At 40.1% G+C, this 104,554-nt stretch carries 107 protein-coding genes; 50 read left to right on the top strand and 57 right to left on the bottom strand.

The genetic code is table 11. From position 1 onward, the window contains the following. Window positions 1-317: 317 nt before the first annotated feature. From HLH18_RS10500 to ftsY, 4 genes are all read right to left on the bottom strand, one after another. Window positions 318-968, bottom strand: a complete 651-nt coding sequence (locus HLH18_RS10500; RefSeq protein ID WP_171546779.1) for a DUF2057 family protein — start codon at window positions 966-968, stop codon at window positions 318-320. 211 nt (window positions 969-1,179) lie between these two features. Continuing rightward, complete coding sequence (locus HLH18_RS10495) at window positions 1,180-1,773, bottom strand: nitroreductase family protein (RefSeq protein ID WP_171546778.1); 594 nt, start codon at window positions 1,771-1,773, stop codon at window positions 1,180-1,182. A 194-nt stretch (window positions 1,774-1,967) separates the two neighbouring features. After that, window positions 1,968-2,654, bottom strand: coding sequence for a nitroreductase family protein (locus HLH18_RS10490; protein WP_171546777.1), 687 nt, complete (start codon window positions 2,652-2,654; stop codon window positions 1,968-1,970). A gap of 174 nt (window positions 2,655-2,828) precedes the next feature. Then, entirely contained in the window at window positions 2,829-3,932 is a 1,104-nt protein-coding gene (gene ftsY / locus HLH18_RS10485; RefSeq protein ID WP_171546776.1) for a signal recognition particle-docking protein FtsY, read from the bottom strand. 223 nt (window positions 3,933-4,155) lie between these two features. Here ftsY and HLH18_RS10480 point away from each other — a divergent pair, with 223 nt between their 5' ends. Together HLH18_RS10480 and HLH18_RS10475 are read left to right on the top strand one after the other, a co-directional pair. Continuing rightward, window positions 4,156-5,496, top strand: a complete 1,341-nt coding sequence (locus HLH18_RS10480) for a M16 family metallopeptidase (protein WP_502708126.1) — start codon at window positions 4,156-4,158, stop codon at window positions 5,494-5,496. Window positions 5,497-5,507: 11 nt separating this feature from the next. Next, window positions 5,508-7,091 (top strand): insulinase family protein, encoded by a 1,584-nt coding sequence (locus HLH18_RS10475; RefSeq protein ID WP_171546774.1) that lies wholly within the window; start codon window positions 5,508-5,510, stop codon window positions 7,089-7,091. Here the strand turns inward: HLH18_RS10475 and HLH18_RS10470 are convergent. Together HLH18_RS10470 and HLH18_RS10465 are read right to left on the bottom strand one after the other, a co-directional pair. Continuing rightward, window positions 7,018-7,338 (bottom strand): hypothetical protein, encoded by a 321-nt coding sequence (locus HLH18_RS10470; RefSeq protein WP_131290987.1) that lies wholly within the window; start codon window positions 7,336-7,338, stop codon window positions 7,018-7,020. The two genes, HLH18_RS10475 and HLH18_RS10470, sit on opposite strands and share 74 nt — an antisense overlap. 106 nt (window positions 7,339-7,444) lie before the next feature. Next, entirely contained in the window at window positions 7,445-7,804 is a 360-nt protein-coding gene (locus HLH18_RS10465) for a hypothetical protein (RefSeq protein ID WP_131290989.1), read from the bottom strand. A 224-nt stretch (window positions 7,805-8,028) separates the two neighbouring features. Here HLH18_RS10465 and HLH18_RS10460 point away from each other — a divergent pair, with 224 nt between their 5' ends. The 3 genes from HLH18_RS10460 (at window position 8,029) to HLH18_RS10450 (ending at window position 9,339) form a co-directional block, all read left to right on the top strand. Next, complete coding sequence (locus HLH18_RS10460) at window positions 8,029-8,262, top strand: SEL1-like repeat protein (protein WP_067724773.1); 234 nt, start codon at window positions 8,029-8,031, stop codon at window positions 8,260-8,262. Window positions 8,263-8,400: 138 nt separating this feature from the next. Further along, window positions 8,401-8,775, top strand: coding sequence for a DUF2750 domain-containing protein (locus tag HLH18_RS10455; RefSeq protein ID WP_131290991.1), 375 nt, complete (start codon window positions 8,401-8,403; stop codon window positions 8,773-8,775). Window positions 8,776-8,907: 132 nt separating this feature from the next. Then, complete coding sequence (locus tag HLH18_RS10450) at window positions 8,908-9,339, top strand: CBS domain-containing protein (protein WP_171529348.1); 432 nt, start codon at window positions 8,908-8,910, stop codon at window positions 9,337-9,339. Window positions 9,340-9,434: 95 nt separating this feature from the next. Here the strand turns inward: HLH18_RS10450 and trpB are convergent, their stop codons facing one another. The 9 genes from trpB to HLH18_RS10405 form a co-directional block, all read right to left on the bottom strand. Beyond that, window positions 9,435-10,643 carry a tryptophan synthase subunit beta gene (trpB, locus tag HLH18_RS10445; protein ID WP_171546773.1) on the bottom strand — a complete coding sequence of 403 codons (1,209 nt, stop codon included), beginning with the start codon at window positions 10,641-10,643 and terminating at the stop codon, window positions 9,435-9,437. A 46-nt stretch (window positions 10,644-10,689) separates the two neighbouring features. Further along, window positions 10,690-11,877 carry a vWA domain-containing protein gene (locus HLH18_RS10440; protein WP_171546772.1) on the bottom strand — a complete coding sequence of 396 codons (1,188 nt, stop codon included), beginning with the start codon at window positions 11,875-11,877 and terminating at the stop codon, window positions 10,690-10,692. Window positions 11,878-11,894: 17 nt separating this feature from the next. Continuing rightward, entirely contained in the window at window positions 11,895-12,746 is an 852-nt protein-coding gene (locus tag HLH18_RS10435; RefSeq protein ID WP_086193380.1) for an AAA family ATPase, read from the bottom strand. 21 nt (window positions 12,747-12,767) lie between these two features. Then, window positions 12,768-13,151, bottom strand: coding sequence for a hypothetical protein (locus tag HLH18_RS10430; protein WP_171546771.1), 384 nt, complete (start codon window positions 13,149-13,151; stop codon window positions 12,768-12,770). Window positions 13,152-13,172: 21 nt separating this feature from the next. Continuing rightward, window positions 13,173-13,481, bottom strand: a complete 309-nt coding sequence (locus tag HLH18_RS10425; protein WP_171529388.1) for a YcgL domain-containing protein — start codon at window positions 13,479-13,481, stop codon at window positions 13,173-13,175. Window positions 13,482-13,609: 128 nt separating this feature from the next. After that, a complete protein-coding gene (locus tag HLH18_RS10420; RefSeq protein WP_171546770.1) occupies window positions 13,610-14,752 on the bottom strand; it encodes a ribonuclease D in 1,143 nt (380 codons plus the stop codon). Between the two features lie 224 nt (window positions 14,753-14,976). Next, window positions 14,977-15,573 carry a recombination mediator RecR gene (gene recR / locus HLH18_RS10415; protein ID WP_171546769.1) on the bottom strand — a complete coding sequence of 199 codons (597 nt, stop codon included), beginning with the start codon at window positions 15,571-15,573 and terminating at the stop codon, window positions 14,977-14,979. A 12-nt stretch (window positions 15,574-15,585) separates the two neighbouring features. Beyond that, on the bottom strand, window positions 15,586-15,915 hold the full coding sequence (locus HLH18_RS10410) for a YbaB/EbfC family nucleoid-associated protein (RefSeq protein ID WP_171546768.1): 330 nt from the start codon (window positions 15,913-15,915) through the stop codon (window positions 15,586-15,588). A 42-nt stretch (window positions 15,916-15,957) separates the two neighbouring features. After that, complete coding sequence (locus tag HLH18_RS10405; RefSeq protein WP_171546767.1) at window positions 15,958-17,145, bottom strand: O-succinylhomoserine sulfhydrylase; 1,188 nt, start codon at window positions 17,143-17,145, stop codon at window positions 15,958-15,960. Between the two features lie 138 nt (window positions 17,146-17,283). Between HLH18_RS10405 and HLH18_RS10400 the strand changes: the two genes are divergently transcribed. The 10 genes from HLH18_RS10400 (at window position 17,284) to HLH18_RS10355 (ending at window position 25,201) form a co-directional block, all read left to right on the top strand. Beyond that, window positions 17,284-18,375, top strand: coding sequence for an alpha/beta fold hydrolase (locus HLH18_RS10400; RefSeq protein ID WP_171546788.1), 1,092 nt, complete (start codon window positions 17,284-17,286; stop codon window positions 18,373-18,375). Between the two features lie 10 nt (window positions 18,376-18,385). Further along, a complete protein-coding gene (locus HLH18_RS10395; protein WP_171546766.1) occupies window positions 18,386-19,258 on the top strand; it encodes an NAD(P)-dependent oxidoreductase in 873 nt (290 codons plus the stop codon). Between the two features lie 81 nt (window positions 19,259-19,339). Continuing rightward, on the top strand, window positions 19,340-19,609 hold the full coding sequence (locus tag HLH18_RS10390; protein ID WP_171546765.1) for a YARHG domain-containing protein: 270 nt from the start codon (window positions 19,340-19,342) through the stop codon (window positions 19,607-19,609). Between the two features lie 32 nt (window positions 19,610-19,641). Beyond that, window positions 19,642-20,055, top strand: a complete 414-nt coding sequence (locus tag HLH18_RS10385; RefSeq protein ID WP_171546764.1) for an HIT family protein — start codon at window positions 19,642-19,644, stop codon at window positions 20,053-20,055. Between the two features lie 288 nt (window positions 20,056-20,343). Further along, the gene (locus HLH18_RS10380; protein WP_171546763.1) at window positions 20,344-21,396 is read left to right on the top strand and encodes a porin; all 1,053 of its coding nucleotides are present in this window, start codon (window positions 20,344-20,346) and stop codon (window positions 21,394-21,396) included. A 460-nt stretch (window positions 21,397-21,856) separates the two neighbouring features. Beyond that, window positions 21,857-22,048, top strand: coding sequence for a cytochrome oxidase putative small subunit CydP (cydP, locus tag HLH18_RS10375; RefSeq protein WP_171529357.1), 192 nt, complete (start codon window positions 21,857-21,859; stop codon window positions 22,046-22,048). Beyond that, on the top strand, window positions 22,048-23,634 hold the full coding sequence (locus HLH18_RS10370; RefSeq protein ID WP_171529358.1) for a cytochrome ubiquinol oxidase subunit I: 1,587 nt from the start codon (window positions 22,048-22,050) through the stop codon (window positions 23,632-23,634). The genes cydP and HLH18_RS10370 overlap by 1 nt, the downstream gene beginning before the upstream one ends. Continuing rightward, window positions 23,631-24,776, top strand: coding sequence for a cytochrome d ubiquinol oxidase subunit II (cydB, locus tag HLH18_RS10365; protein WP_131291020.1), 1,146 nt, complete (start codon window positions 23,631-23,633; stop codon window positions 24,774-24,776). The genes HLH18_RS10370 and cydB overlap by 4 nt, the downstream gene beginning before the upstream one ends. Window positions 24,777-24,799: 23 nt before the next feature. After that, window positions 24,800-24,901 (top strand): cytochrome bd-I oxidase subunit CydX, encoded by a 102-nt coding sequence (gene cydX, locus HLH18_RS10360; protein ID WP_002120988.1) that lies wholly within the window; start codon window positions 24,800-24,802, stop codon window positions 24,899-24,901. Window positions 24,902-24,904: 3 nt separating this feature from the next. Further along, window positions 24,905-25,201, top strand: coding sequence for a cyd operon YbgE family protein (locus HLH18_RS10355; protein WP_131291022.1), 297 nt, complete (start codon window positions 24,905-24,907; stop codon window positions 25,199-25,201). A 32-nt stretch (window positions 25,202-25,233) separates the two neighbouring features. On the opposite strand, the gene HLH18_RS10350 is transcribed toward HLH18_RS10355, so the two are convergent. From HLH18_RS10350 to pyrG, 7 genes are all read right to left on the bottom strand, one after another. Continuing rightward, window positions 25,234-25,890 carry a DUF6988 family protein gene (locus HLH18_RS10350; protein WP_171546762.1) on the bottom strand — a complete coding sequence of 219 codons (657 nt, stop codon included), beginning with the start codon at window positions 25,888-25,890 and terminating at the stop codon, window positions 25,234-25,236. Window positions 25,891-25,946: 56 nt separating this feature from the next. Then, window positions 25,947-27,083 (bottom strand): rod shape-determining protein RodA, encoded by a 1,137-nt coding sequence (gene rodA / locus HLH18_RS10345; protein ID WP_171529360.1) that lies wholly within the window; start codon window positions 27,081-27,083, stop codon window positions 25,947-25,949. A gap of 83 nt (window positions 27,084-27,166) precedes the next feature. Then, complete coding sequence (gene ispD / locus HLH18_RS10340) at window positions 27,167-27,859, bottom strand: 2-C-methyl-D-erythritol 4-phosphate cytidylyltransferase (RefSeq protein ID WP_250852404.1); 693 nt, start codon at window positions 27,857-27,859, stop codon at window positions 27,167-27,169. Further along, on the bottom strand, window positions 27,849-28,244 hold the full coding sequence (locus HLH18_RS10335) for a septum formation initiator family protein (protein WP_171546760.1): 396 nt from the start codon (window positions 28,242-28,244) through the stop codon (window positions 27,849-27,851). The genes ispD and HLH18_RS10335 overlap by 11 nt, the downstream gene beginning before the upstream one ends. Before the next feature lie 16 nt (window positions 28,245-28,260). Next, window positions 28,261-29,550, bottom strand: a complete 1,290-nt coding sequence (gene eno / locus HLH18_RS10330) for a phosphopyruvate hydratase (protein ID WP_171546759.1) — start codon at window positions 29,548-29,550, stop codon at window positions 28,261-28,263. A 45-nt stretch (window positions 29,551-29,595) separates the two neighbouring features. Beyond that, complete coding sequence (kdsA, locus tag HLH18_RS10325; RefSeq protein ID WP_131291032.1) at window positions 29,596-30,453, bottom strand: 3-deoxy-8-phosphooctulonate synthase; 858 nt, start codon at window positions 30,451-30,453, stop codon at window positions 29,596-29,598. A gap of 32 nt (window positions 30,454-30,485) precedes the next feature. Beyond that, entirely contained in the window at window positions 30,486-32,126 is a 1,641-nt protein-coding gene (gene pyrG, locus HLH18_RS10320; RefSeq protein WP_171546758.1) for a CTP synthase, read from the bottom strand. A gap of 226 nt (window positions 32,127-32,352) precedes the next feature. Here pyrG and HLH18_RS10315 point away from each other — a divergent pair, with 226 nt between their 5' ends. The 3 genes from HLH18_RS10315 to HLH18_RS10305 all read left to right on the top strand — a co-directional run bounded on the left by HLH18_RS10315 (window position 32,353) and on the right by HLH18_RS10305 (window position 34,155). After that, the gene (locus HLH18_RS10315; protein WP_171546757.1) at window positions 32,353-32,778 is read left to right on the top strand and encodes an internalin; all 426 of its coding nucleotides are present in this window, start codon (window positions 32,353-32,355) and stop codon (window positions 32,776-32,778) included. 265 nt (window positions 32,779-33,043) lie between these two features. Beyond that, window positions 33,044-33,520: a CinA family protein gene (locus HLH18_RS10310; protein WP_171546756.1), complete on the top strand. Its 477-nt coding sequence runs from the start codon at window positions 33,044-33,046 to the stop codon at window positions 33,518-33,520. Between the two features lie 2 nt (window positions 33,521-33,522). Beyond that, complete coding sequence (locus HLH18_RS10305) at window positions 33,523-34,155, top strand: aminotransferase (protein ID WP_171546787.1); 633 nt, start codon at window positions 33,523-33,525, stop codon at window positions 34,153-34,155. A 42-nt stretch (window positions 34,156-34,197) separates the two neighbouring features. On the opposite strand, the gene prpC is transcribed toward HLH18_RS10305, so the two are convergent. Beyond that, window positions 34,198-35,334, bottom strand: a complete 1,137-nt coding sequence (prpC, locus tag HLH18_RS10300; protein WP_171546755.1) for a bifunctional 2-methylcitrate synthase/citrate synthase — start codon at window positions 35,332-35,334, stop codon at window positions 34,198-34,200. A gap of 24 nt (window positions 35,335-35,358) precedes the next feature. Next, window positions 35,359-36,234 carry a methylisocitrate lyase gene (prpB, locus tag HLH18_RS10295; protein WP_067724715.1) on the bottom strand — a complete coding sequence of 292 codons (876 nt, stop codon included), beginning with the start codon at window positions 36,232-36,234 and terminating at the stop codon, window positions 35,359-35,361. A 248-nt stretch (window positions 36,235-36,482) separates the two neighbouring features. Between prpB and HLH18_RS10290 the strand changes: the two genes are divergently transcribed. The 3 genes from HLH18_RS10290 to HLH18_RS10280 all read left to right on the top strand — a co-directional run bounded on the left by HLH18_RS10290 (window position 36,483) and on the right by HLH18_RS10280 (window position 38,736). Then, the gene (locus HLH18_RS10290; protein WP_171546786.1) at window positions 36,483-37,133 is read left to right on the top strand and encodes a TetR/AcrR family transcriptional regulator; all 651 of its coding nucleotides are present in this window, start codon (window positions 36,483-36,485) and stop codon (window positions 37,131-37,133) included. 112 nt (window positions 37,134-37,245) lie between these two features. Continuing rightward, on the top strand, window positions 37,246-38,166 hold the full coding sequence (argF, locus tag HLH18_RS10285) for an ornithine carbamoyltransferase (RefSeq protein ID WP_086193398.1): 921 nt from the start codon (window positions 37,246-37,248) through the stop codon (window positions 38,164-38,166). 99 nt (window positions 38,167-38,265) lie between these two features. Then, entirely contained in the window at window positions 38,266-38,736 is a 471-nt protein-coding gene (locus HLH18_RS10280; RefSeq protein WP_171546754.1) for a hypothetical protein, read from the top strand. Window positions 38,737-38,761: 25 nt separating this feature from the next. On the opposite strand, the gene HLH18_RS10275 is transcribed toward HLH18_RS10280, so the two are convergent. The 5 genes from HLH18_RS10275 to argC all read right to left on the bottom strand — a co-directional run bounded on the left by HLH18_RS10275 (window position 38,762) and on the right by argC (window position 43,837). Then, window positions 38,762-39,115 (bottom strand): YnfA family protein, encoded by a 354-nt coding sequence (locus tag HLH18_RS10275; protein WP_171546753.1) that lies wholly within the window; start codon window positions 39,113-39,115, stop codon window positions 38,762-38,764. 114 nt (window positions 39,116-39,229) lie between these two features. Beyond that, window positions 39,230-41,506, bottom strand: a complete 2,277-nt coding sequence (gene clpA / locus HLH18_RS10270) for an ATP-dependent Clp protease ATP-binding subunit ClpA (protein WP_171546752.1) — start codon at window positions 41,504-41,506, stop codon at window positions 39,230-39,232. A 9-nt stretch (window positions 41,507-41,515) separates the two neighbouring features. Further along, window positions 41,516-41,929 carry an ATP-dependent Clp protease adapter ClpS gene (clpS, locus tag HLH18_RS10265; RefSeq protein ID WP_171529371.1) on the bottom strand — a complete coding sequence of 138 codons (414 nt, stop codon included), beginning with the start codon at window positions 41,927-41,929 and terminating at the stop codon, window positions 41,516-41,518. Window positions 41,930-41,947: 18 nt separating this feature from the next. Further along, window positions 41,948-42,703 (bottom strand): DUF6776 family protein, encoded by a 756-nt coding sequence (locus tag HLH18_RS10260; protein ID WP_171546751.1) that lies wholly within the window; start codon window positions 42,701-42,703, stop codon window positions 41,948-41,950. A 78-nt stretch (window positions 42,704-42,781) separates the two neighbouring features. Beyond that, the gene (gene argC / locus HLH18_RS10255) at window positions 42,782-43,837 is read right to left on the bottom strand and encodes an N-acetyl-gamma-glutamyl-phosphate reductase (protein WP_171546750.1); all 1,056 of its coding nucleotides are present in this window, start codon (window positions 43,835-43,837) and stop codon (window positions 42,782-42,784) included. 270 nt (window positions 43,838-44,107) lie between these two features. Here argC and HLH18_RS10250 point away from each other — a divergent pair, with 270 nt between their 5' ends. Beyond that, window positions 44,108-44,281 carry a hypothetical protein gene (locus HLH18_RS10250; protein ID WP_171546749.1) on the top strand — a complete coding sequence of 58 codons (174 nt, stop codon included), beginning with the start codon at window positions 44,108-44,110 and terminating at the stop codon, window positions 44,279-44,281. Between the two features lie 40 nt (window positions 44,282-44,321). Here HLH18_RS10250 and HLH18_RS10245 read toward each other — a convergent pair whose 3' ends face one another. After that, window positions 44,322-44,996 carry a M48 family metallopeptidase gene (locus HLH18_RS10245; protein ID WP_171546748.1) on the bottom strand — a complete coding sequence of 225 codons (675 nt, stop codon included), beginning with the start codon at window positions 44,994-44,996 and terminating at the stop codon, window positions 44,322-44,324. A 140-nt stretch (window positions 44,997-45,136) separates the two neighbouring features. Beyond that, window positions 45,137-45,808, bottom strand: a complete 672-nt coding sequence (gene rpiA / locus HLH18_RS10240) for a ribose-5-phosphate isomerase RpiA (protein ID WP_171546747.1) — start codon at window positions 45,806-45,808, stop codon at window positions 45,137-45,139. A 108-nt stretch (window positions 45,809-45,916) separates the two neighbouring features. On the opposite strand from rpiA, the gene ilvA reads away from it, so the two are divergent. After that, window positions 45,917-47,455 (top strand): threonine ammonia-lyase, biosynthetic, encoded by a 1,539-nt coding sequence (ilvA, locus tag HLH18_RS10235; protein ID WP_171546746.1) that lies wholly within the window; start codon window positions 45,917-45,919, stop codon window positions 47,453-47,455. 44 nt (window positions 47,456-47,499) lie between these two features. On the opposite strand, the gene HLH18_RS10230 is transcribed toward ilvA, so the two are convergent. Beyond that, window positions 47,500-48,045, bottom strand: coding sequence for a hypothetical protein (locus HLH18_RS10230; protein ID WP_171546745.1), 546 nt, complete (start codon window positions 48,043-48,045; stop codon window positions 47,500-47,502). 326 nt (window positions 48,046-48,371) lie between these two features. Here HLH18_RS10230 and HLH18_RS10225 point away from each other — a divergent pair, with 326 nt between their 5' ends. Further along, window positions 48,372-49,022, top strand: coding sequence for a potassium channel family protein (locus tag HLH18_RS10225; RefSeq protein ID WP_171546744.1), 651 nt, complete (start codon window positions 48,372-48,374; stop codon window positions 49,020-49,022). Window positions 49,023-49,025: 3 nt separating this feature from the next. Beyond that, a complete protein-coding gene (locus tag HLH18_RS10220) occupies window positions 49,026-50,366 on the top strand; it encodes a TrkH family potassium uptake protein (RefSeq protein WP_171546743.1) in 1,341 nt (446 codons plus the stop codon). A gap of 67 nt (window positions 50,367-50,433) precedes the next feature. Here HLH18_RS10220 and HLH18_RS10215 read toward each other — a convergent pair whose 3' ends face one another. From HLH18_RS10215 to HLH18_RS10205, 3 genes are all read right to left on the bottom strand, one after another. Beyond that, a complete protein-coding gene (locus HLH18_RS10215; protein WP_171546742.1) occupies window positions 50,434-51,588 on the bottom strand; it encodes a phospholipase A in 1,155 nt (384 codons plus the stop codon). A gap of 24 nt (window positions 51,589-51,612) precedes the next feature. Further along, on the bottom strand, window positions 51,613-54,552 hold the full coding sequence (locus HLH18_RS10210; RefSeq protein WP_214647315.1) for an insulinase family protein: 2,940 nt from the start codon (window positions 54,550-54,552) through the stop codon (window positions 51,613-51,615). A gap of 478 nt (window positions 54,553-55,030) precedes the next feature. Then, the gene (locus HLH18_RS10205; RefSeq protein WP_171546740.1) at window positions 55,031-55,480 is read right to left on the bottom strand and encodes a GNAT family N-acetyltransferase; all 450 of its coding nucleotides are present in this window, start codon (window positions 55,478-55,480) and stop codon (window positions 55,031-55,033) included. Window positions 55,481-55,617: 137 nt separating this feature from the next. On the opposite strand from HLH18_RS10205, the gene HLH18_RS10200 reads away from it, so the two are divergent. From HLH18_RS10200 to HLH18_RS10190, 3 genes are read left to right on the top strand one after another with little or no spacing between them, the layout of a single operon-like run. Next, window positions 55,618-56,622, top strand: a complete 1,005-nt coding sequence (locus HLH18_RS10200) for an adenosine kinase (protein ID WP_171546739.1) — start codon at window positions 55,618-55,620, stop codon at window positions 56,620-56,622. Between the two features lie 14 nt (window positions 56,623-56,636). Continuing rightward, window positions 56,637-56,948 carry a Rieske (2Fe-2S) protein gene (locus HLH18_RS10195; RefSeq protein ID WP_171458811.1) on the top strand — a complete coding sequence of 104 codons (312 nt, stop codon included), beginning with the start codon at window positions 56,637-56,639 and terminating at the stop codon, window positions 56,946-56,948. 28 nt (window positions 56,949-56,976) lie between these two features. Continuing rightward, entirely contained in the window at window positions 56,977-57,594 is a 618-nt protein-coding gene (locus HLH18_RS10190; RefSeq protein ID WP_171546738.1) for an OB-fold-containig protein, read from the top strand. 97 nt (window positions 57,595-57,691) lie between these two features. Here the strand turns inward: HLH18_RS10190 and HLH18_RS10185 are convergent, their stop codons facing one another. Together HLH18_RS10185 and HLH18_RS10180 are read right to left on the bottom strand one after the other, a co-directional pair. Then, window positions 57,692-58,345, bottom strand: a complete 654-nt coding sequence (locus HLH18_RS10185; protein WP_171546737.1) for a YidB family protein — start codon at window positions 58,343-58,345, stop codon at window positions 57,692-57,694. A 110-nt stretch (window positions 58,346-58,455) separates the two neighbouring features. Next, window positions 58,456-58,926, bottom strand: a complete 471-nt coding sequence (locus HLH18_RS10180; protein ID WP_171546736.1) for a DUF6231 family protein — start codon at window positions 58,924-58,926, stop codon at window positions 58,456-58,458. Between the two features lie 34 nt (window positions 58,927-58,960). Between HLH18_RS10180 and HLH18_RS10175 the strand changes: the two genes are divergently transcribed. After that, entirely contained in the window at window positions 58,961-59,833 is an 873-nt protein-coding gene (locus tag HLH18_RS10175; protein ID WP_171546735.1) for a DUF2797 domain-containing protein, read from the top strand. 58 nt (window positions 59,834-59,891) lie between these two features. Here the strand turns inward: HLH18_RS10175 and HLH18_RS10170 are convergent, their stop codons facing one another. From HLH18_RS10170 to HLH18_RS10160, 3 genes are all read right to left on the bottom strand, one after another. Next, window positions 59,892-61,760, bottom strand: a complete 1,869-nt coding sequence (locus HLH18_RS10170) for a SurA N-terminal domain-containing protein (RefSeq protein ID WP_171546734.1) — start codon at window positions 61,758-61,760, stop codon at window positions 59,892-59,894. Window positions 61,761-61,891: 131 nt separating this feature from the next. Then, window positions 61,892-62,164 carry a non-specific DNA-binding protein Hbs gene (gene hbs / locus HLH18_RS10165; RefSeq protein ID WP_004651791.1) on the bottom strand — a complete coding sequence of 91 codons (273 nt, stop codon included), beginning with the start codon at window positions 62,162-62,164 and terminating at the stop codon, window positions 61,892-61,894. A 158-nt stretch (window positions 62,165-62,322) separates the two neighbouring features. Next, the gene (locus HLH18_RS10160; protein WP_171546733.1) at window positions 62,323-62,790 is read right to left on the bottom strand and encodes a phasin family protein; all 468 of its coding nucleotides are present in this window, start codon (window positions 62,788-62,790) and stop codon (window positions 62,323-62,325) included. 192 nt (window positions 62,791-62,982) lie between these two features. Between HLH18_RS10160 and HLH18_RS10155 the strand changes: the two genes are divergently transcribed. The 8 genes from HLH18_RS10155 to fdx all read left to right on the top strand — a co-directional run bounded on the left by HLH18_RS10155 (window position 62,983) and on the right by fdx (window position 69,144). Continuing rightward, window positions 62,983-63,630 (top strand): hypothetical protein, encoded by a 648-nt coding sequence (locus tag HLH18_RS10155; protein WP_171546732.1) that lies wholly within the window; start codon window positions 62,983-62,985, stop codon window positions 63,628-63,630. A gap of 112 nt (window positions 63,631-63,742) precedes the next feature. Beyond that, window positions 63,743-64,216, top strand: a complete 474-nt coding sequence (locus HLH18_RS10150; protein WP_131290933.1) for an Rrf2 family transcriptional regulator — start codon at window positions 63,743-63,745, stop codon at window positions 64,214-64,216. 1 nt (window position 64,217) lies between these two features. Continuing rightward, complete coding sequence (locus HLH18_RS10145; protein ID WP_131290931.1) at window positions 64,218-65,435, top strand: IscS subfamily cysteine desulfurase; 1,218 nt, start codon at window positions 64,218-64,220, stop codon at window positions 65,433-65,435. Between the two features lie 86 nt (window positions 65,436-65,521). After that, window positions 65,522-65,908 carry a Fe-S cluster assembly scaffold IscU gene (iscU, locus tag HLH18_RS10140; RefSeq protein ID WP_131290928.1) on the top strand — a complete coding sequence of 129 codons (387 nt, stop codon included), beginning with the start codon at window positions 65,522-65,524 and terminating at the stop codon, window positions 65,906-65,908. A gap of 37 nt (window positions 65,909-65,945) precedes the next feature. Next, on the top strand, window positions 65,946-66,266 hold the full coding sequence (iscA, locus tag HLH18_RS10135; RefSeq protein ID WP_067724655.1) for an iron-sulfur cluster assembly protein IscA: 321 nt from the start codon (window positions 65,946-65,948) through the stop codon (window positions 66,264-66,266). Window positions 66,267-66,375: 109 nt separating this feature from the next. Then, window positions 66,376-66,891 (top strand): Fe-S protein assembly co-chaperone HscB, encoded by a 516-nt coding sequence (hscB, locus tag HLH18_RS10130; RefSeq protein WP_067724653.1) that lies wholly within the window; start codon window positions 66,376-66,378, stop codon window positions 66,889-66,891. A gap of 38 nt (window positions 66,892-66,929) precedes the next feature. Further along, window positions 66,930-68,792: a Fe-S protein assembly chaperone HscA gene (gene hscA, locus HLH18_RS10125; RefSeq protein ID WP_171546731.1), complete on the top strand. Its 1,863-nt coding sequence runs from the start codon at window positions 66,930-66,932 to the stop codon at window positions 68,790-68,792. 13 nt (window positions 68,793-68,805) lie between these two features. Next, window positions 68,806-69,144, top strand: coding sequence for an ISC system 2Fe-2S type ferredoxin (gene fdx, locus HLH18_RS10120; protein WP_067724649.1), 339 nt, complete (start codon window positions 68,806-68,808; stop codon window positions 69,142-69,144). Window positions 69,145-69,226: 82 nt separating this feature from the next. Here fdx and HLH18_RS10115 read toward each other — a convergent pair whose 3' ends face one another. The 5 genes from HLH18_RS10115 to aspA form a co-directional block, all read right to left on the bottom strand. Further along, window positions 69,227-70,630 carry an adenylate/guanylate cyclase domain-containing protein gene (locus HLH18_RS10115; protein WP_171546785.1) on the bottom strand — a complete coding sequence of 468 codons (1,404 nt, stop codon included), beginning with the start codon at window positions 70,628-70,630 and terminating at the stop codon, window positions 69,227-69,229. 123 nt (window positions 70,631-70,753) lie between these two features. Then, entirely contained in the window at window positions 70,754-71,188 is a 435-nt protein-coding gene (locus HLH18_RS10110) for an HIT domain-containing protein (RefSeq protein WP_067865690.1), read from the bottom strand. A gap of 233 nt (window positions 71,189-71,421) precedes the next feature. Continuing rightward, window positions 71,422-74,880 carry a transcription-repair coupling factor gene (gene mfd, locus HLH18_RS10105; RefSeq protein WP_171546730.1) on the bottom strand — a complete coding sequence of 1,153 codons (3,459 nt, stop codon included), beginning with the start codon at window positions 74,878-74,880 and terminating at the stop codon, window positions 71,422-71,424. Window positions 74,881-75,015: 135 nt separating this feature from the next. After that, entirely contained in the window at window positions 75,016-75,369 is a 354-nt protein-coding gene (locus tag HLH18_RS10100; protein ID WP_171546729.1) for a hypothetical protein, read from the bottom strand. Between the two features lie 138 nt (window positions 75,370-75,507). Continuing rightward, window positions 75,508-76,956 (bottom strand): aspartate ammonia-lyase, encoded by a 1,449-nt coding sequence (gene aspA / locus HLH18_RS10095; protein ID WP_171546728.1) that lies wholly within the window; start codon window positions 76,954-76,956, stop codon window positions 75,508-75,510. A gap of 461 nt (window positions 76,957-77,417) precedes the next feature. Here aspA and putP point away from each other — a divergent pair, with 461 nt between their 5' ends. Further along, window positions 77,418-78,962 (top strand): sodium/proline symporter PutP, encoded by a 1,545-nt coding sequence (gene putP, locus HLH18_RS10090; protein WP_171546727.1) that lies wholly within the window; start codon window positions 77,418-77,420, stop codon window positions 78,960-78,962. A 51-nt stretch (window positions 78,963-79,013) separates the two neighbouring features. On the opposite strand, the gene HLH18_RS10085 is transcribed toward putP, so the two are convergent. Further along, on the bottom strand, window positions 79,014-79,505 hold the full coding sequence (locus HLH18_RS10085; RefSeq protein ID WP_086197854.1) for an Lrp/AsnC ligand binding domain-containing protein: 492 nt from the start codon (window positions 79,503-79,505) through the stop codon (window positions 79,014-79,016). Window positions 79,506-79,624: 119 nt separating this feature from the next. Between HLH18_RS10085 and putA the strand changes: the two genes are divergently transcribed. The 4 genes from putA (at window position 79,625) to HLH18_RS10065 (ending at window position 86,740) form a co-directional block, all read left to right on the top strand. Further along, on the top strand, window positions 79,625-83,395 hold the full coding sequence (putA, locus tag HLH18_RS10080) for a trifunctional transcriptional regulator/proline dehydrogenase/L-glutamate gamma-semialdehyde dehydrogenase (RefSeq protein ID WP_171546726.1): 3,771 nt from the start codon (window positions 79,625-79,627) through the stop codon (window positions 83,393-83,395). A gap of 314 nt (window positions 83,396-83,709) precedes the next feature. Further along, window positions 83,710-84,792 (top strand): tRNA (uridine(54)-C5)-methyltransferase TrmA, encoded by a 1,083-nt coding sequence (trmA, locus tag HLH18_RS10075; protein WP_171546725.1) that lies wholly within the window; start codon window positions 83,710-83,712, stop codon window positions 84,790-84,792. A gap of 251 nt (window positions 84,793-85,043) precedes the next feature. Further along, entirely contained in the window at window positions 85,044-85,271 is a 228-nt protein-coding gene (locus tag HLH18_RS10070) for a hypothetical protein (RefSeq protein ID WP_067724629.1), read from the top strand. Window positions 85,272-85,495: 224 nt separating this feature from the next. Next, window positions 85,496-86,740 carry an outer membrane protein transport protein gene (locus HLH18_RS10065; RefSeq protein WP_171546724.1) on the top strand — a complete coding sequence of 415 codons (1,245 nt, stop codon included), beginning with the start codon at window positions 85,496-85,498 and terminating at the stop codon, window positions 86,738-86,740. Window positions 86,741-86,909: 169 nt separating this feature from the next. Here the strand turns inward: HLH18_RS10065 and HLH18_RS10060 are convergent, their stop codons facing one another. After that, window positions 86,910-87,668 (bottom strand): phosphodiester glycosidase family protein, encoded by a 759-nt coding sequence (locus HLH18_RS10060; RefSeq protein ID WP_171546723.1) that lies wholly within the window; start codon window positions 87,666-87,668, stop codon window positions 86,910-86,912. A gap of 163 nt (window positions 87,669-87,831) precedes the next feature. Here HLH18_RS10060 and HLH18_RS10055 point away from each other — a divergent pair, with 163 nt between their 5' ends. Continuing rightward, the gene (locus HLH18_RS10055) at window positions 87,832-88,368 is read left to right on the top strand and encodes a lecithin retinol acyltransferase family protein (protein ID WP_171546722.1); all 537 of its coding nucleotides are present in this window, start codon (window positions 87,832-87,834) and stop codon (window positions 88,366-88,368) included. Between the two features lie 190 nt (window positions 88,369-88,558). Here HLH18_RS10055 and HLH18_RS10050 read toward each other — a convergent pair whose 3' ends face one another. Together HLH18_RS10050 and HLH18_RS10045 are read right to left on the bottom strand one after the other, a co-directional pair. Next, window positions 88,559-89,005: an SRPBCC domain-containing protein gene (locus HLH18_RS10050; RefSeq protein WP_171546721.1), complete on the bottom strand. Its 447-nt coding sequence runs from the start codon at window positions 89,003-89,005 to the stop codon at window positions 88,559-88,561. 197 nt (window positions 89,006-89,202) lie between these two features. Beyond that, on the bottom strand, window positions 89,203-90,924 hold the full coding sequence (locus HLH18_RS10045; protein WP_171546720.1) for a glutamine--tRNA ligase/YqeY domain fusion protein: 1,722 nt from the start codon (window positions 90,922-90,924) through the stop codon (window positions 89,203-89,205). Between the two features lie 166 nt (window positions 90,925-91,090). Here HLH18_RS10045 and HLH18_RS10040 point away from each other — a divergent pair, with 166 nt between their 5' ends. From HLH18_RS10040 to HLH18_RS10030, 3 genes are all read left to right on the top strand, one after another. Beyond that, window positions 91,091-91,600: a peptidylprolyl isomerase gene (locus HLH18_RS10040; RefSeq protein WP_131290900.1), complete on the top strand. Its 510-nt coding sequence runs from the start codon at window positions 91,091-91,093 to the stop codon at window positions 91,598-91,600. Between the two features lie 130 nt (window positions 91,601-91,730). Beyond that, window positions 91,731-92,450: a UDP-2,3-diacylglucosamine diphosphatase gene (locus tag HLH18_RS10035; RefSeq protein ID WP_171546719.1), complete on the top strand. Its 720-nt coding sequence runs from the start codon at window positions 91,731-91,733 to the stop codon at window positions 92,448-92,450. A gap of 179 nt (window positions 92,451-92,629) precedes the next feature. Next, a complete protein-coding gene (locus HLH18_RS10030) occupies window positions 92,630-93,049 on the top strand; it encodes a hypothetical protein (protein ID WP_171546718.1) in 420 nt (139 codons plus the stop codon). A 72-nt stretch (window positions 93,050-93,121) separates the two neighbouring features. Here HLH18_RS10030 and hpaI read toward each other — a convergent pair whose 3' ends face one another. Further along, on the bottom strand, window positions 93,122-93,916 hold the full coding sequence (gene hpaI, locus HLH18_RS10025) for a 4-hydroxy-2-oxoheptanedioate aldolase (RefSeq protein WP_171546717.1): 795 nt from the start codon (window positions 93,914-93,916) through the stop codon (window positions 93,122-93,124). A 346-nt stretch (window positions 93,917-94,262) separates the two neighbouring features. Between hpaI and nfsB the strand changes: the two genes are divergently transcribed. Further along, window positions 94,263-94,916, top strand: a complete 654-nt coding sequence (gene nfsB / locus HLH18_RS10020; protein WP_171546716.1) for an oxygen-insensitive NAD(P)H nitroreductase — start codon at window positions 94,263-94,265, stop codon at window positions 94,914-94,916. 310 nt (window positions 94,917-95,226) lie between these two features. On the opposite strand, the gene HLH18_RS10015 is transcribed toward nfsB, so the two are convergent. From HLH18_RS10015 to HLH18_RS10000, 4 genes are all read right to left on the bottom strand, one after another. Beyond that, window positions 95,227-96,090: an EamA family transporter gene (locus HLH18_RS10015; protein ID WP_171546715.1), complete on the bottom strand. Its 864-nt coding sequence runs from the start codon at window positions 96,088-96,090 to the stop codon at window positions 95,227-95,229. 96 nt (window positions 96,091-96,186) lie between these two features. Beyond that, complete coding sequence (fba, locus tag HLH18_RS10010) at window positions 96,187-97,224, bottom strand: class II fructose-bisphosphate aldolase (RefSeq protein WP_067724604.1); 1,038 nt, start codon at window positions 97,222-97,224, stop codon at window positions 96,187-96,189. Window positions 97,225-97,346: 122 nt separating this feature from the next. Next, window positions 97,347-97,607 carry a hypothetical protein gene (locus tag HLH18_RS10005; RefSeq protein WP_131288902.1) on the bottom strand — a complete coding sequence of 87 codons (261 nt, stop codon included), beginning with the start codon at window positions 97,605-97,607 and terminating at the stop codon, window positions 97,347-97,349. A 166-nt stretch (window positions 97,608-97,773) separates the two neighbouring features. Further along, window positions 97,774-98,961: a phosphoglycerate kinase gene (locus HLH18_RS10000; protein ID WP_171546714.1), complete on the bottom strand. Its 1,188-nt coding sequence runs from the start codon at window positions 98,959-98,961 to the stop codon at window positions 97,774-97,776. Window positions 98,962-99,101: 140 nt separating this feature from the next. On the opposite strand from HLH18_RS10000, the gene HLH18_RS09995 reads away from it, so the two are divergent. From HLH18_RS09995 to HLH18_RS09985, 3 genes are read left to right on the top strand one after another with little or no spacing between them, the layout of a single operon-like run. Beyond that, window positions 99,102-99,485 carry a DUF2237 family protein gene (locus HLH18_RS09995; RefSeq protein WP_067724598.1) on the top strand — a complete coding sequence of 128 codons (384 nt, stop codon included), beginning with the start codon at window positions 99,102-99,104 and terminating at the stop codon, window positions 99,483-99,485. Then, entirely contained in the window at window positions 99,485-100,078 is a 594-nt protein-coding gene (locus HLH18_RS09990) for a Maf family protein (protein WP_171546713.1), read from the top strand. Before HLH18_RS09995 ends, HLH18_RS09990 begins: the two co-directional genes overlap by 1 nt. Before the next feature lie 15 nt (window positions 100,079-100,093). Continuing rightward, window positions 100,094-101,263, top strand: a complete 1,170-nt coding sequence (locus HLH18_RS09985; RefSeq protein ID WP_171546712.1) for a ribosomal protein uL16 3-hydroxylase — start codon at window positions 100,094-100,096, stop codon at window positions 101,261-101,263. Window positions 101,264-101,321: 58 nt separating this feature from the next. On the opposite strand, the gene HLH18_RS09980 is transcribed toward HLH18_RS09985, so the two are convergent. From HLH18_RS09980 to HLH18_RS09970, 3 genes are all read right to left on the bottom strand, one after another. Continuing rightward, a complete protein-coding gene (locus tag HLH18_RS09980) occupies window positions 101,322-101,798 on the bottom strand; it encodes a hypothetical protein (RefSeq protein ID WP_171546711.1) in 477 nt (158 codons plus the stop codon). A gap of 154 nt (window positions 101,799-101,952) precedes the next feature. Continuing rightward, window positions 101,953-103,833 (bottom strand): ATP-binding protein, encoded by a 1,881-nt coding sequence (locus tag HLH18_RS09975; RefSeq protein WP_171546710.1) that lies wholly within the window; start codon window positions 103,831-103,833, stop codon window positions 101,953-101,955. Next, a complete protein-coding gene (locus HLH18_RS09970; protein WP_171546709.1) occupies window positions 103,830-104,513 on the bottom strand; it encodes a response regulator in 684 nt (227 codons plus the stop codon). Before HLH18_RS09970 ends, HLH18_RS09975 begins: the two co-directional genes overlap by 4 nt. Window positions 104,514-104,554 lie beyond the last annotated feature (41 nt).

The following is a 104,554-nucleotide window of genomic DNA, read 5'->3' as shown; positions in this document are numbered from 1 at the left end:
CTCTTCGTCAGAGACAAGTCACTCAACGCCATAAACTCAACAACTTAACGCTTCGCGCTTCGTTCGTTTCCGTCTATCTCGTCGGGATGCAGCGTATTCTATACAGTTTCTAAATGCGTGCAACCCCTATTTATCAAAATAACGTTAAAATAGAACCGACTGTTTATTTTTTAAACCAAAAAGCTATTTTTCTCACTTTTTTAGTCTTTTTCTACCCTTTCTTATCTATAAAAAAACCAATTTCCATGTCACAACTGCACCTATAAAAAGAAAAACCCGCTCAGGCGGGTTTTTCTTTAAATGAGTTACCTTATGAATTAGTTCGCTTGTTCAGCCAGCCAGCTCATAAATTTTTGACGTTCTGCTTTATTCGACTTTTGCCAAAGCTGAATCAGTTGCTGATCTGCGGAATGAGTAGAATTAACAGTTGCGCCAGAATTTAAGCTGGTTGTCTGTGCATAAATAGCAGCAGGTTGATTAACAGGTGCCGATTTCTTTTGCGTTAAATCTGTAGCTTTTGCAAAGATACCTTGTCCCAACCAAGGTTTTTGCTCTGTATTTGCACCGGTTTGTTGAACCAGTAGTTGTTTATTTTTATCAACCAAAGCAACGATAGGTTGTTTAGCATATTTTTTTGCAGCTTCAAAACTTGCTGGTGCATTTACTAAATCTAATCGGTAATTTTCACCATCTTTTAGAAATGGCGTTTTTAAGGTCACCACACCAGACTTCACAATGTCGTGTTCACCATTCAGGTGTTCAAAATATTGGGTGTAACGCACACTAATACTACTTTCACCTGCATCGACTTTATATTGATTATTCGCTGAGCGGAATAATCCTGTATTAACCTCCTGATCATTTACCACAACAATTTTAATTTCTTCAGGTGCTGTAATCGTGACCGCCGAAAATGCAGTACCACTGATCATTAATGCAGCTGCTGCAAAAGTTAATCTTAAAGCCATTCTGCTTTCTCTTCTTTCATTGTTAAAATTCAGTTGCACTATGCAATGTATAAATGACGATTTTATGACAAAGCCATTTTCAATACACCAGCATCTTCAAGACTTTGTTGAGATAAGCTTTTCAACTTCATAGATATAAACTTTTAAGATTTTTTAAGGTATAAAAAAGAGCGTTCAATAACGCTCTTTTTGCCTTTAAGTAAAGAAATGCTTAGTTAAATGTCTTAAAGCGTAGTTTATCATCCATAAAGGTTTTTTCTCCGGCAGGTGCTTCAATTGCACCGAACACCAACTGAGCACGTAATTTCCAGTTTTTAGGAATGTCAAAAGTCTTGGTAACTTCCTCATCAATCACCGGATGATAGTGCTGCAATGAAGCACCTATATGGTGTTCCGCCAATGCTGTCCACACGGCAAACTGCGCAATACCGGTGGAATGCTCTGACCATGCCGGGAAATGATCTGCATATAATGAAAACTGTTCTTGCAATGATTTGACCACATCTTGATCTTCGAAAAATAAAACGGTGCCATAACCTGCTGCAAAACTGTTAATTTTTGCGTCGGTCTTTTCAAAGGCATCTTGTGGCACCATTTTACGTAGTGTTTCACGTACGATATTCCAGAATTTCGTATGTGATTCACCATATAGAGTAACAATACGTGAGGTTTGCGAATTAAAAGCAGATGGGCTGTTACGAACCGCTTCTTTGATGATTTCTTCGATTTTCTCTTGTGCCAGTGGAACATTTTTACTAATTGAGTAAATGGTACGGCGTTGTTTCATTTGATCTAGAAATGACATGGGATACCCCCTTTTTTTGTTCAACATTATTAGAATGAACTTATCTTATGTTAATTCTATGATGAGTACATGACTAAAAAAGTGACATTGTGTTTTATTTATAAAACAATTTGATGAAGTGCTTTTTGAATTTTATGCTTATTTAAAACAAATAAAGCACCTACGACAGGTGCTTTATTTGTTCATAGCCTCGATTAGACCAATATTCTAAATCGATCGCCATCTTGTGGATCATGTTTAAGCTCAGCATCTTGCTCAATTGAACCAAACACCAGTTGCGCTCGAAGCAACCACGATGCGTCTATATTAAAATAGTCAGCAACTACTGAATCTATACTCGGGTTATAGTGTTGCAGGCAAGCACCGATCCCTGAATCAGCTAAAGCCGTCCATACTGCATATTGCGCCATGCCTGAAGTCTGTTCTGACCAAACCGGAAAGTCCCCTGCATTGAAAGGGATTTTCTTTTGTAATCGCTGAATGGTTTGCTGATCCTCATAAAAAAGAACCGTACCAAAACCTGCGGCACATTGGTCTATCTTCATCTCTGTGCCTGCAAAAACATGTACTGCAACCAATTTGCGTTGTACTTCTTTAACAATGTCCCAAAATTTTTCATGAGACTCACCAAATAGCACCACAATTCGTGAACTTTGAGAATTCAAGGCCGATGGACAACTTCGGACTGCTTCCTGAATGAGTTCTGCCAAATAGGCTTGACTATAATGAACCTTCTTCCCCAGCACATAGATGCTACGACGTTTTTTCAAATGATCAACAAAAGTTAATTCGTGTATTTCTTCTGCAGCTCTTTTTTTAAGCTTAAAATCTTTGGTGATATCTGACTTCAGGACATGACCAATTTTTTCTAACAATGCCACAGCAGTACTCCCCAATAATACGAATGCCCAAGCTTTTAATATCTGTTGATTCTAATCGTTTCCAGAGGACTTCTTTGAATAAGTTATTTTTATATGTTGTTTTTTAAATCAAACAATTAGCTTAAAAACAACAAACTCCGCACTTGGCGGAGTTTGTGTGAAACATCAGGCATTTTACTTTTCTGTTTCAAATAATGCTGCAACAAACGATTTTGCCGAAAACGGACGTAAATCATCGATTTTTTCACCCACACCAATAAAACGAATCGGCACATGAGTACGACTGGCAATGTTAAACAGCACACCACCCTTAGCCGTACCATCAAGCTTGGTAATGGTAAGTCCGGTTAGGCCAACCGCCTCATCAAACATTTCGACTTGATTAATCGCATTTTGACCTGTACCGGCATCCACCACCAACATGATTTCATGCGGTGCTGTTGCGTCAATTTTTTGCATCACGCGTTTAACTTTAGTGAGCTCTTGCATCAAGTGACTTTTATTATGTAAACGTCCCGCAGTATCGGCAATAAGAACATCAACACCTTTGGCACGCGCACTTTCAAAGGCATCAAAAATCACCGATGCACTATCTGCACCATGACCTTGTGCAACCACTGCAATATTATTACGTTCACCCCAAATTTGAAGCTGTTCTGTTGCTGCGGCACGGAAGGTATCGCCTGCTGCCAGCATCACTTTCTTGCCTTCACCTTGTAAGCGTTTTGCCAGTTTGCCAATGGTTGTGGTTTTGCCCACACCATTGACACCCACCACCAAAATAACAAATGGCGCTTTATTCGGGTCAATGTGTAAAGGCTTGACACGTGGAGCCAGAATCGCCACCAGCTCTTCTTGCAAAGCTTTATACAATGAATGTGAATAGATCAAATCGCCACGTGTGGTACGTTCGGTTAAATTGGCAATAATGGTTTTCGTCGCATCTACACCGATATCTGCAACCAGTAATTGCTCTTCAACTTCCTCCAATAATTCATCATCGATTTCTTTACCACCGATCAGAATATTCACCATGCCATCAGCAAGGTTTTTACGGGTTTTGGTCAAACCCACTTTCATGCGGCTAAAAAAACCACCTTTAGATGCATCATCTTGTTCAGTTTCTGTGGCTACAGGCGCAGAAACCATGGTGTCTTCTTGTTTTGGAGTTTCAACAATAGGTACATTTACCGCAGGTAAATTCGGTAAAGTGACATCGTCATCCCCGATATCAGCATCAATCAAAAATTTATTTTGCCCATTAGATTGCTGTTGCATGCCGAATCCTTGAAAAGCATTGCGTTGAAAAACAAGGATTCTAGCATAGATTTCCGTTGCAATCCCCAGTAGACGTACAACACACCAAAAACGAACAACTCCGCCTTGCTTTCAAACAGGAATTTCTTAAAAATAATCATAAATACAATTAATCACTTTGGTAAATATTGTGCTCAAAATTTACGTCTCACTTTTTCCAAAGCGGTCTTTTTTAAAAAAATATATTTTACCCGTGGGTTTTGCCTTGCTCTCAATACAAAGCGGATGGGTTCATGCAGAGACACGTAGTGAGTTGGCACGCAGCACCTTTGAAACCACACTTAAAAATGGCTTAAAAGTGATTATTCGCGAAGACCATCGCTCTCCCATGGTCATGACGCAAATCTGGTATGGCGTGGGAAGCAGTGATGAATCGGGGAATTTGCTGGGGATTTCCCATGTACTTGAACACATGATGTTTAAGGGCACAAATAAAGTTCCCAATGATGAATTTACCCGTTTAAGTCGTATTTATGGGGGGAGTATCAACGCTTCAACCTTTACCAATTACACCAATTATTATCAACTCTATCCTAAAACTTATTTCCCCATGGCTTTAGAGCTTGAATCGGATCGCATGAGTAATTTACTGTTGCGGCAGCAAGATTTCGATCCAGAAATTAAAGTGGTCATGGAAGAACGGCGCTTGCGTACCGATGACAATCCGAGGTCACTGGCTTTTGAACGATTCAAATGGATTGCTTATCCCACCAGTCATTATCGACAACCCGTCATTGGGCACATGAAAAATCTTCAAAACATCCAGCTTGAAGATGTAAAAAAATGGTATCGTGACTGGTATACCCCAAATAATGCAATCTTGATTATTGTCGGCGATGTCGATTCTGAAAATGCCTTGCTGCAAGTACAAAAGTATTTTGGTGATATTCCCGCCAGAAAAATACCGCCCAGAAATGACGTATTGGAGTTTGACCGCATTGGTTACCGCCACATGGAACTCAACCTGCCTGTGCAAGTACCTAATTTATATATGGCATGGAATGTACCTTCACTGGTCACGGCTAAAAACTCCAAAGATGCTTATGCCCTCACTATTATTAAAAGTTTGTTGGATAGTGGGATTTCTTCACGACTGCAAGATCGACTCGTCCGTGACCAGAAAATTTTGACCGCGATCAGTGTTTCCTATGATCCCTATAGTCGTGGAGACAGCTTATTGAGCATTTCCGCATTACCTACTGATGGCATAAGTTTACAAGAGGCTGAAAAAGCCATTCAAAGTGAAATTGATTTATTAAAAACGGAACTGATCAAACCCGAAGATGTTGAACGCGTGACTGCTAAATTCGTTTCCAATTTAGTCTATAGCCAAGATGATATTGCCGGACAAGCCAAAATGATCGGCAACTTAGAAATCAACGGTTTAAGTTTTCGCTTGATGGATGAACTGCCAAAGCATTTTGAAACGGTCACTCCCCAAGATATTCAACGCGTGGCGAATATTTATTTTAGCCGTGACAATCTCAGCACTTTATACCTTTCTCCCGACAATAAAGCACAATAACGGAATTTTACATGTTGAAGCTACGCCATATTATTTCACTCAGTTCTATTGTTGCGGCTCAATCTGCAATTGCAGATGTGGACTTAAATAGTATTAACGATGACAATCCGACCCATTTAATCTCGATTCCGCTTTTACAAAGTTTAAAAATCAATAATAAACAGCTTCAATTGCGCGCCCCTTATGTTCATGAGCTGAAAAATCGCTATAAAGTCCGCACCCTGTTTGTAGAATCACCAGATCTTCCCATGGTCGATATTCAACTGACATTTAATGCAGGTGCAGCACGGGATGAAGAGATCGCTCCAGGTTTGTATGGTATTGCCAATATGGCGGCAAAGCTGATTGATGAGGGCACAGAAAAATATACCGCCAACAAAATTGCCAGTGCTTTTGAACGCGTGGGTGCCAAATTTAGTGCGCAAGCTTATCGGGACATGTTCGTTGTAAAATTAAGGGTGCTATCTGACCCTAAAAAACTTGAACCAGCTTTAGGCATGATGATGGAAGTTTTAAATCATTCGACGTTTAAAAAATCCAGTATTGATTTGGTCTTAAACAATACTCAGGTGGGACAAAAGCAAATCCAGGAAAGCCCCAGCCGGATGATGAATGTTCAATTTTATCGTGCCTTGTATGGAAAGCATCCCTATGCAGAACCGATTACCGGAACACAACGTAGTATCAGTAAAATAACCCCAGAACAACTAAAACAATTTAGTGATCAATTTCTGGTGGCACAAAATCTGAATATCGCCATTACCGGTCAACTCAATGCCAAACAAGCACTACAACTTTCTGAACGGATTGCTGGCAATTTAAAACAGGGTGAAAAAGCCAAACCACTGGCGCAACCACTCGACAAATCGGCTTTTGATATTCGCCACCTGACCTTTAATTCTAGCCAAGCGCATGTGATGATGGGACATTTAGGCACCACACGATTTGATCCAGATCGTTTAGCCTTAGAAGTTGCCAATCAGATGTTTGGTGGTAATGGCTTTAACTCTGTCTTGATGAAAGAGCTGCGGGTGAAACGAGGTTATACCTATGGGGCTTATAGTTCTTTTTCATTTAGCCAGGTTCCCGGCACTTTTAGTTTTAGTTACTCAACCCGACAAGACCAGCTACTCGACAGTATTCAAGTTGCTCATCAGGCTCTAGTCAATTTTGTACAGCAACCGATTGATCAAAAACAGCTGGAAGAAACCAAAGCCGGTATGTTACGGGCTTTTCCAAATAATTATAGTAGCAATGCCAATATTAATGCCCAGTTAGGTTCAATGGGTTTTTACAACCAAGCGGCAGATTATTTGAATCAATACCCACAACTATTAGAGAAAATGACTGCGCAAGACGTACAAAATGCAATCCGGAAACATCTGCATCCTGAACGCTTAACCCTGATTGTGGTCAATGACAAATTAGATAAACAGGCTTTGCAAGCAACCCTCAAGCAAAATTTGCTTCCACATGAACCGACGCTACCTTCGCCTTCAATAGAACAAATGCCTAAAACGATTATTGCTCCGCCTGCAAAGGAGGTAATTGATGTGCCCGGGTCATTTCCAACTGATGCGCCTGCATCAATTTAAAGTATTGACCGTAAGGAACCTGATGCTGCTGCATCAGGTGCAAGGCCATTTCTTGGGTATCGGGATAATTGGCTTGGGACGAAAGTTTCACAATATTTTCAAACTGTGTAACTGAAATTGGTCGATGCAGGGCAATGAAAGCAAGGATTAATATAATGGCGATAATCGTAACAATGAGCACGTTATAAACATTTTCAAGTTTTATTTCAGATTTTAATTGAACAATTTTTTCTATAGCAATATGCATAACCTACCTCGAACTCAAGGTAGTCTATGGTGCGGTAAAAATAAGTACAAGTAGATTTGCTCAATTTCAAAACACTTGTGGCAGAAATTGAGCAATCATCTACTGCTTATCCTATGACGTTTCTGATCACGGCAAAGTAAAGTACCAACGCAATAATTCCTAAAACCAGCGCAATGGCAAAAACCCCGACCCCTCTTTCCGAATCAACTGGATGTAGTTCATCATCATCTGCGACACGCTTTAACTCGCCATTATAAACATCATAAAACTCTTCACGTTGTTGTGGATCCAGCTGACGGGTAAAATCATAAACTCTTTTGCGCTGAGCCAGACAAAAATTACCCAGATGAATTTCCTGATGAAAAATTGCTTCGTCTAAATTTTTGCGATGTTGATGAGCAAGCTCAATAATTTGAGCTTCTGTTGGAGGCAAATCAAAATTCAAACCATCTAATGTTTTTGTCATGTTATTCTCCTTATACTTAACAGTTTCCGTACATCCATATTAATAAAAAATCATTTTGTGCATTGTTTAATCATGTAAACTTAAATTAATAAGAATTACCCACATATATTGTTTGACAATTTAGGTTTAATGTAATATTAATTTAATAATACCAAGTTAAATTAGTATCAAGACGAACTTAAAAGTTTTACACTAGCAATCATAATTACAATAAGGAGTTTAATATGATTCAACAACTCTCTCATCAAGACTTAGAACATGCATATGCAGATGCAGTAAACACCATTCAATCTCAAATGAATTTTGCAGATGCGGTTCAAAAATTGGAAGAAGTCGCTCGTGCTGGGCATGGTAAAGCAGCATTATTTTTAGCAGAACTTTATTATCAAGGTTTTCGTGTAGAACGAGACTCACTAAAAGCACAATACTGGCAGAATTTAGCCACAATGCAAGCTTAACAAAACGTCACTAAGGTGGCGTTTTTTAATGCCTATTGTTTTTAAATACATATTTTCTTACATTGTTTCTCAAAGCTTACACTGAACTTTCATCTGAATTTCTTACAATAGCTCCCGAAGTCACTAGATGCTTTTGGTATGAATCAAATTAAATCTTTACACCTTATTCCTAAAGACTTGTTCTTTAAAATCACCCTTTTAAAGTCAATGATGTACTGCGGTGTACTCTGGGGTTTATATCACCAACAAGGCTGGGCAATGATGTCTGACCAAGAAGACTTCATTTTTCCCTTTTGGCTCAACAGTATTCAAGCGCACAACTATGCCAAGCTACATTGGCCAGATTATACTCCCCGTAAAATCACCCCTAAGGATTTTCAAGAATCCTTACTGCCGACATTAACGCGTTTAAAAGTTACGCCTGCTTTATGCAATTCTTCAAGTCGAAAATTTAAATTGACCACTCAACAAATGCGTCACTTCTTTTTCTCTGAATCTTTGCAACCTGCTTAGGCAGTTGTACAAACGGTTCAAGCGAAATACAGAGAAATGTAAAATTAAGTTTCTGAATTGAAAAGTGTTTGCATTTTTCTGATTTCGCGCTAAGTTTAATATCAAAGAATAAACACCAAAGGACGATAATAAATGACCAATGTAGCACAAGTTATTCAGGACAAAATTGAACAAACTATTTTTACCATTAGTCCAGAAGCAACTGTACTTGAAGCAATTTCACTTATGGCAGATAAAGGCATTGGCGCACTGGTAGTGACTGAGCAAGAGAAAGTAGTCGGTATTCTGTCTGAACGTGATTACATGCGTAAAGTCACACTGATGGAACGTAGGTCTGAAGAAACTACGGTCAGTGAAATTATGACTGCAAAAGTATTAACAGTTACCAAATCAACCAGTGTTGAAGATTGCTTAGGTCTCATGACAGATCGCCATTTACGTCATCTCCCTGTGGTTGAAAATGATAAACTTATTGGCTTGATTTCAATTGGTGACCTGGTCAAAGCCGTCATGGAGGATCAGCGCAAATTGATTGATCAACTCCAACAATATATTGCCAGTTAACCTTTTAAACTCAATAAAAAACCTCTCGAAACGAGAGGTTTTTTAATTTTTCCGGCTAGAACTTAACAGTTAGCTTTAAAAAATGGACATATTTTCTAGTTCAAACCCAATTTTTCCGCAACATAATCAGAATCTTTATCACCACGACCGGATAAGTTCACGACAATTTTCACATCTTTGGCCATTTTTGGTGCTTCACGTATCGCCCATGCCACCGCGTGTGAGCTTTCTAGTGCAGGAACAATACCTTCTACACGTGACAATGTCATAAAGGCATCCAGGCATTCCTGATCGGTTGCTGTTGCGTATTCCACACGTCCTAAGTCTTTCAAGAAGCTGTGCTGTGGACCTACACCCGGATAATCCAGACCAGAAGCAATTGAATGTACCGGCAATGGCTCGCCTTGCTCATCTTCAAGCACGTAACACGCCATACCATGCAGTTGACTCGGTTTACCCAAGGTCAAGGTTGCTGAATGCATAGTGGTATCCAGACCATAACCTGCAGGCTCTACCCCTACAAGTTTTACATCTGGTTCATTTAAAAATGCGGTGAAAGCACCCATGGCATTGGAACCACCACCCACACAAGCCACGATATAATCTGGATTCGAACCGAAACGATCATGAGTTTGAACTTTAATTTCATCACCAATAATAGCCTGGAAATCACGCACCATTTTCGGAAATGGATGTGGACCAACCACCGAACCAATCGCATAGATGTAGTTTTTCGGATCTTTGAGATATTCTTCAAACGCACTGTCCACAGCATCTTTTAGCGTTGCAGTACCACGTGTTACAGAAATCAGGGTCGCACCCAAAATTTTCATTTTCACGACGTTGGGATGTTCTTTTTCAATATCCACTTGACCCATGTGAATTTCACATGGGATACCCACCAAAGCACATGCCGTTGCGAGGGCTACACCATGCTGTCCTGCACCCGTTTCTGCAATGACTTTCTTCTTACCCATATATTTGGCAAGCAAAGCTTCGCCTAAACAGTGGTTAATTTTATGTGCACCGGTGTGGTTTAAATCTTCACGTTTCAGGTAGATTTGCGCTCCACCCAATTGATCCGACAAACGTTTGGCATGAAACAGTGGGCTTGGACGACCGACATAATTGGCAAACAAATCTGCCAATTCATTTTGAAATTCTGCAGTATGACGAATTTTCTCATACGCCACATTAATCTCATCCATCGCTTCTTTTAAATGAGGTGGGATAAATTGACCGCCGTATTGTCCAAAGAAACCTTCTTCATTGGGTAATGGGATACCATTAATTTGATGAGTCATTTTACTATTCCTTCATTTAAAACGAACGCGTTGAGTTTTATTATGCCTAGCGAGCTAAATATTTTGTCATATCTTCCACACCTTTCAAGGTCATTGGATACATATGATCTTCAAAAATCTGCTTAATTTGACCAATGGTATGCGTGTAATGCCAATAACGGTCTTCTTCAGGATTCAGCCAGGCGGTTTTTTCAAAATGCTGACGTAAACGCTGCAACCAGACATTGCCCGCTTCATCATTCATATATTCCACCGAACCGCCTACAGAACTCAGCTCATAAGGTGCCATACTGGCATCCCCAACGACAATTACACGATAGTCGCGCCCATAGGTATTGAATAAATCCCAGGTGTTCATACGCGTGTTAGAACGACGAATATTGTCCTTCCACACATAATCGTACAGACAATTATGGAAATAAAAATATTCTAGGGTTTTGAATTCTGTTTTGGCCGCGCTGAATAATTTTTCACATTGTGCGATGTGCGAATCCATTGATCCACCGACATCAAACAACATCAGCACTTTAATACGGTTACGTCGTTCTGGCACCAATTGTACATCTAAAATACCTTGCTTCGCCGTTTCACGAATCGTACCATTAATGTCCAGTTCTTCAGCAGCACCTTGACGGGCAAATTTACGCAAACGACGTAACGCCATTTGCATTTGGCGTGTTCCTAAAATCTGTTCGTCATCGAGATTTTGATATTTACGTTGTTCCCAGACTTTGACGGCAGAACGTTTACGTCCCGGCCCGCTAATGCGTACACCTTCAGGGTGATCACCATAAGCACCGAATGGCGAGGTGCCACCGGTACCGATCATCTTGTTACCGCCCTGATGCTTCTTGTGCTGTTCACGTAGACGCTCTTCCAGCATCTTCATCAGCTCTTCAAGTGAACCGGCTTTTTTGAGTTCTTCGCGCTGCTCTGGGGTGAGATGCTTTTCGATCAGCTCAAGATCAAACCAGTCTTTCGGCAATTTATGCACTTGATTGAGCAAATCATCCAGATCAAAAGTTGAGATGCCGTCAAAGTAATCTTTCATGGCACGGTCAAACTTGTCAAAGAAACGCTCATCTTTGACCATGACGGTTTTTGCAAGTTGGTAGAACTCCTCCTGATCTGCAAAAACCAGGCCTGAAGCAACCGCTTCATTCAGATCAATTAGTTCACGTGTTGAAACCGGTACGCCATATTTTCTTAAGGTATAAAACAATCGCACAAACATGGGGCGATGTCTCCTTATTAACGACGCGACATAAAGGCTAAACGTTCAAGCAATTGTACATCTTGCTCATTTTTAATCAGCGCACCATACAGCGGTGGAATGGCTTTCGATTTGTCATGATTACGCAAGATATCTTCAGGCATATCATCTGCCATCAATAAGCTTAACCAGTCAATCAGTTCAGACGTTGATGGTGGTTTCTTTAAACCCGGAATTTGACGAAGCTTGAAGAAAACCTGCAAGGCTTCATTCACCAAAGCTGATGAAACCTGCGGAAAATGCACATCGATAATCTCGCGCATGGTCGCTTCATCAGGGAATTCAATATAATGGAAGAAACAACGGCGCAAGAATGCATCCGGTAATTCTTTTTCATTGTTTGAAGTGATAATCACGATCGGACGATGCGTCGCGGTGATGGTTTCCCCGGTTTCATAAACAAAGAACGACATTTTATCCAGTTCATGCAATAAGTCGTTTGGAAACTCAATGTCTGCTTTATCAATTTCATCAATCAACAATACACAGCGTTGTTCACGGGTGAATGCTTCCCACAATTTTCCAGGTTTGATGTAGTTTTTAATGTCATAAACACGATCATCGCCCAGTTGGCTATCACGTAAACGCGATACAGCATCGTATTCATACAAACCTTGCTGTGCTTTGGTGGTTGACTTGATATGCCAGGTAATCAGTTCAAGCCCCAAACTTTCAGCGACTTGTTCTGCAAGTAAAGTTTTACCCGTACCCGGCTCACCTTTAACCAAAAGTGGTTTTTGCAATGCACGTGCAGCTTTAACAGCAAGTTTTAAACTATCAGTCGCAATGTACTGATCTGTACCAGAAAATTGTTGAGTATCCACAGACATGATTGAACCTTATTGTTTTACTTAAAGCGGTGAACTATTTTTGTTGACTACAAATTTTGCTTTGTTGGCTGTGTATCTTGACCATAAATAGCCAACCACTAAACCCAGCCCGATCACAAATAGAATGAGAGAGGCATTTGACCAGACCAAAGCAGTTTCTTTGGTTAAAATGCCAAATAACAACCCAAAAATTGCTGGGGCGATGGACGCATTATTTCCTTCAGACACCGTAGGCGTCAGTAAAATCGCAAATCCAATGATCCACGTGATTCCACCTAAAGGTTTAGGCAAGCGTTTTGCAATCGCATACCACGCCCAAAGAATAATAATGCTGCCTAATACATAAACCGTGACAGCGATGCTGTCTTCAGGAATTGAATCTAGTAGTGAAAGAAAACTATTCATCGTGCAACTCCTGAATCGACTTTAGGCACCGCGCAACCCTTCTGGGGCAGCTTGATTAGGATTGATTAAACCTTCTGGTGGCACTTGAATAAAGAAACCTTTAGTCTGAATGGAGTCAATCACATGCAACACATTTACACGAGCCAATTTACGGCTTTCAGATAGCTCTAAATCCATGACAAAAGTTGCACGACCGAAGGCAACACGCATCGGTTCTGGCAAAATTTCAAGTGGACTCGCTGCTTCAGCTTCGTTTTCAGTTGGCTCAGGACGGGCAATGTAAAGATACATTTCATCTTTTTTGCTGGATTTGAAAATTGAACAATGCATAGTTGAAACAGTACTCATAAAACTTAGCTCAAGCATACAGCAAAAAAAAGACGGATACATTAGTGATTATTAACGCATCAGTCTTGATTTTGTATAAACGATAATTCTTTAATCAATCTGTTTAAAAATTATTCCATCACCTTCATTTGGGTAGACAGATATTGTTCGTCAGCATGTAAAACATCAATCAGTGGCTTGGTTAACAGCTCATAGCGCCAACCTAAAAGATAAGCCGGTAAATCCTGCTCATCATTATGAAATACCACATGTTGATACAGTGCATTCAGCCATTTTTTACGCATCAGTACTTCTTTCGGCACTGTTGTTTCTTCTACTACCGCCTGAATGACTTTATCGACCTTTTCACCAATATCTTTGGATGAATGACGAATTGGACGTGCCATACGAAGTGGCCATTCCGCCTGCTCGGGCAAAAACTTCAATAAATCTAAAATGGTCTTCCCATGATCGCGCACGATATTTTGGCGAATATCTTTAATACTGGATAGCTGGAAAGGATTACGCGGATTTTTTTCAACCAAATCAATCATGGTTGAACTTTTCAAAATAAAGCTGCGTGGATAATTCAGCGCTTTAACCATCTGTTCACGCCACACAGCCAGTTGTTGTAACTGCATCAGTTGACGGCGTGAATGACGATAATTACCAATATCATGGTAGAGCAAATCTAATGGCGTTTCTTGACCAATTTCATGGGTCAGATGACGGCAATCTTCGAGTGCAAAATCGAGCAAATATTTTTCAGTTAATTCATGCTGAATTTTATTGGATAAATTCATTAAATAAAGTACATCATTCGCAGCATAACTCAGCTGTTCAGGAGTAAGCGGACGTGCCAACCAGTCAGATCGCGTTTGACCTTTGTCGATATCGACATCCAGCATGTGCTTTAACGCATTTTGATAGCTCATCTGTAGCCCATGGCCTAAAAAGGACATGCCGACCTGAGTATCAAAAACATTGCTTAGGCTTTTTTGCTGTGCATAGTGATAAATGAGATCAATATCTTCACTACAGGCGTGGAAAACATTCTGATGTGCTTGAAATAATTTTTGCCAAAATGCAGACAAATCCAAACTTGTCCCATCGAGCAAAAAGACCTGACCTGCAACATTGATCTGAAATACACCCAATTTAGGCCACAGAGTATCCACTTTGATGAATTCTGTGTCTAATCCATAAATGGATGTCTGACCCATCAAATGCAAAATATTATCTAAGTCTTTTTGTTGCTGAATGAACTGAAACATATTACCGAGTCTAAAATCAGATTCTCTTAAAAAGCATATTAACCGATATATAACATTTAGATATAACAAATTTTACATCTAGTACGCATATTCACTCTATTTTTAGTATTTAAATCAAAAAATAATGAGCTTTTATATATTTTTTGTATAAGTTTAAACTTAATTTAAACAAATAAAATTCAAATTTAAACTCATCAAAAGTGATGAAATAAGTACCCTGACACTTATTTCATACGCATGCGATTATGCACTGCCTGACTTAAAGTATGACTATCCACATACTCAAGCTCTCCCCCTTGAGGAACACCTTGAGCAATACGGGTCATTTTCAGAGGTAAATGCTTGGTTGCTTCTACCAGATAATATGCAGTTGCCTGACCTTCCACAGTGGCATTGGTTGCCAGTATCACTTCAGAAACACCACCTTGACTCAAGCGTTGAATCAAATATGGAATGCCGATTTCTTCAGGACCAATCCCATCCAGTGGTGACAAATGTCCACCCAACACATGGTATTTGCCACGAAAACTGCCACTTTGTTCAATCGCCATCACATCTGCTGGTGATTCCACCACACATAACAGCTGATCATCACGTTCATGGGACAGGCAAATATCACACACTTCATTTTCAGTCAGTGAATGACAAACGCTACATTCATGGATATAGGACGTTGCTTCATTTAAGGCATGTGCCAAGCCGACTGCACCTTCCCTATTTTTCATGATCAGGTGTAATGCCATGCGCTGAGCCGATTTCGGCCCAACACTTGGCAAAATACGTAAAGCTTGTACCAATTGATCAAATCGATCACTAAACACTCAACGTATTCCTTAGAATAAACCAGCAAGGCCTGGTGGCAAGCCCATACCAGAGTTAACCGCTTTCATTCGTTCTTCAGAAACCGCTTCAGCCTGACGCGCTGCATCATTCATGGCAGCCGCAATCAAGTCTTCAATCATATCTGCATCGTCTTGCAAAAGTTCAGGATTGATTTCGATACGTTTTACCACGTTACGGCAAGTCATGGTCACTTTCACCAAACCGCCGCCTGCTTCAGCATGAACTTCAGTTTGAGCCAGCTCTTCTTTGGCTTTTTTCATGTTGTTTTCAACATCTTTCTGCATGCGCTGTGCTTGCTGCATCAACATATTAATGTTCATAAAATTCTCCGAACAATCAATTTCTAAATCAATATCTATAAATTAGATTAAATCTAAACCACGACTAATGTCGCGAATAATATCATCAATATCTTCTAAACCAACAGATACACGAATTAAACCCTCACGAATACCGGCAGCTTCTTTCGCTTCTGCTGAGAGTTTACCGTGAGTTGTCGTCGCTGGGTGAGTAATTGTCGATTTCACATCACCTAAATTACCGGTGATTGAAATAAATTGGGTATTGTCGATGACTTTCCAAGCCCCTTCACGACCACCTTTTACTTCAAACGAAACAATACCGCCAAAACCAGTTTGTTGTTTCGCTGCAAGCTCATGACCGACATGTGAAGGCAAACCCGCGTAATAAACTTTTTCAACTTTTGGATGAGTATTCAGGAATTCAGCCAGTTTCTGTGCATTTGCTGAATGTTCACGCATACGTAAACGCAAAGTTTCCAGACCTTTCAAGAATACCCAAGCATTAAATGGGCTCATTGATGGACCGGTAGTACGCACATAACCAAAGACTTCTTCAAGCAGTTTATGATTACCCACTACAGCACCACCTAAAGCACGGCCTTGACCATCGAGATATTTAGTCGCTGAGTAAACCACCAAGTCCGCACCAAATTTAATCGGTTGTTGCAACACTGGCGTACAGAAGCTGTTATCAATCGCAAGCAATGCACCATGGGCATGTGCAAGATCAGCCAAGGCTTGAATATCAGCAACTTCAGCAAGCGGGTTGGATGGAGATTCTACAAACAAGAGTTTGGTTTCAGGCTTGATAGCATTTTCCCATGCTTGCAAATCTGTCAAATCAACAAAATCAACAGTTACGCCAAATTTAGCCACGTATTTTTCAAATAAAGATACAGTCGAACCAAACACGGCACGTGAACAGATGACATGATCACCCATTTTCAAATATGACATTGCAACAGCCATAATTGCTGCCATACCAGAACTGGTCGCCACAGCACGTTCAGCACCTTCCAGGGCAGCTAAACGTTTTTCAAACATCGCCACAGTCGGATTGGTAAAACGTGAATAAATATTTCCCGGTTCCTGACCCGAAAATTTAGCGGCTGCTTCTGCTGCATTTTCATAAACAAATGAAGATGTCAGGAAAATTGGCTCGCCATGCTCGCCTTCAAAACTACGTGTATGACCTGTACGAATGGCTAAAGTATCTAATTGGTATTCAATGTCGTCTTGTTGGCTCATCTTTCCTACCCAGTCCTTGGACTGCCGTTGCTAATAATTGCCAACATTTTGAGCGCCTAAGGTATTTCAGGTCAAGGTATAATGCACAAATATCGCCTACACTTCGACCAATCCACTCATATGTTAGTACCCGCAGCAATGATTCAAGTTAAAAATAAAATTGCCAAGCACAGAAACAAACTTAAGAACCTGTCGACCCGTTTGTTTAATTCAAAATCGCTGGTTTTATCGCAAACTACGCCCTATGAAATCATTGCAGAGTACAAACAAACCCGGGTGCGTTATTACGCCTCACCAGATAAACAATACAAAGAACCACTAGTCTTTGTTGCACCACTTGCAATCAACATGGCCATTTACGATCTTTACCCTTACCGTTCGTTGGTGAAGCATTTTCAGAATAGTGGTTTTGATGTTTATTTAGTCGAATGGGGACAATACAACTATAAAGATCGCTTCCTTAATTTCATGTCATTCATTGATGATGCCATTCCCCATTGCATCACCCAAATTCGTCAGCATTCAAATAGCGATGAAATTTCACTGCATGGCTGGAGTATGGCCGGTGTATTTGTCATGCTGTATTGCGCACTGCATCAACCGAACTACGTTAAGAATTTAATTGTATTGGGCAGTCCGGTAGACAGCCATGCTTCAGGTCGTACCGGTAAAATTTTTCAAAAGGTCAATCAACTGATTACCAAAAATAAGGCTCTGCAAAACAAAATCTATTCTGAAACTTTACCTAAATCCCTAATACATACTCCGGGAGTATTAAATTCATTCGGGTTTAAAATTATAGACCCTATAGGATGGATTCAAAGTCAGAAACAGCTCCTGCTTAATCTGGATAACACGCAAGCCTTATACGAACATGCCACCATGGGACACTTCCTGAATCGCATGATTGATTATCCTGGCGGTATCAATCAGGACATGATTTTTAATGTCTGGCTACAAAATCCGCTCAAAAATGGCGTTATCCAATTACAAGATAAGAATATCGAATTAAAAAATATCGAGTGCTCTGTATTGGTGGGTGCGGGTCGTAGCGATCAGATCGTCTCTGTAGAAGCAGTTAAGCCTTTAATTGAATTGACAAATAGTCAAGATGTCACGTTTACTCTCATTCCCGGTGGTCATTTAGGGCTGATGTCAAGCCAATCCAGTGCCAATGAGTTCTGGCCATTTATGACCACATGGTTAAAACACAGATCAAGCAAAATATAAAGGACACATCATGATTCAGTCAGTTGCATTCATCGGCTTAGGGGCTATGGGTTACCGCATGGCAGCCCATTTACCACAGCATTTCGACACGGTCTATGTCTGGAACCGTAATTTCGAAAAAGCCAAACAGCACGCAACTGAATTTGGCACGCAAGCAGTCGAACTGGAACAGGCAGTTCAAGCAGATATTATTTTCTCCTGTTTACCGACCAGCAAAGAAGTCGAAGACCTCATTGCCACTGTTAAAATTAAATCAGGTGCGGTATGGGTCGATTGCACCAGTGGTGTTCCTGCATCGGCAAAAAATCTGGCAACGCAACTCAAATTACAAAATGTAGATTTCCTTGATGCCCCTGTCAGTGGTCAAACCATTGGCGCTGAAAATGCCACATTGACGGTAATGATTGGCGGAGAAGCTACAGCTTTTGAACAGGCCCTGCCCGCAATTCAAGCCTTCGGCAAACTGATCAAACATGTCGGTGGCCCGGGTGCAGGATTTGCAGTGAAAGCAGTAAACAATATGTTGTTGGCTGTAAACCTTTGTTCAGTGGCAGAAGGTTTTACTGCCCTCAAAGCGCATGGCGTAAACCTAAATGAAGCCTTAGATTGTATTAATGCCTCCAGTGGCAAAAGCGGTGTAACGGAAACGGTTTTACCGCAGCGTATTTTAAATCGCAGTTTTCCTCTAACCTTTGCCCTACCATTATTAGCTAAAGATACCGGGATTGCTTTAGACTTGGTTCGTGGAGCTAAACTTTCTGCGCCAGTCATTGCCCTTACCCAAAGTTTAATTCAAGCTTCCAGTGATTTAGCAGAAAAAGACAGTGACTTCTCTAGCGCTGTAAAAATGTACGAATCATGGAGTAAAATTACACTTGAGTAATAACTCGCCATTGAATAATGATAACGAAACCTAATATTGTGATTATGTGTTATACACAATGTTCTTACAGAGGAAACTCTCATGACTAAGTTAAGTGTTGCAATTTTTGCTAGTGTTGCAACTTTTATTGGGGCAAGTGCTTTTGCAGCAACGCCAGAGCAAGAATGTCAAAAATTGAAAAATGACCATGATGTCATTTATGCATCTAAAGGTTTTTGCTTTAAAGATCCTGAAGCTAAGGCGAAGTTTGGCAATGATAATTGCTATACAACTAAACCAAAATTTTCAGAAAAAGAGCAACAACGACTTGACTCCATCAAAGATCGTCAGAAAGAATTGAACTGTAAATAATTACAGTACAAAATCACTTTCAAGGATTAGCCATGCTTTACGATGATCAAAATATTTTTGCACGAATTATCCGCAATGAAATTCCTGCAATTAAAGTGTATGAAGATGACCAAGTCCTCGCTTTTATGGACATCATGCCGCAAGCTGAAGGTCACACGCTAGTCATCCCTAAAACCCCTGCAATTACATTGCTTGATCTACCACCTGATGCTGCTGCTTATACCATTCAAATTGTACAGAAAATTGCTAAAGCGATGGAAAAAGCCCTAGAAGTCAAAGGCATTGTGTTAATGCAACTTTCAGGCGCGTCTGCGGGTCAAACCGTACCACACGTACATTTCCATCTAGTACCCACCTCTCTTCATAACCTGGGCAAACATGCTGCACAAATGGGTGACCAAGAGAAAATTAAGGCGCTGGCAGAAAAAATTAAGGCTGCACTTTAAATTATTTCTGCATATCCTAAGAATGGAGCCTAAGCTCCATTCTTATTTTTTGTAAACCTTAATGACGAAAAATCATTAATAATTTGATTTTAAATAATTTTTATAAAAAAAATAATTCAAAATCATTTTTTTACAAAACAAAACATTTAATATTTTTGAAATATTTCCTTAATCTTACTGTCTTATTTGTAATTAATACTTAGCACCAATACAGGACCGGTAGCAAAATTTAACAAAGCTACTACAACACCCTTGTTAAGACCAAAACAAGTCTTATTGGAGCTACACATGAAAAAAACGTTATCTGCATTAGCAATCGGGGCAACAATTTTAACACCAGTTATGGCAGCTGCTGCTGATGTTAAAGTGTATGGTCGTGCACACGTTTCTTTAGATTATCTGGATGATGGTCAAGATTATAATGAAGTAGGTCTTTCTTCAAACTCTTCACGCCTAGGCTTTAAAGCTGAACAAAAACTAGAAAATGGCATGACCGTATTTGGTCAAATCGAACAGGAAATTAACTTTGCAAGTGGTTCTGCAAATGATGATGTTGAATTTGCAACTCGCGATACTTTTGTTGGTTTAAAAGGTGATTTCGGTCAAGCGCGTATCGGTCGTTTTGACAGCCCATTCAAAGTAGCACGTGGCCCGGTCAACTTCTTTGGTGATATGGTCGGTGATGTTCGTAACGTCACACGTGCTGGCAACTTGCGTTTTGATGAACGTAATAACAATACCATTGAATACAAATCACCTAAGTTTGGTGGTGGTTTCAATGTATTAGGTGCGATGTCACTACATGAAACAAATAGCCCGGATGCTACTAAAGATGGTGCCAAGGACAAAGATAAAGCATACGACCTTGCTTTAACCTATAAAGAAGGTAAAGTCGATTTTGCTGCTGCATATGAGCATTATGAAGAAGAAGCCACTCGTGGCGAACGTGATGGGTTCCGTGTGGCTGCTGCATATAAAATCACTCCTGACTTCAACCTTGGCGGTTTATATCAATTCCTTCAGCATGATAACTCTGAAGCAAATCCAGATGCACAAGTATTTGGTGTAGCGGGTGAATATAAATTTGCACCAAAAACATCATTACGTGGCGAAGTATTCTACCGTGACGTAGATGCAGATGAGTCAAATGCAACATTATTAGCACTAGGTGTAGAACATCGTTTAGATCCTGCTGTACGTGTATATGCAAACCTTGCAACAGTACTGAATGATGAAAACTCAACTCTAACTCCTTGGACTCAAGCTCGTTCAAACAACATAGCTGGAGCCCAAGGTCAAGATGCAACTGGTCTTTCTCTAGGCTTACGTTACGACTTCTAAGTCTAAACGGTATCCAAAACCAAAAAGACCACCTACGGGCGGTCTTTTTTATTTCTCACAAATAGAATATTTAAAACTACATCTGCATTATTTTCTTTTTTAAATTATTAAACCCTAATTAAAAAACAGATTAACCCTACTTAATAAACATTATTTCAAATACCAATTTTCAACAATATGCAACCATTTTGGTCGGATTTTACATAATACATAACTATTTTAGTCAACTTTAAATATAATACATGACCATTTTAGTTGGGATTTAAAAAATCTTAATACAGAGTATTTAACTCAACTTTAAACCCATAAAAATTAGTTTATTTTTTAACCCTAACAAATAATAAGTTATTGTTTTTATTATTATAAATAATATATTTTTACTTTAACTGTTTAATCTATTTATTTTTAGTTACTTTTTGTTTAATAATATCCATTATGTTTTAAAAATAGGCTTGTTTGCATGAGCTTAATACCAAAAGATTTTAACCAACGATTAGTTCGCGAGATAACAATCATATTAATAATTAAGATTGTTCTCTTGTTGACAATTAAACATATCTGGTTCGACACACCTACTATTCCCAAAAATTTTGACAATCAAGTTGCCGAGCACATCGCCGGCAGTCCTTCCCCAATCAAGGAGACACGTTGATGATTTCTGAAAGCGTGGTCGATCTTTCGCGGTTCCAATTTGCAATGACCGCGATGTATCACTTTATTTTTGTACCTCTTACTCTTGGTCTCGCTTTTATTCTTGCCATTATGGAAACCACCTATGTGATTTCCGGTAAAGAAATTTACAAGGACATGACCAAATTCTGGGGAAAACTCTTCGGTATTAACTTCGCTTTAGGGGTGACCACTGGTTTAACCATGGAATTCCAGTTTGGAACAAACTGGGCATATTATTCGCACTATGTAGGCGACATTTTTGGCGCTCCACTGGCGATTGAAGGCCTGATGGCATTCTTCCTGGAATCGACTTTTATTGGTTTATTCTTCTTCGGCTGGGATCGACTTTCTAAAGTTCAGCATCTAGGCGTAACCTGGCTGGTTGCTCTCGGTTCCAATATGTCAGCACTGTGGATTCTGGTAGCGAATGGCTGGATGCAAAACCCGGTCGGTTCAGCATTTAACTATGAAACCATGCGTATGGAACTGGTTGACTTCGGTGCGTTGATTTTCAACCCTGTAGCTCAGGTGAAATTTGTACATACCGTTTCTGCGGGTTATGTAACTGGTGCAATCTTTGTATTGGCGATTTCAAGTTTCTACCTGTTGAAAAAACGCGATGTTCCTTTTGCACGTCGTTCTTTCGCCATCGCTGCCATTTTCGGTTTAGCCTCTACTCTTTCCGTGATCCTGCTAGGTGACGAATCGGGTTATGAGCTAGGTGATGTTCAAAAAACCAAACTTGCTGCGATTGAAGCGGAATGGGAGACTCACCCAGCTCCTGCGCCATTCACATTGTTTGGTATTCCGAATCAACAAGAACAACGTACTGACTACGCCATCAAAATTCCATATGTAATGGGTATTATTGCGACACGTTCTTTAGATAAAGAAGTAACAGGTCTTAAAGACCTCATGGTTCAACATGAAGTCCGTATCCGTAACGGTATGCTTGCTTATGATCAATTGGAAAAACTCCGTGCAGGGGATAAATCTCCTGAACTGAAAGCCGCATTTGAACAAAATCAAAAAGACTTGGGCTACGGCTTGCTTCTGAAAAAGTATTCTCCAAATGTCGTAGATGCGTCTGAAGAACATATCAAATCTGCAGTGAAAGATACTATTCCAAACGTAACAGCACTGTTCTTCTCGTTCCGTGCCATGGTTGCTTCAGGCTTCCTGATGTTACTTCTGTTCATCATTGCGACTTATGCCGTGGCAAAACGCAATGCTGAAAACAAACCTTGGTTACTTAAATTTGCCCTATTTTCTCTACCACTACCATGGATTGCAGCACAAACTGGTTGGTACGTGGCAGAAGGTGGCCGTCAACCGTGGACGATTGGTGAAGTACTTCCTACACACTTGTCTACCTCTACATTAAGTACTGGCGACATCTGGGGTTCAATCATTGCACTGGCTGCATTCTATACCGTGCTGCTTATTATCGAGATGTATTTGATGATCAAATTCACTCGCCTAGGGCCAAGTTCTTTACATACTGGTAAATACCATTTTGAAAAACTTGAAGCACAAAACAAAGTTCATGGGGAGGCTCAATCATGATCGAATATGAACTTCTCAAAATTATCTGGTGGGTATTGGTTGGCGTATTGCTGATTGGTTTCGCCCTGACCGATGGTTTCGATATGGGCTCGATGGCTATTATGCCATTCGTAGGTAAAAATGATGACGAACGTCGTGCGGCAATCAATACGATTGCCCCACACTGGGACGGCAACCAGGTTTGGTTTATTACTGCCGGTGGTGCACTGTTTGCTGCCTGGCCAATGGTTTATGCAACTGCTTTCTCAGGCATGTACTGGGCCCTGCTTCTGGTCTTGTTCGCCTTGTTCTTGCGACCTGTCGGTTTCGACTACCGCTCCAAGTTAGAAAACACCAAATGGCGTAATTCTTGGGACTGGGGTTTATCGATTGGTGGTGCAGTTCCAGCACTGGTCTTTGGTGTCGCGTTCGGGAACATGTTCCTGGGTGTACCTTTCACTTTAGATGAAACCGTACGTTCAACCTATACAGGTAGCTTCTTTGCCCTGCTTAACCCATTTGCGATCGTCTGCGGTCTGGTTAGCTTATCGATGCTGTGTGCACATGGTGGTGCATGGCTGATGCTTCGTACTGATGGCGATTTACGTGCACGTTCTGCCAAAGCAACTCAAATCATGGGCATGCTGTTCTTAGTCTGCTTCTTGGGTGCCGGTGCATGGTTATACTTCGGTGGTATTGAAGGTTATACCTTGGTACAACCGTTTGATACCAATGCGGCTGCCAATCCATTAGCCAAAGAAGTGCTTACCAATGGCAACCACGGTTGGATGAACAACTACACTACCTATCCAATTACAATGATTGCGCCTATCATGGGTATTCTTGGTGGCATCATCGTGGTGCTTGCTGCAGGTAAAAACAAGGCTGGTTTCAGCTTCCTCGGTTCAAGTCTTGCTGTCATCGGTTCAATCTTGACTGCTGGTTTTGCATTGTTCCCATTCTTAATGCCATCAAGTCTTAATCCAGCGATTAGCTTGACCATGTGGGATGCGGTTTCTAGTAAAACCACACTCACTGTTATGACTGTAGCCGCTTGTATTTTTGTACCACTAATCTTGTGTTACACCACTTGGTGTTACTACAAAATGTGGGGTGTGATCACCAATAAACACGTTCAGGATAATTCACACAGCCTTTACTAGGCTTGTGTGCAAGGAGAATAGATATGTGGTATTTCGCTTGGATTCTTGGAATTTTAATGGCGTGTTTTGCTGGGGTACTCAGCGCCCTTTACATCGAACATCATCAAGATCTGGATGAGGAATAAAAAATGACTGAAGCTGCAATAACAACAGAGACCAAGAAGCCGAACAAGTTTGCAATGGCCATTTCATTTTTGTTGGCATTGCCGCTTGCAGCCGTTTTATTGATTCATCCAGCAATGATGCTAGATGCAAATGGTGAATATAGTCACCGTACCATGATGTATATCATGATCGGTATTTCAGGTGGCTTTATTCACGGTGTAGGTTTTATTCCAAAGTTTTGGTTATGGAAATGGTTATTTAGCCCCTTTCTGGCATGGCCACTGATGCTTTGGGGTTACTACACCTGGCTCTTCACCTAAACAAAAAAGCCCTCAATCGAGGGCTTTTTTTATTACTTATTATACATTGCATCAATTTTTGCTTTTTCTTCAGATGAAATATCCTCTTGCATCAAAAAACAATCACGGTATTTAGCATGCAAAATATATATCCATTTTTCTTTACCACTATGTCTTAAAAGAATTTGCCCGGCCATAGTTGTTAATCCATTGGATTGTTTCATTACATCACTATATTGTTTTTCATTTAGACCAAATGTACTTCTTACTAAAGAATGTTTCCCAGTATGAACAATCGAGTTTAAGTGCTTAAGTGAATAAAATTTAAATTCTTCAAACTGTAGTGCCATAGGCCTAATTTCTTCAATATTTTTTAATTTTTCTATCATTTCAGAAACCATTGGTATTTTTTCATTTTTAAATAGCTCCGCAATGCTTGTGGTTTGAAATTTCAGAATTTGATTATTTGTCGCACTCAAAAGCAACCAATATGCACGGACAGTAGACTCAAATTGCACTCTAAACAATGCAAGTGCTGAAGTATACAATTCAGTTTCTAAAAGTGTTTTTACAGCAATTCCATGTTCTATGGATATTTCGCAACATTGATAAACCAAATCAAGTCTTAACCCGCCATCAACCAACTCTGAACTATCTAATTGTTTGTTTAATTCTTCAATCATCATTAATGATTTTTTATACAGATTCATTTTCCCCTCTCACAAAAAAGCGAGATTATCATCTCGCTTTAAAATAGTTATTTTGTTTATCTATGGGTATGAATTGACATCACAATACCCATACTTGCCAGTAACGAAATAACAGCTGAACCACCATAACTCATCAACGGCAATGGATCTCCAGTAACGGGTAAAATACCGCTCGCCATGCCCGAGTTTAAAAATACAAAGAAGAAGAACGTCAATCCAATCGTTCCGGCAAATAAACGACCAAAATTGTGGAAGCTATTCAACCCAATCATTAAGCAACGAATAATAATGGCCGCAAAAAGACTGAATAATAAAAATACCCCGATAAAACCATATTCTTCAGCATAGGCTGACATAATAAAGTCAGTATGATGTTCAGGTAAGTAACCCAAATGCGACTGCGTCCCGGTCAAATACCCTTTACCGGTTAAACCGCCAGAACCAATGGCAATTTTGGACTGGATAATATTCCAGCCTGCACCCAACGCATCCGACTCTGGATCAAATAAAGTTAAAACCCGTTTCTTTTGGTAGGTCTGTAACAAGAACATCCAAATAAGCGGTGCTGCCACCGCCAGTGCCGTCAATGCACCCAAAATTAGGCGCCATGACATCCCACAAAGAAATAAAGCAAAAATACCGGGAATAATGAGTCCAATATTCAGGTCAGGTTGCAAAGCCACCAACACGAAAGGAAACATCATTAACATGAGTCCAATGGCAATCTGCATAAATGTGGGTGGAAAAGCACGACGAGAAAAAAACCAGGCCATCATTAACGGCATGGCAAATTTCATAATCTCACTGGGCTGCATACTTCCGATGCCCGGAATGGTTAGCCAACGCTTGGCACCTAAACGGGTATCACCAATGAGCAGCACCAGTACCAACAGCACAATGCCCAGTATATAAAAATAAGGGCTCGCAGCTTGATAAACTTTTGGTGGAATCTGAGCACATAAAAACATGATTATAAAGCCCACGCCAAAACTTGTAGCTTGGCGGATGACCATGCTGCTATCTTGCATGGTTGCACTATAGACCACCATCAATCCCAGCACTGAATTCAATAAAAGAAAACAAAGTAGCCATGGATCTAAATGTAATCTAGTCCATCTTGATGAATCATGTTTAATGCTTCTACCATCACGTAAAGAGTGACGTAAAAAACGATACTGAGGTGATGGTATCATTTGAAATATTTGAGTGTTTAAATGCGATGCCAAAGTATAAATTTAAAGCTCTAGAGATAATACATCTGAAGCCATTTTTTATTTTATTTTTGTACTGTTAAAATCAATTTTGCAAGTTCCAGATCATCAGAATAAGTGATTTTGATATTGTCTGAACGACCCTGCACCACTTTCACGATTTCCCCCACATACTCTAAAGCACTGGCTTCATCAGTAATCGTGATGCCATCCTGCAAAGCTTTTTCAATAGCATGCTTCAATATGCCTAACTTTGAAATTTGCGGTGTTTGTGCTTGCCATAAATAATCACGGCTCACGGTTTTATTAATAGTATTGGCTTGTTTAACCAGTTTTAAAGTATCACGTACCGGTATTGCCAAAATCGCACTACAGTTTTCTTGTATTGCAGTATTCACTAAACGATTCAAACAATCTTGGGTGACACAAGGACGTGCGGCATCATGCACAAAAACCAAATCATCAGGTGAAGCAATCTGACTGAGATAAGTCAAAGCATTCAGAACAGAATTCACCCGTTCCGCCCCACCTATACAAAAATGAGCTTTATGCGGCTGAGCAAAATTCAGTGTTTTTGCAACCGAATCATCTTCACTGATCGCCAAAACATAACCTGAAAGTGGCAAATCATTCAAACGACTGATCGTATGTTCTAATACCGTTTGGCCTTGAATCATTTGATACTGTTTAAGTTCAGTTTTAGAAAAACGGCTACCCGAACCCGCAGCAGGAATAACCGCCCAAATTTTATGGCGCATTTGCGGGTAGATCTCCGGCACCGTCTTCATTTGTTCTTAAATCAACTTTGGCATTTGGGTCGATATAAATGGGTTTATAGTTTGTACCAATCATGCTCATTTGTATAAAAGTTTCATGCGGCTTGATTAAACCAAGATCTAAACGTGCATGTTCTTCAATGGCTTCAATACCATTTTTCAAGTCATAGACTTCAGCAGCTAAAACACGGTTACGTTCTTTTAATTCCGCATTTATTTCTGTTTGTTGTTGAATTTTTTCGGCTAATTTTTGATGGTCATGATAACCACCTTCGCCAAACCAGAATAAGTACTGAAACCCTGCGATCAAGATGATCGCAAGGCCCAATAATACTTTACTCGCAGTGGAGTTAAATATACTTAACATAAATCGCATTAGTCGCTTAGTTCAAACCTTTGAATTCAGCTTTACCGCGATATGCAGCATGAGTCAATTCTTCAATACGAAGCAATTGGTTGTATTTAGCAACACGGTCAGAACGACACAATGAACCAGTCTTGATTTGGCCCGCTGCTGTACCGACTGCAAGATCCGCAATGGTAGAATCTTCAGTTTCGCCTGAACGGTGTGAAATCACTGTAGAGTAACCATTTGCTTTCGCAAGGTAGATCGCATCTAGAGTTTCAGTCAAAGTACCGATTTGGTTGTATTTAATAAGAATAGAGTTACCCACTTTCTCATTAATACCGCGTTGTAAAATCTTAGGATTCGTAACGAACAAGTCATCACCAACCAATTGGATTTTGTCGCCAAGGATTGAAGTCAGGTAAGACCAACCTTCCCAATCAGACTCGTCCAAACCATCTTCAATCGAGATAATTGGGTATTGTTTTACCAAACCAGCTAAATAGTCAGAGAATTCGTTGCTTGTGAAAGCTTTGTTGCCTTCGCCTGCAAGAATGTATTGACCATTTTTGTAGAATTCTGAAGATGCACAGTCAAGCGCAAGCATGATGTCAGAACCAGCTTTGTAACCCGTTTGACCAATTGCTTCAAGAATAACGGTAATTGCTTCTTCGTTCGAACGCAAGTTCGGCGCGAAACCACCTTCATCACCAACTGCAGTATTTAAACCTTTTTTATTTAAAACTGATTTTAAAGAATGGAAGATTTCAGCACCGGCACGTAACGCTTCAGAGAATGAAGTGAAGCCTACTGGCTCAATCATGAACTCTTGAATATCAACATTATTGTCTGCATGTGAACCACCATTGATGATGTTCATCATTGGTACAGGCATAGTCAAGATTGATTGACCACGTAAGTCTGCGATGTATTGGAAAAGAGGAATTTTCTTTTCTTCAGCAGCAGCGCGAGCAGCAGCCAAAGACACTGCCAATGTTGCGTTTGCGCCTAATTTTTCTTTATTTTCAGTACCATCCAACGCGATCATCGTGTTATCGATGTCTTTTTGTTCGAATACTGATTTACCAACTAGAGCATCACGAATTAACGTATTTACGTTATTAACAGCAGTGCGAACACCTTTACCTAAGTAACGTGATTTATCACCGTCACGAAGTTCTAAAGCTTCACGAGAACCAGTTGAAGCACCAGATGGTGCACATGCACGGCCAACTACGCCAGATTCTAAGATTACGTCTGCTTCGATGGTTGGGTTACCACGAGAGTCCAAAATTTCACGTGCACGGATGTCAACGATTTGACTCATGAACAATTCCTCAGTTGATTGAATAACTAGATGCTATTTAAAGCATCAATGAGTATCTAACTTTTTGAATCCTTTAACCAAAGTATCCAATTCTTTTAATTGCGCCAAGAACGGCTCAAGCTGTGACATACGCAGTGCGCATGGACCATCACACTTGGCTTTTTCTGGATCTGGATGTGCTTCCAGGAATAAACCAGCCAAACCAGTTGCCATACCTGCGCGCGCAAGCGTGGTGATTTGCGCACGGCGTCCACCTGCTGAATCCGCACGACCACCTGGAGTTTGAAGCGCATGCGTTACATCAAAGAACACAGGAACATCCATTTCTTTCATGATGTCGAAGCCCAACATGTCTACAACCAAATTGTTGTAACCAAATGCCGAACCACGCTCACAAATAATCAGTTTGTCATTTCCTGCTTCTAAACACTTATGCAAAATATGACGCATTTCATGTGGAGCAAGGAATTGTGCTTTTTTGATATTGATGATGGCATCCGTTTTTGCCATGGCTTCAACAAGGTCAGTCTGGCGACTCAAAAATGCGGGTAACTGAATAATATCAGCCACTTCAGCTACAGGCGCAGCTTGGTAAGGTTCATGTACGTCAGTAATGATCGGTACATTGAAATGTTTTTTAATGTCCGCTAACCACTCAAGACCTTTTTCCAGACCGGGGCCACGGAAAGAGTGCAAACTAGAGCGATTGGCTTTATCAAAACTTGCCTTAAATACATATGGGATATCTAAACGTGTGCAGATATCAACATAAGTTTCAGCAATTTCAAAAGCTAAGTCTTTAGATTCAAGTACGTTCATGCCGCCGAATAGTACAAATGGCAAGTGGTTTGCCATTTGTATATCGCCTAAACGTACAATTTCTTGTGGTTTTAATTGTGACATTTAAACTTTCCTAGTTTATTCCTAGAGCAACATTATTTGGTTTTTTGATACTGTTTTTTAGCAGCGTCAATAAAGCTAGCAAATAATGGATGTCCATCACGTGGCGAGCTGGTAAATTCCGGGTGGAATTGTACAGCAATAAACCAAGGATGTTGAGGAATTTCAACAGTTTCTACTAAATGTTGTACTGGTGAATAACCTGAAATTTTCATGCCCTTTTCTTCAAGCACAGGAATATAACGGTTGTTCATTTCGTAACGGTGACGGTGACGTTCAATAATGTCCGCGCTACCATACACTTCACGAGTTTTAGTACCTTCAACCAATTCTGATTTTTGGGCACCCAAACGCATGGTTCCACCAAGATCAGATTCAACACTACGTTGTTGAACTTCACCACGCTCATCTAGCCACTCAGTGATCAAACCAATCAATGGGGATTTAGTTGAACGGTTAAATTCGGTAGAAGTAGCATCCGCAATACCGGCAACGTTACGTGCATATTCAATCACTGCAAGCTGCATGCCTAAACAGATACCAAGGAATGGAACACCATTTTCACGTGCGAATTTAATCGCCTGCATTTTGCCTTCAGTACCACGCTCACCGAAACCACCTGGAACCAGAATCGCATCAGCATCTTTTAATACAGTTGCAACATCTTGGCTTTCAAGTTCTTCAGCATTTACGTAGTCGATTTGAACTTTAACGCGGTTTTTAATACCGGCATGTAAAAGTGCTTCGTTTACAGATTTGTAAGCATCTGGAAGTTCAACGTATTTACCAACCATCGCTACACGTACCGTGTATTCAGGATTCAGTAATGCTTCTACAACATTATCCCAATCTGTTAAATCAGCTTCAGGAAGATCGTTATAACCAAAACGTTCACAGATTAAATCATCAACATTTTGTTCGTAGAATGTACGTGGAATCTGGTAGATCGAACGTGCGTCTTTACATACCACAACGGCACGTGCTTCAACGTTGGTAAATAATGCAATCTTACGCGTAGTATCGGCATCTACATCGTACTCTGTACGGCAGATCAAAATGTCTGGCTGAATACCAATCGACAAAAGCTCTTTTACAGAGTGTTGTGTTGGCTTGGTTTTAAGTTCAGCTGCAGATTTGATATATGGCAATAATGTTAAATGCATCAGCATGGTACGTTTATGACCAAGCTCAACCATTAACTGACGAACAGATTCCATGAATGGGAGAGATTCAATGTCACCTACTGTGCCGCCAATTTCAACAATCGCAACGTCATAGCCTTCGCCTGCGCGAAGAACACGTTCTTTAATATTATCCGTAATATGTGGAATAACCTGAACAGTACCACCGAGGTAATCACCACGACGTTCTTTATTGAGTACGTCTTGATAAACACGACCTGAAGTGAAGTTATTCAGTTTGGTCATTTTCGCACGACGCAAGAAACGTTCGTAATAACCCAAATCTAGGTCAGTTTCAGCACCATCCTCTGTGACAAAAACTTCACCATGTTGGAAAGGACTCATTGTCCCTGGATCGACATTAATGTATGGATCCATTTTGACCATGGTTACTTTTAAACCACGGGCTTCTAAAAGTGCAGCAACTGAAGCAGCTGAAATACCTTTACCTAGTGATGAAACTACACCACCAGTCACGAAAATAAAATGGGTCATTGGGTTTCTCGTACAATCGAGCCTAAATCGGCCTGCAATGTTGCGCAATTTTACTTTACTCTGTACCTATAAAGCAAAGTCATTCCGCATCAATTCAAAGAACAATAAACAATTGGTTATTCTATCAGCATTTCCGATAAAAAATTAGAGGGACTTTATAGGATTTTCATCTTGGTATTTGCTGTTATAATGGTTACATCCTATTAATGCTTTGTTTTGTGCAATTATGAATAAAAATTTTTTGATTTGTGGCGCTATTGCAGCAGCTTTATTATTAACAGCGTGTGTAAAAAAAGAAGCACCAAAGGAAGATGAACAAGAAAAAGTTGAGACCACTCAACAAATTGAACAAGTGGATGAACCTATCCAGTTAGAACCATTAGATTCAACTGAAAATACACAAGTTGAAACTCCTGCACAGGTTGAAGTAGAACGCCAGGAAACTGCGAATACAACGACTGTAATTCGTCGTGAAGTAACTCAACCAGCGACCACTGAAGCTCCAAAAGCTGTGGCAGCAAAGGCTGAAGCACCTAAAGCCGAAGAAAAACCGACTCAAGCAACACCATCAAAATCAAATTCTGCTACTCAGTCTGAAGATGATGCGGTTGCTGCTGCAATTGCTGCTGCAACACCTGCGCTTGAAAACTAAGTTAAATTTTAGTTTAAATGCAAAAAACCCAGTGATTTTACTGGGTTTTTTATTAGATGATTCATCCATATTGGATCACTATGGATGACAATTTAATTTTAATCCCAAAAAAAATAATACTGATAAAAATAGAAACTACGCTATTCTTTGAAATGAAAAAATGAATTAAAAAATTTAAAACTTAATACCTCCTCTACTCCACTGCAATACAAGAGCCGAGTAATATTTGAGTTAAAATACAGATCACTTTGTAGGGTTTTTAAGAATGTTAAAAAAATGTTGTGACCTACTTGAACAACATCAATTAAAGATTGCTTTTATCGAAAGCGCCAGCTCTGGCTACCTTTGCAGTCAATTTTCCATTTGCAAAAACAGTGGTGCAGAAATTTTACTGGGTGGACTGGTCAGTTATGATCCTTCCATCAAGATTGATATCCTGAATATTGATGCCGAGCTTATAGAAAAATACACGGCCGAATCTGCCGAAGTCACAGAAGCCATGGCGATCCATGGAAAAAAACTATTTACTCACGCAGATATTATTGTGGCGTGTACCGGCTTACTCAAACCTGGTGGTAGTGCAACAAAAACAAAACCCGAAGGCACTTTTTTTACCTCAATTTTATACTTAAATAAAATGCACAACTTTCATTATTTTATTGATGGAACGCCTTTAGATAAGCTTTCTGTCTTAATCCAGCATATTGCAGCAGAAATCATCAAACTCATTGATGGAGTTTAGTTATATTGAAATTCAAAACTTTTATATTCGGTTTAATCCTGCTCCCCTGCACCAGTTTTGCAACTGTGGGAGGACCTCATAATGTAGAATTCTTAGGTTATGATGTCAAAGACCAAAAAGTCTATCTACTCAAACACTATGAAGATGGTCGTGGTCGTCTGCCACAACTCTACTATTATCAATTTAAAAACAACAAGCAACCTGAAAAACTCATTCAGGTTAATTCGCTTTATATCAACCCTAAAACCAAGAAGATTGATTACGATCAAGACAGCACACAATTTAATAAAGACATTTTAAAAATTAAAAAAAGATTAGCCCCCTTAATTGCTGTAAATAAAACATCTGCCAAAGTCCAAATCGTGAAAAAAACGCGCGTACAAAAATCTGCAAGCTCTGGATTTGATGATTTAATCACTGAATATCAGTATCGTTATAAAGTGGTTACACCGCAATTAAGTAGTCTACAACATACAGCTAAAGCCTATAAACCCAACTTAAATATTTCACAAGCCTTCAAAATTCCGCAACACAACAAAATGGTTGTAGCCGTTAAATACTTGGGTATTCCTTTTGAAACGGGCTATAGCATTGAAGATCCTGTTTTACTCACACCAAAAAAAATAAAAAGCTAAAGAATAAAGCCTCCGAAGAGGCTTTATGACAATTTGAGAAATTTATGCTGCAGTACGATCTGCAATCGGCACCACTTTACGTAATTCTGGACCGGTATAATCCGCACTTGGGCGAATAATACGATTGTCCGCGCGCTGCTCCATCACATGCGCTGCCCAACCGGTTACACGGCTCATCACAAAAATTGGTGTGAACAGTTTGGTTGGAATGCCCATAAAGTGGTACGCAGATGCATGGAAAAAATCCGCATTACAGAATAATTTCTTTTCACGCCACATCACTTCTTCACAACGTACAGATACAGGATAAAGTACTGTATCACCGACATCTTTTGCCAAACGCTCAGACCAAATTTTGATTATGCCATTACGCGGATCATTGTCTTTGTAGATTGCATGACCAAAGCCCATGATCTTTTCTTTACGCTCAAGCTTGCCCAGCATTTCACGTTCAGCTTCTTCCGGAGACGTCCAGTTTTCAATCATTTCCATAGCTGCTTCGTTTGCACCACCGTGTAATGGACCACGCAGTGAACCAATCGCACCGGTAATGCATGAATGCATATCAGACAAGGTTGAAGCGCATACACGTGCCGTAAATGTTGAAGCGTTAAATTCATGCTCTGCATACAAAATCAGCGATACATTCATCACCTGTTCATGCAATTCATTTGGTTTTTCACCATGAAGTAAATGCAGGAATTGTGCACCAATAGAATCATCATCGGTATTTTCTTCAATACGTACGCCATCATGGCTAAAACGATACCAGTAGCAGATGATTGCAGGTAAAGTCGCCAAAATACGATCTGCAACATCTTGCTGTATATCGAAAGATTGTTCTGTTTCCAGATTACCGAGCATAGAAACACCAGTACGCATCACATCCATTGGATGAGAATCCGCAGGAATACGTTCCAGAACTTCTTTCAATGCCTGCGGCAAATGGCGAAGTGATTTCAATTTGGCTTTATAAGCAGCAAGCTGTTCTTTGGTTGGCAATTCACCAAAGAAAATCAGGTAAGCCACTTCTTCAAATTGACAGTTTTCAGCTAAGTCTTGCACATCATAACCACGATAGGTTAAGCCTGCACCGCTTTTACCTACAGTAGATAACGCTGTTTTACCTGCTACTTGTCCGCGCAATCCCGCGCCGGTGAGTACTTTTCCTTCAGCCATTTTTAATTCTCCATTTTGAATTATTTATTTAAACAATTTATCCAAGGTGTTTTCGAACGTATGATAATCAAGGAATTCGTAAAGTTCTTTACGTTGTTGCATCTTATCCAATACGTTAACTTGCGTACCATTTTCACGAATAGAGCGCATCACTTCCAACGCCGCTTTTTGCATTGCACGCGTTGCTGACAGTGGATAAAGTACCATACTGATCCCTTGTTCACCCAATTCATCTACCGTGTAATAAGGTGTATCACCAAATTCGGTAATGTTTGCCAGTACCGGCACACCGACAGCATCACACACCGTGCGATACATGGTAATGTCAGTCATTGCCTCAGCAAAAATAGCATCCGCACCGGCTTCTACACATGCACAGGCACGATCAATGACTGCCTGCAAACCTTCTTTTTGCAAGGCATCAGTACGCGCCATCACCACAAAGTTTGAATCGGTTTTCGCATCGACAGCAGCCTTAATACGGTCAACCATTTCCTGCTGGGTCACAATTTCCTTGTTCGGACGGTGACCACAACGCTTTTGTGCAACCTGATCTTCAATATGAACGGCTGCAGCGCCTGCCGCAATCATTTGTTTAACCGTACGAGCGATATTAAATGCACCGCCCCAACCAGTATCAATATCCACCAACAACGGAGTATCTACACGTTCAGTAATACGACGTACATCTTCAAGAACATTATCTAAACTGGTCATACCCAGGTCAGGTAAACCATAAGAATAATTGGCAACACCTGCACCCGATACATAAATGGCTTTATAACCCACTTCTTTCGCCATCATGGCTGCGTAGGCATTCACTGTGCCGATAATTTGTAATGGTTTTTCCACTTCCAGTGCTTGTCTAAATCTTAAGCCTGCAGACATTTGTTGTGTCATATTCCTTTCCACAGTTTTCACTTTACTTATCGAATTCCGAGTATATCCATAAACACCTTCATATCTATGACTATTTAGAATTTATACTCTAAAACTTTAGTCAAATATTCACCAAAACTATAGTGTTATTTCGATTCTTCATAATTGTGAGCAAATAAGACAAAACTGTTATTTTAAGAAAATGTGTGCATATTTTTGCTATCATTGCAAATGATTTCATTTCTTTGATTATTGACGTTATAGACCATATGCACGAACTCGCTCAATTAGAACCCCTCGCTCGTGATACTCCACAAACAAAACGTGGTCATGAACGATGTCTGGCGCTTTTACTCAGCGCAAATGAGCTATTTTTAGAACGTGGTTATGATGCAGTGTCTTTGGATGATATTGTCCAACATGCTGGGGGTTCCAAAGCCTCCATCTACAAATTTTTTGGTAATAAAGAAGGTTTATTTACTGCCATTTGTGATTATCGCCGTGAACAATTTTTTAAAGATATCTGCCTACCGTTTGAACAAGATAAAGATAATTTAAAATCTTACCTGATTAATACCCTGCTTAATTTTCATAGACACCTATTACAACCAGAAAATGCTGCATTTATGCGTCTCATTTTAGAACGCACCCAACACAATTCAGAGCTTGCTTTATATATTCATGAACAAGGTCCAAAACATATTCAAAATGCCATTGCTTGTGCTTTAGAAAAGGCGCATAACAATGGTCTATTAAAATGTGAACAGCCTATTTATTCTGCCCAATTCTATTTTGGTATTTTACGAAATTTGGAATGGCGAATTTTAATGGGTATCCCAATTCAGGAAAATGATCAGGAAACGATCAAATACATCAATTATTGTGTTGATCGCTTCTTGGAAGGCCATCAAAAAGTCTAGTTTTTTTGCAATTTTGCCTGCTTATAGTATATTAATCGATTCCCTTTTTACTTAACCAACCAACAACTAATTGTTGTTTTGTTTTCTATTCAGCAATTATTGTGGAGTAACCATGGCTCTACGTCACTTTCTGACCTTACGCGATTTATCGACTTTAGAACTTAACCAAATTCTGCAGCGCGCGATTGAACTTAAACGCAAGCAACATAGCAATGAGGTGTTCCAACCTTTCGTCGGTAAAGTTATGGGCATGATTTTTGAAAAATCGAGTACCCGCACACGTGTTTCGTTTGAAGCAGGTATGAGTCAATTCGGTGGTAGTGCAATTTTCCTGTCTTCTCGCGACACCCAATTGGGTCGTGGCGAGCCGATTGAAGATTCCGCACGTGTGATTTCAAGCATGCTTGATATTATTATGATCCGTACTTTTGGTCATGACATCGTAGAACGCTTTGCCTCTTATTCAAAAGTACCTATCATCAATGCCTTGACCGATGATCATCACCCTTGCCAGTTACTTGCTGACATGCAAACTTATCTAGAACACCGTGGTTCTATTGAAGGTAAAACAGTTGCATGGATTGGTGACGGCAACAATATGTGTAACTCTTATATTGAAGCAGCACATATGTGGGGCTTTAAATTAAAAGTTGCTGCGCCTAAAGGCTATGAACCACAAGAGAGATTCTTGTCTGAATTTGCTCACTGTGTAGAACTTGTTGATTCAGCTGAAGATGCAGCTGTGAATGCTGACCTGATCGTGACTGATGTTTGGGCAAGTATGGGCCAAGAAGAAGAGCAAAAAATTCGTGAAAAAGCATTCGCTGATTTTCAGGTTAATGAAAAACTCATGGATTTAGCGCATCCAGATTGCCTGTTCATGCACTGCCTACCTGCTCACCGTGGTGAAGAAATTTCTGAAAATATGCTGGACCATAAAAATGCCGTGGTTTGGGATGAAGCAGAAAACCGTTTGCATGCTCAAAAAGCCTTGGTTGAATTTTTACTGAATGAAAATTTAAAGAAAGACTAATTGATTAGAAAAATCTTAAAAAGATTAAGCACCTTCGGGTGCTTTTTTTATACTCAAATGACTATAATCAATCCATAACTTTTATAAGTGATTATAACCATGTCTTTAAAAATAATCGTTTTATGCCTAAGCAGTTTGCTTTTAGTCAATACCGCACAAGCCAAAGCTACAGAACTCGACCAATATTTGCTTAAAAAGCAAATCCTCGACCAAGCTTATAAAATTAAAGACACCAAAGCATTGAATGAAATTTTAGATGTCATAAGCGACGAAGATTCTCGTACTATGCCATTTCAAGTTGATCAAAACACGGTGATTGAGCAATTGCGTTTATATGCCGATCATATTGATATTCAAGGCATCATTACGACCCCAGACTTCACCCAGTTTGCTGAAGATATTGGTGATAAAGAAGTAAAACTTCTGATTAAACAAAATTTAATTCAAAATTGTCATTTATTCTTTGAGCATGAATTTCAACGCATTAATCCTTACCATGTTGCAATCAAACTCAGTTCAGATAATAAAAATTATCATATGAAAATTAAAAATACTGAATGTCATTTTTAACCTGCTCAGTTGATACGTTAGTGTTCTAACGTATCAACCCTTGTGGCTGTAAAACAATAATCATCGCACCCAATATCACTACCAAACCACCCAATAGATCCCAGCGCGTCAAAATCACCTGATCGACATAGCGCAGCCACATTAAAGCGCTAAAGATATAAATTCCGCCATAGGCTGCGTAAATTCGACCCGAAGCTGCGGGATGCAATGTAAGTAACCACACAAATAGCGCAAGGCTTAAGGCTGTTGGAAGCCATAACCAATGTGATTTTCCTTGATTTAAAATTAGATATGGAAAATAACACCCCAAAATTTCTGCTATTGCTGTGACAAAAAAAAGGCAAACCGTCGTAAGTACCTTGGTAATTTGAATATCCATGAATTCTTATATCGTTTGATTCGCTCCTTCTCTCTTTGAAAAGAAGGTCAGAATGAGGGTGAATAAAAACAAAATAACCCGTGCGAACACGGGTTATTTTAACAATCTAGATGCTTATGCAGGTTCAGCAGTTTGATCTTCAAATACTTCCAGTTTCAAGCCCACTGCTTTGCCATTTTCTTTCTTCACAGAAACCGCAACATTACCACCGTGTTCTGCAAGCTCACCAAACAGAATCATCTCAGCAAGCGGTTTCTTCAAATGTTCCTGAATCAAACGTTGCATTGGACGAGCACCCATTAAACGATCATAGCCATGTTCAGCCATCCATTCACGCGCACTTTGATCCACTTCAAGAATCACTTTCTTATCATCAAGTTGCGCTTGCAATTCAGTCAGGAATTTATCCACGACATTTTCAATCACAGTGGTTGGCAATGCATTGAATTGAATCACACCATCCAAACGGTTACGGAATTCAGGCGAGAATGCTTTCTTCATTGCATCCTTATTGTCATTACTATTGTCTTGTTCCATAAATCCGATACTCGTGCGAGAAATACTTTCCGCACCAATATTGGTGGTTAAGACAAGGATCACATTACGGAAGTCAGACTTGCGACCATTGTTATCGGTCAATGCACCATGATCCATAATTTGTAATAACAAATTAAACACATCTGGATGGGCTTTTTCAATTTCATCCAGTAGCAATACGCAATGCGGATTCTTATGAATCGCATCCGTCAGCAAACCACCTTGGTCAAAACCAACATAACCCGGAGGTGCACCAATTAAACGTGAAACCGCATGACGTTCCATATATTCAGACATATCAAAACGAACCAGTTCCACACCTAACAGTTTAGCCAACTGTTTAGTGACTTCAGTTTTACCCACCCCAGTTGGACCTGCAAATACAAAGCTACCCACGGGTTTATCGGGTGATTTCAATCCTGCACGCGACAATTTGATAGCAGAACCCAGTGCTTCAATTGCATCATCCTGACCGAATACCACGCGTTTAAGATCACGTTCAAGATTACTCAATACAGTCTTGTCGTCTTTCGAGACGGTTTTCGGTGGAATGCGTGCAATTTTAGAGATGATATCTTCGATATTTTCAACCGTGATTACAGTATCATCTTCCTCTGCTTTCAAACGGCGCTGTGCACCCGCTTCATCAATCACATCAATCGCTTTATCCGGCAAGAAGCGATCATTAATAAATTTCGCTGACAACTCCACAGCTGCCACCAAGGATTTATCGTCATATTGAACGTGATGAAAATCTTCAAATTTAGATTTTAAACCACGTAAAATATCAATTGTTTCAGAAATAGAGGGCTCATTGACATCGATTTTCTGGAAACGACGCGACAAAGCATGATCTTTTTCAAAAACTTGGCGATATTCTTGGAAAGTGGTTGAACCGATGCAACGTAATGAACCATTCGACAAGGCAGGTTTAATTAAGTTTGATGCATCCATGGTGCTGCCCATACTAGAGCCGGCACCAATAATCATGTGAATTTCATCAATAAACAGAATCGCTTCTGGTTTCTTTTTCAACGCATTCAACAATTGTTTCAAGCGTTTTTCAAAGTCACCACGGTATTTTGTACCTGCAACCAAGGCGCCAATATCCAAGCTATACACTTCTGCATGAGCCAGTGGTTTAGGCGCTTTACCGTTCACAATCAGCCAAGCCAAACCTTCAGCAATCGAGGTTTTGCCCACCCCCGGATCACCGACGAGTAAAGGGTTGTTTTTACGGCGGCGGCAAAGAATTTGCGCAGCACGTTCAATTTCTTTTTCACGCCCAATTAAAGGATCTGTTTTTCCTTTTTGAGCTTCAGCATTCAAATTGGTGGTATATAAATCGAGTGGCCCTGCATTTGAAGAACTCGAGGTTTCACCATCTAAGTCTTCCACTTCTTCTTCGGCTTGCACTTCTTCTTTGCGCGTACCGTGAGATAAATATTGAGTTAAAGTTAAACGGTTAATTTGATGACGTTTAAGCAAGTAAACCGCAAAGGAATCACGTTCAGAGTACATCGCAACAAGAATATCCGCACCTTCAACAGTTCGATCACCACCGCTAGATTGCACATGGAAAATCGCACGTTGCAGAATACGATCAAAACTTTCAGTCGGATGTGGCGCCTGATCGCTATGTTCGCCTAATTTAGGGGTGTGTTGTTCAACGTATTCTTCTAGTTCTTTACGCAGAACGATAATGTCCGCACCACACGCTTTAAGCGCATTTACAGCAGAGTCATTATCAAGTAAAGCCAACAATAAATGTTCAACCGTGAGAAACTCATGTCTCTTTTGACGAGCCATGCTTACAGCCAAACGTAAAGATACTTCTAATTGACGACTGAGCATGTAATCCCCTTAATCTTTTGGCTCAATCTGACAAAGCAATGGATGACCTTGTGACCGAGCGTAATTATTGACTTGGTTCGCTTTCGTTTCCGCAATGTCTCGTGGATAAACGCCTGCAACACCTTTCCCTTCATAATGTACAGTTAGCATTACTTGGGTCGCTTGGTCAAGATTCAAAGCAAAGTATTGTTGTAAAATTTCAATTACAAAGTCCATTGGGGTGTAATCGTCGTTCATCAAAACAACCGCATACATGGGTGGACGTTTTAATACGGGTGGCGCAGTCTGTACCGCGATCTCACCCTCAGATTCATCTTGCGAGTCATTGCTTAAGCGTGGACTAATATGCCAGTCGACATATCCTGATTGATGAAAAGAACTTTTGATGGCATTTAAACAATTTTGACGCTTATTCATTCGCATAGGATTTAAAATTCACATTTATTGTGCATTTGCTTCTGCTTGAGGAATTTCAGAAATAAATGCAGATTGACTCTCAATCGGTTTACCACGGCCCCAACTAAAACGTTTAATCACCGGAGTACTTGTTCCACCTGTTAAACGCACTTCAATGAATTGTGGCGTAAAGCCTTTAGGCATGGTCCAGCGGCCAGTTAAACGCTCGTAATCTTGAAAATTAAAGTTCTTGTCTTCCATTGGAACAACCAGAACTTCTGTACCCTGAATTAAGCGCAATTCCACACTTCCAGAGATGCTACGTTTATTCGGGCTGACTTGTACCAAATCCAGCTCGTATTCATAAGCATTGTCAGGTAAAGGTTTAATTCCGATATTTTGCACCGTCAAGCTTAGACCGCCACGTTGGCGTAATACTTCACGGTAAATCGCACCCAAACCTTCAGACTGAGCTTTATCTTCACGTGCCTGATTCAAAGCAGCAAACAAATCATTTGAATTACTCACGGCAACATCACGTTCTTGCACAGCCAGATTCAAATTTTTATTCAGGGTTTCCAGGCTGCTCTTTTGCTTTTGCACAACCTCAACCAGTTGTTCAGCATCCGCTTCATAGCCTACAACAGTCAAACCTTGCCGATGCCCAACTGAATAGCCCAACAAGCCACTCCCCACAATCAGAATTGCAGCACCAATAGCCAAAGGTAAATTCCCCTTAACAAAAGGCTTTTTACTTAATGGTGTCTGTTGTGACGCAGTATTTGATTCAGTGTTCGGCATCGTCATCTCTTATTTTGATTCATTCAAAACACACATTTAAATCCAAATCCAAATGTGTGTGAAGCTGAAAAACGTTTTTTATGGTAATAACCCTATACCTGTCAGCCCTGCATTTTCAGCACAACCGAACATCAGGTTCATATTTTGCACAGCCTGACCCGCAGCGCCTTTCACTAAATTGTCTTGTACAGATAGAACAACTAGCTTTTTCGGCTGTGGTTTATACAAAGCAATACGAAGCTGGTTTGCACCACGCACAGAACGTGTTTCAGGTGAACTGTTTGCTGGCATCACATCAACGAATTGTTCATTGGCATAGAATTGTTCATACAAGCTTTGCAAGTCTGCTGCTTCACCGGCATCCGTTAAATCTATATAGATGGTGCTGAGCATGCCACGAATCATGGGAACCAAATGCGGTACAAAAAGAATATGATCAAACACACCTTTTTGACCTGAGATATTTTCCAATGCTTCCACAATTTCAGGATGGTGACGGTGACCCGCAACACCATAGGCCTTAAAGTTGTCAGCATTTTCAGAATAAATCATGCCGAGGCTTGCTTTACGACCTGCACCAGAAACACCTGATTTTGCATCAATAATAATGCTTTCAGGTTTTACCAAAGCTTCAGCTTGTTTGAATAATGGCGCAAGACCCAGTTGTACCGTGGTTGGATAGCAACCCGGGTTACCAATCACGTTGGCTTGTTTGATTTTGTCACGGTTGAGTTCTGACAGACCGTAAACGGAATCTTTTAAAATATCTGGGCAGGCATGTTCAAGACCATACCACTTTTCGAATTGTTCCAAGTCCTGTAAGCGGAAATCTGCCGCCAAGTCGATGACTTTAGTATTTGCTGCAACCAGTTCTGCCGCATGTTTCATTGCCACACCATGAGGGGTCGCAAAGAACACAACATCGCATTTTTTTAGTTCATCAATGTTTAAATCTGAATATTCAAGATCGGTATGTCCGCGCAAGCTTGGAAACATATCGTCTACACGGCGACCTTTTTCGGTACGTGATGTCAGTACATTGACTTGCACATTTGGGTGTCGTAGTAAAAGACGCAACAATTCAACGCCTGTATAACCTGTACCACCGACAATACCAACTGTAATCACGATCACTACCTCAAATCTAAAGTGTCCATTTCGTAACTGCGTAGTATGACAGGAAGTTTTAGTTTTCTGAACTGTTTTGGTTTGTAATGATAGTTTTTTATCGTCTAAACCATCTCTCAGGTTAACTTTTTAGTTTATTCTTCAACTCAAATATTTTTAAATTTAACCTCCAAAAGAATTAAGTAAAAATTACACTCAAGCTCAAATCAACATTATAAATTCAAGAAAAAATGACTCTTACAAAGAAAAGAGAGGCTTTAGACATTTATCTTAATAATGAAAAATACAATTTCTATTTGCCATCCTGATTTAGAAGATTTCGAAACAGGTAAATCAAAAGATGTCATTGTGACTATTCATTTAGAAGATATCGATACTGTAGTTTCAGAACTTCTTCGCTTTAAAAAAGAATATTACGACCAATTAAATGAAGAATTAGCTAACCAATGAATCGTAATAGACACTCGTTTCATTAAGTGACTCTTTATCTTTACCACCAATACGGCATTGGCGTACTTTTTAATAATTTCCGATGCTGTTGAAAATTGACATCATGCTTGTGAACTTCAGCCCAAAAGTGCGGGCTATGATCAAAATGCTTGGTATGTGCCAACTCATGCACACATACATAGCGGGTAATCTTTTCAGAAAATAGCGCCAAACCGCTATTCAACATAATGTCATGCTTCGATGTACAACTTCCCCAACGGGTTTTAGGCTGCCGAATCGAACATTTGCCAAAACTCAAATTACTTTCTTGGCTTACATCCTCCAAATAAAGAGGAAGATGATGTTTTGCATAGGCTATTACAAATGCTTTTAAATATTGTTCAGGCTGACGATCACTAATCAAAAGTTTTAAATTTTCATCATCAAAAATAAAACCATGCTTTTGGCTTTGATAAATGATCTGTAAAGGCTGATCTAAATTAAACAGCTGTAATTCATTCGGTAAAGTTTTGTCTATTTGAACAATTTTTTCTTGCTGTTTCTGCCAAGTTTGAATGAGCCATTGCTCAGACTGATCTATAAAATTTTGAATTTGTCGTTTAGAGCACAATACAGGCGCAGTTAAACGGATCTGAGTTGGTTCAACGCGTAAGCGTAAATTCTTCGCCCGCACATGACGGACAATTTTGATTTCAGGTAGGTCGTTTAGGGTCATTTTTATATTTAATCGTTATTTTAATCCCCCTCGATCCCCCTTTGATAAAGGGGGAAGTTCAAGTTTTTAAAAGTTTCGAGGAGCCTTATTAAATTACAGACTTTCCCCTCCTTTGAAAAAGGAGGGTCAGGGAGGATTTCTTAAACAGCAGTACGCTCTTCAATACCATTATCCGTTGCAACAATTGCGATATCTGCTTTGTTCAACGCAAAAATACCGTTACACACTACACCCGGAATGTTATTCAGGTTTTTTTCAAGTTCCAGCGCATTCAAGATATTGAAGTTATGCACATCTAAAATCACGTTACCGTTATCCGTAACCACGCCTTCACGGTAAACCGGATCACCACCAAGTGAAACAATTTTACGGGCTACCGCAGAACGCGCCATTGGAATCACTTCTACAGGTAATGGAAAGTCATGACCCAATTGTTCAACCCATTTAGAGTCATCAACGATACACACGAATTTTTTCGCAATTGAAGCGACAATTTTTTCACGAGTCAGCGCAGCACCACCACCCTTAATCATGTGCATATGACGGTCAATTTCATCTGCACCATCCACATAAGCATCCAAGCCGCCTACAGAGTTCATGTCGACCACTTCAATGCCTAATTTTTTAAGGCGCTGTGCTGTTGCTTCAGAACTTGCCACCGCAGCTTCCAATTGCAATTCTGGTAATAATTCAATGAGGAAGTTCACAGTACTTCCTGTACCTACACCCAAAATCCCGCCTTTAGGCAAGTGCTTTAAAGCCGCTTTCGCAGCAGCTTGTTTCTTTTCATCTTGGGTCGCATACAGACTCATAACTTGGCTCAACTATTTTTTGACATTTGTTGCTGAATTATTCAGCCCAAATGTACAGGGGTTTGTTACAATAAAGGTCTATTTTAAACTGTTAGATGGAAAATTAACATGCTGTCTCGTTTGGTTCGACAAATATTACAAGCAACGGTGTATGACGTTGCAATCGAAACTCCACTCGAAGCAGCGCCACGAATTAGTGAAAAGCTAAACAATAACATTCGCTTTAAACGCGAAGATTTACAACCTGTCTTTTCCTTTAAACTACGCGGTGCTTATAACCGTATTAGTCAATTACCGAAATCTCAGTTGGAACGTGGCGTTATTACGGCTTCAGCAGGTAACCATGCGCAAGGTGTGGCTCTATCTGGTCAAAAACTGGGAATTCGCGCCATTATTGTCATGCCGAAGACCACGCCCGACATTAAAGTCCAGGCGGTAAAACGTTTGGGTGGTGAAGTGGTATTACATGGCGATTCTTTCGATGTTGCCAACAAATATGCTATTCAACGTGCAACCGAAGAAGGCATGACCTTCATTCCGCCTTATGACGATGAACTGGTGATGGCAGGTCAAGGCACCATTGCCAATGAAATCTTGCGCCAATGGCGTGATGTGGAATATGTATTTGTCGCAGTAGGCGGTGGCGGTTTAATTGCCGGTGTTGCTGCCTATTTGGGTGATGTTGCACCACACGTGAAAGTCATTCCTGTGGAATATGATGAGTCAGCATGTTTAAAAGCTGCCTTTGAAGCCAATGAACGCGTGATTCTGCCATCTGTTGGACTATTTGCAGATGGTACGGCGGTTGCTCAAATTGGTGCAAAACCGTTTGACGTGATTCGCCTGCAAAAATCAGACAACTCAGGTCCAATTGTTGAGCCTGACGTTGTTTTGGTTAACACTGATGAAATCTGTGCGGCCATTAAAGATACCTATGATGAATGCCGAAGCATTGTTGAACCTTCAGGTGCTATGGCACTTGCCGGAATCAAGAAATATATCGCTGAGCATGGCTTAGAAAATAAAAACATGGTGTCGATTGTTTGTGGTGCCAACATGAACTTTGACCGTCTACGCTATATTGCTGAACGTACCGAACTCGGTGAACGTAAAGAAGCCATTTTTGCAGTCACCATTCCTGAAGAAAAAGGTTCATTCCTGAACTTCTGCCGCGCCTTGCAAGGTCGCAACATCACTGAATTCAACTACCGTGCCAGCTCTTCTAGTGCTGCTCAAGTGTTTGTCGGCATTAGCTTGAAAGGTGGCGAAAAAGAACGTCATGACATTTATGACACCTTGGCAACGCAATATGATGTTGATGACTTATCTGATGATGAAGTAGCAAAACTGCATATCCGTTATCTGGTCGGTGGTCATGCAGATATTGAAAATGAGCGTCTATTCCGTGTCGAGTTTCCAGAACGTCCAGGCGCATTACTCACCTTTTTGGAACGTCTGGGTCCAACGCATAACATTACCCTATTCCACTACCGCAACCACGGTGCAGCGGAAGGTCGTGTACTGGTTGGCTTGGAAGCAAGCGATGCGAAACAGAATCCAGATGGTTTAGTCGAAACTTTGGAAAGTATTACTTATCCATATGCTGAAATTACCAATAACCTGGGTTATCAACGTTTCCTAAAATAACACTCAGACAATAAAAAAGAGCCAGTAAATGGCTCTTTTTTATTTTAGGTTGATCTCAAACAGTCCAGTTTTACATAGTGTTCTATACAGATCGCTTCATCCTTAAATTGCTTCGAGAAAGACTTACAGAATTTATGGATTTCAACATCCTCATTAGGAACAGCCATCCAATAAGCCGCCTCTGCATAAATGATTAATAATTCTAAATTTTGCGACTTTAGCAGAGCATAAATTTCTTCAAAAACAATATCAAAAGCTTGCGCATTCACATTGTAGTATTTCCCAATGGTCTCTTTATGCTTCTTATAATGTTCATATAAAGGCATGGTTCTTTTACGAATTTTCTGCTGGGTTAAACCCATATCAACATTCATGTGCTGCAAAATAGCACATCGCTCCAACCCATTTTCATGAGGGTTTTCAGAATCAACAGACATTAAATAAGCTTGGAAATGGTTAGCTACTTTTTCAGCTGCCATCCACTCCAGAAATTGCTGAAAGAAGTGCCTGTGTTTCTTCTTTGGGATTTCCCGTTGTTCCAGCAGCGGAAACCATCCCTGCAATAGCTTAAAGATCTTTTTATCATCCATTTTAATTCACTATATAAATAGAAAATTATATGAAAAATGATATACCGTTTTTTTGAAGGTTTTGTGACGTTATGCTATGAGCACAATCATTCTTTTATAGCCTCAAAATCTCCTCAAATAATTAAGCAGTAAAAAATTCAATCATTTATAAAATTCCGCATATTAATGCTGTCTGCATGCAATTATGTCATCTTAGAAATAAGCCTTTGTTATATATAATTTTGTAAGCCTGATAGCTGAATGAATAATAAAATTATAAAATGAGTTTATATTTGCATACACTTAATGAATCAAAACCACATAAAAATGGATAAGGAATACGCTGTATGGCACTATTTACAGTCATTGGTTTAGGTAGTTTCGGTGCAACCGTTGCCACCCAACTGGTGAACTTAAATCACGATGTGATTGGGATCGACAACAACAAAAGAAATGTTGAAAGCATTTCAGATCAAATCACCCATGCCGTGATTGCAGATGCCACCGATGAACATGTACTCAAAGAACTCAATATTCAAAACTGTGAAGCCGTTGTGGTTGCAATTGGTGAGGATATTGAATCCAGTATTTTATGTGTCTTGCATCTAAAAAACATGGGGATAAACAAGATTTGGGCCAAGGCTAAATCCCAAGCCCATCACATGATTTTGACCCATCTTGGCGTGAATAAAATCATTCATCCAGAAGAAGATATGGGTACCCGCGTGGCCCAGTCTTTAAGCTACCCGATGGTTAGTCGTTATATGGGCATAGAAGACAATCATTTCATCGTTAAAATTGAAATCAAGGCAAATCAAAAGGGTGAGCGCTTCCACAACCTTATGGATCATGGCTCAGGAATTAAAACGATTCTGCATAAACGCGGCAAGGAAATTTTATATAGCATTGATCCCAATTTAATCCTGCAAGAAGGTGATATCTTAGTGGTTGAAGGTGAACTTGAACCCTTACGAAAACTGTCTGCCCGGTTTAAATAAAATATGAATCAAGCGCAAAATAAAAAGCATCATACCGTCAATCTGAGCCCTCCCAGCTTACTTGCCTTGGGGTTCTTAAGTTTTATTTTTGCAGGCACCTTATTACTTAAACTTCCCATTTCACATCATGGAGAATTAAGCTGGCTCAATGCCCTGTTTACCTCCACCTCTGCCGTGACCATTACCGGTCTTTCCGTGGTCAATGTCGGGGAAGCCTATACCACTTTTGGTCAAATCGTGATTATGCTTTTGCTGCAGGTTGGTGGCTTAGGTTTTATGACTTTTGCCATCCTTGCTGCATTAAGCCTGTCTTCCAACCTCAAATTAAAACAACAGGTCATGGCACAGGAAACCATTGGTCAAACCAGTCTGGCCCGAGTATCTTTCACCATTAAAGGCGTGCTTTTATATTCCTTATTTTTTGAAGCAGTCGGTACAGTTATTCTCACCATTGCCTGGATGCAGGAATATGATTTTACTCGTGCCTTTTTTTATGCCGCTTTTTATAGTGTTTCTGCTTTTAATAACGGTGGCTTTTCACTTTTCCCCAATAGTTTGATGAGTTTTGCAGACCATTACCTGATTACCTTTACCATTAGCATGCTTTACATTATTGGTGGAATCGGCTTTGTGGTACTCATGGATATTAAACGTGCCCGTCGCTGGAAAAAATTAAGCACCAATAGCAAATTAATCCTCTCCACCATTGCAGGGTTAAACCTGGTTGCCTTTATCGTCATTTGGGTACTAGAAGCAAACAATCCGCTAACACTTTCCAGCATGAGTCTGGGTGATCAAGCTCTAAATTCCTGGTTCCATGCCACCGTTCCACGTTCATCAGGTTTTAACAGCTTGGATATGTCCAAAATGACCGATGCTTCAACCCTAGTCACCATGATCCTGATGTTTATTGGCGGTGGTTCATTAAGTACTGCGGGTGGCATTAAAGTCGGTACATTTATTATTGTGGTTTTAAGTGTCATCACTTTTTTACGCCGTTCTGAAGAATTGCGGGTATTTAATCATTCCGTTTCCAAGACCACGTCATTTAAAGCTTTAGCTGTTGTTTCAATCACAGCCATATTAATCTTTTTTGGATTTTTTACCCTGCTCATTTTAGAACCAGAAAAAGACTTTCTGGATTTACTGTTTGAAGCGGTTTCAGCCGCCTGTACCGTAGGCTTGTCCCGTGGGGTGACCAGTGAACTGCAACCTGCAAGCTTGATTGCTTTAATCTTACTGATGTTTGCCGGTCGATTAGGACCACTTACCTTAGCCTACCTGATTGCCACACCTAAAAAGAGTCGCTTAAAACACCCACCGGCAGATATTCAAATTGGTTAACTGTTATTAATTCTTGATGTAAAAAAACCACTCCATGGAGTGGTTTTTTATGAAGCATTGATAAATTTTAATACCAATTCATCAACGATACACCTAGACCGACATAAGTAGCGCGCTGGTTATAATCAATCAGGCTTTCACCATAACCATCAAATAACTGGAAGTGTCCACGTAGTTTCCCACTAATCGGGAATGCCCAATCAAACTGAGCAGCACCATGGGCATCATCACCGCCTTTAAGCGAATGACGCAGCATGAGTGAAAATTCATGATCATTCTTGCGGTAAAATGCGGTTAAATCCCCACGACCAATATAATTTTTAATGTCGGGATTGTTATCGTCTTTAGCAGTTTCTTCAATGCGATACCAAGGTCGCAGCATCAACGCAAAATTATCTCGCTCAAAACCAAGATTCAGCATTACACGGTTCCAGCTACGCGATAAAGGATCCGCACGACCATTGGACTGATGGTTTAACGTCAAACCCAGTAAACGTGCGTTTAAACCCAATATTTCATAATTGGTCCGAAAAACAAGGCTGGCTTCCGGTTCATAATTGGTTTCACGGAAAGGACGTGATGCATCTGCGTTATAGACCTGCCAACGTGATGATTGCGTATAACCGAACCAGATATCACCGTTGTCACCAAACAGGTTTTCAACCGCTTTGGTTTTTAATGAGAGCTGGAATTTTGCTTCCATCGATTTCAGATTTTGCTCATCACCCACTTGAACCGTGTTATTTTCATTCGGACTTGAAGGACGTTCATTTTTATCAGAAGTCCAAAATCCTGGCATGAGATAAACTGGCTGATGCGCACGAATATTCCAGGTGCCGAGTTTACTGTCGGCAGACAATTCCCAACGCTTATCCAGCAAAGATCGATTTGGGTCAATTTTCGGACCTTCAACAGCAAACAAATTACTGACCCCCTGACTGATTTTCTCCTTGATCGTTTCAGGTTCAGTCGGTTTAGGCGCAATTTCATTTGCTGCCTGACGTTCAGAAAGCAGCGGTGTTTTCTCAGCCTCGGGTACTTTAAACAAAGTATCATAACAAGCCAACCGATCGGCATTAGAGTTTAATGCCACACAGGCTTCAGGACTTGCCGGTGTAATTGAAGATTCGGGACTTACTGCATTTACATTCGTCACATACAATGAACTGAGCATGATCATGCTCAGTTGCAAAGTAGTGCGTTCAATTATTTTGAACGCCATAGGGTCTGACCTCAGTTTATTCTTTTAGTTTACTTGTTTGATATCAAAGCCAAGTTCAACCAAAATGTCACGTTTCGCAACGGGTGCAACCACAGCTTTCACTGGTTTTTGCTGAACCAGATATTGTTCTGCAACGCGTTTTAAATCATTCAGAGTGACTGCAAGTAAACGTGCACGTAATTGTTTTCGAACTGCCGGTGTACGTGCATGCAATAAAGCATAGCAAGCACTAATCGCTTCACCCGCAGGAGAACCCGGTTTATCCATGCTCGCAACCAAGCCTAAAATTGCTTCTTCAAGCTGATGCTCTAGATGCTCGGTATTTAACAACCAGTCAATACTTGCGTCAAAGTCTTTAAATGTTTCTGCCAAGCGTGGATCACGGTAGCTATAAAAACGGAATGAACATGCATTGCCGTCATAACTCGCCCCACCACCGTAAGCCCCACCTTTTTCACGAATCGCACTATGCAAAAAGCCATTACGTAAATATGCAGCCAACACCATTAACGGTGCTGCATCAGGATGAGAGACTTCAACTGCAGGATAAGCTGAGGCACAGAATTGAACATTGGCTTGAATTAACCAGGCTTCGTCTTTATTGCTGTTTTCTGTGACAATTGTCGTTAATTCTACCGGGGTTTTATCAACGGCTAACTTGTCCCAAACATCTTGAATTTCTTCAATCAAACGATCAGATTGATGTTCTTCACAGACCAGCAAGAACTGTTTTGGCGCTTGTAAAAGTAAACGATGAATGGCTTTTAATTCTACAATTAAAGCATCATAGGCAGCTTCGTCATTTTCAATTTTAGCAACCAGCTCAGTTAACCAGTTCAGCGCACCCAAACCGGTATTTTGGTAATCGCGTTGTGCCAAAGCACTGCAATTACGCGATGCAATTTGCATCGCATAACTATGACCCGAACCTGAAATACGTGATTGCCAACGAGTTTTACGTTGTTGCAATAATTCAATAATACGGTCTTTTTCATCAAAACGCAGTTGTTCAAATGCCAACTTCAATATACGAATGGCTTCAAAATTATTCACCAACGATTTGGTGGTCAACGTGAGCCAAGCGCTGATTTTGTTTTTATCATCGACTTTTGAACGTAAAGATGCACCCATCCCAACGCCACCGCTGACTGCGGTTTGCAGTTGCTGAAGCTCAAGATAATTGTACTCGCCAGCGCCGACCTCACCCAACAATACAGACAGCAAGGTGAAATATGGCGATTGCACCACTTCATCTGGAATTTTAACCGTCACTTGTTGATAATAAAGACCATTGGTACCCGCATGGTACAAATTCAAAGGTGTATCGTAATTATTACTGATAATTTCGCGCAATTGACCCTGCACAATATGCAGATCCGCAGGCACATCTTCCAACCCTACTTTTGGCAACAAGTTCATATCATCTGGCGTATCTTGACGAACTTTTAACGCTTCAGTTTGCTGAATGATTTCAGCTTTTTGCTCATCAGTCAGTTTGGCACCAATTTCGGCCAAACGTGCTTTTTCAGCTTCAGCTTCCTTCGCAGATTTGGTTGCATCAGGTACCAAAGTCATTTGCACACGATGGGTATTATCCAGCAAATGTTCTTTAATCAGATTCGACAACCACATTGGGTCTTTGAGCTCTTCTTTGACTTGCTCAATCGCAGTATCCACATCCCAAACATGAATTGGGTCACTGTGATGAATCACACTGCCTAAACCATTTAAAATCAGGCTTAAACCATATGGCATACCGTCGCCATTGATTTCACGTTGATGCAATTCAATCTGATGCAAAATGGCATCAACCATTGCAGAATCAACCGGTTTAGAAGCAACATCTTGCAGAATTTTAAATACGCCATCTTTAAATTCTTGCGCATGTTCAGGATTTGAACCTTGCACGCCACAGAAGAAAGTCATTTCAAAGTTTGAATCATCTACCCCCATAATTGGGCCGGTAGACTGTGCATAATCACAGGTTTCCAGGTAATGACGTAATGGTGAAGCAGAATCTTCCAGCAAAATCCCTTCAACCAGACGCATGCCCAAGCGCAATTTAATATCGCTCGCTTCAGGCAATAACCATGAAATAATGTGATAGGTTTTATCTTTTAAATCTTCTGCATCTACAGCATAAGTTTCTGTGACTTCAACCGGTGTAGTTAAACGTGTTTCAGGCGTTGAATGCAGCGTTTGACCTTTCTCGAATTTAGACAGGGCTAAAGTTTCAAATTGTTCTTGCAAGTGATAGGCTGATTCATTACCAAAAGTCATAAACACCGCATTACTTGGATGGTAATGTGACTTATAGAAACTGACTAACTCTGGGTAAGTTAGATCTGGAATATCTTTCGGATCACCACCTGAATTGTAATGATAGGTAGTTTTCGGGAATAAATGATGCGCCAGTTGATGATACAACTGATCTGAAGGAGAACTCATCGCCCCTTTCATCTCATTAAACACCACGCCTTTATAGACAGGTTCGCCATTTTCCAGCTCAATACGAATCCCTTCTTGAGCAAAATCCAGTTCGTTTAAGTTCGCAGCAAAAGCGGCGTCTAAATACACTTCCAGCAAGTTTTGAAAGTCTTTTTTGTTTTGCGTTGCAAATGGATAAGCTGTCCAGTCTGCTGAAGTAAACGCATTCATAAAGGTATTCAGTGAACGACGAATCATCAGGAAGAATGGGTCACGAACAGGGAATTTTTCAGAACCACATAATGCGGTATGTTCTAAAATGTGCGCTTCACCCTTTGAATCCATCGGTTGAGTACGGAACGCCACCAGAAAGACATTTTCATCCAGATCACTGGCAAGGTGATAATGCGTTGCACCGGTCACTTTATGTTTATATTCAGACACAAAAACGTCTAAGGCCTCAACATGGTGTTGACGTATCAACTGAAACGCGGGATGAACAGTTTGAGTAATGGTTTCAGTGACATCTACAGTCATGTGATCTCCTAATGTATACATATTTATAAGATGTTGTGATTATACCTGAATCTTGAACTATATGGATTCGTACAGTTACGAATTTCCTAGCATTTCAGTCCAGTTTCAACGTTCTTCTTTTTTAATCAAAATCAGCACTATTTTCAATGCAGAAAAAATTGCAACCGATTGCTATTTTTTAAATCAGATCCAAAAATATTTTATGTCTTTAAAACAGGTTTTGAGGTGACGGTATTGCTCAAATAAACATTGATCTGCAATATCTTTTTGTTGATTCATCAGACTGACTCATTCGGGATCTAAATCTGATATTTTCAAGCCTATCAATTAATTCAAGATTAAAAGTTAAAGCTGTTTTTTATTTTACAGAATCTACTTGAGCCATTAAAAATTCATCCGTGGAATTTAAAAGTAAGCGTCATCATGATGCTGATGAGCCCACTCAAGCTCCACAGCATCATGACCAAAGGTGATTAAACTAAAGCAGATATTTGAAATAGCTATAATTCGGATGATTTTCAACAAAAACATAATTTTGTTTCTGGTAGAAATTTGCTGCAGATTTGGTATCTGTATTCAGACAAAGTGCGGAAAAATTTGCGCGGGCATTTTTTTCCAGATGTTGTAAAAGCTGTTTGCCTACCCCATGCTTACGGTATTTCGGCAATACGTAAAAACGACGTACCCGACCAATACGAGCATCAATTTCGTTATCATTCCACTGCTGATTTAAGCCACCACAGGCGATCAGTTTCTCATCATCATAAACAAAAAGCAGCAACTCCCCCGGCTGATCAAACCTGTTTTTTCCACTTTCATATTCTTCAATCAATTGATCAACCAACTGAAATCCTTCTTTCTGAGCGTGCTTGGCTAATTCTGTGATTTGTGCAGGTAATTGTTCAGCTTTAGCAATCGTGATATTCATCTAACCTTCCTAATCGTTTCCTATCGTGCATTTTGTACGAATAAATCAGCCATATATTGAATTTTATTCATCAATCTACAGCAATCATGAGCATTGGTGTAAACTTAGCGTTTTATTTTGAAATGTGAACGAAAGACATGGCAACTGTTGATCTTTTTGCAATTGGTAATGCATTAATCGACCAAGAATTTAAAGTCTCTGATGATTTCCTTATTCAACAAAATTTGCAAAAAGGCACTATGCAGTTGACTGATGGTGAAACACAAGCAAATTTATATAATAATTTAAAAGAAACGCAAGTATACAAAGGTCAAGCATCAGGTGGATCTGCTGCAAATACCACTGTTGCTTTTAGTGCTTTAGGCAGTAAAGCATTTTACGGATGCCGTGTCGGTAATGATGAACTCGGTTGTATTTACCTACAAGGTTTAAACGAAGCCGATATTCAAACTACTGAAAAATCTGTCAGTGAAGGTGTGACTGGTACCTGTATGGTTCTTGTCAGCCCTGACTCTGAACGTACCATGCAAACTTTTCTGGGCATTACTGCGGAACTCAGTGAAGCACAAATCAATTTTGAACCTCTAAAGACTGCAAAATGGCTGTATATTGAAGGTTATTTATCAACCAGCGATACTGCACGCCAAGCTGTTAAACACGCACGTGAAATTGCCAAAGCTAATGGTGTAAAAATTGCATTAACTTTATCTGATCCGGCAATGGTGCAATATGCCCGTCAAGGTTTGGATGAATTGCTTGATGATGGTGTAGATTTATTGCTTTGCAATTATCATGAAGCGTTAATGTATACAGAAACAGATTCAATTGAAGCTGCATTGGCTAAATTGCAATTGAAAAGCAAATACACTGTCATTACATTATCCGCAGAAGGCGCTTTAATTTCCGATTCTGAACAAACCCTTAAAGTTCCAGGTCGCAAGGTCACAGCGGTAGATGCGAATGGTGCCGGTGATGCTTTTGCAGGTGCTTTTCTTTACGCATTAAATGCAGGTTTCAGCCTTAAAGCTGCCGCTGAATTGTCGATTTTGATTTCAAGTGAAGTCGTTTCACAATTCGGTCCACGCCTGAGTGTAGAAAATTACGCGGAATTATTAAAGAACTTCCAAAAGGAATGTGCATAATGATTAAAATTGCGATGACGGAAGAAATTCCTGAACGTGAAGCGCGTTCATACGAAACGCCGGATGGTGATACCATTTTTATTACCCAGCGTGACGGTGCATTTTATGCCTATCAGAATCTCTGCCCGCACTTGCAGGTGGAACTGGAATTTTTAGAAAACCAGTTCCTAGATCGCGATCAGGAATACATCGAATGCTCTACCCATGGAGCACTGTTTTTGGTTGAAACAGGTGAATGTATTTCTGGTCCTTGTCAGGGACAATCACTTGAAAAAGTAGCGATCAACGTGCATTCTGATGGTGGAATTTACCTCAACGAAGAATAAATAGAACATAATTTAATGGAATCTTGCCATGCTTGAGTTTTTACATAACTATGACTTAATCCCGTTTCATTTAAGTTTACTGGCTTTAGTTTTACTCAGCATGGCGGAAACCCTTGGCTATTACTTTAATATTCGCCCGACGCAATATCTCAAGAAACTCTCTCCAAAGAAACTTTCTGAATCCCCTTTGCTGAATGTTAAATTTTCCAAAACACTGATTGTGGTGTTTTTACTGATGAACTTCAGTTTCGCTGGCTATTTTCTTCAACTGTGTGTTTATACCCAGCAACAGGAATTTCTGCCTGCTTTTTACTTAGTAATCCCTGCACTCATCATTGCGATTTTCTTCACTGTGTTTATGATTCATTGTCTTGATCAAGTCATCAAACCCACGTTTACCAGACATCAGGTCAGTTTACTTGGACGTTTAGCTACGATATCCAGTGGCAATGCCCGCCCCGGATTTTCTGCTCAGGCACGGGTTCGAGACAGCTTTGGTCAACTGCATTATGTTCAGGTTGAACCGGAATTTGGTGAACTCGAATTTCAGTCGCAGATTATTTTAATTCGTTTAAAAAAATCGCACTATATTGCTAAAAAAATATCTAAATCCAATACCCTCTTTAGCATGGAAAATCATCAATAACATTTAAGTCGTTAAGATAGTGAGTCATCAAAATTAATTTCAGGTATGAAAAAAACCAGTCAGGTCAGCAACCCAACTGGTCTTAAAAAGCAAAATCTTAACGTTTAAGAAATCCAGAAACCAAGTTCATGACTTGTTGAATATCTGCATTGGCTTCTTGCTTATTGGTCTGTTCACCTTGTGGGGTCAATGAATCAATAATTTGTGGTAAAACCGTTGAAATTGCACTGTAAATGTCCTGTTTAGGCACATGTGCTTCTTCCGCCACTTTTTCTACGTCCTGCTCATCAAATAAGCTTTGAACCTGTTGTTGATCCACACTTGCATTTTCACCCGGACCAGTCGAAACCCAATCATCCACTTGACTGGTTAAGCCTTGGCCTTTCAATTTATCCAAAGCACCTTGTATACCCCCTTGCTTTTGAATCCACGCCAAAACCAAAGGCAAAACTGCAATCAATAATGTTTTTGCACCACCACCCACACTACTTGTTTGTTGTGGTCTTTGAGTTTGCTGGTTTCCACCACCTAACTGGCTCAAGACCGAACCCAAAATCCCACCTAATCCACCTTGTTGCGACTGTTGGGATTGCGGGTTGGATTGAGATTGTTGCTGTATATTGTTTCCGCTCATCTGTCCCAGTACGGAACCTAAAATCCCACCTAAACCGCCCTGTTGTGATCGATTTTGCTGGTTACCACCCAAAGCCTGTTTCGCCAGCATTTCTACAATATTGCTAAGATTGGTCATCGTATTATCCTTTTATTCGCTTAGGAAAAGCATACGATGCTTTCAAAACCAGCAATGAGGACAAATTGTTAAGTTTTGCAAGATTTGGAAAAGCAATAAATGCTTGAATCTTACCAGCGGAATTTATTCCAATTTTCTGGATTGGCCCAAAACTTGGAATTAAACCAGTCCGGCACATGCTTATAAGTCAGGATATTAAATTGCCATAAAGCAAAATCACTATCATGCTGGGTTTTATCAATCAGCTGGGTAAAGCCTAAAGAACGTAATAATTTCTCATCTTGTAACTGACTCACCACCACAATACGCTTCGCCATCAAATCACGTAGTTTGACCAACAATAGTGATTTTTGATTATCAGAAATATCGAGTAACTCTGGTGAATCAAGCAATACCAGCCCCAAGTCATATCGCTGTGTAAAAGGCAGATTTAAAAACTCAATTACGTTAAAATAGTGCCATTGAATTGATTGATTGTTGTCGTATTGTGCAAGATTTTGGCCAATACATAATGCAGTTTGAATAGGCTGTTCTTTAGATAAATCGTCTAGCATTGAAGCAATGACATTTTGTTCAGCCATAACTGCATCCTTATTATTTGAGAGAGTATTCTTCATGGAACTACAAGGCATTTGCCATAAAATGCATGCAGGTCTAAAGGACCCTATTGTAACTGATCAACAGACCCGTAAGGCAAAGGTAGAATATAAATTTGTACTAGATCGCGCTGAAATTGATCTTCCATTTAGTTTAGGACAAGAAGTCGAAATTGAGTGGACCGGCAATATTTATTGTGTTTCTTGTGGAAGTAAAACTCCAAAATCATACTCACAAGGTCACTGCTACAAATGCTTCAAAACCAAAGCTTCATGTGACATGTGCATCATGAAGCCAGAAACTTGTCACTATCACCTAGGTACATGTCGTGAAGATAGTTTTGCGCATGAAGTCTGTTTCCAGCCGCATATTGTGTACATTGCCAATTCCAGTACTTTAAAAGTGGGCATCACCCGTCAGGGACAAATACCAACACGTTGGCTCGATCAAGGCGCAACACAAGCACTACCGATTATGAAAGTGGGTTCACGCCGCTTATCGGGTCAACTGGAAATCATGTTTGGCACACAGGTCGCAGACAAAACTGATTGGCGAAAACTGCTGAAAGGTGAAGCTGAGCCATTAAATTTGATTGAAGTTCGTGAGCAACTGATTGAAGAATTTGCCCCGAAAATTCAAACCATTCGTGAGGAATTCAGTCAAAACCTCGAATTCAATGAAACTGTTGAAATCATGGAAAGCGAATTGCCACGTGAGTTTGTTTATCCAGTGGATGAATATCCTGAGAAAATCAAATCGCATAATCTGGATAAGACTCCCGTTATTCGCGGCAAATTATTCGGGATTAAAGGTCAATACCTGATCCTAAATACCGGAGTGATTAATATTCGCAAATACTCAGGCTATGAACTTAAGCTACGCGCTGAATAAAACTTTATTTAGTCTATAAAAAAACCTGCATTCATGCAGGTTTTTATTTCATAGGAAATTATTTAATTTTCGCATGTGACTTAAGATATTGAGTGTAATCATCCAATTCTTGTTGACCACGAAGTTGCTGGTACAACTTAGACAATTCATTCAACTGCTCATCAGTTAAAGCATTAGACGTTGTCTTATTTACATTAGACACTGCCACAACAACCAACTCATTTGGCAATGAAGCTGTAGTCACTGACCACATGCCTGCTTTCGGTGCTGGAACACTAAATGCTGCACGCTCAATTTCACGCTTCAAACCTTGTGAACGGGTAAATACACCTGCACTTTCAAATGCGATGTTGCTTTGCGCCAAAACAGTTGCAGCAGGTTGTGATTTGAAGCTATTTAATGCAGTTTGAATTTTCGCTTTAGCTGCTTCAATTGCTTTTTGCTCAATCAGTTTAGCTTTTACACGAGGCGTCGCTTCTGCAAGTGTTTGTACACCAGCCGCGTGGTAATTACGCACTTTCACCCAGACTGTATCACCATTGGCTAACTGGATACTGCTTGATGCATTACGGTCACCATTTTTCACATCATCATTAAATAGCTTAACTTTTACATTTGCATCGCTAAGTACCAGATGTTGAGTCGCTAAAGTCATGCCTTTTACTGATTGAACAGTTACACCCTTCACTTCTTGTGCGACAACATCAAGTGCATCACTACCAACAACCATTTCATTTAGACTATTTACAGTATCTGAAAAGGCATTGGCAGATTTGTTCTTTTGCAATTCCGCCAGCAAACGTGGTTTTTCAGTTTCAAATGATGGAAGCTTAACCGAAGCCGCTTCTGTTTCAATTAAATGATAACCATATTGGGTTTTAACCGGAGCGGATACTTGCGCTGATTTTAAAGAATCCACAGCCTGGTCAAAGGCATCACCAAATACCCCTTTGGCATATGCGTCGATCACACCACCTTTGGCTTTAGATTCGGTATCATCTGAATATTGTGCAGCAGCTTGAGTAAAGGTCATGCCTGCTTTAATTTTCGCAGCGACATCATTGGCTAATTTCTTTGCTTCCGCATCTGAACGCGTATCTGCTGCAATTAAAATATGCTTTACTAATAGTTTAACATTTTTCTTTTGCGCCTCTACATATGTTGCATAGGCTTGCTGCAATTCTGCTTCTGTCACTTGCGTATTCGCCGGCGCAACATTCGCAGGTGTCAATACCACATAATCCACATCAACACTTGCAACCTGCTTAAAGACATTTTGATGTTTGTTGTAATAAGCAGCAACTTCTTGAGCCGTTACTTTTACATTTTTCTTATAGTCATCAAGTTTAATGCTCGCAAGATGCAAGGTACGTTGTTCAGTCTGTAAATTGGCAATTTGTTCAATATCCAGTTTGCTGACCAAAGCATAATCCATAAAGGTTGAAGTCAACATTTTCAAAGCATGGTCTTGACGCAGATTCGCAATTAGAGCTTGACTGGTCATGCCCACTGAACGCAAATAGTTGGCATACAAGCTTTCCGAAAATTTACCGTTTTCTTGAAAGTTAGGTTGCTGGGCAACCATTTGCTCAATCTGTGCATCACTTAATGAAATACCCAAATCTTCAGCTTGCTGCAATAACAAAGTACGAGCAACCAGGGTATCCATCGCTTTATTTTGAATAAAAGATTGATTCAATAAAGTTTCATCACCATTTGCATAAGCCAAGTATTGTTCTTTAAATGATTTGGTCAGTGTTTCTAGTTCTTTTTTAGAAATTTCTTGGCCATTGACTAATTTTGCTGTGTCTTCTGATTTCCCGCCACTAAAATATCCTTCAATACCTACAAGCGCTAAAGGGGTCAAAAACAAAATGAGCAGTGCTTTGCCCAACCAACCCTTAATAACTTTACGAAAAGATTCCATAAGTATTCCAATATTTTATTTGTGAGGGATTTTACCCGAAAACCCCCAATGAATGAATGAGTTCAAACCGAAAATCGGCATATTAATAAAAAAACGCGCCTAAGCGGCGCGTTTATTGGCTTTAAAAAAGATTAAGCAACAGAATCTTTTAAACCTTTACCAGCTTTAAAGCTAGGAACCTTGCTTGCTTTAATTTCTAAAGCTGCACCAGTCTGTGGATTACGACCAGTACGTGCTGCACGTTCTTTTACGTTGAATGTACCAAAACCAACAAGTGTTACAGTATCACCAGATTTAAGTGCTTCAGTAATTGAAGCAATTGTCGCATCTAAGGCTTTACCTGCATCAGTCTTAGACAATCCCCCTTTCTCTGCAATTGCATCGATTAATTCTGATTTATTCATGAAGATTACGTCCTCTTAATATCGTTTATTTAAGGTCTAAGGATTCCATAACACCTTTATAGCAATGCTTTAGGGCAAAACGCAATACTCTGGATATCGATTTCTGCAAAATAAATGCGAAAAAAATTGTTGAAAAATGCATAAAAAGCAAAACTGTTTCATTTTTTTACAATTTGCGCTTTTAATGACTTATTTTCTTCAACCAAAAAATCGACCTTGCTATGTAGTTGTAATATGAGGCTTTCTAAATGCTGAATATCTTTTACCGTGACCAAACCAATTCGGTTTAAAGAATGGTTCACACTATGGTCGATTAGTTTCTCAACTTTATCTTTGGTATCAGTTACTGATTCTTTGGCCTTCTCTGACACCTTTTCTACGGCTTGGTCAGCGATTTCCGTGGTTTTAGACTCCAGTTCTTCTCCCACTTTAACTAAAGAATCAAATAACTTATTTCCTTCTTCTTCTGCACGTGAAAAAGCACCTAAACCGGCAAGCCAGATCTGTTGGGTATATTTACGGAAATCTAGCCCTGATTTTCGCCCGTCACGCGATTTATTCTTTTTTTTATCAGTATTTTCCGCTGTCTTCTGTTCATTATCCTGATCTTTTATCTGCTTATCCATTCATTCTTTCTCCTGATTGTTTTATGTACGACCAAACATATTTATCCATAAAATACACTGATAATAGCAAATTAAATACTTGATAGATTTGCTAAACTGTTCTACAAAGCAAGATTATTATGTATTTGGTTTAAAGTCCTGAAACATATTTTACGAGCCAGGATGCTCTATTTCAGGTAAGGATTAAGTTTTATGAGTGAATCGCAGCAAAGTCCAAATCAACCACATTTGTTGCTCACAATGGCTATGATTGTTCTTGAAACAATTTTTACCCTCATTTTGAAGCATGATCGCGTCATTGGTTTACAGGCTAAAAAATTTGTAGATCAAAAAGTTGCGATTAAAATTAATAGCTATTTGCCGTATTTTGATTTTTACGTTCAATTTACTGAACATGGTGTTTTATTTGACACCAAAGCACCAGAGCAAGCGGTTGATCTGGATATCCGCACCACCCTCATGGATTTAATTAAAGTCTTTGTGTTTGCTAATCGTCGCAGTATCAAAAAAATGCGTATCGATGGCGACCTGACGCTAAAAGATGAGTTTCGTGATTTAGCTTTACTTTTTAGCTTTCCAAAAGTTTTGTCGGACTGGAAACAGTGGTTAACTGAACCCACTGACGAGCAAGATATTATTGCCTCTAAAAAACGCATTGTCCCTCTTTTAGAAAAAATCGACTTGCAACGCTCAACAATAAATAACCTGGAAGTTGAAGTGAAGCAATACCAAAATCGTATTCGTCGCATTCAACAAAAGCAGAAAAGAATTAATATCGTGTTTATTGTAATCACCGTGCTTTTGATCGCGTTATTAGTGTATAATTTATGGCTTGGATAAATATACAATTTTTCTTATAAAACAAAACAATTTAAAGCCTCATAAAAAACTTGACTATTTTAGTCAGGATTCTTAAAATCGACACATCTAGTCTAAACATGTGTATCGAATCATGCGTCTTACTACTCGCGGTCGCTACGCAGTGACTGCTCTACTTGATTTAGCTTTGCAGCCAACTGAACAAACGATCACGCTTGCTGAAATTGCAGCTCGTCAAACTATTTCTGTGGCTTATCTTGAGCAGTTATTTGCGAAATTAAAGCGTCACGGCTTAGTTTCTAGTGTACGTGGTGCCAACGGTGGCTACCATCTTGCTCGTCGCGCTGAAGAAATCACTGTGTTAGAAATTATTGAAGCTGTAAACGAAACAGTTGACGCAACGCGTTGTGACCATAAAGGCAACTGCCAAAATGGTGCAATGTGCTTGACTCATGATTTATGGCAAGAACTCTCCCACCACATTGCCGATTATTTAGCAAAAATTACGCTTGCTGATCTGGTGGCACGTGACAACGTACAAACCGTTGCAATCCGCCAAAATTCACCAAGTTTTGATTCAGCCCTTTTATCGGTTACAGGTATTTGACATGAAACGTCCGATTTATCTTGATTATGCAGCAACCACTCCGGTAGATCCTCAAGTTGCAGAACGCATGATGGAGTGCTTAACATTCGATGGTACTTTCGGTAATGCTGCATCTCGTTCTCATGCTTACGGGTGGCAGGCGGAAGAAAAAGTAGAATATGCACGTGAACAAGTTGCCAACTTGGTTAAAGCAGATCCACGTGAAATCGTGTGGACGTCTGGCGCGACTGAATCAGATAACCTTGCACTAAAAGGTGTTGCACAATTCTATGCCTCTAAAGGCAAACACATCATTACAAGTAAAATTGAACATAAAGCAATTTTAGATTCTTGCCGTGAACTCGAAGAAGAAGGTTTTGAAATTACCTATCTTGAGCCAGAGCCAAAAACAGGTTTAATTACGCCTGAAATGGTTAAAGCTGCGATTCGTCCAGATACCATTCTTGTTTCATTAATGATGGTGAACAACGAAATTGGTACCGTGACTGATGTTGCTGCCATTGGTGAAATCACTCGCGCAAATAAAACCTATTTCCACGTTGATGCTGCTCAGGCCGCAGGTAAAGTTGAAATTGATCTTTCAACCATGAAAATTGATTTAATGAGTTTCTCTGCTCATAAAATTTATGGTCCTAAAGGTATTGGCGCACTGTTCGTACGTCGTAGCCCACGTGTTCGTCTTAAAGCTCAAATGCATGGTGGCGGTCATGAACGTGGTATGCGCTCTGGTACACTTGCAACTCACCAAATCGTAGGTATGGGTGAAGCATTTGAACTTGCAGGCAAAAACCTCGAAGCTGAACAGACACGTCTACGTGTATTGCGTGACAAACTTTGGAACGGCTTGCAAGGTTTAGAACAAGTGTTCTTAAATGGCCACCCTGAATACAATGTTGCGAATTACTTAAATGTAAGCTTCAACTTTGTAGAAGGCGAATCATTGATGATGGCATTGAAAGATGCTGCTGTATCTTCTGGTTCTGCATGTACATCTGCAACACTCGAGCCTTCTTATGTACTTCGTGCATTAGGTTTGTCTGATGAGCTTGCGCACAGTTCGATTCGTTTCAGCTTCGGTAAATATACCACTGAAGAAGATATCGACCATGTACTTGAAATAACCAAAGCGGCTGTACAAAAACTACGTGATCTTTCTCCTCTTTGGGATATGTACAAAGATGGTGTTGATCTGTCTACAGTCGAATGGGCTGAACACTAATTTATTCTTGGCATCTTATAGAATTTGCTTAAGATGCCCCCATATTAAATCTTATAAAGGCTGACCCCGAGGTTTGGAGACGCATCATGGCTTATAGTGAAAAAGTAATTGATCATTACGAAAACCCCCGTAATGTTGGTGTTTTAGATAAAAACGCTGAAAATGTTGGTACAGGTATGGTCGGTGCACCCGCTTGTGGTGACGTTATGCGCCTTCAGATCCAAGTTGATGACAACGGTGTGATTGAACAGGCACGTTTCAAAACTTATGGTTGTGGATCGGCTATTGCTTCAAGCTCGCTTGTAACTGAATGGCTTAAAGGTAAAACTTTAGACGAAGCACAAGCAATCAAAAACATTGATATTGCAACTGAACTCGCGCTTCCTCCAGTGAAAGTACACTGTTCTGTACTTGCTGAAGATGCAATTAAAGCTGCTGTTGAAGACTACCGCAGCAAAAAAGCTAAAGCTTAATGGCTTTAAGTTTTAAATAAGGAATAACGGAGTTTTCATGATTCATTTAACTGAAAATGCTGCAACTCATATCAGCAATTACTTAAAAAATCGCGGTAAGGGTGAAGGCATTCGCGTTGGCGTGAAAACTTCAGGCTGTTCTGGTTTGGCCTATGTACTCGAATTCGTTGATGAAATTGATACACATGATCAAATTTTTGAACAGTTTGGTGTTAAGGTTTTCGTTGACCCTAAAAGCAGTGTCTATTTAGAAGGTTTAGAAATGGACTATGTGAAAAATGGCTTAAACGAAGGCTTCGAATTTAACAACCCCAATAAAAAAGGTGAATGTGGTTGTGGTGAATCTTTCACTGTTTAATCAATCCCCTTCATCCTCTTTTTAAAATTAAAACAGTGTACAATACACTGTTTTAATTACATTTATATTTGAAATTATTTTCATACAACTTTCGCGGATCAAATCTCCCATGAATCATTTTGAGTTGTTCAATCTTCCTGCAGCACTCGATATTGATTTAGCAGCTTTAAAAAATGAATTTTTAAAATTGCAGCAACAATATCATCCCGATAAAGCTGAAGACAAAGATCAGGCACTGATCAAGTCAAGTGAAATCAATCAGGCGTTTAAAGTTTTATCTCAAGTTGATAGTCGTGCGGGATATTTGCTTTCGTTAAAAAAACAAGATCATCTTCTTGATCAATCCATCAGCGATTTTGAATTTTTACAATCTGCGCTAGAAATTCGTGAACAGCTGGATGAAGCTCACGCTGCCGAAGACCTAATTTCACTTAAACAAGAAGTCCAACAATGGATTGACAGCTTGGTTCGTGAATTCAAAATTGACTATACTGAAGAAGACTGGGCTGAAGCGCGCGACACAGTGCGTAAGTTACGTTTCTTCCAAAAAGTCATGGCGGATATCGACAAAGCCGAAGATCGCTTTTTGGATGATGATTCTTTCGATCTTGATGATGATTTTTAATTTATTTTTACTTTTAGACGTTCAAAGGATGTAACACAATGGCTCTCTTGCAAATTGCAGAACCTGGTCAATCAAGTGCGCCCCACGAACACCGTATTGCTATTGGTATCGATTTAGGTACAACACACTCTTTAGTGGCTACGGTTTTATCAGGCAAAGCCAAAGTTCTTAACGATGAACAAGGTCGCGTGTTACTCCCATCGATTGTGCATTATGCAGATCAGGCAACTCAATATGGGGATGAAGCAAAAGCCTTCATGACCAGCGATCCTAAAAACACCATTGTTTCTGTTAAGCGCTTTATGGGTCGTTCAAAAGCGGATATTAAATTCCAGCACCCGTATACATTGGCGGGTGAAGATCACCAGATGCCAGCTTTTGAAACCAGTCAAGGTCGTAAAACCCCAGTTGAAATTTCTGCTGAAATTTTAAAACAATTGAAAGAACGTGCTGAAGCAAGTTTAAAAAATCCAATTAATGGCGCGGTAATCACTGTACCAGCCTATTTTGATGAAGCTCAGCGCCAAGCTACTCGCGATGCTGCCCAATTAGCCGGTTTAAATGTTCTACGCTTGTTGAATGAACCGACTGCTGCTGCTGTTGCCTATGGTCTAGATCAAGAAAGCAATTTAGCTTCTGACCGCAACTATGTAATTTATGATCTAGGCGGTGGTACTTTTGACGTTTCTATCTTGCGTTTTACCCAAGGTGTATTCGAAGTTTTAGCGACGGGTGGCCATACTGCACTCGGTGGTGATGACTTAGACCGCCTCATTGTGAAATGGGCGAAGAAACAGCTTAATATTGAAACCCTGGATGATGCAGAACATGCACATCTTATGGTTGCTGCACGTCATGCCAAGGAAGCATTAACAGAGTTAGAATCTGTTGAACTTCAAGCTCTAGATCAGGTTTTAACTTTAGATCGTGCAACCTTTGAAGACATTATTAAAATTGCCTTAGACAAAACCATTAGCGTATGTAAACGTGTGATGCGTGATGCCAAACTTGAACTTGACGATATTCAAAACGTCGTTCTTGTCGGTGGATCAACCCGTTCATATGCAGTACAAAAAGCAGTTCGCGATGTGTTCAATCAAGAACCTTTATGTACCATAAATCCAGATGAAGTCGTTGCGATTGGTGCAGCCATTACTGCAGACCAGCTGATTGGCAATAGCAAAGATGGCTCATTGCTGCTGGATGTTACCCCGCTCTCTTTAGGTTTAGAGACCATGGGTGGTCTGGTTGAGCGCCTCATTTCACGTAATACCGCTATCCCGGTTGCACGTCGCCAAGAGTTTACCACTTATCAAGATGGTCAAACTGCCATGCTGATTCATGTGGTACAAGGTGAACGTGATCTGGTTGAACACTGCCGCAGTTTAGGTCGTTTTGTTTTACATGGCATTCCGCCCATGACTGCTGGTCAGGCACGTATTGAAGTGACCTTCCAGGTCGATGCTGATGGCTTACTGACCGTTTCAGCAAAAGAAACCACCTCGGGCGTACATGCTCAAATTGATATTAAGCCTTCTTATGGTTTATCCGATTCTGATACTGAACGCTTATTGATTGAAGGTTTTAAATTTGCTGAAGAAGATAAAAATCTTCGTCATTTGCAAGAAACCAAAGTTGAAGCACAACGTGAACTTGAAGCATTGGAACAGGCACTTAAAGTAGATGCTCAGCTATTAACTGCCGAACAGCTAGAGTCTTTAAATCAAGCCAAAGTTCAACTTGAAACTCAACTTAAAACTACCGACATCAAAGCTATTGAACAGGCTGTAGAACAGCTTAAAATACACAGTGATGCTTTTGCTGCTGCACGCATGAATCAACATATTGATGCTGCCCTAAAAGGCACTAAACTTGATGACTGGTCAAACTCACCCGAATAAATAGGTAAAAATTATGCCACGTATTAAAGTTCTTCCACATGCGCAAATTTGCCCAAATGGTGCTGAGTTTGAAGTTGAACAGAATGCAAATCTTTGCGAAAGCTTATTGAAAAATGGCATCAAGATTGAGCATGCATGTGACATGTCTTGCGCATGCACCACTTGTCATGTTGTGGTTCGCAAAGGTTTTGACAGCCTCGAAGAAATGAATGATGTCGAAGCCGATTTACTTGATCGCGCTTGGGGTCTTGAGCCTGACTCACGTCTTTCATGCCAAGTTAAAATTGTGGATGAAGACTTGGAAGTTGAAATTCCGAAATACACCATCAATCATGCATCTGAAAATCATTAATTGATTCAGGATTAAAAAACCACGCCAAGCGTGGTTTTTTAATATTCAATTCAATAGCAACCATGCTTAGTCACTATTCATCTTAATGATATTGTTCATCTTTGTGATCTTCGATTATTTCATCTTCCAGATTTAATTTTACCACACCTTGAGAATTGGTCATTTTTTGCTGTTTTTGTATGCGTTTAATCATTTTTTCCAAAACATTGATCAACTCTGGATATTCATAGTTTTGAACTTCGTCCAGATTCAGCAATAAATGAAAGCCTTTATACTCATAATCAAACCAACGCTGATAATCCGATTTACGTGAAGTATATTTTTCCATCACCTGCCAGGTTTTCACTGGATCCTGAATACCTTTAAGCTTAATCGGTGCTTTAGGTGCACACAAATAATCATTTTTAATTAAATTATAGGTATCATCTGAGATTAAAATTTCATCCACTTCTGCCGCACTTTGTAAACGTGCTGCCAAATTGGCATCACGTCCAACAATGGTATAGGCCATACGATGAGCTGCACCATAATTCCCAACGTGACAATACCCCGTACTAATCCCCATACGAATATGCAAAGCGGGATAGCCCATTTTAATCCATCGCTCTCTTAACAATTTCATTTGCTGACGCATATCAATAGCCATGTCTAAACAAGTTTTTGCATCTTGTTCAACACCTTGCGAGATCGGATCACCAAAGAAAATTAAGATCGCATCCCCCATAAACTTATCGACAGTCGCTTCATACTGTTTCGCAATTTCTGTCATATGACTTAAATAGTCATTGAGCAAAAATGCCAAGTCATCGGGAATAAGGGTTTCGGAGAGCTCGGTAAAACCTTGAATATCTGAAAAGAAAATGGTCATTTTCTTACGCTTATATTCAATTTTGGCTTCAGACTCACCCTTCATAATCGATTGCCACAATTGTACCGGTGCATAACGGCTGAGCTGGTTGGCAAACTCCATATAACGATTCATTTGCTCATAATAATAAGCTTTACGATCGGTAACATGCTGGATTTGACTGCGTTGGTAAAAACTTCCCACACCAAAATAAGTGATGAGACAAATAAAGCCCAGAACGGTTAATTCACCTGTGGTTTGTTCAAAATATTCGCCAAAACCAAAAATAAAGATATTACACAGATAGAAAATTGCGATTCCAATCAGACTCGCCAATGACACCATGAGAAATGAAATTTTATTACTGATTGCAGTATATAGAAGTGCAAAAAGTGAAATAAAAGTCAGCACCAGGTTTAAATGAATGGCAGACAAAATAACTGAAATGGCAACAACATCAATGAGAAATAACAGACTGCGTTGTATTTTTGAATTATAGCGATACAGCAACCCAGTCGATAACTTCGGGGTAATCAGCAAGACAAACAACAAGAATAAAGGGACATAGATCTGATATTGCGTATCAGAAGAAGTGTAATGATAAACGATGACGAGTAAAGACAACATGATATACCCCATCAAACGATGAAAATATTCAAATTGTCTCGGCTCTTTGCTAATCCAGTCGTCTAGCACTCAATCACTCCTGGTCCCAGTATTCACACCACACATTCCCTGTTTGGCTTTTTAAATCGCTTTGAATTAGTCCATACGCCAGTCAAATGGCATATCACCTTGACCACGTAACGCAAGCATTAAAGTTTGACGCATATGTGCAAGGACTTCATTGCTATAAGGAACAGCTGGCGTTCCCCAAACTGGTTTTGGCCACGCGACGTCATTTTGGTAACGCACTACATGATGAAAATGTAATTGTGGAACCATATTTCCTAAAGCAGCAACATTCATTTTGTCTGCACGGAATACACGCGCCAACTGGCTTGATAACCAGCTAGATTCACGTAGGAATTGTTCTTGGTCAGCCTGACTTAATTCATATAATTCACTAATACCGGGTACACGCGGAATTAATATGAGCCACGGAAATTGCATATCATTCATTAAACGACATGTTGACAGTGGAAAGTCGCCTACAAAAAAAGTATCTTGAGCAAGTTGTGGATGCAAACTAAACATATCTTTATAAATTATGCAAAATTAGAATGATGGCTAATACTACCACATCCAATGAGACGTGAATATTCTATGCAATGTGTTTCATTACAAATAAACCACTATTTGCCCTGAACACTCAAGCACAGATAAATTTAATAAATTTCCTTAAAAATTCAAGTATTTCTTTTCCATAAACCCTAAATTATGGGTGAATCAAGAAGTGAGTGCATAATATTTACACACCCACTTTCTGATTAGTGAATTTCTTTTAATAAACTCGCGAGTAAATCGGAAATAAATTGAATTCTTTTTTGATAATCTTCCAGCATCACCATGATTTTTAAACGTTGCCCTCCATCCATACGGAAAAAAGTCGGATGTTTTTGCATCATTTGAATAATGCTCATGGCTTGAACCGGAGTATCTGGTGAAAATTCAATATGACCACCATTTGCACTGATATCAACCTTGGTAATCCCCAACTGCTCTGCTTTTAAGCGGAGTTGGTGCACAGCAAATAATTGCTTCACAGGTTGTGGTGGCACACCAAAACGGTCAATCAATTCCATACGGATATTATCGAGCTTTTCTTGACTGTCGGTATTACTGATACGTTTATAAAACATCAGACGTTGGTGTACATCGCCTAAATACTCATCTGGAATCAATGCCGGCATATGCAGATTAATCTCAGCCGTTAAAGATAACGGTGCATCGAAATTCGGTGTTTTACCTTTTTGAATGGCTTTGGTCGCCTTTTCAAGCATTTCCATATACAGGCTATAACCGATCGCATGCATTGAACCACTTTGTTGCTCACCCAAGAGCTCACCTGCACCACGAATTTCCAAATCCTCTGTGGCCAGCATAAAACCTGCACCTAAATTCGATGCACGCTGAATCGCATCCAGACGTTTTTCAGCATCTCCCTTCAAGCCTTTAATTGAAGGTACCAATAAATAGGCATAGGCTTGATGATGCGAACGCCCGACACGACCACGTAATTGATGTAACTGTGCTAAACCTAACTTATCTGCACGTTCAATCAAAATGGTGTTGGCATTTGGAACGTCAATCCCGGTTTCAATAATGGTTGAACAGACCAGAACATTGTATTCCTTGTGATAGAACTGCTGCATCACCTGCTCCAGTTCACGTTCGCGCATTTGTCCATGTGCCACTGCTACTCGTGCTTCAGGTACTAGCTCCCGAATACTTTCAGCTGTACGTTCAATGCTCTCCACTTCATTATGCAGGAAATAAACCTGTCCACCACGAAGTAATTCACGCAGAATCGCTTCTTTTATCGCGTCACTGGTGTGCTCTTGAACAAAGGTTTTGACTGCTAAACGACGTGCTGGCGGTGTGGCAATAATGGACAAATCACGCATACCGCTAAAAGCCATATTTAATGTGCGCGGGATGGGGGTTGCGGTCAGGGTCAGCATATCGACATCGGCACGCATGGCTTTAATACGTTCTTTATCACGCACTCCAAAACGATGTTCTTCATCGACAATCATCAAACCCAAGTTTTTAAACTGGATACTTTCCTGCAAAATTTTATGTGTTCCAATCACAATATCGACTTTACCGTCAGCCAAGTCTTCGGTAATTTTCAGATGGGTTTTATTGGAACCAAAACGAGAAAGCACTTCAATCCGAATCGGCCAATCAGCAAAACGGTCTTTAAAGGATTCATAATGCTGCTGTGCCAGCAAGGTCGTCGGAACCAAAACCGCCACCTGTTTATTGTTTTGTACTGCCAAGAATGCAGCCCGCATCGCCACTTCAGTCTTACCAAAACCGACATCACCACAAACCAGACGATCCATCGGTTTCGCCAGTTGCATATCATGCAGGGTCGCTTCAATCGCATTGGCTTGATCTAAGGTCTCTTCATAGGCAAAGCCACTGGCAAACTGCATATATGGACTTTGTTCAAGTTCAAAGCTAAAGCCGGGTTTCGCCTGTCGACGTGCCTGAATATGTAACAGCTCTGCAGCAACATCATGAATTTGTTCAAGGGCTTTACGTTTGGCTTTATTCCAGGCATCAGTGCCTAATTTATGTAATGGTGCTAAATCCGGATCACCACCACTATAACGGCTGATTAAATGTAAGTTGGTGACCGGAACATAGACCTTTGCTGCATCAGCATAATCCAGCTGTAAAAACTCATGATCTTGATCATCAATACTTAAAGTGACCAAACCCGCATAACGTCCCACACCATAATCAATATGCACCACAGGGGCACCAATACTCAGCTCGGTTAAACTGCGGATCAGGAATTCTTCTGAAACTTCCTGCTGGCGTTTACGACGGCGCTGGACGACCCGATGTTCATAGAGCTGATTTTCAGAAATCACTGTCAGGTGATCAGGAATTACTAAACCACGATCAAGTGGCGCACTGGTAATGGCGATGGCATGTAATGATTTTCTAAATTCTGCAAAATTTTCAACATTGGGAATATCACCCAAAGCAGGACGCAAAGCATCCTTTAAGGTTTCACGGCGCCCGGCACTTTCAGCCACCAACAGTACCGGATGATTTGCAGCATCAATATACTTTTTAACCGCTGAAAATGGTTTTTCCTGTTTTGGATCTACAGGTAAACGGGGTGGCAATTCAGTATTGAGATTAAGGACGCCTGTCTTTTCTACAAACTCTTCTGCTGAGGCAATAATTCTGGCGAAGTGATTCAGTTGTTCTAACACTTGATTCGGTTGCAGAAATATCTCTTCTGGCGACAGAATAGGATGATCAACATTATGGCGACGATCTTCATAGCGTCGAACCACATCTTTCCAAAAACTGGTTAAGTTCTCATCCAAATACTTATCTGTAATGACAATGCCATTCTTGGGTAAGTACGCCATTAGGGTACTTTGTGTTTGCATCGCTTCTTTACTAAAGAATAACGGGAAATAAAACTCCAGCCCCGGAGAAGCAATACCCTCTAAAACATCCTGATAAACTGGATTTTTCTTGGGATTGGCGCTAGGAAAACTTTCTGCATAACGATCACGGAAAGTCGAACGCCCTTCTTTGAGTGGAAATTCTTTGGCCGGTAATACTGAAAACTGTTGCAGATTTTGCGTGGTTCTTTGCGTTTCGGGATCAAAGAATTTTAAGCTCTCAATTTCATCATCAAATAAATCGATACGGATTGGTGAATTTTGCCCAGACGCGTAAATATCCATAATGCTGCCGCGTACCGCAAATTCGCCATGATCATAAACGGTATCAACCAGATGATAACCTGCTTGAATCAAGCGCAGTTTTTGTTGTTCCAGTTCAAATTTTTGACCCACTTTAATATCGAAATGTTCACCCAACACCCAAGAGGTTGGCGCAACCCGTTGTGCTAAAGTCGATGCAGAAAGCAACAATACGCCCTGCTTTGGCATATTTGATAAAATGGAAAGACGTTCAGATACGATATCCTGATGCGGCGATAAACGGTCGTAAGGTAAAATTTCCCAATCCGGGAAAATGGTCGGTTTTATCCCGTAAAATTCTAATTCACTTTCCAACTGACCCAAATGCTGATTATTTTTGGCAACAATAATGAACAATTGCTTATTTTGCGTGGCAATTTCTTTAAACAATAAAGCCGCAGATGAGCCTTGTAAATTACCGACCCAGCGTTTTTCGCCTGCTTTTAGTTGCTGCAGATTTAATTGGGAAATTTCTTGTTGGAACATGTATATAGCTTTTGGTCTAAATGACATGAGCTGTATCTTAACATGGGTTTTTTGTGGGTTGAGTTATTTTTATATGCACTCCGTTTTTCTCTCTACATCCTTTTAGATGTCACCTGCTCAGCCTGTGTTTTACAATTATTTTTCGCGTAAGAAATTGCGGTAATAGCCATTCAGCTTTTGAATAATTTGCTTTAACTGCAACAGGTTTTCTTCGGTATTACCTAAACGTGTGACAAAACGCTGATTGGCAATTTCAAGATCAATTTTTTCATTGATAATCATGGCAGTGAAATATAATGCTTTTAAATCGTCAAACTGGGTTAATTTTCGATTAGAAAAATATGACAGCCGTTCAGACAGTTCATTAACCACAACACCATCGACGATATAACCCTGCTCTTGATTGAATTGGATATTATTTTCTTCCAGGAACAGCTGTTCAGGAGAAGGTTTAGAACTTTTGAATAGTCCGGCAAGTTTATTCAGCATAAGTATTACAAATATTAAAAAACCTGCCTATTCTAACCCTGAGCGGCTTTATCTTCAGCACTATTTTCCATAAAAAAGGCAGCTGTTTAAACGGCTACCTTTTCACTATAACTAAAATTAAATTTTGCCTTAGCCGAATTAGCTTACTTGTGCCAACAATTCATGTTGTGCTGTCACTTCTGAAACCAGATTGCTAAAGGCAAAGATTTCATCTAGCTGTTCTTGGGTCAGTAATTCCTGTTCCAAGACAATCTGTTGAATGGTTTTATTTTCAGCAATACATTGCTTGCCAATTTCATCACATTTGGCATGACCCAAAATTGGATCGAGTAAAGTCACAATGCCGACACTACGCATCACAGCGTCATAACAAACCTGCTCATTGGCTTGAATGCCTTGAATACATTTATTATCCAAACTCGAAATGGCTTGAGTGAGTAATTCAATGGATTCATTAATGGAAATGGCAATCACCGGTTCCATCACATTTAACTGTAACTGTCCCGCTTCCGCAGCCATGGTAACGGTTAAATCATTACCAATTACTCTATAAGCAATCTGATTCACCACTTCAGGAATCACCGGATTAATTTTAGCAGGCATAATCGATGAGCCGGCTTGTAATTCAGGTAAGCGAATTTCACCCAAACCGGTACGTGGCCCCGAACTCAATAAGCGCAAGTCATTACAAATTTTTGAAAGCTTCACTGCAAGACGTTTAAGCGTACTGGATAAAATAATGAACACACCACAATCACTGGTGGCTTCCACATAGTCTTCCGCACCAATTAAATTCAATCCGGTAATTTTATTTAAAGATTGAATCGCTTCATGTGCATAGCCCGCGGGTGTATTTACCCCAGTACCAATGGCTGTTGCACCCAAATTCACTTCCAATAAAAGCTCGCGGGTGCGTTGAATCAGTCGTAGATCTTCCTTTAATAACGTTGCAAAAGCACGGAACTCTTGTCCCAAGGTCATCGGGACTGCATCTTGTAATTGGGTACGCCCCATTTTTAAAACAAACTGAAACTCTGCAACCTTTATATGCAGCGTATCAACTAATTTTTGAATCTGAAGCAATAAATCGTCCAGACTATAATATGTTGCCAAGCGCAAAGCAGTGGGATAGACATCATTGGTCGATTGCGATTTATTGACATGATCGTTCGGATGAATATGTTCATATTGGCCTTTTTTATAGCCTAGATGCTCCAAGGCAATATTGGCCAATACCTCATTGGTATTCATATTAATAGACGTACCCGCTCCCCCTTGATAAACATCTAAAGGAAAAGCATGACTCCATTTTTCCGGAGATTCGATTAATTCATTACACGCCCGCTGAATCACCTGACTGACTTGTTCAGAAATTTTGCTAAATTTTAAATTGGTCTGTGCCGAAGCTTTTTTGACTTGGGCCAAAGCACGAATAAAATGATGATGATTGCCGACTTTCTGATTAGAGATTTGAAAATTCTCTAAAGCACGTACAGTATGAATGCCATAATAACATGCTGCCGGAACTTCCTTTGCTCCCAACAAATCACGCTCTATTCTTGTATTATCGAGTTGAACCGTAGACACTTTAAATATACTCACATTTATGCACTAGAATTGTGCAATTGAAAAAAATATTAAACCTTTGCGCTATTTTGAATATTGTAAAAAGATATTTATTTGGCAATGCTCTATAATCAATTACAGCAGCTTTGTAGCTAGTGTAAGCACTTGTAACTACCTTGTCGCTTTCAATTTTCCTGATTAAAAAATTAAATTCAAAAATCTTTTAGCCGGATTTTCAATTCACACTAAGCCTGTATGGGATCCCTATAAATGACATTAATCACCAAAATTATAACTGATTAATTTTATTAACTTTTAATCAATTGTATCTAAAAATACATTCTGCTACACAACACGCTATTAAACCCCTTCGAAATGTAACAGAACGTAATTTCAATTTCATGTTTGAATCAGCGCCTTACTGAATATGTATAAAAATTCATCTTGGACAGATGTATCCATAAGGACAGAAGGATGAGCACATGAGTCAACTGAACCCGACATTAATCACATTTATTTTTTATATCATCGCCATGGTCGGTATAGGATTATATGCTTATAAGGCGACGACAGATTTTTCAGATTATATTCTCGGTGGACGGAGTCTAGGCAGTGTCGTTACCGCCCTGTCTGCAGGTGCATCAGATATGAGTGGATGGTTGCTGATGGGCTTACCTGGAGCCATTTATCTCTCTGGCTTATCTGAAGCGTGGATTGGCATTGGTCTGATTATCGGTGCATGGCTGAATTGGCTGCTGGTTGCAGGTCGCTTGCGCGTACATACCGAAGTTCAAAATAATGCCTTGACCCTGCCTGATTATTTCACCAGTCGTTTTGCTGACCGCAAACGTGTTTTACGTGTGATTTCAGCCCTGGTCATTCTGGTATTTTTCTCGATTTATTGTGCTTCCGGCATGGTTGCTGGCGCGCGATTGTTTGAAAGCATTTTTGGCTGGTCATATACCACTGCATTATGGATCAGTGCCATTGCCACCATTAGTTATGTGTGTGTTGGCGGATTTCTAGCGATTAGCTGGACCGATACCTTTCAGGCAGGCCTGATGATTTTTGCCTTAATTCTCACCCCGATCATGGCTTATATGGCCATCGGTGATCATAGTCAGCAGTTTGCAAGCGTGATTGAAACAGCCCGCCCACATGCCACTAATATGCTTTCAGGTTTAAGTACGGTTGCCATTTTATCCTCCCTGGCTTGGGGCTTAGGCTATTTTGGTCAACCACATATTCTGGTGCGTTTTATGGCGGCCGATTCGGTAAAAACCATTCCTGCGGCACGCCGTATTGGCATGAGCTGGATGATTTTATGCTTGGGCGGCGCAGTCGGTGCAGGTTTCATCGGGATTGCCTATTTCCAGCAGCATGCCGAACTGGCAAGTGTGGTCTCTCAAAACCCGGAAACCATCTTCATGGAACTGACCAAAATCCTGTTTAATCCGTGGATTGCCGGCATTATTTTGGCCGCGATTTTAGCTGCAGTAATGAGTACGCTCAGCTGTCAGCTTTTGGTCTGTTCAAGTACTTTGACTGAAGATTTGTACAAATCATTTCTACGCAAGAATGCTTCACAAAAGGAATTAGTCTGGGTAGGACGTTTTATGGTGTTAGCTATTGCTGTTCTTGCCATTGTGCTGGCAAGCAACCCAAGCAGCAAAGTACTGGGGCTGGTTGCCTATGCCTGGGCAGGTTTTGGCGCGGCATTTGGACCATTAATTATCTTGTCCTTGTTCTGGAAACGCATGACTTTAAACGGCGCCATCATGGGTATTCTGGTGGGTGCAAGTACGGTCATTCTGTGGAAAAATATGATGGCGGATACTGGATTATATGAAATTATTCCCGGTTTCATTCTGTCATTTGTCAGCATTGTCGTGGTGAGTTTACTGGAAAAAGCCCCCTCTCAGGACGTGATTCAGCGTTTTGAACAGGCAGATGAATTATATAAAAAAGAAATGGCCGAACTGCAAAATCAACCCCCTGCCAGCCGGAAAACTCCTTATAAAATTTGAATCATTGCAGTCTAGTTTGACATTTAAAAAGGGGCTTTATGCCCCTTTGTTTTATTTTTGCCCTTTGCTTTTTAGATATATCTTGGAGCTTTCTTTAATCACTTCCATTACCGGATAACTGCGTGTTTCTTTGATCCCAGGCAATTGCCAGAGCACCTGTCCTGAAATTCTGCGGAACTCCTCCATATTGGCACAGCGGATTTTTACCACAAAATCGAAACCACCACTGATCATATGGCATTCCACAATTTCAGGATATTGCATAATCGCATCGGAAAACTCTTCCAATACATTAGGCGTGGTTTTATCCAGTAAAATTTCCACAAAAACCACAAAACTGGCATTCAACATGTCAGGGTTGAGCTTCGCTTCATAGCCTAAAATAAAACCGTCTTTGGCTAATTTTTGCACCCGCGCCAGTGCTGCAGTGGCTGATAAATTGACAGCTTCAGCCAATTTGATATTCGAAATTCGTCCATCATTTTGCAGAATATCTAAAATTTTGATATCCGTCCTGTCCAAGGTAAAAATTGGGCTCGTCATCTGAATTATTCTCTAAAATGAATAAAAATTATAGTGAGTTATTCGGCATCCTTTCTGTAATCATAAATTATATAAGGTATTTGACTCAACAAAAAAATTGGCAGTCACAGGATGTTGGCATGAATATGATGGATACAGAAACCCGTTTCGATGAAGCAAAACCTCACTTTGAATATATTACTGAATTCAAAGAAAAGAATGATTATGAAGTTGAGGTTAATACTGCCTGGCGCCGTGCTGAACCCGAGTGTGTTGAAAACCTGCTTGAATATAGCCAGATTCCTGAACAACTGAGTCAGCGTATTTACGACCTGGCTTTTAACCTGGCTCACACATTGCGTGAACGTAAAAGCACGAATGGCAAAGCCGGGATCGTTCAGGGTTTATTACAAGAATTTTCATTGTCCTCTCAAGAAGGCATTGCCCTGATGTGTCTGGCTGAAGCCTTGCTGCGTATTCCGGACAGTGCCACCCGTGACTTATTGATTCGCGACAAAATTAATCAGGGCAACTGGAAAGAACATGTCGGACAAAGTAGCCTGATGTTTGTCAACGCCGCGGCTTGGGGTCTCATGCTGACAGGCAAACTGATGGAAACGCCAAAACAAAAGAGTCTATCCAGTGTACTGACCGGACTGTTAGCACGTAGTGGTTGCGGCATTATCCGTAAAGCGGTAGATGTAGCCATGCGGATGATGGGTGAACAGTTCGTTACTGGTGAAACCATTCAAGAAGCGCTAGAACATGCAGAACCGTTAGAAGACAAAGGTTTCCGTTATTCTTATGACATGCTCGGTGAAGCGGCACTCACAGAACATGATGCTGAACGTTATTACCAAGATTATAGCAATGCCATCCATGCCATCGGTCAAGCTTCACAAGACAAAGATGTTTATGACGGTCCTGGCATTTCGATCAAGCTGTCTGCCCTGCATCCGCGTTATCAGCGTGCACAAATCAGCCGCGTACATGACGAGCTGTATCCTAAAGTTCTGCAATTGGCGGAACTGGCGAAACACTACAATATTGGTTTAAACATTGATGCAGAAGAATCTGAACGTCTGGAAATTTCTTTAGAATTATTAGAACGTTTGTGTTTCGAGCCTAGTCTTGCCGACTGGAAAGGGATTGGCTTTGTGATTCAGGCCTATCAAAAACGTTGTTTCAATGTCGTTGATTACGTGGTGGATTTAGCAAAACGCAGTCAAAAACGTTTGATGATCCGTCTGGTTAAAGGTGCGTACTGGGATAGCGAAATCAAGAAATCCCAGATTGATGGCATGACCGACTATCCGGTATTTACCCGTAAAGTGCATACGGATTTATCTTATATTGCCTGTGCCAAAAAACTCCTGGCTGCCCCACAGCAGATTTATCCTCAGTTTGCGACGCACAATGCCCAAACCCTTGCCACGATTTACCATTTGGCCGATCCAAACCAATATTACAGCGGTCAATATGAATTCCAATGTCTGCATGGCATGGGCGAACCGCTGTATGAGCAGGTGGTGGGCGATAAAATGGATAACAAACTGGGGGTGCCGTGCCGTATTTACGCACCAGTTGGCAATCATGAAACGCTACTGGCTTATCTGGTCCGACGTTTACTGGAAAACGGCGCCAATACCTCTTTCGTGAATCGTATTGCAGACAAATCCTTAAAAATTGAAGATCTGATTGAAAATCCACATTCAGAAGTTTTGAAAAATGCCGCCAAAGAATCACAGCTTGGGCAAAAGCATCCGGCTATTCCCCTCGCACCCGATTTATACGGCGATACTCGTCCAAACTCTATGGGTCTAGACCTAGCCAATGATCACGAGTTAATGCGACTCAATCAAACTGCACAAGATTTCAGTCAGCAGCAATGGCAAGCTCAAGCGTTGGGTAAAAACCTCGGTAGCGAAGATAATCTAACTGATGAACATTCAAAACTCATCCCCATTTTAAATCCTGCAAATCACGCTGATGTCGTTGGCCATGTACAAGAAGCGAGTTTTGTACAAGTGAATCTGGCATTAGATCATGCCGTTAATGCCCAAGCTGAATGGAGCAATACCCCTAAAGACACCCGTGCCGCTTGTATTCAACATGCAGCAGACATTATGCAATCGCGTTTGCAGGAATTGATGATTCTATTATGTCGCGAAAGCGGTAAAACCTATGCCAATGCCATTGCAGAAGTTCGTGAAGCGATTGACTTCCTGCGTTATTATGCTGCGCAAATGATCGATCTGGATCAGAATGCATTGATTCAACCACTCGGTCCCGTGTTATGTATCAGCCCATGGAATTTCCCATTGGCTATTTTCACCGGACAGATTGCAGCGGCGCTGGTTGCCGGAAATACCGTACTTGCAAAACCGGCTGAGCAAACACCGCTGATTGCTGCGCAAGCCATCCAAATCTTATGGCAAGCCGGTATTCCTCAAGATGTACTGCAACTGCTTCCCGGACAAGGTGAAACCGTCGGTGCGCAATTAAGTGGAGATGCGCGTATTCAGGGGATCATGTTTACCGGTTCAACTGATGTAGCCAAAATTTTGCAAAAGACCCTTGCGCAGCGACTTAGCACTTCTGGTCAGCCGATTCCTTTGATCGCGGAAACGGGCGGTCAAAACGCCATGATTGTGGATTCATCCGCTTTGACTGAACAAGTAATTCTGGATGTGGTGAGTTCGGCTTATGACAGTGCCGGGCAACGTTGCTCTGCCTTACGTGTGCTCTGCGTTCAGGAAGATAATGCAGATAGCGTCATCAATATGCTGAAAGGCGCGATGCAACAACTGCGTGTTGGTAATCCGTTCCTGTTAATGACCGATATCGGCCCTGTGATTGATGTGGAAGCACAAAGCAATATTCAAAAGCATATTGACCAGATGCGCGGCAAAGGCCATCCCGTCCATCAATTGATGCTGAATGCAACACAGGATCCATCTTTAAACGAAGGTACTTTTATTCCACCGACTTTAATTGAATTACCAAATCTGGATGATTTGCAACGTGAAGTGTTTGGTCCGGTCCTGCATGTGATTCGCTATAAATACGGTCAATTAGAAAACTTGCTTGAACAGATCAATGCCAAAGGCTACGGACTCACCATGGGACTGCATACGCGTATTGATGAAACCATTCAAACCGTAATTGCACATGCCGAAGTCGGTAACTTATACATCAACCGTAATATTGTCGGTGCAGTGGTCGGCGTTCAGCCCTTTGGTGGTGAAGGATTATCCGGTACCGGCCCTAAAGCGGGCGGTCCAATTTACCTGTATCGTTTGATGCAGCACTGTTCAGCGAAAAAACTGGCCACTCCGTTTGCAACTCAATCAATAGAAACACAGCCAGCGCATCATCCTTTATATGAACTGTTTTATCGCTGGGCTGAGAGAAGCTTTCCTCAATATCATTTGAAGCCTTGCCCTGCTTTTTGCTCTAGCCATCATTATGAATTGCAAGGGCCGACCGGTGAAAGTAATCAATATGTGGTGTTGCCAAGAAAACGTGTGCTTTCTTTAGCGGACCAGGAACAGGATCAGATTCAGCAATGGGCTGCAATTTTTGCGGTCGGCAGCCAGCCTGTCGTTCTGGCTGAAAATACTTTTGTGCTCAAATATCTTTCTAAAATGCCAAAAGAAATTGCACAGCGTTTTGCCGTGATCCAGAACATTGAAAGCGATGATTTTGATGCAGTGCTACATCACGGCACCAAAGCCCAACTGCAAAAGTTGCAACATCAGATTGCTGCACGTTCAGGTGCGATTATTGGCATCACCCATTTGCAGCCGCTTGACTACGATATTCCATTAGAACGATTGGTGATTGAGCGCGCGATCAGTATCAATACCGCAGCCGCAGGAGGAAATGCCAGCCTGATGACCTTAAATTAAAAGCTCAACTTCAACTTAAATTTAAATAGCTTTAGCGCTGGACAACACATCCAGCTGTCGTTTCCTCTTTGCCAAGTCAACTTCTCCCTGGTCTGGTTGACTTGGTTTCTTTTTTATTCCGAAACCATTCAAGCGATCATGATTTTTGCCTTTTAATAAAAATCTGCCTTGATCATTCTCAACATCAAAAACAGCGCCTTTGGATTTGAGTTCAATGTGTATATTTCTACTGCTTATTGGGGAATAAGTTTAGTCATCTGATTCAAACTTTGTTACCATCCCTGTTTTCAATGTGTTTGTGATTTTTACTGCATATGACTTCAGCTTATCAGTTACAACTTGATGCCAAGATTGCACGTATTTCTGCTCAATTTGCCAAATTTAATCCCCCTTCTTTAGAAGTATTTCCGTCGCCTGAACAAAACTTCCGTATGCGCGCAGAATTCCGTATTTGGCATACTGACGACGATATGTTTTATGCGATGTTTGAACGCAGCGAAGATAACCAGAAACAAGTCATTCGCATTGACGAATTTCCAATTTCAGATAAAAGCATTAATCAACTGATGCCTGTTTTGCTGCAAGAACTGAAAAGCAATCCGGTATTGTCTAAACGCTTATTTGAAGTTCACTTTTTGGCAACTTTAAAAGGTGAAATGCTGGTGTCAATGATTTATCGTTGCCCGCTGGATGCCGAATGGGAAAGCTTAGCCAAACAATTGGCTGAAAAACTGAATATCAAATTGATTGGTCGTAGCCGCGGTCAAAAAATGGTATTAAGCGATGAATTTGTGGTTGAAGAATTACAAGTATTTGATCGTACTTACCAATACAAGCAAATCGAAAGCAGCTTTACCCAGCCGAATGCGCAAGTCTGCCAAAAGATGCTGGAATGGGCATGCAATGCTGCTGAACAGTCAGATAAAGACTTACTTGAATTGTACTGCGGTAATGGTAACTTTACCCTGCCGCTGTCTACCAAGTTCAATCGCGTACTGGCTACTGAACTGGCGAAATCCTCTGTTTATGCGGCGCAGTGGAATATTGAGCAAAACCAGATTGATAATATTCAGGTGGCACGTTTATCCGCTGAAGATTTCACACAAGCCTATAATGGTGAGCGTGAATTCCGCCGCTTGCAGGAAGCTGAGATTGATATCTCAAGCTACGATTTCGACACTGTGTTTGTTGATCCGCCGCGTGCGGGTATTGATGATGAAACTTTAAAACTGATTCAACGTTTTGAACGTATCATTTATATTTCATGTAATCCTGACACCCTAGAAGACAACTTGAAGACCTTATCAACCACGCATAAAGTGACTAAATTTGCGATGTTTGACCAGTTCCCGTATACCCACCATGTAGAATCAGGGGTGTTACTGGCAAAGATTTAAAACAATTTATTTCATTGTTAAGTTTGTAAGTGTTGTTGCCTAAATGAAGCTCCGATGAGCTTCATTTTATTTCATTGAGAATTAATCATTTATAAACAATTCTGAATAGTAAATCTCATAATATCGTTAAACTTGCTACCTATCATCGGAAAATTTAAAGTTCAAATGCTGCTTTTATCACTGACATAGGCTTGTATTATTTAGGAAATTGGATATATTTCGATCTATGTTAAGTTGCGTAAGAAGGCTCTATGAGTTTTTGGCAAAAGCTGTTTTCTGCTAATCAACAGCAAAACGAACACAAGAATCAAATCTCGTGTGTCGAAAATGATTGCTCTTGTAAATCGAATGAACAACTGATCCAAGCTTTAGCAAAAGCGACAGATGAAGATGTCATCATTGGAATTAAAAAGGTTCTAGCTTCGCGAGGTTATAGCCGTAAAGAGTTAAACGAATTACAGCATCTACCACTCCAATAGTAGAGTCTGACAAAAAGGCATTTAGTTCACTAAATGCCTTTTTTATTTGCCTGTCAAAACTGTTTATTTTTAGATTTTAATACTTAGAAACATACTTCTGTTCATTCATCCAGAAATCTCTATTCCTCTCTATTTAAAAGTGCTTTACTCATAGCTGAAGTATTTTAACAAATAAAATAAGCATGGCTTAAGAATAAAAATTAGTCTAATTAAAAGGAAAATATATGGAATGGTATTATCCTAGACTGGCAATATTATGCAGCCTTATATCAAATCATAGCCTGGCCGCAGCAATGGATCAATCAGGACAATCCTTGTTGCCTTTTCTCGAAGCCGGGCATTATTTTGAAGCCTCCATTACCGCTGCTGATCCTGAAGTGTCAGGGCACACTTTAGGTACACGTTCAGATCTGGTCAACTCAGGTGTTGATGACTATTCAACAGATAATATTAGCCAGAATTTCCAATACTATAGTGCTGCCCTTAAACTTCAATTAAAACCAGAGCTCTCTTTCGGTATCCTTTACGATCAGCCATTTGGCTCAGACCTTCAATATCCACTCAAAGACAATGGCAGTTTTTCTGATCCGGCTCTCAGCAAACAAGGTACACAGATCAATGTGGATACCCAAAATCTCAGTCTAATTTTAGGCTATCAACCCCTTAAAAATTTTAATCTTTATGCAGGACCCGCCTTTCAAACCATTAAAGGTCATGTTTCACTTCGCGGATTGGTTTATGAGGAATTTAATGGCTATAACGCTATTTTCAAGGAAGATGCTGCCATCGGCTGGCTGGCTGGTTTCGCTTACCAACGGCCTGACATTGCATTAAAAGCCGCATTGACTTATCACTCCAAAATTGATCATAAAATCAATGTCACCGAAAGTGTGTTAGGAACACCGCTGCTTTTGGTTGATGAAACTAAAACTAAAATTTCCACACCTCAGTCTGTCAACCTCGATTTTCAAACGGCGATTACCCTCAGTACTTTGCTTTACTCCAATCTTCGTTGGGTCAACTGGAAAGATTTTGTGATCCGTCCAACCCAATTCGGTGCATTATCCGAACTAACAACGACGACAATGAGTAGTGGAACTTATACCGGTGGATTCAATCTGGATGACTATAAAAAGAATCAGTGGAGTGCGACTGTCGGTGTCGCAAAAAAATGGAATCAGCAATGGTCTAGTGCTTTTGATATCGGTTGGGATTCCGGCACAGGCGATCCGGCATCAATCCTCAATCCAACCAAAGGCTATTGGGGAGTTGGTCTAGCAATGCAGTACAATCCCGAACCCAATTACTTTATTTCAGGCGAAGTTAAATACTTTTGGTTAGGAGATGTAACGACACAGGATGGAACCTATTATTTACCTCTTCCAGGCGTTTCAGAAACTTCAAAAGTGGGTGAATTCGATAACAATCATGCCATAGGCTATGGTTTAAAAATTGGATATCATTTTTAACTTATGAATGATCTCATTCAGTTAAAAGTGAAATATGGGTTTATACTTCGTTCTACGTGAAAATGTACAAAATAAAAGTCATGCTTAAAACTATTCCAAATTAATGGAGTCATAATAAAAGAGATAAAATAATAACGTATATAAACAGATAATTTTAAGACTCAACAGCTTAATCTTTTTGACAGTTCTGCTGATCAATATAAGCAATCATAGGACCAAGATTAAAATCCGAATCTGCACGTTTTAACTGTGGGATATATGCACTTGAAATTGAACCATCCAGGTACAACGCATTCTGTACGTTTAATTCTTGTTTGAAAAATTGTGCAAATTGATAAAAACTTACTGCCTTATCACTAATCACAAAATACAGGGTTTGATCTTTAATCCCCACCCCATTACGAGTTTTAAATGAGTCTGAATGCTCTAAAAATTGCGGGTTTATTTTTCCATTAATCACCAGCATTGGCCCAGATTGCGTTGCATAATCCGCATTAAACTTTAGCTTAACGTAGTCATCTGTGGTTGTAATCAGGCTTTTATTCTGATTCCAAGCCAACACACCATTTGGCTGAATATGAAAATTGCCGAAGCCTTGTTTTACCCTGTTTAATTTCTGCTTTTGTTGTGATGATTCTATGTATAAACCGACTGTAGAATAATCTGAGTGATACATTCCAGCATTCATTGCAAATAATAATTTTTCACAAGATTTTAATTGCTTCTGAACTGCGGCGAATGTATGCAGTGGTTGATGGGTCTTGGCATCATTTAGAAATAAACGTAAGTTTTGAGGCTGCGTGATCTTTACCACATCTACCTTAAAAGCCTCCTTTTGCCAATGTTCCGAGTAAACTTCCGCATAACTTACTGAGGCCAAATTTAAAATGAAAATTACGGCACATTTTAAGAAAAATAGATGCTTCATTTTTATCTTTCCCCAACGACTTAGACATAGGCTGAAAATTTTATACAGTGATGTAGTTTTTATAAAATAGTCATTAAGCTTAGTGAAATAGTCGATTCTTTCATAAAGAAGCAGTAAACTACATCAACAAAATACATGTGTAACTTTATTAATTAAGTTTGCGATGCGACAGCAGAAAATCCGATTTCCTTTAGGGACACATCTTATCGTTAAACACTTAGGCTATTCCCATCATGGCATATATGCAGGGCGTGGCCGGGTGATTCATTACTCGGGGTTTGCTCATTTATTCAAAAAACGCCCAATTGAGATCACCTCACTGGAAAAATTCAGTTTCGGCAAAACCATTATTGTTCAACACTACAACAATCCAAAATTTAGGGGTCGTAAAATCATACGCCGTATGCGTTCACGTATGAACGAGAACAACTATCATCTGATTATTAATAACTGTGAACATCTGTGCACTTGGGCAATTACAGGTGTTGAAAGTAGCCCACAAGTCATTCGCATGATGAACCGTCTGACTACGATTGGTTACATCAGTTCCATCATGAGTTATATGAACAGTATGTTGCTGACCATCACCACTACCTGTTTTGCTTTGGTGTTATACATCAAGAAAAAATTACGTGATAAAGCAAAAAAACGTCTGCCGCCCTCTTTATTATTAAAAGAACCTGAGCAGAAAAATCCTTAATTTTGAGTTCAGCCCATTGATAATTTTAAAGATAAAAAATCCAATTTGAATGGGGCGTGAAAAAGAATTGAAGAGATGTGCTGCTCAACTCGTGTTATTCAACCGTAAAATGTCTAAAAATAAGCATAATGATAATTTTAATTTTGCTCAGTTGATAAAATGCTTATCTTCAAAAAATTTCTCAAACCTTTTAATCAAATGGTGGAAGTCTATCATTGACCAAGTTCAGTTGCGCACCATACTCCAAGTAGGCTTTAGCACCATCTAAAAGCATGGTGAAATCATTGGTATGTTTAATGACAAAAGCAATTAACTCTGAACCCTCTAAAGGAATTTCGTAGTTACGGATTCGAAGATAGGTTTCGTTCTCGGATATTTTCTCAAAAATAAAATCTACCGTAGACTTTGGCTCACCCCACTTGATCTGGATTAATTGATTATTAATCAGCTGTTCCACAAAAACACTGATCGTCACCTCATATTTTTCCCAATACCAATCTACGTTTTTATTTTCCATTAAATGTCCCGTAGAGGAAGTAAACCAAAACTTGCTGGTGATTTCAGGATCGATAAAGGCATTGAATACCTCGGCAATCGGTTTGCGAATTAACATCTGGGTTTCTATAACGACGCTCATTTTTATTACCCTCAGCTTTTTCTTATAGTGATAGCATAATTGCTTTCTGATTGAATATTATCTTTATGCTAATAGATGTAGCCAATCAACAATTATAAATAAAATCACACAATAAAGATGATTTGCTCAAAACTAGTTTTATCCAACAAAAAAGCCCAACCGAAGTTGAGCTTTTTTTAAATTAAACCGCAAGTAAATTATTTACCTGGCTTAAAGCTATCTTTTAAGTCCAAAATACGGTTAAACACGGGTTTATCACTGGTGTGATCATATTGATCTGCCACGAAATAACCTTCACGTTCAAACTGAAAACGATCTTCAGGTTGAGCTTCTGCCAAAGCAGGTTCAATTATTGCTTGAAGTACAGTTAAAGATTCTGGGTTTAAGTTCGCAAGGAAATCATCATCTGCATCTGGAGCAGCTTCAGTAAACAAACGATCATAAACACGGACTTCAGCAGGCACACCTTTGGTTGCAGATACCCAATGAACCACGCCTTTCACTTTGCGACCTTCAGGGTTTTTACCTAAAGTTTCAGGGTCAATTGAACATTTCAGTTCAATTACTTCACCATTGGCATCTTTAATCACTTCGTCGCATTTAATCACATAAGCATGACGTAAACGCACTTCACCTTGTGGAATTAAACGTTTAAAGCCTTTCGGTGGTACTTCTTCAAAGTCTTTACGATCGATGTAAATTTCTTTAGATAAAGGAATAATACGATCGCCCATGTCTACGTTCGGGTGACGTGCATGGCTTAAGTCCATATCTTCAGGCAAGTTAGTCAACGTCACTTTCAGTGGATTTAACACTGCCATACCACGCGCAGCGGTATTTTCAAGTGATTGGCGAATACAGAACTCAAGCATTGCGACATCAACAATACCATCGGTTTTAGACACGCCAACGCGCTTACAAAATTCACGTAAACCTTCAGCAGTAAAACCACGACGGCGCATACCGACTACGGTTGGCATACGTGGGTCATCCCAACCATTGACATGATTGCCTTCAACCAATTTACGCAGTTTACGTTTAGAGGTAATGGTGTAATCGATATTCAAACGGCTTGATTCATACTGATGCGGAACAGCTGGCGATTTAACTTTCTCAACCACCCAGTCATAGAACGGACGGTGATCCTGGAATTCCAGAGTACACAGTGAGTGCGTAATACCTTCAATCGCATCTGATAATGGATGCGCATAGTCGTACATTGGGTACATTTTCCATTTATCACCGGTCTGGTGATGTTCGGAATGCAGTACACGGTACAAAATAGGATCACGCATATGCACGTTTGGAGATGCCATATCAATTTTGGCACGCAGTACCGCTTGCCCTTCGCCAAGCTCACCATTACGCATTTGTTCAAAACGCGCCAGATTTTCTCCTACTGAAGCATCACGATAAGGAGAGTTTTTACCCGGTTCTACGAAATTACCGCGGTTTAACTTAATTTCTTCAGGCGTTTGCAAATCGACATAAGCATCGCCTTGTTCAATCAGTTGTACTGCCCATGTGTACAGTTGATCAAAATAGCTAGATGCATAGCGAGGTTCACCATTCCAGTTAAAACCTAACCATTTTACGTCATTGGCAATACCATCTACATATTCTTGTTCTTCTGCATCTGGATTGGTATCGTCAAAACGCAGGTTACATACGCCATCAAATTCTTGGGCAATACCAAAATTCAGACAAATGGCTTTTACGTGGCCAATATGCAAATAACCATTTGGTTCTGGCGGGAAACGTGTCACCACTTGTTGTGTACGGTCTGCTGCTAGATCATCAGTAATCACTTGGCGTACAAAGTCTAAGCCAGGCTGTTGTTCTTGCTGCGCAGCATCGACAGATTGATTTTGAGTTGTCGGGTTATTTGGCAGGGATGAAACAACATCATTCGGCTTCATAGTTGATAAATCACTTCTATAAGATAAAATAGGATAATTAAAACGCTTTTCTCAGTTTTTAACAAAGAAAATAACGTTTTTGCTTGCCTTGTAGTTTACAGTTTGCTTATGCTTCTCTCAACCAAAAACCCATGGCTTTTTTTGTCCATGATTAGGAGATTATAGAATGAGTTTTCCTCAAGTCGAATTAAACACCAATAAAGGACGTATTGTTCTTGAATTAAACTCTGAAAAAGCACCTAAGACTGTTGCTAATTTTTTAGAATATGTTCGCGACGGTTTTTATGATGGCGTGATTTTTCACCGTGTAATTGAAAACTTCATGATCCAGGGCGGCGGCATGGATGAAAACTTCAAAGAAAAAGCAACTCGCGATTCTATTGAAAATGAAGCTGACAATGGTTTAAGCAATGACGAAGGTACGATAGCTATGGCGCGTACTCAAGCGCCTCATTCTGCTTCTGCTCAGTTCTTCATTAACGTGAAAAACAACTCTTTCCTTAACCACTCTGGTAAAACAGCGCAAGGTTGGGGTTATGCAGTATTTGGTAAAGTCGTTGAAGGCATGGATGTTGTTGACGCAATTAAAGGCGTTCGTACAGGTAACCGTGGTTATCACGCTGACGTTCCTCTAGAAAATGTTGTAATCGAATCTGCTAAAATTATTTCTGAGTAATTTTAAATCCTCCCTGAGTAGCACTGCTACGTAAGTCCTTTATTAAAGGAGGGAATAACCTCTTTTAAAATTAGGTTCTCCTCCCTTTCGTAAAGGGAGGTTGGGAGGGATTCTATAAAAAGGAAAATAAGTGACCTATCTGTTTATCGCTGATTTACATTTGTCACCTGAACACCCTCGACTCGTTCGGGGGTTTTTGGATTTATTGGCACACTATAAAAATAAAGATACCCAGCTTTATATCTTGGGTGACTGGTTTAATGCATGGATTGGTGATGACTACTCTGCTCCATGGCTAGATGAAATTGTCAGCGCTCTGCAAGAATTTACCCAAGCCGGTAATCAGGTTTACTTTCAAGTCGGTAACCGTGACTTTGCACTCGGTCAACGCTTTTTAAAGCAGTTTAATGGTTCCATATTGCCTGAGATGGATAGCTTAAAGATTGGTAACATGCAAATTCGTCTTGAACATGGCGACCTGCTTTGCACCGATGATGTGTCCTACCAGAAATTCCGTAAAATTATTCGTAACCCGTTCCTTTTAGGTTTTCTTAAAAGTATGCCATTAAGTTTTCGTCAAAAATTGGCCAATGGTTTCCGTAAAAAAAGTGCAGAAACCAAGCAAGTAAAATCTTATAAGATTATGGATGTGAATCAACAAGCAGTTGAACAAGCATTGCAATCAGTGGATTTACTGATTCATGGACATACCCACCGCCCTAATATCCATAATGAAAATGGTAAATCACGTATTGTTTTAGGCGACTGGCGTGAACATGAAGCACAAATTTTAGAAATCGATCCCGAACAGGTTCATCAAACATTAGAATTAAAAACTTGGACTTATTAATTTTAGCTACTCCAGCCATTTTGATCGAATAAAAGCGGATTCATTTACAGCGCATTAAGAGCATCACAATTGTTGTTTATTTATACTGAATATAATCAACTGATCCAATCGTTTCTTGATTTGTGAAACAATTCAAACATAATCAGCGTATATTATTTCATTCAATTTTAGAGATCTCCATGTCTGATTTTAACAATATCACCGTGACCCATCATGACGACGGCAAAGTTTCACTTTTAATCGATGGAAAGCCTGTTTCCGAGCGTTACGGTGTGCAATTTGAAAGTAATATTGTGGATGAATTAAAAGCACTGGAAGATGGTAAAGCACTTAAATTATTTGACCAGTTTATCTTCTCACATGCCGATTTAAATTTTGAACATGCTTATAGTTATGTGACTTGCATGGTTAAAGCTGATTCTAATTACAAAGTAGTGTGTAACTTTGTTTATAAAATTACTGCTGCCGACCAACCCCCTATGGAACACGTGATTACCAAGCAAGGTCAGCCCATGACCAGCGAAGATATCCGTGAATTTATTGACAAGCATGTTGCAATGTCATTGAACGAATATACCGATTTAAAATACGCCTATTAATAAAAAAGCCCCTGCTTGATGAAAAGTAGGGGCTTTTTGTCAGTTTAAAGAATTATTCCACACGATTTAAAATTAATATCCATCCGAAACACGAGGGATATCTGCCCCAGTTTTATATTTGGCTAATAATTCACGCAGTGACTGCATTAATACACTGGTGTCTACGCCGACTGCCACAAACTCGGTTCCGAGTTCTAAATATTGCTGTGTGGCTTCATGCTGTGTCGATAAAATTCCTGCTGCCTTACCCGCTGCACGAATACGCTGAATCGCATCCACCACAGCTTTTTGCACTTCAGGATGGTTTGGATTGCCCTGATAAACCATGGTGGCAGACAAATCGACAGCACCAATAAAGACCCCATCAATGCCATCAACTTTTAAAATCTCATCCAGGTTCTCTAAGCCTGTGACTGATTCAATCTGAATCAGTAAACAAATATTTTCATGCGCTGTTTGATAATAATCCGGAATACTGTTCCAACGTGTTGCACGTGCCAGAGCCGCACCTACGCCACGGATGCCTTCAGGTGGATAACGCACTGCTTTGACCATGAGTTCTGCTTGTTCTACTGTTTCCACCATCGGAATCAATAAGGTTTGTGCACCAATATCCAACAATTGTTTAATCAGTTGCACACTGCCAATCGGTGGTCGTACTACGGCTTGTGAAGGATATGCTGCAATACTTTGCAGTTGCGAAAGCGTGGTTCTTAAATCACTGGGTGCATGTTCACCATCAATCAGCAACCAGTCGTATCCGGCATTGGCTGCAATTTCTGTAGCGTAGGCATCTGCCAGACCGACCCACAACCCAATTTGCTGTTGGGTTTTTAGTTTTCTTTTAAAGTGATTGCTAAAGTCCATACGCCTGCTCTCGGAATGGTCATACATTTTACTTAATATTGATTAAACGCCATTTTTCTAAAAGTACCAATATCGAAAACGTATTTCTTGATCTAATAAAACGCTTAATTTATTAAAAGATCCAAATAGTTTGTTTTATGAAATCATGGATGACATTGGAAATATGCTCTAAACAAGATACCAATACTGCCTTATATAAAGTGTAATAAATTGAGTGAAGAATGCTATTTACTATGAATACTTTTTTATCATGCCAAAGTCTAAAGTGAGATCCATGTGTTATAAACCATTTGGATAGCGCTTCAGGTAAAATATCAGACATAATTTATAAGTGGAGTAATCATTCATGGATCTTTTAAACGTCTCGAAAACCCGTTATACCACCAAAGCCTATGATCCTATTCGAAAAATCCCCAAGGAACAGGTTGCACGTTTATTAGAAATCTTACGTTTGACTCCATCTTCTATCAACATTCAACCTTGGCATTTTTTTATTACTGATAATCAAGCGGCTAAAGAACGGATCGCCAAAGCATTGGTTGGGAAATATGCCTATAACGCACCTAAAGTTCTAGATTCGTCGCATACCATTTTGTTCTGTACTAAAGCCGATATCAGCGAACAGCATTTAGATAACTTGCTCACTCAAGATGACATCAGTGGTCGTTTTAAAGATGAAAAAGCCAAACAAGGACAAAAAGACAGCCGCTCCGGTTATGTCGATTATTATCGCAATGAAAAAGGTGATATTCAGCGCTGGGCGGAAAATCAAACCTTTATCGCTTTAGGTCAAATTCTATTAGCTGCTGGAATTGAAGGCATTGATGCAACGCCTATTGGTGGATTTGATGAACAAATTATCAATGATGAATTGCAGTTAACAGAAAAAGGTTTGATCCCTTCGGTATTACTGACACTCGGTTATCGTAGTGAAAATGATTTCAATGCCAAACTGCCAAAATCCCGTCTAGACAAAGAACAGATTTTCACTCAGCTTTAATTAACGATTCATTACAATAAAAGGGGGGTATAACCCCCTTTCATGTCATTTCAGGTCTTATTCTTGCAACAATATTGAGGTATATTTGCGCAAAAATAAAAGGTGGTTCACATCATGATTGCTGCTACAACTAAAATGCCGATGAAATTTGAATGCACACACTGCAATAAAATTTATATGTATCAATATTCCACCAATGCGATTTCTTTTTATCCCACCTGTCCAGACTGCAAGCAGGCTGGCTTACTGTTAGGTACAGCCGACACCATAGACATCGTGAAACATCCGAAAACTTTTGCAAAAACACTATTCAAGCAGATATCGCATAAGCTAGGCAAATCACACTAGCCAAACCTAAAACCAAACCTACAGCGGTAGCGGGTTTTAATTTTTCTTTAAAGATAATTAAGCCACTTAATGCACCAAATAGCACCACAAGAATATTCATACCTGCAAACACAATTGCAGGTGTGTCTTTCAATAAAATATGTGCTTTGACATACAGTGCAATATTGGCAAAATTCAGTACACCCAAACCTAGTCCGGCCAAAATGTTCTTTTTGCTACCCATGGTTTTCGTTGTAATCGCAATATAAGCCAATGACAATACAAAGGCACAAATGAACATTAAGTTTAGGGCGACGGCAAACTGTACGCCTAATCCGGTGGTGTACTTGAGCAATACATCAATTAAGGCGTATCCAGACCAGACCAATGCTAGATATAACATCGCCTGCTTTGAAGATGGCTGCCCTGTTTCAGTTTTTTGATGTGAAAATAAAATACTCAGTACTGCTGCAATACCCAAAGCAATACCCATGCTTTTTAAGCTGTTGAACTGTTCATGAAAAATAAAAAATGCGGCTAACAAAGACAACACAACGGATAAACGTTGGGCAATTTCAGTTTTAATAATGCCGGCATATTGCAATGATTTGGCTAAACATAAAAAAATACTCGGCAGCAAAATGCCTAAGGCAACAATTAACCACCACGGCGTATTGAGCATGGAAATATGCTGCAGATCTGGCTTAAACCATAAAAAACACAACAAACTGGCTGAAGCGTAGTTCCAGACAATCATTTGGAGTGCATCAAAACCTTTGCCTTTAGCGAGCTTTAAAAGAATTGAGATGACGACACTACAGCAAGCCGCAGCAAATATAAGTTCCATCTTTTGCCTTATTTTCCTTATATATAATGATTTAGGGTTAGATATAAAAAAGCCCACAAACAATGTGGGCTTTTGATTATAGATAATCTTTAATGATTATTTATAACGATTCACCATTTTCTCTAAAGAAATTGGACGAATCTTGTCTGCATGACCCGCAGTACCAAATGCTGTGTAACGATCTACACAGATTTGTTTCATTGCATCGACAGTCGCAGAGAAGAATTTACGTGGATCGAATTCGCTTGGTTTTTCCGCCATCATACGACGCATCGCACCAGTAGAAGCCAAACGCAAGTCAGTGTCGATATTGATTTTACGAACACCGTGTTTGATTGCTTCAACCAATTGCTCAACCGGTACACCATAAGTTTCTTTGATGTCACCGCCGAATTCATTGATCACAGCCAACCATTCTTGTGGCACAGAGCTTGAGCCGTGCATTACAAGATGGGTATTTGGCAATGCCGCGTGAATTTCTTTAATGCGGTCAATCGCTAAAATATCACCTGTAGGTGGACGTGTGAATTTGTACGCACCGTGTGAAGTACCGACTGCAATTGCCAAAGCATCTACATTGGTATCTGCAACGAATTGAGTCGCTTCTTCAACAGAAGTTAAAAGCTGAGAATGGTCAAGAACGCCTTCAGCGCCTACGCCATCTTCTTCACCCGCCATACCGGTTTCAAGGCTACCCAGGCAACCAATTTCACCTTCAACTGAAACACCACAAGCATGCGCCATTTGAACAGTACGACGTGTTACATCGACATTGTATTCATAACTTGTCGGCGTTTTACCGTCCGCACCTAATGAACCGTCCATCATTACCGATGAAAAGCCCAACTGGATCGAGCGTTGGCATACATCAGGGTCAGTACCATGATCTTGATGCATAACCACTGGAATATGTGGCCACTCTTCAATTGCTGCCAAAATTAAATGACGTAAGAACGGAGCGCCTGCATATTTACGAGCACCCGCAGATGCCTGAACAATAACAGGTGAATTCGTTTCGTCTGCGGCTAACATAATTGCGCGCATTTGTTCTAAGTTGTTTACGTTAAACGCTGGTACGCCGTAGTTGTGTTCGCCGGCGTGATCCAAGAGCTGGCGCAATGAGATAAGTGCCATAATGTCCTCCCAGTTGATGCCCCATATTCTACATGCTGATTGCTTTCAATTCAGTAATAAAAAACACTATTTCAAAAAAAATCCCTGCTTATGCAGGGACTTTTAAATAAAACACGACAAACTTAAGGTGCAGTCGCTTCAGAAGCTGCAGGAGTTGCTTCATCTGCATTCGCATTGGCTATTTCCGCAGGTACATCTGTATTTTTTTCATCCAGAACAGGTTTATCAAGTGAGTCGATTGCCGCTTGTTGCTCTGGCGTAACTTTTTCTTCTACGGCTGCTGTTGCAGCTGCGTCATTTTTTGGAGCTTCATCTTTCTTGGCACAAGCAGTTAAAGCTAAAGGTGCAATAAGGAGTGCTGCAAGTGTTAATTTCAAGTTCATCAGATTTTCCTAGGACAGGAGATTTAATGAACGTAATTTTATTGCAGATATATTTCATTTTGATGACTAAAATATGTATCCCGAAATGACAAAAGGCTGACTGTAGTCAACCTTTTGTCATTTTTACTTTATGGCTTTATCTGATTTAGAACTTCAGATCTAAAGATTAAGCACGTTCAAGTAGTACCGCAACTGCAGGAAGGGTTTTGCCTTCTACAAATTCAAGGAAAGCACCACCACCGGTAGAGATATAACCAATTTTGTCAGCCACTTCATATTTGTCGATTGCAGCTAAAGTATCACCACCACCTGCAATCGAGAAGCCTTCAGATTCAGCGATTGCTAAAGACAATTCTTTGGTGCCTTCACCGAACTGATCCACTTCAAATACACCCACTGGACCATTCCAAAGAATGGTTTTTGAAGTTTTGATAATTTCAGCGAATGCTTTTGCAGTTTCTGGACCAACGTCTAAAATCATGTCGTTGTCACTGACATCAGCAACATTTTTAACCACTGCTTTTGCTTTAGCCAATGAACCCAAGAAATCTGCAAAGTCGATTTCAGCTGCATCTGCAACCACAACGTCTGTTGGAAGGGGAACTGATACTTTTGCAGCAATAGCTTTGGCTGTGTCGATCAAATCATTTTCACACAATGATTTACCCACATTGTAGCCAGCAGCAGCCAGGAATGTATTGGCAATACCACCACCTACGATGATTTGATCACAAATATCAGAAAGTGAAGTTAACACGTCCAGTTTCGTTGAAACTTTAGAACCTGCAACAATCGCAACCATTGGTTTTTCAGGAGTTTTAAGTGCACGACCTAAAGCATCCAGTTCAGCTGCAAGTAACGGCCCTGCTGCTGCAACAGCGGCAAAACGCGCTACGCCTTCAGTTGATGCTTCTGCACGGTGCGCAGTACCAAATGCATCCATCACGAACACATCGCAAAGTGCTGCATATTTTTGTGCAAGTTCAGGATTGTTTTTCTTTTCACCCGGGTTGAAACGCACGTTTTCAAGCAATACCACCTGACCTGCGGCAACTTCAACAGCATCTAAGTAGTCCGTCAATAATTTAACGTCTTGACCCAAAGCTTGAGTCAAATAAGCAGCAACAGGAGCTAAAGACTGTTCTGGTTTAGGTTCACCTTCAACGGGACGACCTAGGTGAGAACAAACCATTACCGCAGCGCCTTTTTCTACCGCTGCTTTAATTGTAGGAAGCGCCGCGCGTAAACGTGCATCGCTTGTGATTTCACCATTTTTTACAGGTACGTTCAAATCTTCACGAATAAGAACGCGTTTACCTGTTAAATCGAGGTCAGTCATACGCTGAAAATTCATGTATAGCTCTCTTTATAGATATAAAAACCGCCCGATTTTAAATGATTATGTAGAAAAAGGTTAGCTTCTTTTGCATAAAAGCTGTCGAAAGGCAAAGTTTTGATTATCATAGTCAAAAGCCACTCCATGATTTAGAGCTTATGTCTATTCACCCAGATCCAAATATCAATCGTTTAAATGTTTTAGGCGAACCTATGGCTAGCTGTTGCTATGCTCCTATTACCGGATATTTTCGTAACGGCTTTTGTCATACTGCGACAACAGATCTAGGTCAGCATACAATGTGTGCACAAATGACCGCTGAGTTTCTTAATTTTTCGCAAAAAGTAGGTAATGACTTGATCACACCGTTACCAGAAGTCGATTTCCCAGGTTTAGAGCCCGGTGATTTTTGGTGTATTTGTGTGACCCGTTGGGTTGAAGCATACCAAGCTGGTATCGCCCCTCCTATTAAAATTCAAGCTTGCCATCAAGCTGTGCTCTCCTATGTTCCGCTTGATGTGCTTATGGAATATGCAGTGTGATGAGTACTCCCCTAATTATTTTGGCTTCAAGCAGCCAAACCCGTAAAGACCTGATGAACCGCCTGCGCATCGATTATCAAAGCATTGTGCCTGATATTGATGAATCTCCGCGTGGTGAAAATCATGCGGATCATTTGGCCAAAAGACTGGCTTTTGAAAAAGCCAAAGCCATTTCAGAACAATATCCAGAAGCGATTGTGATTGGATCGGACCAGGTCGCTTGGCGTGAAGGTGCACCGGATATTTTTATTGGCAAACCACTCACTGTTGAAAAAGCAGTGAAACAGTTACAAGCCAATTCCGATAAAATTGTCTATTTCAGTACTGCACTCAGTGTTCAACAGCAGTCAACTGGCTTTGAACAAACGCTGGTTGAACACTACAAGGTCAAATTTCGCAAACTCAGTCTTGCTGAAATTGAGCGTTATATTGAAGTAGAACAACCTTTAATGTGTGCCGGCAGTTTCAAATGTGAAAGTTTGGGTATTAGCCTGTTTGAGCAAATGAATGGGCAAGACCAAACCACGCTAATGGGTATGCCGATGATTCAGCTGTGCCATATCCTGCGTCAATTGAATATTTTAGTTCCTTAATTTTAGGCTGTATGTATGTCTCAACCTTTAGATGTATTAGGCGGAATTACCGCTGAACAATTTCTTGCCGAATATTGGCAAAAAAAACCGTTACTTGTACGTAATGCGCTTCCTGAAATTGCAAACCTGTTAGAACCTAACGATGTGATGGAACTGGCACTGGATGAAAATGTCAGTGCCCGTTTAATCAAACAAAAAGATAAAGATCCAAACCAATGGTCTGTGAAATCATCGCCTTTAACCAAAGCTGATTTCCAGAAGATGCCAAAGCTTTGGACTTTGCTCGTACAAGCTGTGGATCATTACTCTTTTGACCTTGCTGAACTTTGGAAAAAATTCCCTTTTATTCCGCAGTGGCGTCGTGACGACATCATGGTGTCATATGCCCCAAAAGGCGGCTCAGTCGGTAAACATTTCGATTTTTACGATGTGTTTTTAGTACAGGGACATGGACACCGTCGCTGGCAGTTAGGTCAAATGTGCAATGCTGAAAGCGAATTTGTTGCAGGTCAACCATTAAAATTACTGCCCGAGATGGAGGTCAATTTTGATGAAATTTTAGCACCAGGTGACTTACTCTATGTGCCGCCAGGTTTATCGCACTACGGTGTAGCAGAAGATGACTGTCTGACCTACTCGTTTGGTTTCCGTATGCCAAATGTGGCGGAAATGATGGATCGCGTCAGTGATAAATTTGCTGCCGACCAGTTGCTTAAAAATCCACTGACCGACATTATTCGCGACAAAATCAGCCCGATTGGTCAAATCAGTCAGGCTGAACTTGAGTATTTAAAAGCAGAACTTTTAGCACAATTGCAAAATCCAACCGTGCTTGAAGATGCACTCATGAGCCTGATGTCGGAACCGAAATATCCTGAAAACATTCCAGAGGCAGAAGCTATTGGTACAGGTGATTTAGAAGAAGCGTTGGATCAAGGTTATTCACTCATTCTTGAGCCGGCATCACGTCTACTTTATACCGAAGACGAAGATGAGTTGCTGTTTTGGGCCAATGGTGAAGGCATTTGTATTTCTGAAGCCTTTGCACCGATTTTAAAACAATTGGCTGATGGCAGTTCAGTATTACTCGATGAAAATCTTTATGATCCAGATATGCTGGAAGACATCGTGAACTTGTTAAATGAATCGATTCTGATGTTATTACCTGCTACAGAGCAAGAATAAATCAGGCAAAAAGGGGAAATTAGATTTCCCCTTTTTTATATTCTAGAAGCATTAAAATTTATTTTTTAGAAAAATCAAAAGCAAAATAACTTACAAATTTTAGTTTTTTCCCAACTCGATAATATGAAGTCGCTAAATAAAGATCTGTATCTATTTGCACCATTTCATCATGATAGCGTCTGACCCAATTTGGATTAGCAGATAAATCATGATTGATAATCAGAACATCTTGATCACTAAATAGTGATTTTCCGATATGGGCATTAAATTGATATCTTTGGGTTTCAATTTGACCGATCCCTAATCGGTTCAGTCCTGTTAATTCTTCTGTAGAGGAAAGATTAAATACTTTACCTCGCCAAAGATTTAAACGCTGAAACCAGACGGGTTTAATCACCCTACCTTTTGCACTGCCATTTAAAGATTTAATCTTCGGACAGGTTCCTATTTTAAAAAGTTGATTCAAATCTTTTATCTTTAAAGTCTTTAAATCCTCGAGTTGCTGAATATTATGTAATTTTAAATTATCATTCATTACGCCTCCCCTTATCTTGTTACCAAAATTTATTTTTAATAATTATCTTTTTTAGATAGAGCAATGAACGCCCATATTTTAAAGGCTATAATTAACCTTATCTTCCAGTGACAACTTCTTTATTACAAGCTTAGTTTCAGCTGCGTAAATAAAATCATTTAAGCTGAACAATGGCTTGAATTATCGTACAACCCTCTTCAGAAGATAAGATAAGTTCCGAACCTATACGTTCTAAGCGCATTTTCATACTGCGCATGCCAATACTTAATCCCTGTTGTGCCACACAATCCTTATCAAAACCCACGCCATCATCCTGTATGGTCAAAATTAATTGATTTTCTACAAGATAAGTCATCGACACTTTCACATTTTTTGCCTGACTGTGTTTAATCACATTGGTTAAACTTTCTTCCAACACACGAATCAAGGTCAAACACTGAAGCGCGGTGGGTATCGCCTGCCACTCACCAGGAAAAGTCCATTTAGAATGAATATCTAACTCATCCATCAGCTGACTAAAACGGTGTCTGACCGGTGCAACCCACATGACTGGACTGACGGGAATTTTATTATCAGCCGATGAACCATTATCAATAATTTGCCTTAAATCATCTCTTAATAATTTGAGCATCGATAAAAATTGCTGATTGGGAATATTATGTACACTTTGATCCACTAAAATCATGGAGCGAACCAATGATGCGCCCAAACCGTCATGTAAATCATGAGATAGATGTATTCTTTCTTGCAACTTTACATTCTCAAGTTCCAATTGATGTTTTTCATTCAAACTTGAACTTAAATTTTCTTCCGCCTGTTTAACTTTGACTTTTAATTCGGTATTAAATGTTTCTATTTTTTTTATGTTGCGTGTCAATCTCGCACCCAATATGATCACCACAAAGAAACTAATAATCGGTGAGGTATAGGGTGATAATGGTTGTACATCAGAAGATGATTTCGATAATAACAATAGCGTATCAAAGATAGCAAAGCTGACAATTCCAGTTAAACAAATGGCTAAAAAAATATAATCTGATCGCCTAGATTGAATGGCGTAATAGCTGATATAAATATAGGTGATAAAAAATATGCCTACATAGATTAAAAATATCAGTGGAAAGACAAAATAAATAGATTGCTGTGGGGTGAAAAAAATACCAGTAATGGCAAGTCCAGTGGCAAAATACATCGAAGCTTCGATTTTAGCTAAATGCGTTCGGATAAATCTGAGTAAATAAATACAAAAACTAATTATATACAGGACAAAAAAAGCCAAATTTGCTTGGGTTGCCATTAAGCTTGTTGGGTATGGAAATGTTTCTGTAGTCAGTAGATTGGAAATAAATAGCACCCACAATAATGAACTTAATGCGAACCATCCAAAAGTGGTTTCTTTAGGTCTTAATAACCAGATAACAAAACAGATCACCCCAAAAGTGATCGATAAAATGATATTGATTTGAAATAATGTTCTGCGGTTCCAAATTTTGCTTTGATGGATCTCATCATTACTTTGCACATTATTAAAGGAAATCGTACCAAGCCCTGGAGATTGAAAAGCAAAACCATTCACATAAATCAAAATTTCATTTTCATCAGATTTTAATCCCGATATCGGTAAGATCCAATAACGTGGCATATTCCAACTTTTAGACAAAGGTTCCTGTAAATGCCGATCCCGCCACAGCAAATCACCATTTAAAAAAACTGCCCCTGCAGAATTAATATAATCAATTGAAAAAGCAATTGGCTCTACTAACTTCGCATTATTTTGACATGACCAGTTCCATTCAATCTTATACCAGGCACCCCCATTATAATTTTTCCAGTGATTGGTCCATTTATCTGGCAATTGCACCAACTGCCAGCCCTGCTTGGGTAAAACTGTCTGTGACGGCGTTTTAACAGCATAGACAGAATTGATATGCACTGAACATTGTTCATTAATCCTTTCTGTTATTTCTGCATAACTGATTCGGCTGAATACACTCAGCAAAGATATGCAAAAGAAATACAGGATGGAATGGTTCATAAAATCCCTAAGGATCGTGCTGCACTGACTGCTTTGGTTCTTTTCGTCACCGCCAATTTTCGGTAAATATGCTTAATGTGACTTTCCACCGTATATTTAGAGACAAATAACTGTTCCGCTATTTCTTTGTTACTCATCCCTTGGGCAACCAAGTCTAAAATTTCTGTTTCACGATGGGTCAAAAGTGCCACTTCCGACTCTAAGGATTTATCATCATTTGAGCCTGTAATCACTGAAGCTGAAATCTGCTTTAAAATTTCCTGTGCAATAAAAGGATCAATCGGTGCTCCACCACGCAAAATACTGCGAATCGCCAGCCGCACTTCCGCATCATCGCGTTCTTTTAGAACATAGCCTGTCGCACCGGCTTTGATGGCTGAAAATAGACTTGCTTGCGTACTCCATGCCGAAATCACCAGAATTAAAGCACTGCTATCTTGGGCACGCAGCTTTTCTATCAGTTCCACCCCATTTCCATCAGGAAGTCCGAGATCGACCAATGCCAAGGAAATCGGTTGTTGTTCTATTTGCAGGAAGGCTTCTTTTAGATTCTTGGCAAAAATGAGCACATCATTGTCATAGCCCATTCCGTTCAATATATGTCTTAATCGTTCTTGAATGAGATCTTCATCTTCAACAATTAAAACTGGTACAGGTAAAATCGTTTCTAATCCAGACACACACTACCCCTTTCTTTTATTGACCCAATCTAACGGGAAAA

This window comes from Acinetobacter sp. ANC 5414 (assembly GCF_013004295.1).
Classification (GTDB): domain Bacteria; phylum Pseudomonadota; class Gammaproteobacteria; order Pseudomonadales; family Moraxellaceae; genus Acinetobacter.
The sequence above is the reverse complement of the archived record's forward strand: the minus strand, read 5'-3'. Positions and strand labels throughout refer to the sequence as shown.

Excerpts from the sequence above, each read along its gene's own strand:
- ispD (WP_250852404.1), bottom strand. The coding sequence starts at position 27,859 with ATGCGCCATAAAATTTGGGCGGTTATTCCTGCTGCGGGTTCGGGTAGC.
- HLH18_RS10335 (WP_171546760.1), bottom strand. The coding sequence starts at position 28,244 with ATGTTAAGTATATTTAACTCCACTGCGAGTAAAGTATTATTGGGCCTT.
- HLH18_RS10435 (WP_086193380.1), bottom strand. The coding sequence starts at position 12,746 with ATGTCTGTGGATACTCAACAATTTTCTGGTACAGATCAGTACATTGCG.
- HLH18_RS10350 (WP_171546762.1), bottom strand. The coding sequence starts at position 25,890 with ATGAATCTGTATAAAAAATCATTAATGATGATTGAAGAATTAAACAAA.
- pyrG (WP_171546758.1), bottom strand. The coding sequence starts at position 32,126 with ATGACCCATTTTATTTTCGTGACTGGTGGTGTAGTTTCATCACTAGGT.
- argF (WP_086193398.1), top strand. The coding sequence starts at position 37,246 with ATGGCTCTACGTCACTTTCTGACCTTACGCGATTTATCGACTTTAGAA.
- HLH18_RS10450 (WP_171529348.1), top strand. The coding sequence starts at position 8,908 with ATGACCAATGTAGCACAAGTTATTCAGGACAAAATTGAACAAACTATT.
- HLH18_RS10150 (WP_131290933.1), top strand. The coding sequence starts at position 63,743 with ATGCGTCTTACTACTCGCGGTCGCTACGCAGTGACTGCTCTACTTGAT.
- HLH18_RS10315 (WP_171546757.1), top strand. The coding sequence starts at position 32,353 with ATGAATAAAAATTTTTTGATTTGTGGCGCTATTGCAGCAGCTTTATTA.
- HLH18_RS10070 (WP_067724629.1), top strand. The coding sequence starts at position 85,044 with ATGAGTTTTTGGCAAAAGCTGTTTTCTGCTAATCAACAGCAAAACGAA.
- HLH18_RS10000 (WP_171546714.1), bottom strand. The coding sequence starts at position 98,961 with ATGAATTTTCAGCGTATGACTGACCTCGATTTAACAGGTAAACGCGTT.
- eno (WP_171546759.1), bottom strand. The coding sequence starts at position 29,550 with ATGAGTCAAATCGTTGACATCCGTGCACGTGAAATTTTGGACTCTCGT.
- clpA (WP_171546752.1), bottom strand. The coding sequence starts at position 41,506 with ATGCTCAGTCGTCAATTAGAAGTATCTTTACGTTTGGCTGTAAGCATG.
- HLH18_RS10245 (WP_171546748.1), bottom strand. The coding sequence starts at position 44,996 with ATGACCCTAAACGACCTACCTGAAATCAAAATTGTCCGTCATGTGCGG.
- HLH18_RS10230 (WP_171546745.1), bottom strand. The coding sequence starts at position 48,045 with ATGGATGATAAAAAGATCTTTAAGCTATTGCAGGGATGGTTTCCGCTG.
- HLH18_RS10215 (WP_171546742.1), bottom strand. The coding sequence starts at position 51,588 with ATGGCGTTCAAAATAATTGAACGCACTACTTTGCAACTGAGCATGATC.
- rodA (WP_171529360.1), bottom strand. The coding sequence starts at position 27,083 with ATGATACCATCACCTCAGTATCGTTTTTTACGTCACTCTTTACGTGAT.
- HLH18_RS10210 (WP_214647315.1), bottom strand. The coding sequence starts at position 54,552 with ATGACTGTAGATGTCACTGAAACCATTACTCAAACTGTTCATCCCGCG.
- HLH18_RS10425 (WP_171529388.1), bottom strand. The coding sequence starts at position 13,481 with ATGCATTGTTCAATTTTCAAATCCAGCAAAAAAGATGAAATGTATCTT.
- HLH18_RS10180 (WP_171546736.1), bottom strand. The coding sequence starts at position 58,926 with ATGGCTGAACAAAATGTCATTGCTTCAATGCTAGACGATTTATCTAAA.
- HLH18_RS10275 (WP_171546753.1), bottom strand. The coding sequence starts at position 39,115 with ATGGATATTCAAATTACCAAGGTACTTACGACGGTTTGCCTTTTTTTT.
- HLH18_RS10170 (WP_171546734.1), bottom strand. The coding sequence starts at position 61,760 with ATGGAATCTTTTCGTAAAGTTATTAAGGGTTGGTTGGGCAAAGCACTG.
- HLH18_RS10045 (WP_171546720.1), bottom strand. The coding sequence starts at position 90,924 with ATGAAGCCGAATGATGTTGTTTCATCCCTGCCAAATAACCCGACAACT.
- HLH18_RS10405 (WP_171546767.1), bottom strand. The coding sequence starts at position 17,145 with ATGAGCCAACAAGACGACATTGAATACCAATTAGATACTTTAGCCATT.
- HLH18_RS10390 (WP_171546765.1), top strand. The coding sequence starts at position 19,340 with ATGACTAAGTTAAGTGTTGCAATTTTTGCTAGTGTTGCAACTTTTATT.
- HLH18_RS10395 (WP_171546766.1), top strand. The coding sequence starts at position 18,386 with ATGATTCAGTCAGTTGCATTCATCGGCTTAGGGGCTATGGGTTACCGC.
- HLH18_RS10005 (WP_131288902.1), bottom strand. The coding sequence starts at position 97,607 with ATGAACTTGAAATTAACACTTGCAGCACTCCTTATTGCACCTTTAGCT.
- cydX (WP_002120988.1), top strand. The coding sequence starts at position 24,800 with ATGTGGTATTTCGCTTGGATTCTTGGAATTTTAATGGCGTGTTTTGCT.
- HLH18_RS10280 (WP_171546754.1), top strand. The coding sequence starts at position 38,266 with ATGTCTTTAAAAATAATCGTTTTATGCCTAAGCAGTTTGCTTTTAGTC.
- prpB (WP_067724715.1), bottom strand. The coding sequence starts at position 36,234 with ATGACACAACAAATGTCTGCAGGCTTAAGATTTAGACAAGCACTGGAA.
- HLH18_RS10410 (WP_171546768.1), bottom strand. The coding sequence starts at position 15,915 with ATGAACATTAATATGTTGATGCAGCAAGCACAGCGCATGCAGAAAGAT.
- prpC (WP_171546755.1), bottom strand. The coding sequence starts at position 35,334 with ATGGCTGAAGGAAAAGTACTCACCGGCGCGGGATTGCGCGGACAAGTA.
- putP (WP_171546727.1), top strand. The coding sequence starts at position 77,418 with ATGAGTCAACTGAACCCGACATTAATCACATTTATTTTTTATATCATC.
- HLH18_RS10310 (WP_171546756.1), top strand. The coding sequence starts at position 33,044 with ATGTTAAAAAAATGTTGTGACCTACTTGAACAACATCAATTAAAGATT.
- trpB (WP_171546773.1), bottom strand. The coding sequence starts at position 10,643 with ATGACTCATCAAATTAATGGTATCCCATTACCCAATGAAGAAGGTTTC.
- HLH18_RS10355 (WP_131291022.1), top strand. The coding sequence starts at position 24,905 with ATGACTGAAGCTGCAATAACAACAGAGACCAAGAAGCCGAACAAGTTT.
- HLH18_RS09980 (WP_171546711.1), bottom strand. The coding sequence starts at position 101,798 with ATGAATGATAATTTAAAATTACATAATATTCAGCAACTCGAGGATTTA.
- HLH18_RS10380 (WP_171546763.1), top strand. The coding sequence starts at position 20,344 with ATGAAAAAAACGTTATCTGCATTAGCAATCGGGGCAACAATTTTAACA.
- iscU (WP_131290928.1), top strand. The coding sequence starts at position 65,522 with ATGGCTTATAGTGAAAAAGTAATTGATCATTACGAAAACCCCCGTAAT.
- HLH18_RS10050 (WP_171546721.1), bottom strand. The coding sequence starts at position 89,005 with ATGAGCGTCGTTATAGAAACCCAGATGTTAATTCGCAAACCGATTGCC.
- cydB (WP_131291020.1), top strand. The coding sequence starts at position 23,631 with ATGATCGAATATGAACTTCTCAAAATTATCTGGTGGGTATTGGTTGGC.
- HLH18_RS10155 (WP_171546732.1), top strand. The coding sequence starts at position 62,983 with ATGAGTGAATCGCAGCAAAGTCCAAATCAACCACATTTGTTGCTCACA.
- ilvA (WP_171546746.1), top strand. The coding sequence starts at position 45,917 with ATGCTGTCTCGTTTGGTTCGACAAATATTACAAGCAACGGTGTATGAC.
- HLH18_RS10460 (WP_067724773.1), top strand. The coding sequence starts at position 8,029 with ATGATTCAACAACTCTCTCATCAAGACTTAGAACATGCATATGCAGAT.
- HLH18_RS10225 (WP_171546744.1), top strand. The coding sequence starts at position 48,372 with ATGGCACTATTTACAGTCATTGGTTTAGGTAGTTTCGGTGCAACCGTT.
- HLH18_RS10500 (WP_171546779.1), bottom strand. The coding sequence starts at position 968 with ATGGCTTTAAGATTAACTTTTGCAGCAGCTGCATTAATGATCAGTGGT.
- nfsB (WP_171546716.1), top strand. The coding sequence starts at position 94,263 with ATGGATCTTTTAAACGTCTCGAAAACCCGTTATACCACCAAAGCCTAT.
- HLH18_RS09975 (WP_171546710.1), bottom strand. The coding sequence starts at position 103,833 with ATGAACCATTCCATCCTGTATTTCTTTTGCATATCTTTGCTGAGTGTA.
- HLH18_RS09995 (WP_067724598.1), top strand. The coding sequence starts at position 99,102 with ATGTCTATTCACCCAGATCCAAATATCAATCGTTTAAATGTTTTAGGC.
- HLH18_RS10440 (WP_171546772.1), bottom strand. The coding sequence starts at position 11,877 with ATGTTTGTGCGATTGTTTTATACCTTAAGAAAATATGGCGTACCGGTT.
- HLH18_RS10370 (WP_171529358.1), top strand. The coding sequence starts at position 22,048 with ATGATTTCTGAAAGCGTGGTCGATCTTTCGCGGTTCCAATTTGCAATG.
- HLH18_RS10145 (WP_131290931.1), top strand. The coding sequence starts at position 64,218 with ATGAAACGTCCGATTTATCTTGATTATGCAGCAACCACTCCGGTAGAT.
- fdx (WP_067724649.1), top strand. The coding sequence starts at position 68,806 with ATGCCACGTATTAAAGTTCTTCCACATGCGCAAATTTGCCCAAATGGT.
- hbs (WP_004651791.1), bottom strand. The coding sequence starts at position 62,164 with ATGAATAAATCAGAATTAATCGATGCAATTGCAGAGAAAGGGGGATTG.
- trmA (WP_171546725.1), top strand. The coding sequence starts at position 83,710 with ATGACTTCAGCTTATCAGTTACAACTTGATGCCAAGATTGCACGTATT.
- HLH18_RS10040 (WP_131290900.1), top strand. The coding sequence starts at position 91,091 with ATGAGTTTTCCTCAAGTCGAATTAAACACCAATAAAGGACGTATTGTT.
- HLH18_RS10115 (WP_171546785.1), bottom strand. The coding sequence starts at position 70,630 with ATGGGGTATATCATGTTGTCTTTACTCGTCATCGTTTATCATTACACT.
- HLH18_RS10400 (WP_171546788.1), top strand. The coding sequence starts at position 17,284 with ATGATTCAAGTTAAAAATAAAATTGCCAAGCACAGAAACAAACTTAAG.
- fba (WP_067724604.1), bottom strand. The coding sequence starts at position 97,224 with ATGGCACTTATCTCATTGCGCCAGCTCTTGGATCACGCCGGCGAACAC.
- HLH18_RS10470 (WP_131290987.1), bottom strand. The coding sequence starts at position 7,338 with ATGCATATTGCTATAGAAAAAATTGTTCAATTAAAATCTGAAATAAAA.
- HLH18_RS10430 (WP_171546771.1), bottom strand. The coding sequence starts at position 13,151 with ATGAATAGTTTTCTTTCACTACTAGATTCAATTCCTGAAGACAGCATC.
- HLH18_RS10220 (WP_171546743.1), top strand. The coding sequence starts at position 49,026 with ATGAATCAAGCGCAAAATAAAAAGCATCATACCGTCAATCTGAGCCCT.
- HLH18_RS10185 (WP_171546737.1), bottom strand. The coding sequence starts at position 58,345 with ATGACCAATCTTAGCAATATTGTAGAAATGCTGGCGAAACAGGCTTTG.
- ftsY (WP_171546776.1), bottom strand. The coding sequence starts at position 3,932 with ATGCAACAGCAATCTAATGGGCAAAATAAATTTTTGATTGATGCTGAT.
- HLH18_RS10495 (WP_171546778.1), bottom strand. The coding sequence starts at position 1,773 with ATGTCATTTCTAGATCAAATGAAACAACGCCGTACCATTTACTCAATT.
- HLH18_RS10290 (WP_171546786.1), top strand. The coding sequence starts at position 36,483 with ATGCACGAACTCGCTCAATTAGAACCCCTCGCTCGTGATACTCCACAA.
- HLH18_RS10385 (WP_171546764.1), top strand. The coding sequence starts at position 19,642 with ATGCTTTACGATGATCAAAATATTTTTGCACGAATTATCCGCAATGAA.
- HLH18_RS10030 (WP_171546718.1), top strand. The coding sequence starts at position 92,630 with ATGTCTGATTTTAACAATATCACCGTGACCCATCATGACGACGGCAAA.
- HLH18_RS10055 (WP_171546722.1), top strand. The coding sequence starts at position 87,832 with ATGCGACAGCAGAAAATCCGATTTCCTTTAGGGACACATCTTATCGTT.
- hscB (WP_067724653.1), top strand. The coding sequence starts at position 66,376 with ATGAATCATTTTGAGTTGTTCAATCTTCCTGCAGCACTCGATATTGAT.
- HLH18_RS10455 (WP_131290991.1), top strand. The coding sequence starts at position 8,401 with ATGAATCAAATTAAATCTTTACACCTTATTCCTAAAGACTTGTTCTTT.
- rpiA (WP_171546747.1), bottom strand. The coding sequence starts at position 45,808 with ATGAGTCTGTATGCGACCCAAGATGAAAAGAAACAAGCTGCTGCGAAA.
- cydP (WP_171529357.1), top strand. The coding sequence starts at position 21,857 with ATGAGCTTAATACCAAAAGATTTTAACCAACGATTAGTTCGCGAGATA.
- HLH18_RS10260 (WP_171546751.1), bottom strand. The coding sequence starts at position 42,703 with ATGCCGAACACTGAATCAAATACTGCGTCACAACAGACACCATTAAGT.
- HLH18_RS10475 (WP_171546774.1), top strand. The coding sequence starts at position 5,508 with ATGTTGAAGCTACGCCATATTATTTCACTCAGTTCTATTGTTGCGGCT.
- HLH18_RS10160 (WP_171546733.1), bottom strand. The coding sequence starts at position 62,790 with ATGGATAAGCAGATAAAAGATCAGGATAATGAACAGAAGACAGCGGAA.
- HLH18_RS10465 (WP_131290989.1), bottom strand. The coding sequence starts at position 7,804 with ATGACAAAAACATTAGATGGTTTGAATTTTGATTTGCCTCCAACAGAA.
- mfd (WP_171546730.1), bottom strand. The coding sequence starts at position 74,880 with ATGTTCCAACAAGAAATTTCCCAATTAAATCTGCAGCAACTAAAAGCA.
- HLH18_RS09990 (WP_171546713.1), top strand. The coding sequence starts at position 99,485 with ATGAGTACTCCCCTAATTATTTTGGCTTCAAGCAGCCAAACCCGTAAA.
- HLH18_RS10195 (WP_171458811.1), top strand. The coding sequence starts at position 56,637 with ATGACGGAAGAAATTCCTGAACGTGAAGCGCGTTCATACGAAACGCCG.
- HLH18_RS10015 (WP_171546715.1), bottom strand. The coding sequence starts at position 96,090 with ATGGAACTTATATTTGCTGCGGCTTGCTGTAGTGTCGTCATCTCAATT.
- putA (WP_171546726.1), top strand. The coding sequence starts at position 79,625 with ATGAATATGATGGATACAGAAACCCGTTTCGATGAAGCAAAACCTCAC.
- iscA (WP_067724655.1), top strand. The coding sequence starts at position 65,946 with ATGATTCATTTAACTGAAAATGCTGCAACTCATATCAGCAATTACTTA.
- hscA (WP_171546731.1), top strand. The coding sequence starts at position 66,930 with ATGGCTCTCTTGCAAATTGCAGAACCTGGTCAATCAAGTGCGCCCCAC.
- HLH18_RS10200 (WP_171546739.1), top strand. The coding sequence starts at position 55,618 with ATGGCAACTGTTGATCTTTTTGCAATTGGTAATGCATTAATCGACCAA.
- HLH18_RS10065 (WP_171546724.1), top strand. The coding sequence starts at position 85,496 with ATGGAATGGTATTATCCTAGACTGGCAATATTATGCAGCCTTATATCA.
- HLH18_RS10100 (WP_171546729.1), bottom strand. The coding sequence starts at position 75,369 with ATGCTGAATAAACTTGCCGGACTATTCAAAAGTTCTAAACCTTCTCCT.
- HLH18_RS10110 (WP_067865690.1), bottom strand. The coding sequence starts at position 71,188 with ATGTTTAGTTTGCATCCACAACTTGCTCAAGATACTTTTTTTGTAGGC.
- HLH18_RS10175 (WP_171546735.1), top strand. The coding sequence starts at position 58,961 with ATGGAACTACAAGGCATTTGCCATAAAATGCATGCAGGTCTAAAGGAC.
- HLH18_RS10085 (WP_086197854.1), bottom strand. The coding sequence starts at position 79,505 with ATGACGAGCCCAATTTTTACCTTGGACAGGACGGATATCAAAATTTTA.
- HLH18_RS10420 (WP_171546770.1), bottom strand. The coding sequence starts at position 14,752 with ATGTTTCAGTTCATTCAGCAACAAAAAGACTTAGATAATATTTTGCAT.
- clpS (WP_171529371.1), bottom strand. The coding sequence starts at position 41,929 with ATGCGAATGAATAAGCGTCAAAATTGTTTAAATGCCATCAAAAGTTCT.
- HLH18_RS10060 (WP_171546723.1), bottom strand. The coding sequence starts at position 87,668 with ATGAAGCATCTATTTTTCTTAAAATGTGCCGTAATTTTCATTTTAAAT.
- HLH18_RS09985 (WP_171546712.1), top strand. The coding sequence starts at position 100,094 with ATGTCTCAACCTTTAGATGTATTAGGCGGAATTACCGCTGAACAATTT.
- hpaI (WP_171546717.1), bottom strand. The coding sequence starts at position 93,916 with ATGGACTTTAGCAATCACTTTAAAAGAAAACTAAAAACCCAACAGCAA.
- HLH18_RS10250 (WP_171546749.1), top strand. The coding sequence starts at position 44,108 with ATGAAAAATACAATTTCTATTTGCCATCCTGATTTAGAAGATTTCGAA.
- HLH18_RS10190 (WP_171546738.1), top strand. The coding sequence starts at position 56,977 with ATGCTTGAGTTTTTACATAACTATGACTTAATCCCGTTTCATTTAAGT.
- kdsA (WP_131291032.1), bottom strand. The coding sequence starts at position 30,453 with ATGTCACAATTAAAACCACAAGAAATTGTACGTTTAGGCGATATACAA.
- HLH18_RS10205 (WP_171546740.1), bottom strand. The coding sequence starts at position 55,480 with ATGAATATCACGATTGCTAAAGCTGAACAATTACCTGCACAAATCACA.